General features: G+C 70.9%; 106 protein-coding genes, 2 tRNA genes and 1 pseudogene (1 of these 109 cut by a window edge). 44 read left to right on the forward strand and 65 right to left on the reverse strand.

Going from position 1 to position 112,681, the window contains the following annotated elements:
• Positions 1-169: 169 nt before the first annotated feature.
• Positions 170-334, forward strand: a complete 165-nt coding sequence (locus tag R3F55_14895; protein MEZ5668696.1) for a hypothetical protein — start codon at positions 170-172, stop codon at positions 332-334.
• 10 nt (positions 335-344) lie between these two features.
• Here the strand turns inward: R3F55_14895 and R3F55_14900 are convergent, their stop codons facing one another.
• From R3F55_14900 to R3F55_14940, 9 genes are all read right to left on the reverse strand, one after another.
• The gene (locus R3F55_14900) at positions 345-896 is read right to left on the reverse strand and encodes a hypothetical protein (protein MEZ5668697.1); all 552 of its coding nucleotides are present in this window, start codon (positions 894-896) and stop codon (positions 345-347) included.
• A 140-nt stretch (positions 897-1,036) separates the two neighbouring features.
• On the reverse strand, positions 1,037-2,560 hold the full coding sequence (locus R3F55_14905; GenBank protein ID MEZ5668698.1) for an extracellular solute-binding protein: 1,524 nt from the start codon (positions 2,558-2,560) through the stop codon (positions 1,037-1,039).
• A 52-nt stretch (positions 2,561-2,612) separates the two neighbouring features.
• The gene (locus R3F55_14910) at positions 2,613-3,494 is read right to left on the reverse strand and encodes a carbohydrate ABC transporter permease (protein ID MEZ5668699.1); all 882 of its coding nucleotides are present in this window, start codon (positions 3,492-3,494) and stop codon (positions 2,613-2,615) included.
• Complete coding sequence (locus R3F55_14915) at positions 3,494-4,402, reverse strand: sugar ABC transporter permease (GenBank protein MEZ5668700.1); 909 nt, start codon at positions 4,400-4,402, stop codon at positions 3,494-3,496. Before R3F55_14915 ends, R3F55_14910 begins: the two co-directional genes overlap by 1 nt.
• A gap of 190 nt (positions 4,403-4,592) precedes the next feature.
• Entirely contained in the window at positions 4,593-5,807 is a 1,215-nt protein-coding gene (locus R3F55_14920) for an AGE family epimerase/isomerase (GenBank protein MEZ5668701.1), read from the reverse strand.
• A 115-nt stretch (positions 5,808-5,922) separates the two neighbouring features.
• Entirely contained in the window at positions 5,923-7,470 is a 1,548-nt protein-coding gene (locus R3F55_14925; GenBank protein MEZ5668702.1) for an ABC transporter permease subunit, read from the reverse strand.
• 205 nt (positions 7,471-7,675) lie between these two features.
• Positions 7,676-8,458: an ABC transporter ATP-binding protein gene (locus tag R3F55_14930; protein ID MEZ5668703.1), complete on the reverse strand. Its 783-nt coding sequence runs from the start codon at positions 8,456-8,458 to the stop codon at positions 7,676-7,678.
• A 59-nt stretch (positions 8,459-8,517) separates the two neighbouring features.
• Positions 8,518-9,492, reverse strand: a complete 975-nt coding sequence (locus tag R3F55_14935) for an ABC transporter substrate-binding protein (protein MEZ5668704.1) — start codon at positions 9,490-9,492, stop codon at positions 8,518-8,520.
• Between the two features lie 45 nt (positions 9,493-9,537).
• Positions 9,538-10,281 (reverse strand): 5-formyltetrahydrofolate cyclo-ligase, encoded by a 744-nt coding sequence (locus tag R3F55_14940; protein ID MEZ5668705.1) that lies wholly within the window; start codon positions 10,279-10,281, stop codon positions 9,538-9,540.
• 207 nt (positions 10,282-10,488) lie between these two features.
• Here R3F55_14940 and R3F55_14945 point away from each other — a divergent pair, with 207 nt between their 5' ends.
• Positions 10,489-11,334 (forward strand): MurR/RpiR family transcriptional regulator, encoded by an 846-nt coding sequence (locus R3F55_14945; GenBank protein MEZ5668706.1) that lies wholly within the window; start codon positions 10,489-10,491, stop codon positions 11,332-11,334.
• Between the two features lie 21 nt (positions 11,335-11,355).
• Here R3F55_14945 and R3F55_14950 read toward each other — a convergent pair whose 3' ends face one another.
• The 3 genes from R3F55_14950 to R3F55_14960 form a co-directional block, all read right to left on the reverse strand.
• Positions 11,356-12,273: a hypothetical protein gene (locus R3F55_14950; GenBank protein ID MEZ5668707.1), complete on the reverse strand. Its 918-nt coding sequence runs from the start codon at positions 12,271-12,273 to the stop codon at positions 11,356-11,358.
• 23 nt (positions 12,274-12,296) lie between these two features.
• Entirely contained in the window at positions 12,297-13,787 is a 1,491-nt protein-coding gene (locus R3F55_14955; GenBank protein ID MEZ5668708.1) for an asparagine synthase-related protein, read from the reverse strand.
• A 303-nt stretch (positions 13,788-14,090) separates the two neighbouring features.
• Complete coding sequence (locus R3F55_14960; protein ID MEZ5668709.1) at positions 14,091-17,078, reverse strand: hypothetical protein; 2,988 nt, start codon at positions 17,076-17,078, stop codon at positions 14,091-14,093.
• A gap of 300 nt (positions 17,079-17,378) precedes the next feature.
• Between R3F55_14960 and R3F55_14965 the strand changes: the two genes are divergently transcribed.
• Positions 17,379-17,666, forward strand: coding sequence for a hypothetical protein (locus tag R3F55_14965; protein ID MEZ5668710.1), 288 nt, complete (start codon positions 17,379-17,381; stop codon positions 17,664-17,666).
• A gap of 77 nt (positions 17,667-17,743) precedes the next feature.
• A complete protein-coding gene (locus tag R3F55_14970; GenBank protein ID MEZ5668711.1) occupies positions 17,744-18,160 on the forward strand; it encodes a response regulator in 417 nt (138 codons plus the stop codon).
• Between the two features lie 46 nt (positions 18,161-18,206).
• Here the strand turns inward: R3F55_14970 and R3F55_14975 are convergent, their stop codons facing one another.
• The gene (locus R3F55_14975) at positions 18,207-19,199 is read right to left on the reverse strand and encodes a threonine dehydratase (protein MEZ5668712.1); all 993 of its coding nucleotides are present in this window, start codon (positions 19,197-19,199) and stop codon (positions 18,207-18,209) included.
• A 182-nt stretch (positions 19,200-19,381) separates the two neighbouring features.
• Here R3F55_14975 and R3F55_14980 point away from each other — a divergent pair, with 182 nt between their 5' ends.
• The 8 genes from R3F55_14980 to R3F55_15015 all read left to right on the forward strand — a co-directional run bounded on the left by R3F55_14980 (position 19,382) and on the right by R3F55_15015 (position 30,605).
• The gene (locus R3F55_14980) at positions 19,382-19,708 is read left to right on the forward strand and encodes a hypothetical protein (protein MEZ5668713.1); all 327 of its coding nucleotides are present in this window, start codon (positions 19,382-19,384) and stop codon (positions 19,706-19,708) included.
• A gap of 135 nt (positions 19,709-19,843) precedes the next feature.
• Positions 19,844-20,980, forward strand: a complete 1,137-nt coding sequence (locus R3F55_14985; protein MEZ5668714.1) for an efflux RND transporter periplasmic adaptor subunit — start codon at positions 19,844-19,846, stop codon at positions 20,978-20,980.
• 11 nt (positions 20,981-20,991) lie between these two features.
• On the forward strand, positions 20,992-24,105 hold the full coding sequence (locus tag R3F55_14990) for an efflux RND transporter permease subunit (protein MEZ5668715.1): 3,114 nt from the start codon (positions 20,992-20,994) through the stop codon (positions 24,103-24,105).
• A 198-nt stretch (positions 24,106-24,303) separates the two neighbouring features.
• Entirely contained in the window at positions 24,304-25,017 is a 714-nt protein-coding gene (locus tag R3F55_14995) for a hypothetical protein (protein MEZ5668716.1), read from the forward strand.
• Positions 25,018-25,046: 29 nt separating this feature from the next.
• On the forward strand, positions 25,047-26,363 hold the full coding sequence (locus R3F55_15000; GenBank protein ID MEZ5668717.1) for a hypothetical protein: 1,317 nt from the start codon (positions 25,047-25,049) through the stop codon (positions 26,361-26,363).
• 25 nt (positions 26,364-26,388) lie between these two features.
• On the forward strand, positions 26,389-28,059 hold the full coding sequence (locus R3F55_15005; protein ID MEZ5668718.1) for a hypothetical protein: 1,671 nt from the start codon (positions 26,389-26,391) through the stop codon (positions 28,057-28,059).
• 57 nt (positions 28,060-28,116) lie between these two features.
• Positions 28,117-29,037, forward strand: coding sequence for a hypothetical protein (locus R3F55_15010; protein ID MEZ5668719.1), 921 nt, complete (start codon positions 28,117-28,119; stop codon positions 29,035-29,037).
• Between the two features lie 179 nt (positions 29,038-29,216).
• Positions 29,217-30,605: a sigma 54-interacting transcriptional regulator gene (locus R3F55_15015; GenBank protein ID MEZ5668720.1), complete on the forward strand. Its 1,389-nt coding sequence runs from the start codon at positions 29,217-29,219 to the stop codon at positions 30,603-30,605.
• Positions 30,606-30,611: 6 nt separating this feature from the next.
• Here the strand turns inward: R3F55_15015 and R3F55_15020 are convergent, their stop codons facing one another.
• From R3F55_15020 to R3F55_15100, 17 genes and pseudogenes are all read right to left on the reverse strand, one after another.
• A complete protein-coding gene (locus R3F55_15020) occupies positions 30,612-31,292 on the reverse strand; it encodes a DUF2461 domain-containing protein (protein ID MEZ5668721.1) in 681 nt (226 codons plus the stop codon).
• A 91-nt stretch (positions 31,293-31,383) separates the two neighbouring features.
• Positions 31,384-32,259: a TauD/TfdA family dioxygenase gene (locus R3F55_15025; GenBank protein ID MEZ5668722.1), complete on the reverse strand. Its 876-nt coding sequence runs from the start codon at positions 32,257-32,259 to the stop codon at positions 31,384-31,386.
• Positions 32,256-32,705: a DUF126 domain-containing protein gene (locus tag R3F55_15030; GenBank protein MEZ5668723.1), complete on the reverse strand. Its 450-nt coding sequence runs from the start codon at positions 32,703-32,705 to the stop codon at positions 32,256-32,258. The genes R3F55_15025 and R3F55_15030 overlap by 4 nt, the downstream gene beginning before the upstream one ends.
• Positions 32,702-33,982 carry an aconitase X catalytic domain-containing protein gene (locus R3F55_15035; protein ID MEZ5668724.1) on the reverse strand — a complete coding sequence of 427 codons (1,281 nt, stop codon included), beginning with the start codon at positions 33,980-33,982 and terminating at the stop codon, positions 32,702-32,704. The genes R3F55_15030 and R3F55_15035 overlap by 4 nt, the downstream gene beginning before the upstream one ends.
• 64 nt (positions 33,983-34,046) lie before the next feature.
• Positions 34,047-35,363 (reverse strand): FAD-dependent oxidoreductase, encoded by a 1,317-nt coding sequence (locus R3F55_15040; protein MEZ5668725.1) that lies wholly within the window; start codon positions 35,361-35,363, stop codon positions 34,047-34,049.
• Positions 35,363-37,053: pseudogene (gene ilvD, locus R3F55_15045) on the reverse strand (dihydroxy-acid dehydratase). The gene R3F55_15040 and the pseudogene ilvD overlap by 1 nt, the downstream one beginning before the upstream one ends.
• An 11-nt stretch (positions 37,054-37,064) precedes the next feature.
• Complete coding sequence (locus R3F55_15050; protein MEZ5668726.1) at positions 37,065-38,660, reverse strand: GMC family oxidoreductase N-terminal domain-containing protein; 1,596 nt, start codon at positions 38,658-38,660, stop codon at positions 37,065-37,067.
• 22 nt (positions 38,661-38,682) lie between these two features.
• Positions 38,683-39,507, reverse strand: coding sequence for an endo alpha-1,4 polygalactosaminidase (locus R3F55_15055; protein ID MEZ5668727.1), 825 nt, complete (start codon positions 39,505-39,507; stop codon positions 38,683-38,685).
• A 57-nt stretch (positions 39,508-39,564) separates the two neighbouring features.
• On the reverse strand, positions 39,565-40,278 hold the full coding sequence (locus R3F55_15060; protein ID MEZ5668728.1) for an ABC transporter ATP-binding protein: 714 nt from the start codon (positions 40,276-40,278) through the stop codon (positions 39,565-39,567).
• Complete coding sequence (locus tag R3F55_15065) at positions 40,275-41,030, reverse strand: ABC transporter ATP-binding protein (GenBank protein ID MEZ5668729.1); 756 nt, start codon at positions 41,028-41,030, stop codon at positions 40,275-40,277. The genes R3F55_15060 and R3F55_15065 overlap by 4 nt, the downstream gene beginning before the upstream one ends.
• Positions 41,020-42,024 carry a branched-chain amino acid ABC transporter permease gene (locus tag R3F55_15070; GenBank protein ID MEZ5668730.1) on the reverse strand — a complete coding sequence of 335 codons (1,005 nt, stop codon included), beginning with the start codon at positions 42,022-42,024 and terminating at the stop codon, positions 41,020-41,022. The genes R3F55_15065 and R3F55_15070 overlap by 11 nt, the downstream gene beginning before the upstream one ends.
• Positions 42,021-42,887 carry a branched-chain amino acid ABC transporter permease gene (locus R3F55_15075; GenBank protein ID MEZ5668731.1) on the reverse strand — a complete coding sequence of 289 codons (867 nt, stop codon included), beginning with the start codon at positions 42,885-42,887 and terminating at the stop codon, positions 42,021-42,023. The genes R3F55_15070 and R3F55_15075 overlap by 4 nt, the downstream gene beginning before the upstream one ends.
• Before the next feature lie 171 nt (positions 42,888-43,058).
• Positions 43,059-44,237, reverse strand: a complete 1,179-nt coding sequence (locus R3F55_15080) for an ABC transporter substrate-binding protein (protein MEZ5668732.1) — start codon at positions 44,235-44,237, stop codon at positions 43,059-43,061.
• Between the two features lie 94 nt (positions 44,238-44,331).
• On the reverse strand, positions 44,332-45,369 hold the full coding sequence (locus R3F55_15085; protein ID MEZ5668733.1) for a PDR/VanB family oxidoreductase: 1,038 nt from the start codon (positions 45,367-45,369) through the stop codon (positions 44,332-44,334).
• Between the two features lie 18 nt (positions 45,370-45,387).
• Positions 45,388-46,146, reverse strand: coding sequence for a GntR family transcriptional regulator (locus R3F55_15090; GenBank protein ID MEZ5668734.1), 759 nt, complete (start codon positions 46,144-46,146; stop codon positions 45,388-45,390).
• Positions 46,143-47,210 (reverse strand): aromatic ring-hydroxylating dioxygenase subunit alpha, encoded by a 1,068-nt coding sequence (locus tag R3F55_15095; GenBank protein ID MEZ5668735.1) that lies wholly within the window; start codon positions 47,208-47,210, stop codon positions 46,143-46,145. Before R3F55_15095 ends, R3F55_15090 begins: the two co-directional genes overlap by 4 nt.
• A gap of 74 nt (positions 47,211-47,284) precedes the next feature.
• Entirely contained in the window at positions 47,285-47,800 is a 516-nt protein-coding gene (locus R3F55_15100; protein ID MEZ5668736.1) for a helix-turn-helix domain-containing protein, read from the reverse strand.
• A gap of 174 nt (positions 47,801-47,974) precedes the next feature.
• Between R3F55_15100 and gstA the strand changes: the two genes are divergently transcribed.
• The 4 genes from gstA (at position 47,975) to R3F55_15120 (ending at position 50,032) form a co-directional block, all read left to right on the forward strand.
• Entirely contained in the window at positions 47,975-48,589 is a 615-nt protein-coding gene (gene gstA / locus R3F55_15105; GenBank protein MEZ5668737.1) for a glutathione transferase GstA, read from the forward strand.
• A gap of 90 nt (positions 48,590-48,679) precedes the next feature.
• Entirely contained in the window at positions 48,680-49,060 is a 381-nt protein-coding gene (locus R3F55_15110; GenBank protein MEZ5668738.1) for a nuclear transport factor 2 family protein, read from the forward strand.
• Between the two features lie 31 nt (positions 49,061-49,091).
• The gene (locus tag R3F55_15115) at positions 49,092-49,304 is read left to right on the forward strand and encodes a 4-oxalocrotonate tautomerase family protein (protein MEZ5668739.1); all 213 of its coding nucleotides are present in this window, start codon (positions 49,092-49,094) and stop codon (positions 49,302-49,304) included.
• Between the two features lie 32 nt (positions 49,305-49,336).
• The gene (locus R3F55_15120) at positions 49,337-50,032 is read left to right on the forward strand and encodes a cupin domain-containing protein (GenBank protein MEZ5668740.1); all 696 of its coding nucleotides are present in this window, start codon (positions 49,337-49,339) and stop codon (positions 50,030-50,032) included.
• Between the two features lie 25 nt (positions 50,033-50,057).
• Here R3F55_15120 and R3F55_15125 read toward each other — a convergent pair whose 3' ends face one another.
• The 5 genes from R3F55_15125 to R3F55_15145 form a co-directional block, all read right to left on the reverse strand.
• Positions 50,058-52,040: a diguanylate cyclase gene (locus tag R3F55_15125; protein MEZ5668741.1), complete on the reverse strand. Its 1,983-nt coding sequence runs from the start codon at positions 52,038-52,040 to the stop codon at positions 50,058-50,060.
• A 286-nt stretch (positions 52,041-52,326) separates the two neighbouring features.
• Positions 52,327-52,403: transfer RNA gene (locus R3F55_15130), tRNA-Met, on the reverse strand.
• Positions 52,404-52,485: 82 nt separating this feature from the next.
• Positions 52,486-53,853 carry a HAMP domain-containing sensor histidine kinase gene (locus R3F55_15135; protein MEZ5668742.1) on the reverse strand — a complete coding sequence of 456 codons (1,368 nt, stop codon included), beginning with the start codon at positions 53,851-53,853 and terminating at the stop codon, positions 52,486-52,488.
• Positions 53,854-53,866: 13 nt separating this feature from the next.
• Positions 53,867-54,538, reverse strand: coding sequence for a response regulator transcription factor (locus R3F55_15140; GenBank protein ID MEZ5668743.1), 672 nt, complete (start codon positions 54,536-54,538; stop codon positions 53,867-53,869).
• A gap of 33 nt (positions 54,539-54,571) precedes the next feature.
• On the reverse strand, positions 54,572-54,856 hold the full coding sequence (locus R3F55_15145; protein MEZ5668744.1) for a PepSY domain-containing protein: 285 nt from the start codon (positions 54,854-54,856) through the stop codon (positions 54,572-54,574).
• 159 nt (positions 54,857-55,015) lie between these two features.
• Between R3F55_15145 and R3F55_15150 the strand changes: the two genes are divergently transcribed.
• The 13 genes from R3F55_15150 to R3F55_15210 all read left to right on the forward strand — a co-directional run bounded on the left by R3F55_15150 (position 55,016) and on the right by R3F55_15210 (position 68,676).
• Entirely contained in the window at positions 55,016-55,909 is an 894-nt protein-coding gene (locus R3F55_15150; protein MEZ5668745.1) for a hypothetical protein, read from the forward strand.
• A 292-nt stretch (positions 55,910-56,201) separates the two neighbouring features.
• Positions 56,202-57,302 (forward strand): serine hydrolase, encoded by a 1,101-nt coding sequence (locus tag R3F55_15155; protein ID MEZ5668746.1) that lies wholly within the window; start codon positions 56,202-56,204, stop codon positions 57,300-57,302.
• A gap of 109 nt (positions 57,303-57,411) precedes the next feature.
• A complete protein-coding gene (locus tag R3F55_15160) occupies positions 57,412-58,182 on the forward strand; it encodes a hypothetical protein (protein MEZ5668747.1) in 771 nt (256 codons plus the stop codon).
• A 230-nt stretch (positions 58,183-58,412) separates the two neighbouring features.
• Positions 58,413-59,534 carry a hypothetical protein gene (locus R3F55_15165; protein ID MEZ5668748.1) on the forward strand — a complete coding sequence of 374 codons (1,122 nt, stop codon included), beginning with the start codon at positions 58,413-58,415 and terminating at the stop codon, positions 59,532-59,534.
• A 173-nt stretch (positions 59,535-59,707) separates the two neighbouring features.
• Positions 59,708-61,114 carry a cytochrome c peroxidase gene (locus R3F55_15170; GenBank protein ID MEZ5668749.1) on the forward strand — a complete coding sequence of 469 codons (1,407 nt, stop codon included), beginning with the start codon at positions 59,708-59,710 and terminating at the stop codon, positions 61,112-61,114.
• 350 nt (positions 61,115-61,464) lie between these two features.
• The gene (ppk2, locus tag R3F55_15175; GenBank protein MEZ5668750.1) at positions 61,465-62,508 is read left to right on the forward strand and encodes a polyphosphate kinase 2; all 1,044 of its coding nucleotides are present in this window, start codon (positions 61,465-61,467) and stop codon (positions 62,506-62,508) included.
• A gap of 111 nt (positions 62,509-62,619) precedes the next feature.
• Complete coding sequence (locus R3F55_15180; GenBank protein ID MEZ5668751.1) at positions 62,620-63,045, forward strand: VOC family protein; 426 nt, start codon at positions 62,620-62,622, stop codon at positions 63,043-63,045.
• A gap of 230 nt (positions 63,046-63,275) precedes the next feature.
• Positions 63,276-63,836, forward strand: coding sequence for a heme NO-binding domain-containing protein (locus tag R3F55_15185; protein ID MEZ5668752.1), 561 nt, complete (start codon positions 63,276-63,278; stop codon positions 63,834-63,836).
• Positions 63,791-64,363 (forward strand): PAS domain S-box protein, encoded by a 573-nt coding sequence (locus R3F55_15190; GenBank protein ID MEZ5668753.1) that lies wholly within the window; start codon positions 63,791-63,793, stop codon positions 64,361-64,363. Before R3F55_15185 ends, R3F55_15190 begins: the two co-directional genes overlap by 46 nt.
• Entirely contained in the window at positions 64,297-65,193 is an 897-nt protein-coding gene (locus R3F55_15195) for an ATP-binding protein (protein ID MEZ5668754.1), read from the forward strand. Before R3F55_15190 ends, R3F55_15195 begins: the two co-directional genes overlap by 67 nt.
• On the forward strand, positions 65,190-66,191 hold the full coding sequence (locus R3F55_15200; GenBank protein MEZ5668755.1) for an HDOD domain-containing protein: 1,002 nt from the start codon (positions 65,190-65,192) through the stop codon (positions 66,189-66,191). The genes R3F55_15195 and R3F55_15200 overlap by 4 nt, the downstream gene beginning before the upstream one ends.
• A gap of 10 nt (positions 66,192-66,201) precedes the next feature.
• Entirely contained in the window at positions 66,202-67,380 is a 1,179-nt protein-coding gene (locus R3F55_15205; protein ID MEZ5668756.1) for a response regulator, read from the forward strand.
• A 96-nt stretch (positions 67,381-67,476) separates the two neighbouring features.
• Entirely contained in the window at positions 67,477-68,676 is a 1,200-nt protein-coding gene (locus tag R3F55_15210; GenBank protein ID MEZ5668757.1) for a calcium-binding protein, read from the forward strand.
• Here R3F55_15210 and R3F55_15215 read toward each other — a convergent pair.
• From R3F55_15215 to parA, 4 genes are all read right to left on the reverse strand, one after another.
• A complete protein-coding gene (locus R3F55_15215; protein ID MEZ5668758.1) occupies positions 68,673-69,086 on the reverse strand; it encodes a hypothetical protein in 414 nt (137 codons plus the stop codon). The two genes, R3F55_15210 and R3F55_15215, sit on opposite strands and share 4 nt — an antisense overlap.
• A gap of 24 nt (positions 69,087-69,110) precedes the next feature.
• Entirely contained in the window at positions 69,111-69,707 is a 597-nt protein-coding gene (locus tag R3F55_15220) for a glutathione S-transferase family protein (GenBank protein ID MEZ5668759.1), read from the reverse strand.
• Between the two features lie 30 nt (positions 69,708-69,737).
• Positions 69,738-70,139: a VOC family protein gene (locus R3F55_15225; GenBank protein ID MEZ5668760.1), complete on the reverse strand. Its 402-nt coding sequence runs from the start codon at positions 70,137-70,139 to the stop codon at positions 69,738-69,740.
• Between the two features lie 93 nt (positions 70,140-70,232).
• Entirely contained in the window at positions 70,233-70,880 is a 648-nt protein-coding gene (parA, locus tag R3F55_15230) for a ParA family partition ATPase (protein ID MEZ5668761.1), read from the reverse strand.
• Between the two features lie 96 nt (positions 70,881-70,976).
• On the opposite strand from parA, the gene R3F55_15235 reads away from it, so the two are divergent.
• From R3F55_15235 to R3F55_15245, 3 genes are all read left to right on the forward strand, one after another.
• On the forward strand, positions 70,977-71,954 hold the full coding sequence (locus R3F55_15235) for an L-threonylcarbamoyladenylate synthase (GenBank protein MEZ5668762.1): 978 nt from the start codon (positions 70,977-70,979) through the stop codon (positions 71,952-71,954).
• Positions 71,954-73,075 carry an FAD-dependent oxidoreductase gene (locus tag R3F55_15240; GenBank protein MEZ5668763.1) on the forward strand — a complete coding sequence of 374 codons (1,122 nt, stop codon included), beginning with the start codon at positions 71,954-71,956 and terminating at the stop codon, positions 73,073-73,075. The genes R3F55_15235 and R3F55_15240 overlap by 1 nt, the downstream gene beginning before the upstream one ends.
• Before the next feature lie 62 nt (positions 73,076-73,137).
• Positions 73,138-74,922, forward strand: coding sequence for an acyl-CoA dehydrogenase (locus R3F55_15245; protein ID MEZ5668764.1), 1,785 nt, complete (start codon positions 73,138-73,140; stop codon positions 74,920-74,922).
• 15 nt (positions 74,923-74,937) lie between these two features.
• Here R3F55_15245 and R3F55_15250 read toward each other — a convergent pair whose 3' ends face one another.
• A complete protein-coding gene (locus R3F55_15250) occupies positions 74,938-75,717 on the reverse strand; it encodes a DUF3108 domain-containing protein (protein ID MEZ5668765.1) in 780 nt (259 codons plus the stop codon).
• 104 nt (positions 75,718-75,821) lie between these two features.
• Between R3F55_15250 and R3F55_15255 the strand changes: the two genes are divergently transcribed.
• Positions 75,822-75,896 (forward strand) — tRNA-Val (locus tag R3F55_15255).
• Positions 75,897-75,913: 17 nt separating this feature from the next.
• Here R3F55_15255 and corA read toward each other — a convergent pair.
• From corA to dhaL, 6 genes are all read right to left on the reverse strand, one after another.
• A complete protein-coding gene (gene corA, locus R3F55_15260) occupies positions 75,914-77,047 on the reverse strand; it encodes a magnesium/cobalt transporter CorA (protein ID MEZ5668766.1) in 1,134 nt (377 codons plus the stop codon).
• Entirely contained in the window at positions 77,037-77,699 is a 663-nt protein-coding gene (locus tag R3F55_15265) for a DUF599 domain-containing protein (protein ID MEZ5668767.1), read from the reverse strand. The genes corA and R3F55_15265 overlap by 11 nt, the downstream gene beginning before the upstream one ends.
• Positions 77,700-77,787: 88 nt before the next feature.
• Positions 77,788-79,398 carry a phosphoenolpyruvate--protein phosphotransferase gene (gene ptsP, locus R3F55_15270; GenBank protein ID MEZ5668768.1) on the reverse strand — a complete coding sequence of 537 codons (1,611 nt, stop codon included), beginning with the start codon at positions 79,396-79,398 and terminating at the stop codon, positions 77,788-77,790.
• Positions 79,391-79,660 carry an HPr family phosphocarrier protein gene (locus R3F55_15275; protein ID MEZ5668769.1) on the reverse strand — a complete coding sequence of 90 codons (270 nt, stop codon included), beginning with the start codon at positions 79,658-79,660 and terminating at the stop codon, positions 79,391-79,393. The genes ptsP and R3F55_15275 overlap by 8 nt, the downstream gene beginning before the upstream one ends.
• Before the next feature lie 5 nt (positions 79,661-79,665).
• Complete coding sequence (dhaM, locus tag R3F55_15280; protein ID MEZ5668770.1) at positions 79,666-80,058, reverse strand: dihydroxyacetone kinase phosphoryl donor subunit DhaM; 393 nt, start codon at positions 80,056-80,058, stop codon at positions 79,666-79,668.
• Between the two features lie 2 nt (positions 80,059-80,060).
• Positions 80,061-80,702: a dihydroxyacetone kinase subunit DhaL gene (gene dhaL / locus R3F55_15285; GenBank protein ID MEZ5668771.1), complete on the reverse strand. Its 642-nt coding sequence runs from the start codon at positions 80,700-80,702 to the stop codon at positions 80,061-80,063.
• Between the two features lie 141 nt (positions 80,703-80,843).
• On the opposite strand from dhaL, the gene purB reads away from it, so the two are divergent.
• Both purB and R3F55_15295 read left to right on the forward strand, forming a co-directional pair.
• Positions 80,844-82,145 (forward strand): adenylosuccinate lyase, encoded by a 1,302-nt coding sequence (gene purB, locus R3F55_15290; protein MEZ5668772.1) that lies wholly within the window; start codon positions 80,844-80,846, stop codon positions 82,143-82,145.
• On the forward strand, positions 82,142-82,519 hold the full coding sequence (locus tag R3F55_15295; GenBank protein MEZ5668773.1) for a hypothetical protein: 378 nt from the start codon (positions 82,142-82,144) through the stop codon (positions 82,517-82,519). Before purB ends, R3F55_15295 begins: the two co-directional genes overlap by 4 nt.
• A gap of 7 nt (positions 82,520-82,526) precedes the next feature.
• On the opposite strand, the gene R3F55_15300 is transcribed toward R3F55_15295, so the two are convergent.
• Both R3F55_15300 and R3F55_15305 read right to left on the reverse strand, forming a co-directional pair.
• A complete protein-coding gene (locus R3F55_15300; GenBank protein ID MEZ5668774.1) occupies positions 82,527-83,855 on the reverse strand; it encodes an adenylate/guanylate cyclase domain-containing protein in 1,329 nt (442 codons plus the stop codon).
• Between the two features lie 74 nt (positions 83,856-83,929).
• Positions 83,930-84,256, reverse strand: a complete 327-nt coding sequence (locus tag R3F55_15305) for a DUF1476 domain-containing protein (protein MEZ5668775.1) — start codon at positions 84,254-84,256, stop codon at positions 83,930-83,932.
• Between the two features lie 283 nt (positions 84,257-84,539).
• On the opposite strand from R3F55_15305, the gene R3F55_15310 reads away from it, so the two are divergent.
• The 8 genes from R3F55_15310 to R3F55_15345 all read left to right on the forward strand — a co-directional run bounded on the left by R3F55_15310 (position 84,540) and on the right by R3F55_15345 (position 90,272).
• Complete coding sequence (locus tag R3F55_15310; protein MEZ5668776.1) at positions 84,540-85,304, forward strand: phosphoribosylaminoimidazolesuccinocarboxamide synthase; 765 nt, start codon at positions 84,540-84,542, stop codon at positions 85,302-85,304.
• A 27-nt stretch (positions 85,305-85,331) separates the two neighbouring features.
• Positions 85,332-85,574, forward strand: coding sequence for a phosphoribosylformylglycinamidine synthase subunit PurS (purS, locus tag R3F55_15315; protein ID MEZ5668777.1), 243 nt, complete (start codon positions 85,332-85,334; stop codon positions 85,572-85,574).
• Positions 85,575-85,629: 55 nt separating this feature from the next.
• Positions 85,630-86,319: a phosphoribosylformylglycinamidine synthase subunit PurQ gene (gene purQ / locus R3F55_15320; GenBank protein MEZ5668778.1), complete on the forward strand. Its 690-nt coding sequence runs from the start codon at positions 85,630-85,632 to the stop codon at positions 86,317-86,319.
• Positions 86,316-88,547: a phosphoribosylformylglycinamidine synthase subunit PurL gene (gene purL, locus R3F55_15325; GenBank protein ID MEZ5668779.1), complete on the forward strand. Its 2,232-nt coding sequence runs from the start codon at positions 86,316-86,318 to the stop codon at positions 88,545-88,547. The genes purQ and purL overlap by 4 nt, the downstream gene beginning before the upstream one ends.
• Before the next feature lie 26 nt (positions 88,548-88,573).
• Complete coding sequence (locus tag R3F55_15330; GenBank protein ID MEZ5668780.1) at positions 88,574-88,807, forward strand: BolA family transcriptional regulator; 234 nt, start codon at positions 88,574-88,576, stop codon at positions 88,805-88,807.
• 34 nt (positions 88,808-88,841) lie between these two features.
• Positions 88,842-89,183 carry a Grx4 family monothiol glutaredoxin gene (grxD, locus tag R3F55_15335; GenBank protein MEZ5668781.1) on the forward strand — a complete coding sequence of 114 codons (342 nt, stop codon included), beginning with the start codon at positions 88,842-88,844 and terminating at the stop codon, positions 89,181-89,183.
• Positions 89,184-89,347: 164 nt separating this feature from the next.
• The gene (locus R3F55_15340) at positions 89,348-89,764 is read left to right on the forward strand and encodes a VOC family protein (GenBank protein MEZ5668782.1); all 417 of its coding nucleotides are present in this window, start codon (positions 89,348-89,350) and stop codon (positions 89,762-89,764) included.
• 91 nt (positions 89,765-89,855) lie between these two features.
• Complete coding sequence (locus R3F55_15345) at positions 89,856-90,272, forward strand: VOC family protein (GenBank protein ID MEZ5668783.1); 417 nt, start codon at positions 89,856-89,858, stop codon at positions 90,270-90,272.
• Between the two features lie 76 nt (positions 90,273-90,348).
• On the opposite strand, the gene rpsD is transcribed toward R3F55_15345, so the two are convergent.
• Positions 90,349-90,969, reverse strand: a complete 621-nt coding sequence (gene rpsD / locus R3F55_15350; protein MEZ5668784.1) for a 30S ribosomal protein S4 — start codon at positions 90,967-90,969, stop codon at positions 90,349-90,351.
• Between the two features lie 346 nt (positions 90,970-91,315).
• Here rpsD and R3F55_15355 point away from each other — a divergent pair, with 346 nt between their 5' ends.
• Positions 91,316-93,250, forward strand: a complete 1,935-nt coding sequence (locus R3F55_15355; protein ID MEZ5668785.1) for an ATP-binding protein — start codon at positions 91,316-91,318, stop codon at positions 93,248-93,250.
• 9 nt (positions 93,251-93,259) lie between these two features.
• On the opposite strand, the gene R3F55_15360 is transcribed toward R3F55_15355, so the two are convergent.
• The 16 genes from R3F55_15360 to R3F55_15435 all read right to left on the reverse strand — a co-directional run.
• Entirely contained in the window at positions 93,260-94,027 is a 768-nt protein-coding gene (locus tag R3F55_15360) for an RNA methyltransferase (GenBank protein MEZ5668786.1), read from the reverse strand.
• 7 nt (positions 94,028-94,034) lie between these two features.
• Entirely contained in the window at positions 94,035-95,651 is a 1,617-nt protein-coding gene (gene cimA / locus R3F55_15365) for a citramalate synthase (protein MEZ5668787.1), read from the reverse strand.
• A gap of 12 nt (positions 95,652-95,663) precedes the next feature.
• On the reverse strand, positions 95,664-95,888 hold the full coding sequence (locus R3F55_15370; protein ID MEZ5668788.1) for a hypothetical protein: 225 nt from the start codon (positions 95,886-95,888) through the stop codon (positions 95,664-95,666).
• Between the two features lie 360 nt (positions 95,889-96,248).
• Positions 96,249-98,042, reverse strand: a complete 1,794-nt coding sequence (gene ftsZ, locus R3F55_15375) for a cell division protein FtsZ (GenBank protein MEZ5668789.1) — start codon at positions 98,040-98,042, stop codon at positions 96,249-96,251.
• A 190-nt stretch (positions 98,043-98,232) separates the two neighbouring features.
• Positions 98,233-99,465 (reverse strand): cell division protein FtsA, encoded by a 1,233-nt coding sequence (ftsA, locus tag R3F55_15380; protein ID MEZ5668790.1) that lies wholly within the window; start codon positions 99,463-99,465, stop codon positions 98,233-98,235.
• Positions 99,458-100,378, reverse strand: a complete 921-nt coding sequence (locus tag R3F55_15385) for an FtsQ-type POTRA domain-containing protein (GenBank protein ID MEZ5668791.1) — start codon at positions 100,376-100,378, stop codon at positions 99,458-99,460. Before R3F55_15385 ends, ftsA begins: the two co-directional genes overlap by 8 nt.
• Positions 100,375-101,352: a D-alanine--D-alanine ligase gene (locus R3F55_15390; GenBank protein ID MEZ5668792.1), complete on the reverse strand. Its 978-nt coding sequence runs from the start codon at positions 101,350-101,352 to the stop codon at positions 100,375-100,377. The genes R3F55_15385 and R3F55_15390 overlap by 4 nt, the downstream gene beginning before the upstream one ends.
• On the reverse strand, positions 101,352-102,317 hold the full coding sequence (gene murB / locus R3F55_15395) for a UDP-N-acetylmuramate dehydrogenase (GenBank protein MEZ5668793.1): 966 nt from the start codon (positions 102,315-102,317) through the stop codon (positions 101,352-101,354). The genes R3F55_15390 and murB overlap by 1 nt, the downstream gene beginning before the upstream one ends.
• Positions 102,314-103,759, reverse strand: a complete 1,446-nt coding sequence (gene murC / locus R3F55_15400) for a UDP-N-acetylmuramate--L-alanine ligase (GenBank protein ID MEZ5668794.1) — start codon at positions 103,757-103,759, stop codon at positions 102,314-102,316. Before murC ends, murB begins: the two co-directional genes overlap by 4 nt.
• Positions 103,756-104,895 carry an undecaprenyldiphospho-muramoylpentapeptide beta-N-acetylglucosaminyltransferase gene (gene murG, locus R3F55_15405; GenBank protein ID MEZ5668795.1) on the reverse strand — a complete coding sequence of 380 codons (1,140 nt, stop codon included), beginning with the start codon at positions 104,893-104,895 and terminating at the stop codon, positions 103,756-103,758. The genes murC and murG overlap by 4 nt, the downstream gene beginning before the upstream one ends.
• Positions 104,892-106,016 (reverse strand): putative peptidoglycan glycosyltransferase FtsW, encoded by a 1,125-nt coding sequence (locus R3F55_15410; protein ID MEZ5668796.1) that lies wholly within the window; start codon positions 106,014-106,016, stop codon positions 104,892-104,894. The genes murG and R3F55_15410 overlap by 4 nt, the downstream gene beginning before the upstream one ends.
• Positions 106,013-107,419 carry a UDP-N-acetylmuramoyl-L-alanine--D-glutamate ligase gene (gene murD / locus R3F55_15415; protein ID MEZ5668797.1) on the reverse strand — a complete coding sequence of 469 codons (1,407 nt, stop codon included), beginning with the start codon at positions 107,417-107,419 and terminating at the stop codon, positions 106,013-106,015. The genes R3F55_15410 and murD overlap by 4 nt, the downstream gene beginning before the upstream one ends.
• The gene (gene mraY, locus R3F55_15420; protein ID MEZ5668798.1) at positions 107,416-108,504 is read right to left on the reverse strand and encodes a phospho-N-acetylmuramoyl-pentapeptide-transferase; all 1,089 of its coding nucleotides are present in this window, start codon (positions 108,502-108,504) and stop codon (positions 107,416-107,418) included. Before mraY ends, murD begins: the two co-directional genes overlap by 4 nt.
• Positions 108,505-108,516: 12 nt before the next feature.
• Positions 108,517-109,953 (reverse strand): UDP-N-acetylmuramoyl-tripeptide--D-alanyl-D-alanine ligase, encoded by a 1,437-nt coding sequence (gene murF / locus R3F55_15425; protein ID MEZ5668799.1) that lies wholly within the window; start codon positions 109,951-109,953, stop codon positions 108,517-108,519.
• Positions 109,950-111,416, reverse strand: a complete 1,467-nt coding sequence (locus tag R3F55_15430; protein MEZ5668800.1) for a UDP-N-acetylmuramoyl-L-alanyl-D-glutamate--2,6-diaminopimelate ligase — start codon at positions 111,414-111,416, stop codon at positions 109,950-109,952. The genes murF and R3F55_15430 overlap by 4 nt, the downstream gene beginning before the upstream one ends.
• Positions 111,417-111,436: 20 nt before the next feature.
• Positions 111,437-112,681, reverse strand: the 3' portion of a protein-coding gene (locus tag R3F55_15435; GenBank protein ID MEZ5668801.1) for a penicillin-binding protein 2. 495 nt of this gene lie beyond the right edge of the window; only the last 1,245 of its 1,740 coding nucleotides appear in the window; the start codon falls outside the window, past its right edge; the stop codon is at positions 111,437-111,439.

A 112,681-nucleotide genomic window follows, 5' to 3' on the forward strand; every position in this document is an offset into this window, starting at 1 on the left:
GAAGAACGCGAGGCAGCCGCGGTGGTTCCACCGCCGGACGGCCGGATCGCAGACGTCACTGCCGGCAGTGCCGTCGCTGTCCTAACCTAGGTAATGGACGTGCGGGCGCGCGCATGCGCTGTTGTCCGCCATCGGGCCTGCCGGGAATGGCCTGGGAACGGAGCCAAAGATGGACGACAGGTCAGCCCTGAAGCGGACCGAAAAGCTGCAACTGATGCTGGACGAGATCGAGCTGCGCCAGATCGAGGACTGGCGCTTCGATCATCGCATGCCGTCGCGCGCGGCGGCCATCCGCGCGTTGGTCCGGCTCGGCCTGCGCGCCGCGGCCGGCTGAGGCCCGGCGGTTAGGGCATCGTGAGCCGGCCTGCGGCGATGTCGGCGAATGTCGCGCCATCGACGCGGGCCGCGATCACGGTCTGGCCGTAGCCGAAGCCGCGCATGTTGAACAGCCCGTAGACCAGGACCAGCCGGTCGCCTGTCAGCAGCAGCGCCTCGACGGCGGTGTCGTCCGGCGGATTCAGGCGGATCAGCGGACGCAGGTCGGCGCGCGGCTGCTGCAGCCAGTCCGCGACCGGCCCCAGCGGCGTCGCCGGCTCGACCAGCAGCGCCAGTCCGTCAAGCAGGGCGGCATAGCTGCCGCCGTCGCCGACATAGTCGCGGACATCGGCGCCGAAGCCGTCGGATATCCGGAGATGCGCCGGGTCGATCCACTCGACGCGCAGGATCCCGCCGGCGTCGGGCCTGACATCGCCTTCCAGATAGGCGATGCCGTTTGCGTCGCCGAAGAACTGCGACCAGCCGACCATGCGGTAGTCGACCGCGCCCCCGCCGGCGCGCGCGGCCGTTGCCGCCGCTGCGAGCGCAAGCGCGGCGGCGACGGCGCGGAACAGTGTCAATGCGGTCGCTGCGCATGCGGACATCGGGCGACCGTGGCAGGCCAATGTGGCGAAGATCGGTTCGCCCGTTGCGACCGCCGGGTCCGGAAACGACTGGCGGGGCCGAAGCCCCGCCAGCGCTTGCATCTTCGAAAGCCGGCTCAGCCGCGGAACGGCGCGGCCAGCTCGTTTGTCTTCTCCGCGATCACCGCCATCGCCTCTTCCGGCGAGCCGTACTGGCCGGCCAGCAGCTTGCCGAGTTCGACCGGGATGACGTTGTTGGCGATCTCCGGCCAGCTCGGCAGGTCCGGCTCCGAGCCCATCCGGTTGTTGATCGTCCATTCGATCGCCGGGAAGTGGCGGGTGGTGCCGGCGCCCGGCACCGCCGCGGCCAGCACGCGCTCGTCCCTGAACGCGGAGAGCCGCACCGGCGAGGCGCCGCCGCCGACCACGCAGCTGCGTGCCACGATGTCCTTCGACGTCACCCACTGCATGAACAGCCAGGCCGCTTCCTGGTTCTGCGAGTAGCGCGACAGGGCGATCGACGAGCCGCCTTGGTGGCCGATGTGCGGGATCTCGTTGAAGCCGGCCTGTTCCGGCGAACGCAGCGCCGCTTCTTCCGGCGGGATCGCCGCTTCCATCAGGCCGCCGCCGACGGCCGAATCGCCGCCGTCCAGGCCCGGGAAGAACTCGCCCCAGGAAATGCACTGGGCCGCGATGCCCTGGGCCATCGACTGCCACTGGCCGTCCCAGGTCCAGGTCGTCGCTGCCGGCGGCATGTACTTGACCAGCTCCAGCATGTAGGCGAGGCCTTCCATGCCCTGCTCGTCGTTGCCGGTGAACATGCCGTCCGCGCCGAAGATCGAGCCGCCGTGCGACCACAGCCAGATGGTCCAGTCGCACTCCAGCGAGTAGTGGCCCGACTTCAGCTCGCCGGTGGTGCCGTAGATGCCGTTGCCGATCTCGGCCTCGTGCAGCGCCTTGGTGGCGTCCATGTACTCCTGCATGGTCGTCGGAACGGCGAGGCCATGCTTGTCGTACAGGTCCTTGCGGTACATCAGGATCGCGATCGGGATGTCGAACGGCACGCCCATCATCTGGTTGTAGGCGGTGGCGATGCCCTGAACCAGCGGCGGGGAGAAGTCCTCCCAATCGTAGCCGGGCATGGCGAGTTCGGCGTTGCTGTCGTACAGCTCGCGCGGGTTGACGGTGTCCGGCGAGAACAGCGCGGCCCAGGCCTGGTCGAGATAGTAGAGGTCGTAGGTGCCGAGCTGGCCCTGGGCGTCGAGCGTCGCCTTCTGCAGCACCTGCTCCAGCGGCACGATCTCGATCTCGACGTTGATGCCGGTCAGCTCCTCGAACTCCGACTTCAGCTCGGAGGCCACGTTGGTCGGCGGCGTCGCTTCCGAGGTGTAGCGGATCGTGGTGCCGGCGAACTGGCGGCCGACGTCGCGCAGCCAGGCGCTGACGTCATCCGGCGTCTGCGCCGCCGCCATGCCGGTGCCGAGCTTGTGCAGGCCGTTGAACGGGCGCCCGCCGCCGAGGAACGCTGCGGAGAAGCCGGAGAAGCCGACACCGGCCTGCGCCATGCCGCGCAGGAACTGGCGCTTCGAGATCTTGCGCTGGGCGAACTTGCCCGCCGTGTCGGCGATATACGTCTTGCGATCGTATTCCTTGAAACTCATTGCCGTCCTCCCTTTGGTTGGTTGATAGGCACTCTCGTCCGCGGGCGGCTCCTCAATCCTTCAGCGAGCCGAGGGTGAGGCCGCGGACCAGATGGCGTTGCACCAGCAGGATGAAGATGAAGCTCGGCACCAGCGCGGCGCTGCCCAGCGCGGTGATCAGGCCCCATTCCGTTCCGGTCGAGGTCACGAAGGTGGTGATCTTGACCGGGATCGTCCGGATACTGGTGGTCAATTGCAGGCTGATCAGGAACTCCGTCCACGAGAAGATGAAGCACAGCACCGCGGTCGCCGCGATGCCGCCGCGGACCAGCGGCATCACGATCAGGCGGAACACGGTGAAGCGGCTGGCGCCGTCGATCATCGCCGACTCGTCCATCTCCTTCGGCACGTCGTCGAAGAAGCTCTTCAGCAGCAGCGTGGCCAGCGGCAGGTTGATCAGGGTATGGGCGATGATCAGGCCGACATGGGTGTCGCGCAGCCCGATGTCGCGGAAGATGAAGAACAGCGGGATGGCGACGGCGATCGGCGGCATCATGCGCTGGGCCAGCACGAAGAAGATGACGTGGTGCTTGGCCCGCATGGTGAAGCGCGACAGCGCATAGCCGGCCAGCGTGGCCAGGAACACCGCCAGCGCGGTCGAGCCGACCGCGACGATCACGCTGTCGATGATGGTCGGGATCGAGTAGTAGCTCGACGCACCGCCGGTCTGTCCGCCGATGCCCTGGCTGAGGTCGATGCGCGATTCGCCGAGCAGCGCGATACGGTAGTTGTTCAGCGTCGCCTCGAAGTCGAAATAGTTCGGCGACCGCGTGAAGATTGCGGTGTAGGGCTTGAACGAGGCCAGCACCCACCAGAACAGCGGGAACATGAACAGCAGCACGACGAGCCAGGCCAGCACGTCGCGCGTGATCGCGCGGGCGAGCGAGCCCCGCATCAGAACTTCACCCGCGAGAACTTGATGAACAGGAAGCAGATCACGTTGAGCAGGATCAGCGTGATCAGGCTGAGGGTGGAGGCATAGTTGAAGTTGGCGGTGGTGAACTCGCGCCCGGCATAGAAGCTCAGCGTCTCCGTCGCCGTGCCGGGACCGCCGGTGGTCATCGCGAAGATGTAGTCGTAGATGCGGAACAGGTCGATCGTGCGGATCAGCACGGCCACCGCGACGACCCGGCCCAGCATCGGCAGGGTCAGGTACCACAGCGACTGCAGGTAGCTGGCGCCGTCGATCGCGGCCGCCTCATAGGGTTCCTTCGGCAGCGCGCGCAGGCCGGCCATGATGATCAGCACCATGAACGGCGTCCACTGCCAGATGTCGGCGGCCATCACCCCGGGCAGCGCGGTGTAGATGTTGCCCAGGATCGGACTGCCGGGGTCGGCCAGCCCGATGGCGTCGAGATAGTAGGCGAGGACGCCGAACTGGGCGTCCTCCATCAGCAGGAACATCAGCCCGGTCACCGCCGGCGGCACCACCAGCGGCAGCGTCATCATCGCCCGCAGGAAGCCGTAGCCGCGGCGGTCGCTGTCCAGCAGCAGGGCGATCGCAAATCCCAGCGCCACCTGGAAGATCAGGCAGACCGCGGTGTAGATCGAGGTCACCATCAGCGCATTCCACATGCGCTCGTCGGTGAAGGCCTTGCCCCACTGGTCGAACCAGGAGAACTCCATCGCCCGGGTATAGGGGTTCTTCTCGTTCAGGGTCAGCCAGACGGCATAGCCCAGCGGGTAGATGCCGAAGGCCAGGATCAGCGCGAACATCGGCGCCAGCCACGGCAGCGGGTGGTCCATGGTCAGCCACCGCGGCAGCACGAGGAAGTGCCGCGGCCTGCTCTGCCCTGCCACCATCGCGGTCAAACCCTGGCGCCCCTTCCGACGAGGTCTGGCTGACGTTTGCTCCCGAGGGGCATTCGACACGGCACGTGAACATTTGTCTAGTCCCCGTGACATTTATTCTGGCCCCGCGGCCGACCGCCTGCCGGTACGCCTCCGAAGCGGGCAAGAACGGGCGCGCGGCCGGCGACCGCCGCCTGCCGGATCAGATCGCGGCGAGGTCGCCCGACAGGCAGGTGCCGGCCGGCAACAGCGGGACGATGCAGGCCTGGAAGCCATGATAGAGGTCCGGCTTGCCGGCGAAGATCGTGCGCGACGGGCGGTCGTCGTCGTCCAGCTCCGGGAACCAGCCGCCGTGCTCGCGGTCGATCAGCCGGGCAGCCGCGAACTCCCAGATGCGCTCGTACCAGTCGGCATAGAACGGGTCGCGTTCCAGCTGCCAGAGCACGGCGGCCGCCGCGATTCCCTCGGCAGCCGGCCAGAACAGCCGGATCGGCTGCAACGGGCGGTGGTCCCAGTCCAGCGTGTAGACGAAGCCGCCGCGGCTGCGGTCCCACCCCTGCCCGACCGCGTTGGCGAACAGGCCCTGGGCGGCCTCGACCATCCATCCGGCGCGCCGCCCGTCGAGCTGCCACAGCTGCACCAGCAGCCGGCTCCATTCCAGCGCATGGCCGGGCGTGGTGCCGGCGGGCCGGAAGATCGGATCGCCGGCATAGGCCCGGTCGATGCGCCATTCGGTGTCGAAATGCTCGGCCACGTGCCAGTCGCAGGCGCGCGCATTGCGGTTGACGATCAGGTCCGCGATGCGGGTCGCCTTGGCCAGATAGCCGGCATTGCCGGTGACGTCGTAGGCCGCCATCAGCGCCTCGGTCATGTGCATGTTGGCGTTCTGGCCGCGATAGGCGCCGATCTCGGTCCAGCCGGCATCGAAATCCTCGCGGACGGCGCCGAAGCCGTCGTCCCAGAAATGCCGGTCGATCACGGCGGTGATGTCGGCGAGCAGCGGGTCGGCCGCGGGATCGCCGGCGCGCTTGGCCGAAGCGGCGGCCAGCAGCACGAAGGCGTGGCCGTAGGCCGCCTTGTCGGTGCGCGCCGGGCCGTCCGCCCGCACGCCGTAGAAATAGCCGCCGGCTTGGGCGTCGCGGTGCGCATCCCACAGGAAACGCATGCCCTGCTCGATGCCGGCGGTCATGCCCGGCACGCCGAGTTGATGCGCCAGCGCGAAGCAGTGGATCATCCGGGTGGTGTCGTGCAGCTGGAACACCTCGTCGGCGCCGAGCAGCGGCGCACCGTCGAAGCCCAGCGTCCTGAAGCCGGCCGGCCCGCCGGCGCTGCGGCTGTGGAAGGCGAGCAGGCTGCACGCCTCGCGCCACAGCCAGTCGCGATGGAACGGCCGCTCGATCATCGGCGTCTGGGTCATGCGCGCTCTCCCCGGTGATGCGGCGCCCGGCAGGCGCCCTCGGCTGAGGCTTGGGACCGAAATCGCCCCGCTGTCAACGGGCCGCCAGGCCGCGCGGCTTGAACGGGATCGCCGTTCAGCGTCGGGCGAGCAGCCGGGTCTCGGCGGCGGCGACCAGCTGGTAGAAGCCGATCGAGACCAGCACCGCCACCACCGCCACCGACCAGATCATGCCGTAGTCGAGCATGCCGCGCGACTGGTTGATCAGGTTGCCGATGCCGTAGCCGGTGGCCAGCCACTCGGCGATCATCACGCCGAGCAGCGCCCGCGGCGCGCCGAGCCGGGCGGCGGCCATCAGGTGCGGCAGCGCGGCGGGCACGCTGACATAGCGCAGTTGCTTCAGCGGCGAGGCGCCATAGGCCGCGAGCACGTCGAGCGCGCTGCGCGGCACCTGGGCGAGACCCTGGGCCAGGGTGACGAAGGCGGGGAAGAAGGTGACAGACACGGTGACGACCAGCGTCGCGGTGACGGTGCGGCCGAACAGCAGCACGATCAGCGGGGTGAGCGCCACCAGCGGCATGGTCTGGCTGACCAGCGCCACCGGCAGCAGGGCGCGGCCGAGCGGTCGCCACACCGTGGTGACGACGGCGAGCAGGAAGGCGAAGGCAAGCCCCGCGGCGAGCCCGGCGACCGCAAGCGGCAGGGTGTCGGCCAGCGCCGCGAACAGGCGCGCGCGGGCGTTGGCGGACTGGGCGCCGGCAACCAGGTACTCCCACACCGCCGGCGGGGCGTAGGCCACCACCGGCGACAGGTCGAGCAGCAGCAGCACGCCCCACCACAGCGCGAGCGCGAAGGCGACCGAGAGCAGTGCGATGCCGAGCCGGTGCAGCGGCCCGCCGCCGACCTTGCCGAGCAGGTCCGGTGAGCCGCCCGCCGCCATGGTCGCGGCGCGGCCGCGCTCCAGCGCGCGGCGGCCGGCGAGCCCGAAGACGGCATAGGCCAGCCCGGCGATGGCGGTGGCGGCCAGCCCGATGCCCCACAGCCGGGCGGGGTTGGCCTGGCCGAGCGAGCCGAGCAGATAGGTGCCGAGCCCCCAGCGCACGCCGCCGCCGAACTCGGCCAGGATCGCGCCGAGCACGGCCGCCGGCGCGGCGACCTGCAGGCCGGCGAGCAGGCCGGGCAGGGCGGCGCGCAGCCGGACCAGCGCCAGCACCTTGCGGCGGCCGCCGCCATAGGCATGGACCAGGTCGACCAGGCGCGGGTCGACGTCGCGCAGGCCGAGCAGGGTCGAGACCATGGTCGGGAAGTAGACCGAGACCGCAGCCAGGATCACCCGCGGCTCCGACCCGGTGAACGCGATCACCAGGATCGGCACCAGGGCGATCGGCGGGATGGCGAACAGCGTGATGCTGACGCCGCGGGTCAGCCGCTCGGCTGCCGGCGCCAGCACGAACAGAACCGCGGCGGCGACTGCGACCGCGTTCCCGATCAGGAACCCGGCGATTGCCGCCCACAGCGTCGCGCCGACATGCGGCGGGTAGTCGGCGCGGTCGGTCCAGGCCTGGGCCAGGATCTCGCCCGGCGCCGGCAGCGCGCCGCCGGCGACGAGGTCGAGCCGGCCGACCAGTTCCCACAGGGCAAGGAGGCCGATGATCAGCGCCGGCGTCGTCCAACGGGCGCTCACCCCTGTGCCTCGTGCGCTCTTCGGCAGGTGCGTCGCGCGCGCGACGGCGCGTCCTGCGGCGCAAGCAGGATGAGGTGCCGTTGCGGTCGTGGCAGGTGGACCCGGCGCTCGCGGCAGGCGCCGGGCTTTCGCATCCCGAGGAGCCGAGCGCCGGGCGGCGTGTCGAAGGACGCGACCTCGTCGGTCGGGGACGGCATCGCGCGCCTCACACGCTCTCGCGCACCCGCTGCCCGCCGGCAAGGGACGCGGCGACGGTGTCGCACAGCCGGTGGAACGGTTCGCTGGCCATCACCGCGGCCGGACGCGGACGCGCGAACGGCACCTCCACCGTGGCGACGATCCGGCCGGGGCCTGCGGCCATCACCGCAACCCGGTCGGCCAGGAACACCGCCTCGTCGATGCCGTGGGTGATCAGCAGGGTGGTCGGCCGCCGTTCGAGCCAGATCCGCTGCAACTCCAGGTTCATCGACCGGCGCAGGATCTGGTCGAGCGCGCCGAACGGCTCGTCGAGCAGCAGCAGCTCGGGGTCGGTGACCAGCGCGCGGGCGATAGCGACGCGCTGACGCATGCCGCCGGAAAGCTGACGCGGCAGCGCATCCTCGAAGCCGGCGAGGCCGACCAGCGTCACCAGGTGGTCGATCTCCGCCCGCCGCTCGCGCCAGTTGCGCCCGAGCACCTCCAGCGGCAGCGCGACGTTGCGGCGGACCGACCGCCACGGCATCAGCGCGGGATCCTGGAAGGCGATGCCCAGCCGCCCGCCGCGGCGCAGCGCGTCCGGGCTCTCGCCGGCGACCGAGACACTGCCGTCGTCGGCGCTCTCCAGGCCGGCGGCGATGCGCATCAGCGTGGACTTGCCGCAGCCCGACGGGCCGATGATCGCGGTCAGCGAGCCCGGCGGGCAGTCGAGCCCGATGCCCTCGAGCACCTTGAGGGCCGTGCCGCCGACGTCGAAGCTCTTGTGCACGTTGGCGTAGACCAGGCCCGCCATCGACTTGCCTCGGTGTGCCGCGGCAGCGCCGGTCATCGTGCCCGGCGCGTTCGCCCCCGTCACACCTCATCCAGCAGGGTGGTGTCGAACATGTCGCGGGTGGCGTTGATGCCGATGGCGGCGAGCGCGCGGATGTTGCCCTCGATGCCTTCCTCGTCCATGGCGAAGACGCCGGCCGGGTGCTCGATCAGCGGCTTCTGCGCGGTGTTGAAGAAGACCTCGTTCTCGATCGAGCGGCCGGTGCCCTGGAACCAGCTGTCGGCGAAGGTCGGCGGGTACTTGGCGGGGTCGGTCAGGTTCTCGGCCCAGCCGCGGCGGCTGGCCCGCAGCCACCTCACGATCAGGTCGCGCTGGTTGTCGAGCGCGTCCTGGGTCACCACCACGGTGTCGTTGTAGGTGGTGAAGCCGAAGTCGTAGAGCAGGAACGAGACCGCCGGCTCGCCGGCCTGCTCGATGGTGAACGGCACGTTGGTGGTGAAATCCAGCGAGGCGTCGATCTCGCCCTGGATCAGCGGGGTCGGGTCGTAGGCATAGGGCACGATGCGCACGTCGGCCGGGTCGATGCCGTTCATCTGCAGCATCGCGTTGACCGAAATGGTGTTGACCGGCGGTACAGCCAGGGTCTTGCCGACCAGTTCCTGCGGCGTGGTGATCGGCGCCTTGGCCAGGCTGACGATGCCGATCGGGTTCTTCTGATACTGGGTGCCGACGATCTTGAACGGCGCGCCCTGGTCGACGATCGCCTTGATCGTGGTGTCGGGCGTGGTCAGCGCCAGCGGCGCGCGACCGGACAGCAGCGCGCTTTCCGGGATCACGTCGGGGCCGCCGGACAGGTAGTCCAGCTCCAGCCCCTCCTCCGCGTAGTAGCCGTTGTCGATGGCGACGAAATAGCCGCAGAACTCGGCGTCGTTGATCCAGGCCGCCTGCATGGCGAACGGGTCGGCAGCGCGGGCCCGGCGCCAGGGCAGGGCTCCGGCGGCGGTGGCGGCGGCGCCGGTGGCGAGGAAGGAGCGGCGGTTCATCGCGATAGTCATGGCAGGGCCTCCCAAGGCAGGTGAGCGTGGTGTCGGCGGGGCGGTCTATGCGGGCAGCATGCCGCGGGCGCGCTGCAGCTCCTGCAGCGGCGGGGTGGCGGCGATTACCTCCGGCTCCAGCCGGTCCCAGTGGATGCCGCGCGGCCGCGGATAGCCGCGGGTCACCCGGTGCAGCCGCTTCGGCGTGGCGATCATGTCGACGATGATATCGGTCGGGCTCGGCGTCAGCTTGTCCTCGACCACCTGCACGTCGTGCACGACGGCGATCACCGGGGTGGCGTCGTCGACGATGCCGATGTCGGTGAACATGCCCCATTCCAGGTCGAAGAAGCCGTGGCCCTTGCCGAACCGCACACCGTCGAGCGACACGGCCGACGCGCCGGTCAGCATCGCGTCGAATCGGCCAAGAGCGGCAATCTCGGCCAGGGTGATCGGTTTGCCGAAATACTCCAGCCCGTCCAGCCAGCCGGCGTAGCGCTCGTGGCCGGCCGGCACGTCCTCCGGGCCGAGCCGGTAGAAGCCGCGATAGATGCCATAGGTCGAGACGATCATGGTCTTGCCGGCCTTCAGCAGGCGGCTGCGCATCTCAGTCAGGCAGTTGTCCGGCGTGACGAACAGCAGGCCGGCGTCGCGCACCGCCGGCAGCGCCTCGATCCGCGCGATGGCGGCGTCGCTGCCGACGAAATCCGGAATCACCTCGGCGAAGTTGTAGTGGAACCGCGAATCCGGCAGGGCGTGCTCGCGCAGGCGGGCCCAGATCCTCTGCCTGACGATGGTGGTCCTGTTCATCTTCCCCCTCACAAGGCCGGTTGCGGCCACGCATCGCGCCGTCGCAATCCGCGTGCCATCGTTTCACTGCGACGAAACAGCCGTTTCGTTTGTGGGCCGATCACGGGGTGCCCGATTGCCGTGCAACCGGCTGCCCGCCTGACGCATTTTCCGGCACGTTCGTTTCATCGTAGCCGGCGTGCGAAACAATGGGTATCAAAAAGAATCATGTCGACCCGGCTTTCCCTGCGCATCCAGGATTGTTTCGAGCGCCTGACCGCGGGCGAGCGCAAGCTGGCCGAGGTAATCCTCGGCAATCCGGACGACATCCTGAGCTATTCGGCGACCGAACTGGCCGGCATGGCTGGCGTGTCCAAGTCGACCGCGGCCCGTTTCTTCCGCACGCTCGGCTATGGCGACTTCAACGAGGTGCGGCTGCAGGCGCGGGAGGAGCGCAACAAGACGGCGCCGATGCACCTGGAGGCGCGGGCCGCACCCAGCGAGCGACGGCCCGGCGACATCGACGCCTTCGCCCGGCTGGAGGTCGCCAACCTGAACCGGACGCTGGAGGCGCTACGGCCCGACGTGCTCGCTGCGGCGACGGAGCTGCTGGCCGATGCCCAGCGCGTCTGGGTGCTCGGGCTCGGCACCGAGGAGGGGCTGGCCCGCTATGCCCGACTGCTGCTGGCGCGGATCCGGCCCGACGTGCGCCTGCTCGGCGCCGAGGCGCCGGCGGAGGATCTGGCCATGCTGGGGCCGCGCGATTCCGTGCTGGTCATCGCGATGCGGCCGCGTCACAGCGGCATCCGGCCGATGCTGGCCTATGCCGACACCGCGCGCGCGAAGATCGTCTATCTGACCGACCCGGTCGCCGCCGGATCCGGCACCCGGATGGCGCGGGTGGTGCTGCAGTGCCACACCGCCAGCTACGGCGAGCAGCCGTCCTACGCCGCGACCCTCAGCGTCGTGCAACTGCTGGCGGCGAATGTGGCCGCGCGGCTCGGCCCGCGCGCCCGCCAGCGGCTGGCGCTGATCGCAGACATCCACGAGGAGATGGAGGACCTGTCCGAGTAGAGGTTCGCCGCCGGCCGGCCGTCACGCGAAGCTGACCGCGGCACGCGTCTCGCCGGCGTCGACCGCCGACGGCTGGACCAGGTCGGCGAGCGGCAATCGCGCGGCGTCGGCCTCGGGGCGTGCGACGTAGAGAACCGCCTCCAGATGGCTGCGGCTCGGCGGCCGGCGAATCGGATCGCCGTCCGGATCGATCGCGGCCAGGGTCGCGTCGCGCTCGGTGGCGTCGGCGAAGCGGCGGTGCGGCATCGGCCAGCGCGACCAGGTCTCCACCGTCAGCCCGGCGCGTTGCAGCGCTGCCTCGCAGGCGGAGAAATCCATCTGCCGCAGCGGCAGGGCGACGACCCAGGGCTGCCGCCGCGCCGGGTACAGGCCGAGCAGCCGCGACAGGCTGCGCGCCCCGATGTAGCTGAAACCGCCGGTGACGGTGACGAGATCGGCCCGCGCGAGGCCGGCCGCGGCGGCGGCGTCCAGGCGACCGGTCTCGAGATCGACATTCACCGACTGCTCGAGCAGGCCGACGGCGCGGGCGTAGACCAGGGCATTGGCTGCGACGTCCACGCCGGTCACGCGGGCCGGGCGCGGGGCGATCCCGCGCTGGCGGAAGTAGGCGGCATCGCCGCCGATGCGCTGGTCGTGGCTGGTGCGGGCCTGCCGTGCCAACCGGAACCGGCGATAGAGATCGGCCAGGCTGACGCGGTGGTTCAACAGGGCGGCGTTGACGCCATAGCCGCAGCACAGGTCCAGCACTTCGACCGGGCGGCGTCCGCGCAGGCCGGCCAACGCCCGTGCCGCGCGCCGGAACACCGGTTGTGCGTGGTGCGGCGTCTGGTACTGCAGCGGCTTCAGCCGCGTGAAATAGGCATCGGGAACCGGCTGATCGTAAATGTCGTCGAAGGCGCACTTGCCGCTGGCCAGCCGTGCGGCGTCCGGTGTTCCCATGTCGGCGATCTCCCTCGACTGTCTTATTCGGCCGCCGGCTGCGGGGCCGCCGGCCGGGTGTCCCAATGCGACACCAGCGCCATGATCGGCCCCGGGTCCGCATATTCGGCCGCCAGCAGGGCGGCATAGCGCGCCTCTTCCGCGCAGCGCCCGGCGGCGTGCGCCGGCGGCGCGTCCGCGGCCGCGTCGGCCAGCAGATCGGCAAAGCCGCTGCCCTGGTCGAATTGCAGCTTGTCGCGCCAGACGATGTCGTCGGGCAGCATGTCGGCGAACGCCTTGCGCAGGATCCACTTCTCGATCCGCCGGCCGCTGCCCGGCATCAGCTTCCAGCCGGTCGGCAGGCTGAGCCCCAGCGCGATCATTGCGGTATCGAGGAACGGCACCCGCGCTTCCAGCCCGTGCGCCATGGTCATGCGGTCGACCCGCTGCAGGTTGATGTCGTGCATCGTACCGATCGACCGCCGCAGCTCCGCGTGCAACGCCGCATGGTCTGCGATGTCGCGGTAGTAGCCGTAGCCGGCAAACAGCTCGTCGGCGCCTTCGCCGGTCAGCACGACGGTCACTTCGCGCGCTGCGAACTCGGCCACGAACCAGCACGGCAGCGCGCTGCGCACCAGGTCCCTGTCATAGGATTCCAGGTGGTACAGCACGCGCGGCAGAGCGGCCGACACCTCTGCCGGCGTGACGATGCGCTCGCGATGGTCGGTGCCGAGATAGGCGGCAACGCGGCGTGCCGCCGCCAGGTCCGCGCTGCCCTCGAGCCCGACCGCGAAGGTTTTCAGGTCGGGCACGTGACGCGCCGCGATGGCGGCGATGATGCTGCTGTCGAGGCCGCCGGACAGCAACGCGCCGAACGGCACGTCGCTGCGCAGCCGCTTCACCACGGCGGCCTCGAGGGTACGCCGGACCGCGGTAAGGGCGCTGTCGAGGTCCCAGTCCGCCGGCGGAGCGTCGGGAATCGCGTAGTAGCGGGTGAAGCCGGTGCGCGAGTCGTAGCGATGCCCCGGCGGAAACGCGGCGACGTCCGCCGCCAGGCCGGCGAAAGCCTTCGCCTCGGAGGCGAAGACAAGCCCATCGCCGGTGCGGGCCATGTATAGCGGCTTGATGCCGACCGGGTCGCGCGCCGCGATCAGGTGGTCGCCCCGGGCCAGCACGAAGGCGAACATGCCGTCGAGCTCTTGCACCGCCTCGCCACCGCGTGTTCCCACGCTGTGCAGGATCGATTCGCTGTCGCTGGCGGTGCGGAACCGCGCCTCGGGGCTGCGCTCCCTTAGCGCTCGGTCGTTGTAGATCATGCCGTTGGCCACCAGCGCCGCACCGGTTTCCGGGTCGACCATCGGCTGCTGCCCGCACGCCGGATCGATCACGGCCAGGCGACAGTGCCCCAGCGTGCCGGCCCCGCCCGCCAGTTCGAGCATTCCGCTGTCGTCGGGCCCGCGGTGCTGCTGGCGCGCGATCATCGCCCGGGTCAGGCCGGGGTCGCTCTGGCCCCACAGGGCGGCAAGGCCACACATGCGTCGAATCTCCTGAACCGTCCAATAATTCTGGAACGAATTCGGCGCACAGGGGCGAAACCGGCGCCAAAATCACGTCGATCTGATTGGGATGTGCCAAGAATGGCAGATCGATCCGCGGGTGACAAGCCGGAATTACCAAATGGAAGTAACAAATACTCGTCTACTGTATTTGCTGAATGCGGCTCAATGAGTAGGAAAAGATATGGCGTGCGAAGATAGTGTCGGGTATTCACTCGAGGCACTGGCTCTTTACGGATTATTTTTCAGGAGCTTGGCCGCGTTTTCGCGGCCGGCCGCCTCTCAGTCGGCGCCGCCGTCCTGCAGACCGGCCAGGCGGAGGTCGGCGACCAGCCGGTCGACCAGGCCCGTGTCGTAGCGCCGCTGCGCGTAGGGCGCGCGCGGGTCGTCGGCGAATGTCGGGTCGGCGTCGACCAGCTGGCCGACGATGCGCTGCGCCAGGCTGCCGTTGCCCGAACGCACGGCGGCCACCGCGCGCGCGGCGATGTGCAGCGGCTCGTCGGAGCCCAGCAGCTCGCGCGCCTTGCGGACGGCCTCGGTCATCTCGCCCAACCCGTAATTGGCCAGGAACAGCGCATAGTCGCGCCAGCGGTCGGCGGTGGGCTGCAGTTGCTCCGCCCGCGACAGCAGGCGGACGGCATCCTCGAACCGGCCGTCCTCGGCCATACGCACGCCGACGCCGGTCAGGACCTCGACATTGAACGGATTCAGCCCAATGGCCCGCGCGGTCATCCGCGCCATCGCCTCGGTGTCGCCCATCAACGCGTAGGCCCAGGCCTGGGCGAAGTAGCCGCTGGCCGAATTCGGATCCAGCCGGACCGCGGCCTGCGCCTCGCGCAGGCCGTTGCTCAGCGCGTCGTCGCCGGCCTGCCCGCCATTGTCGAAGTCGTCGAGGTGGACCACCGCCAGCATGACGTGCAGATAGGGTTCGCGGCTGCCGTTGTTGATCTCGTTTACCGCACAATCCAGCGCGGCCTGGCGGCGCAGCCGGCTCGCCACCTCGAGGTAGTCGGAAAAGGCGTAGAGGCAGCGCATGGTCGAGGTGAAATCGCCGCGGCGGCGATAGTCCTGCACGATCGCGCCGTCGCGGCGCGCCAGATCGGCGGCGGCCTGCTGCATGGCGAGGTCGCCGCCATATTCGAAGCTGTCGGTGCCCAGCGTCGGCACCGCGAAGTCGCGCGACATCACCAGCTCGCGGCTTCCCGCATGCACCGCGCGCACCCAGGCGCTGATCCCGCCGGGGCCGGGAATCGCCGACACGGTGACCACGTAGTCCTCGGGCCAGATCGCCAGCCGCCGGGTCTCGTCGGCGCCGATGCTGACCACCTGGACGTTCTCGAAGCGGGCGGCGGCGCCTTCGAACGCGAGCGCGAGCGAGACCGAGGGTCCGGTATCGCCCGGCACGATCAGCAGCCGCGGCAGCGACGGCCGGGTCCCGGCCAGCATTGGCGCGAACACGTCGACCGGCTCGGCGGCCGGCGACGGCGCGGACTGGCGCCGGTCGGGCGACTGGCCGGCCCGGATGGCGTCGAGGTCGCCGACGAGGCGGTCGATCAATGCCGGCGCCAGCTGGCGCTTGCGGTAGGAGGCCGCGGGGTCGCTGGCGAAAGCGGGGTAGGCCGCGTCGAGCTCGCCGAGCAGCGCTTGTGCCTGCACGATCTCGCCCTTGAGAAAGATCCCGATCGCGTGTGCCGCCATGTATTGCGGGTCGGACGCGCTGGCCAGCGCCAGCGCGCGGCTGATCGCATTGTCGCGGTCGTCCTGCAGGTAATAGGCGAGGAACAGCCCATAGGTCCGCCACGGCGAGGCGGTCGGCTGCTCGGTATCGGATTGCTCCAGCATCGGCAGCGCCTTGTCGGTGCGGCCGAAATAGGCCAGGCGAAGGCCGTAGCTGGCCAGGATGTCCGGGTCGTAGGGGTTCAGGGCCAGCGCCTGGTCGCCGGCGCGGATGGTGGCGTTGACGTCCCCCATCAGCGAATAGACCAGCATCTGCGCCATGTAGCCCAGCGAGGAATTCGGATCGCGGCTGGTGGCGGACAGCGCGGCATCGAGCGCGCGGGCCAGCGGGTCGCCGGGCTGGGGGTTGTGGCCGTCGACATATTCCTCGGTGCCGAGCAGCGACAGTGCGACGTAGAGATAGGGCTCGCGGTTGCCGGTCGCGATCTCGTCCTCGGCGCAGGTGCGCGCCGCCAGATGCGCGTCGGCGGTCTGATGCAGGAAATAGTCGAGCACGAGCAGGACGCAGCGCATCGTCGGCGAATAGTCGCCGCGCCGGCGATAGTCCTGCTCGAGCGCACCGCCTCGGCGTACCAGCGAGGCGGCGAAGCCCTGCAGTGCGGCGGTCTGGTCCTGGGTGAGCGCGCGCTGCGCCGGGTCGTCGAGCGTGAGCTCGCGCGATTCGACCAGCTCGCCGGACGCCACGTGCACCATGCGCAGGTAGACCGACGTCCGGTCGCTGCTGCCCTGCGTGGTGATCTGGATCTCGTAGTCCTCCGGCCAGGGCGCCTCGTCGGCGGCCGCGCCGGGGGCCTGCACGACGACCCGCACGTTGGCGAATTTCGCGACCACGTCCTCGATCGAGGCGGCCGAGCCGGCGACCAGCGGATCGTCGTCGGCAGGGCGCGTGAAGATTCGCGGAAACGCGGGCCGGACCGTGACATGCGGCCGGCCGCGATCCGGCGCAGCCGGCGCGGTCTCGCCGGCGGCGTCTGCGGACGCGGTGGCTTCGCTCTGTTCGCCTGCGCCCTCGCCGAACAGCAGCACCAGCGCGACCGCCACGGCGGCCACGGCCGCGACGCCGGCCGCGGCCAGCGCGAACAGCAGGTGCCGGCGCTGGCGCACCGGCGGCGGGGGGGCGGCGGGGGGCGGGGACGACGCGTCCGGCTGCGGCGGTGCTGCCGGCTCCGGCTCCGGCTCAGGCTCCATCCGTGCGAACAGCGGCCGATACTGGCCCTTCGGGATCTCGATGCGGATCCGCGAATCCGCTCCCTCGGTCGCGTAGTAGTGCGCCAGGCTCTGGCGCAGGCGGTTCACCTCCACCCGGACGATGCTGTCGCTGGTCGGATCGAAATCCGGCCCGCGCCCCAGCGCCTCGGTGGCGATGGTGTAGGCCTTCAGCGCGTCGCCGCGGCCGTCGATCGTGTTGGTGACCAGGTAGCGCAGCAGCTTCGGCAGCCGCGAATTCGTCTGGAAGACGTTGGAGCCCAGCAGCTCGGCGAGCGCCTGCAGGACCTCCTCGTCGGTCGCATCCACGGCGGACGGATCGGTCACCGGTCCAACCTGAAAAAGCGGTAGTCCGGGAACGCCGCCGCATTGCACACGTTACGCCTGCGCATTGCCGGACGTTACAACACCGTACGTACTTCAAAAAGGGCGTGCGTGAGGGCAAATGTCCGGCATCGCAACGGTCGGCTCGCCAGTCTCGCCAGAAGGCCACATCGCCATGGCCGGCTCGGGAGGGCGACCGCAAGCGAAGCCGATGCAACACCGCCGACGGAACCGGTCCGGCCGGGGATCAGCCCCGCGACCCGCCGTCCGCCTCTGACGACAACGCACAAGGATGCACCGACGATGACGCCCCGTGAGGCACTGACGCTCTATGCCACTCTGCTCGATGCCGCCGACCGGCTGCGGCGCACCCAGGGCGGGCCGAACACCGGCGAAGGCGGCAACTTCGCCTTCCGGCGGTCGACGCTCGGCCTGGCAAGCCTGATCGAGTCGTGGTGTGTCGACAATGCCAACACCTTCGTCCCGACCCTGATGTCCGGCATGTCCGATGAAGCCAGGGCCGACGAGCGCGCCTTTCTGGACGAGCTGTCGGTCCGTCTGCGGCCCGTCGCCGGCGATGCGGTGAACTGACCGCGCCTGCCGCGACATCGATGGCGCGCGGCCAACTAAACCGTTTTAATGCCTTTGCTGGAATTCGTGAGGACGCCGTGAGCAAGAAGGCCCCCCGACTACTGATCGTCGACGACGACAAGATGATGCGCCGCGTGCTGAGCGACTATGCTTGGCTGCTGGGCTGGTCCAGCATTGCCGCCAGCGATGGCGGCGCCGGCTATCTCGCCGCCCAGAACGAGCGCTTCGACGCGATCGTCACCGACTGTCACATGCCGCGCTTCGGCGGGATCGAGATGATCGGCCGGATCCGCGCCGGCACCGGCCCGAATGCCGACACCCCGATGCTGGTGGTGACGGGCATGAACAACGAGGACACCCAGCGCCAGGCCTATGCCGCGGGCGCGACGGCGTTCATCGTCAAGCCGGTGTCGCTGGACGAGTTCCGGCACATCGTGGAGTCGGCACTGTCCGCCGACAACGGGGCCAAGACCGCCCTCGGCTCGGCCGCTTAACGCGTTGTAACGCCGCCGGCGCGCACGGCGGCGGCCGTTTCCGGGCCTACCGAACCTGGGCCATTGCCCCCTTCGTCCCTTCCGTCAGAACCGGGCCGACCAGCGACAGGAACAGCGCGGCATCGATGTTGCCGCCGCTGAGAATGGTGCCGATGCGCCGCCCGCGGACGGCGTCGCCTTCGTGCATGGCCGCGGCCAGCGCCGCGGCGCCCGCGCCCTCGGCCAGGTTGTGGGTGTCGGTGTAGTGGACCGCGATCGCCTGCGCGATCTGCGCGTCCGTCACCTCGACGATGCGGTCGGCGCCGGCCCGGATGATCGCCAGCGCGTCCGGGTTCGGCATCCGGCAGGCGACGCCGTCGGCGAATGTGTCGGCCGATTCGGTTGCGACCACGCGACCCGCAGCGAACGAGCGGGCATAGGCGGGTGCGCCGCGGGCGACCACGCCGACAATGCGGGTCCGCAATCCCAGCAGGTCGCGCGTGCGGATCAGCCCGCAGATGCCGGACCCCATCCCGATCGGCACGTAGACCGTGTCCAGGTCCGCCACGGCCCGGAACAGCTCCAGCGCATAGGTCGCGACACCGCGCACCAGATCGGGATGGAATGCAGGCACCATGTGCAGGCCGTGCGCCTCGGCCAGCGCCTGCGCGTGCTCGCGGGCGGCGTCGAAATCGCGCCCGTACTCGACCAACGTCGCGCCCAGAGCCCGCATCGCCGCGTTCTTCTCGCGGCTGTTGCCCTCCGGCACGACGATCGTGACCGGGATGCCGTGGCGGCGGGCGGCGAACGGCAGGCTCTGGCCGTGGTTGCCGCGCGTGGCGCTGATCACGCCGCCCGTGTACCCCGACCGGGCGAGGCCGTCGAAGTAGACCAGACCGCCGCGCACCTTGAACGCGCCGGTCGGCGTGTGGTTCTCGTGCTTGACCCAGATCTCGCAGCCGACGCGTTCGGCCAGCAGCGGCCAGGCATATTGCGGAGTCGGCGGCATCGCGGTGCGGACCAGGGTCGCCGCGGCTTCCAGTTGGGCGAGGTCGAACATGGCGCGTCGTCCGGTTCTGCGGGCGCCCACCCTGGGCGGGGCCCCGGTCGCAAGTCAACGCGCGGATTGTAGGGCTGCAATGGACGGCGACCCTTCACGCGACTTTGTGCGGGTGGCGGATGACGGCCCCGCGCCGCTGTGGAATGATCGTCTCGGTTCTGGCTCGCAGCGGGAGGCTCGCCATGCACGTTCGGCCGGTTGCCCTTGCCCTCGGTGTCGCGCTGGCTGCGGTCGCGGCCGGTGCCGCCCGCGCCGACGCGATCGACGGCGACTGGTGCAAGGACGGCGCCCAGTTCAGCATCCGCGGCCCGCAGATCGTCACGCCGGCCGGCACCGCCACCGAAGGCGCCTACGACCGGCACGCCTTCGCCTATGTGGTGCCGGAAAACGAGGCCGCGGCGGGCACCGAGATCTTCATGACCCTGCTCAACGAGCAGAACCTGCGCCTCATGATCGGGTCCTGGACCGAGGCTGGCGAGGTGTGGACCCGCTGCGAGTTCGTCAGCTGAACGCAGTCGCCGCGCTGACTGCGATTTGCGCGCAGGAAGGCGACGGCCCGGCCGTATCATGCAGGACGGATGGGCCCGGGGCGACGGTCGGCGGCATTGAGGCGCACAGTGCGAGGTGAGAGCGACGAGCCGGCCATGCGCGCGGCCGCACGGCCGCGTGCGGCGTCGTGGTGGCGCCAGTTGGTCGGCGTGGCGGTCATCGGCGGCCTCGGTGCGGCCGGCTGGCTGCTGTTCGAGCCGCCGTCCGGCGACGAAGACGGCGGCGCCGGTGCGCAGCAGCGCGGCGGCCGCGGCGGCGGCGCACCGGTCGTCACCGCGCCGGTGGCGCTGGCGTCGGCTGGCCAGATCCTGCGCGCCGTCGGCACCGGAGAGGCGCTGCGCTCGGTCACGCTCTTTCCCGCGGCCGCCGGCGAGGTCGAGATCGTGCTGTTCACCGCCGGCGAGGCGGTGCAGTCCGGCGACCCGCTGATCGCGCTCGACGACGCCGAGGAGGCGCTGGCGGTCGAGTTGGCACGCCTGCAGGTGCAGGAGCAGGAGCGCACCGTGGCGCGTAACGACCAGCTGCTGCCGTCCGGCGCGGTGTCGTCCAGCGCCGCGCAGTCGGCGCGCACCGCGCTGGCCGAGGCCCGCAACCGCCTGGCCGCCGCCGAGCTGGCGCTGGAGCGGCGCACATTGCTGGCACCCTTCGCCGGGGTGATGGGCCTGACCGACGTGGCCGAGGGCGACCGGGTGACGACCACCACCGAGATTGCCACAATCGACGACCGCAGCGCGCTGCTGATCCGCTTCGAGGTGCCCGAGCGGTTCGCCGCCCAGGTGGCGCTGGGCCAGGACGTGCGCGCGGAAACGACGGCGATGCCGGGCACGGTGTTCGCCGGCCGCATCACCGCGATCGACAGCCGGCTGGACCCCGAGAGCCGGACCCTGCCGGTTCAGGCGACGCTGCCGAACCCGGACGACCGGCTGCGCGCCGGCATGTCCTTCGCCGTCACCATGGCGTTCGCCGAGGCGCAGTATCCCGGCGTGCCGGAAATGGCGGTGCAGTGGAGCCGCGACGGTCCCTATGTCTGGCGGGTGGCCGACGGCACGGTGGAACAGGTGCCGGTGTCGCTGGTCGAGCGCACGGCCGGCACTATCCTGGTCGACGGCGCGCTCGTCGCCGGCGACCGGGTCGTGGTCGAAGGCACCCAGCGGCTGCGCCCGGGACGCCCGGTGGAGGAGGCCGGCCAGCGCCCCGCCGGCGACGCCGCCGCGGCGCGGCCCGCCTCGTGATCCACGACCGCATGGACGTCAGTTCGCTGGGCGTGCGCCGTCCGGTGCTGGCGATCGTGCTGAACCTGCTGATCATCGTCGCCGGCGCCGCCGCCCTGATGGGCGTGGAGATCCGCGAGCTGCCCAATGTCGACCGGCCGGTGATCACCGTGCAGGCGTCCTATCCCGGGGCGTCGCCGGAGACGGTCGACACCCAGGTCACCGGCGTGATCGAGGGCGCCGTCGCCCGCGTGCCCGGCATCGTCTCGATCAGCTCCAACAGCGACTACGGCGGCAGCCGCGTGACCCTGGAGTTCGACCCCTCCGTCGACCTTAACATCGCCGCGGCGGACGTCCGCGACGCGCTCGGCCGGGCCGAGCGCGAGCTGCCCGACGACGTCGAGGCGCCGAGTGTGGTCAAGGCCGACGCCGACTCCTCGCCGATCGTGCGGCTGTCGGTGACCTCGGACACGCGCGACGCCGCCGCGCTCACCGACCTGGTCGAGAACGAGATCGCCGACCGGCTGGCGGCCGTGCCCGGCATCGCCGACGTGCAGGTCTACGGCGACACCGCGCGGGTGGTGCGGGTGGTGGTCGACCCGTTCGCGCTGGCCAGCCGCGGGCTCGGCCTCGGCGACCTGGCCGAGGCCCTGTCCGACGCCGCACTCGACATCCCGGCCGGCACGCTGGAGACCGCGTCGCAGGAACTGGTGGTTCGGGCCGACGCGGCGGTGGCCACGCCGGCCGAGATCGAGGCGATCGGCATCGACCGGCGCACGCGGATCGGCGACGTCGCCCGCGTGTTCTTCGGACCGGAGGACCGCAACTCCTCGGTCCGCCTCGACGGCCAGCCGGTGATCGGCCTCGGCCTGATCCGCCAGGCGCAGTCCAACACCATCGCGATCTCGACCGCGGTCGACGCCGCGATCGCCGAGCTGTCGCGCAGCCTGCCCGACGTGCGGATCGACAAGTCGTCCGACGACGCCGTGTTCATCGAGGGCGCGATCACCGAGGTCACCCGCACGCTGCTGCTGTCGGTGCTGATCGTGACCGCGGTCATCTACGTGTTCGTCGGGTCAGCCCGCGCCACCCTGATCCCGGTGGTGACCATGCCGGTGGCTCTGATCGGCACCGTCGCGGCGATCTGGCTGCTCGGCTTCTCCGTCAACATTCTGACCCTACTGGCGCTGGTGCTGGCCACCGGCATGGTGGTCGACGATGCCATCGTGGTGCTGGAGAACATCATCCGCCAGCGCGGGCTCGGCGCCCGGCCGCGCGCCGCCGCGGTGATCGGCACGCGCGAGGTATTCTTCGCCGTGATCGCGACCACCGCCACCCTGGCGGCCGTGTTCGTGCCGATTTCGTTCCTGCCCGGCACTGCCGGCCGCCTGTTCACCGAGTTCGGCTTCGTGCTGGCGGTGGCGGTGACCATTTCCTCGGTAGTGGCGCTGTCGCTGTGCCCGATGCTGGCCGCCCGCCTGCCGCAGCGGGGCGGCGATTCCCAGGTCGGCGCGCTGTTCCCGGCGGTCGGCCGCTGGTCGGCCCGGCTCTATGCGACGACGCTGGACCTCGCCCTGCGTGCGCCCTTCGTGGCGCTGGCGCTGGGCGCGCTGGTCGGACTGGCCGCCTGGGCGGTGCTGGCACAGTTGTCGGAGGAGCTGCTGCCGGCGGAAGACCGCGGCGTCGTCTTCATCGCCGTGACCGCGCCGCAGGGGGCCGGGCTCGACTTCACCGACCGACAGGTCGAGCGGGTCGAGGCCATCGTGCAGCCGCTGATCGACCGCGACGAGGCGACCAACATGTTCGCCGTGGTCGGCCGCGGCTCCAGCAATTCGGCCTTCGTCATCGTGCGGCTGGCGCCGTGGGAGGCGCGCGGCCGCAGCCAGCAGCAGATCGTGGCCGAGATCCGGCCGGCGCTGTCGGCGATCCCCGGCGCGCAGGTCGGCCTGCGCAGCCCGAACAGCCTGGGCATTCGCGGCGGCGGCGGCGGGCTCGGCTTCGCCCTGACCGGCGGCGACTACGGCCGCATCGCCGAAGCGGCCGATGCCCTGGTCGCGGCGGCCGAAACGCGGCCGGATGTGTTCGAATCGCTGCAGGTCGCCTATGACACCAACCAGCCGCAGCTGTCGGTGGTGATCGACCGAGAGCGCGCCGCCGACCTGGGCGTGCCGCTGGCCTCGGTCGCCGGCGCACTGCGTGCGATGATCGAGGGCGACGATGTCGCCACGCTGTTCGTCGAGGGCGAGAGCATCGACGTGATGCTGCAGTCGGCCGCCGGCGTGGTCGACGACCCGACCGACCTGGAGAATCTCTACGTCGAGACCGCCGGCGGGCGCATCCTGCCGCTGTCGTCGCTGGTCACCCTGCGCGAGACCGCGATCGCGCCCGACCTCGACCGCGAGGGCCAGCGCCGGGCGATCTCGGTTTCCGCCACGCTGGCCGGCGATCTGCCGCTGCGCGCCGGTATGGACGCGATCCAGGCGCTGGCGGCCGAGACGCTGCCGCCCGGCATCGACCTGATGTTCCTCGGCGACGCCGCCACGCTGGACCAGACCTCGTCGGGGGTCGAGGTGACGTTCGGCATCGCCATCCTGGTCGTTCTGCTGGTGCTGGCGGCGCAGTTCGAAAGCTTCGCCAGCGCGGTGGTGATCGTTGCGACGGTGCCGTTCGGCATCGCCGCCGCCCTGCTGGCGCTGTGGCTGACCGGCACCTCGATCAACATCTACAGCCAGATCGGTCTGGTCATGCTGGTCGGCCTGCTGGCGAAGAACGGCATCCTGATCGTCGAGTTCGCCAACCAGCTGCGCGACCGCGGGCTGTCGGTGCGCGACGCCGTTCACGACGCCGCCGTCATCCGGCTGCGGCCGGTGATGATGACCATGGTCTCCACCGTGCTCGGCGGGCTGCCGCTGGTGCTGTCGAGCGGGCCGGGGGCAGAGGCGCGCGAATCGATCGGCTGGATCGTGGTCGGCGGGCTTGGCTTCGCCACGCTGTTCACGCTGTACCTGACCCCGGTCGCCTATCTGCTGCTGGCCCGTTTCGCCCGCCCGCGCGCCGGCGAGACCGAGCGGCTGCGCGAGGAACTGGCGCTGCACAGCCCGCCGGCCGGCCTGGAACCCGTCGACCTGCCGCGCGCCGCGGAATAGTCCCGCCGCCTCGCCCCGGCCGCGAAGCTCTCTTCGCGCCGCACCCCTACAGCCCCGGAACAAGCGAAGTGCGCTTCGCGGCTGTACGCATGAAGTTCCCGCAAAAATAATAGGTTAGAGACTGGCACGGCGTTTGTAACCCTGGCGGCACGGCACTCGATCAGCGGGGCGCCGCAGCAGCGATAGGGAACGACGACCATGCATGACATCGATCGTGTCCAGGCCGAGGCGCTGGACGACAGCGAGTTCGACTTCGAGGCCGACGACGAGTTTTTCGAGGCCGAGGCGGACGACGATGCCGAGATCGTGTTCGAGTCCGACGAGGAGGAATTCGACGAGTTCGAAGCCGGGTCGGGCGGACCGTTCGACGAGGCGACGGAGATGGAGCTCGCGGCCGAACTGCTGGAGGTCCAGTCCGACGAGGAGCTGGAGCAGTTCCTCGGCAAGCTGTTCAAGCGTGCGGTGCGCGGCGCGCGCCGCTTTGCCCGCTCCAGCGCCGGCCGCACGCTGGGTCGCGCGCTGAAGGGCGTCGCCAAGAAGGCCCTGCCGGTGGCCGGCCGCGCGGTCGGCACCTTTTTCGGCGGCCCGGCCGGCGGTGCCATCGGCGGCAAGGTCGGCGGCTTCGCCAGCAGCCTGTTCGAGCTGGAGCTCGAAGGCATGAGCCCGGAGGACCAGGAGTTCGAGGTGGCCAAGCGCTTCGTGCGGCTGGCCGGTACCGCCGCGCGCGCCACCGCGGCGCGGGCGCGGACCAGCCCGCCGACGGCAGCCGCCAAGGCCGGCCTGACCGCGGCCGCGCGCCAGCATGCGCCCGGCCTCGCCCGGCGTGCCGGGATGTCGGCTGCGGCCGGCGGGCGCGCGGCCAGCGGCCGCTGGTTCCGCCGCGGCAATCGCATCGTGCTGGTCGGCGCCTGAGCGGCCGGCCAGGTCGGGGAGCGCGAACGATGCTGTCCAGCACAGTCAGCCGCCATCTGGGCGAGGAAGCCAAGGCGCTCGCCATGCGCCTGCGGCAGGTCCGTCCGCTGGCGATGGTGATGCCCATGGTGCCGGCGGCCGGCCTGAACGCCACCGCCCTGGACAGCATCGACCGCTACCTGGCCGAGGGCCGTGCCGGCCTGCGCACGCTGGTCGACGGCTATCTCGACTGGTTGACCGGCCCGCGCGGCTATGCCGCCGGCGACGCAGAGGCGCAGCGGCGGTTCACCGTGATCCGGCTGCGATTCCAGCAGGTGCTGACCCAGTTCGACATCTTCGCCGACGCGGTCACCCAGCGCAGCGAGCACGGCTACGGCATCTGGCTGGGCGGGCTCGACCACCTGGCGCGCGATGCGCTGAGCATCCCCGGCGTGATCGACCGGCCGCCGCCGCTGTTGACCTATCTCGACCGCGGCATCGGGGCGGCGATCCGCCGGGCGCGCACCCGCCTGCCCGGCGGCGGCGACAATCCGGTCGCGATCATCCGCGTGCCGCGGGAACGCATGATCGGCGCGGCGGTGGGCTCGTCGCTGGTGCATGAGGTCGGCCACCAGGCCGCGGCCCTGCTCGACCTGGTGCCGTCGCTGCGCCGCGCGATCGCCGCGGCGCGGGCCGATGCCCCCGACGAGGCGCTGGCCTGGGACTACTGGCAGCGCACCATTTCCGAGATCGTCGCCGATCTGTGGTCGGTGGCGCGCCTCGGCGTCGGCTCCACCGTCGGCCTGATCGGCGTGGTCAGCATCCCGCGGCCGTTCGTGTTCCGTATGCGCCTCGACGACCCGCACCCGTTTCCCTGGATCCGTGTGCGGATCAGCGCTGCCATCGGCGGCGCGCTGTTCCCCGACCGGCAATGGTCCGCGCTCGCGGACATGTGGGAACGGCTCTATCCGCCGCAAGGCCTGTCCGGGCGCAAGCGGCGGGTATTGCACGCGCTCGACGACCACGTCCCGCAGCTGGTCGCGCTGATGCTCGGCCACCGCGCACCGGCGCTGCGCGGCCGGACGCTCGGCGAGGCGCTGGCGGTCGGCGACCGCCAGCCCGAGCGGCTGCGCCGGCTGTACGCCAAGTGGCGGCGGGGCGAAGTGGCCACGGTCGCGCGCCAGCCGACCTTGGCGGTGGCGATGGCAGCGCAGGCCCGGGCCGACGGTACGCTCGGCGCCGCCGAGGAGGGCCGGCTGGTGCGGGCGCTGCTCGGCAGCTGGGCGCTCGACCGCAACCTGCCCAGGGCCGCGGCCCGGGCGCCGCCACCGTCACCCCTTCTTCCCCGATTGACCCACGCGGCCTGAGCGGCCGCCAGCGAGGAGACCGACCATGGCTGATCCGAAGAAGACCGGCAGAGCGTCCGGCGGCAATGCGAACGGGGGCGACGGCGAGCCCGAGCCCACCCTGGCCACCGGCCGCTCGATCGATGCGGCGGCGGGCGATGGCCCCGGCCGGGCGCAGTCCTTCGGCACCGAGCAGGACCCGGTATGGGTCAGGCTGCGGTCGTCGACCGATGCCCTGGTGCCGCACCGCCTGCTGTGGGACGTGATCCGCGACCGGACCGCGGCGATCGGCTTCAACCGCTACAGCGCCTACCTGGAGGGCATCCTGTGCCGCGACGAGCTCGACTGCGGCTATGGCGGCAAGCAGGACTGCGTCGACCCGTGCCGGGCCGAACGCCGGTTCTATTCCATGCACGGCCCGGATTCGTACCGGATCCTGAAGGCGGCGACCGAGTGCTTCCTGATGCACGAGTGCGGGCAGTACAGCGCGCGGGCGTGCCAGATCTGGCAGGGTTACCGCGACGGGGCCGAGATCGACGGGACGGTGCCGACGGCGGCGCTGATCGACGCCATGCGCGACCGCTACCTCGACGCGATGGACAACAGCTGCGACACCAAGGTGCTGCCGTATTTCGAGATCATCCGCGGCCGCCTCGGCGAGATCCCGCTGAAGAACGGCCTGGTGCTCGGTGCCCAGGGCGCCAGCGACGGCGGCTGCTACGGCATCCTGCGCACCCGTCTGTCGATGCCCTGCATGATCGAGCTGATCTGGTCGTACTGGCACGAGGAGGGGATGCTGGCGCAGACCCTGAACGCGATCGGGCTGCGCTTCCAGAACATCCGCAACCCCACCCTCAACGACCCGCTGGCGCATATCGCCATCGACCCGCTGCGCGGCCTGAACAACCTGTTCTGGGGCTATCTGCAGGACGAGCAGAACCGGCTGACCGTGCACCGGCGGGCTTATGAGTACGAGCACCACTACGGGCTCAACCTGCTCGGCAAGGCGGCGCCGAAGATGGCGCCGGTCGACCGGCGCTCGCGCTTCGTGGAGGCGTTCCACAACCTGCTCGGCACCTGCACGCGGTTCTTCAAGGAGGTGAACAACCTGCAGGTCGACGCCGACGGTTTCCCGGTGCTGACCGCGCTGAAGGAGGTCCACGTCCTGCTCGCCCAGGGCGCGCACAACCAGTATGGCGACCTGCCGTGGCAGAGCCGGGTCGAGATGCTGATGCAGCAATGGCTGCTCGGCCGGCCCGAGTTCCGCGAGTTCCTCGGCGGGCGCACCATGGTTCCGTACACCGAGCCATGGATGGACCGGGTCGACACCATGAAGAACCTGCAGGGATGGTCGGACACCTCGATCTCGGTTTTCAATTCCCTGGCCACCACCGGCGAGCAGATCCTGCTGTCGATCCGGTTCACCGCGTGGAGCGCGATCAACGACGCCGCGGTCGCCAGCGCCTGGGCCGTGACCTGGCGGTCGGAGATCCAGAACTACATCCACGCCTATCGCGCGGCGACCGGCGTCGACCTGGCGGCGGAGACCCGCGATGCCGACCAGCGCGCGGCTGCGCTGACCCCGCCCAGCATCCTGCTGAGCAAGCGGCTGGCGAACCAGAAGCGTGCCGGCGCGTTGCCGCCGCCCGCCTCGCGCGCCGGCCTGCCGGCGGCCGCCCGGCGGCAGATCCCCGGTCCGACCCCGCTTACCCGTTGAATTGTTCCGGCCGGGCGGGCACCTGCGGCCCGTCCGGCGGCTTCAGGAGGCAGAACGATGTTCGATACATCCACGCATGTGCCGCCGGCCATCGCCGAATTGTTCGAGATCGACAGCGAAATCATCGGTTCCGACACCAGCAAGCGCCGCCGCGACACCGACAAGGTCCCGTTCCGCTACATCTGCCAGGTGGTGACCACCGCGCAGGTCACGACGCCGGCCGGCACGTTCAATATCACCAGCCGCGGCACCGGAACGCTGATCGCGCCTCGCACCGTGCTGACCGCCGCGCACAACCTGGTGCTGACCAAGCAGGACCTGGTCGATGCCGGCGTGCTCAGCCCCACCGCCAGCTTCAACCCGCGGCTGGCCAAGGCGCGCGAGGTGACCGTCAACCCAGGGCGCGACGGCGGCAGCAAGCCGTTCCCCAGCGCCAACGGCGCGGCGCGCTTCTTCTTCCCCGGCTATCTGGTACGCAACGCGGCCGGCACCGTCACCGACGTGCGCAGCGCGACCGACAAGGATATCGCGATCCTGCGGATCGACCGCGATCTCAGCGCCAGCGTCGGCTTCTGGGGCGAGCCGCGGCGCGCCGGCGACAGCACTGGCACCAGCGTGACCAGGACCGGCGCGCTGCCGCAGGCGACCGGCACGCTGCAGGTCAATCTGTCCGGCTATCCGGTCGACGACCGAAGCGTCAGCAGCCCGAAGCCGGAGGGCACGCAGTGGAGCTCGTTCAACCTGACCGTGCGCAAGGGCTCGGTCAACGGCGCGGGCGGCCTGCTGCTGTATTTCAACGACACGCTCGGCGGCCACAGCGGCAGCCCGGTGTGGGTCACGCGCCATTCCAGCATGGGCGGCCGCGTGCTGGTCGGCGTCCATGTGCGGCGCTTCCGCCGCAGCAACCGGCCGTTCGCCAATGCCGCCGTGCAGCTGACCGGCAGTCACATCGCATTCATCGACCGGCACAAGCGCTGATCGCCAGCGCGGGGCCGACGAGACCGCGTCGGCCCCGGCCGGAGTCTGAACAACTCGTCATGATCGCTTGTGACAATGCTCCTAGTGCCGACCGCGGCGGCAGCCGCAATATCGCGGGATATGCAAAGGCTGTGTCGGCCTTTCGATTTGAGAATGTCTGAAATTACCTGGATAGCACTATGACGCGTGACGCCATAGCCGTCTGGCTGCAGGCCGATACCGATGTGCCGCCGGGTTTCGTCCGCTCGCTTGTCGACCTGTTGCACGGCGAGGGCTTCGTCGTCGCGGACGGCGACGATCCGGGTCCGGCGATGCGGCTGCTGTTGGTCGGCCAGATCGCGGCGGCCGATCCGGAGCGGGTCCGCGCGCTCAGCCAGGACGCGACGCAGCGCCTGTGCGTGATCGCGGTGGACGACCCGGCGGTGCCGGCCAAGCTGATCTGGGACCTGCTCGCCAGCGGGGCCAGCGATTTCATCGTCGCCGACATGGTAGCCGGCGCGCCGGCCGCCGTGGTTCGGCCATTGGCGGCACGGCTGCGCCATTGGGCCGAGATCGACCGGATCGTCGAGTCCGGGCTGGTTCGCGACAACCTGGTCGGGCGCAGCCCGGCGTGGCAGCGCTGCCTGCAGCGGCTGGTCGAGGCGGCGCGCTTCGGCGACGGGCCGATCCTGCTGATCGGCGACAGCGGCACCGGCAAGGAGCTGGCCGCGCGGCTGGTGCACACCCTGGACCGGGCGCGGGCGGGCGGCGAGTTGATCATCGTCGACTGCGGCGCGCTTGACGGCAATCTGTGCGGCAGCGAGCTGTTCGGGCACGAGCGCGGCGCCTTCACCGGTGCGGTCGGTGCCCGGAGGGGTGCGCTGGCGCTGGCCAATGGCGGCACGCTGTTCCTGGACGAGATCGGCGAGCTGCCGCTGGAGCTGCAGCCGAAGCTGCTGCGCGCGATCCAGGAGAAGCAATACAAGCAGGTGGGCGGCAACCCGTGGCAGAAGACGGACTTCCGCCCGATCGCCGCCACCAACCGCAATCTCGACGACGCCGTGGCCGCCGGCGGGTTCCGGGCGGACCTTTACTACCGTCTCGCCGGTACCGTGATCCGGTTGCCGTCGCTGGCCGAGCGCAGGTCCGACATCCCGCTGATCGCGGCGCATTTCCTGCGCGCGCTGTGCCCGGACGGCACGCCGGCGCTGGACCCGCTGGTCTGCGATTTCCTGGTCGGGCGCGACTATCCCGGCAACGTGCGCGACCTGCGCCAGCTGATCCAGCGGATCGCGCCGCGCCACGTCGGCGCCGGCCCGATCACGCTCAGCGACGTGCCCGAGGAGGACCGGCCGCAGTCCGGGCCGGTGTGGCCGGACGACGGCTTCCGCGCCGCGCTGGACGCGGCGGTCGCGCGCCGGGTCGGCCTGCGCGAGGTGACGCGGGTGGCCGGCGACCTGCTGGTCAGCGTGGCGCTGGACCAGTCCGCCGGCGATCTCGGCCGGGCGGCGACGCTGCTCGGCGTCACCCGCCGGGCGCTGGAGCAGCGCCGGGCCCACCACCGAATGGGGGCGGCCCGGTCGGCCTGAACCGCGTCAGGACAGGTTTTCGACCAGCCAGCGGTGGATCGGCAGGGTGCCGCGCCAGCGCTCGACGCACCAGTCGACGAGGCCGGGCGTGGCCAGGCCGGGCGGGTGGGGTGCGGTCTGCACGGCGTAGAAGGCGTTGTGCTTCAGCAGGCGTTCGGCCGCCGGGGTCGACGCGGCGAAGCCGCGCGGCAGGGTCTTGTAGTGCGCGCCGCCGAGCGTGAAGCCGGCTCTTTCGATCGCGGCCACCGCCTTGGCCGCCGCCGGGCCCCGCTTCGGGTCGCAGACGGCTTGCCGGAACGCCGCGAGCCGCGCCGGATCGAAGCCGTGGCAGCCGGTGCCGAGGATCATCTCGGTCGCGGTCAGCCGGAAGAACAGTCCCGACAGCGCGGTCTTGCGCTCACCCTCCCAGAACCAGAGGTCGAGGTGGTCCTTGTACGGCGTCTTGTCCTTGGAGAAGCGGATGTCGCGGTTGATGCGGAAGATCGAGCCGTTGATCCGCGGCTCGGCGTTCAGCCGCGGCGCCAGCTTCGCCAGCGGCTCCGCCAAAGCCGCGACGAAAGCCACGGCCGGACCGACGAAATGCGCCTCGTAGTCCTGGCGATGGGCGTCGAACCAGGCCTTGTTGTTGTTGGCCGACAGCCCGGCCAGAAAATCCAGCGTGCCCTTGCCGAATCCGCCGAACGCCATCGCACCCCTCCCGCCTGACCGCGCGGCCAGAGCGTAAGCGAGCAATTAAATATGTGCAACGGCGCAGGCGGCCGGTCGGCCGGCGGTCGGCTCAGGCGGCCAGCTCGGGCGCGTCGACGTCCAGCGTGGTGCTGCGGCGCAGCTCGCGCGGCTCCGACAGGTCGAACAGGCGGCCGCGGTGCAGGGTGCAGCGGTTGTCCCAGACCAGCAGGTCGCCCGGCGTCCAGCGGTGGCTATGGACATAGCGGGGCTGGGTGGCGTGCTCCAGCAGGTCGGCCAGCAGCATCCGCCCTTCCGGAACGGTCATGCCGACGATCGAGCGCGCATGCGCGCCGATGAACAGGTGCCTGCGGCCGGAGCCGGGATGGGTGCGCACCACCGGCCAGCGCACCGGCGCGATGGCATTGCGCTGGTCCGCGCTGTAGTCGTCGTCGCCCAGCATGAAGCGGGAATGCAGGGCGTAGTGCTCGGCCTCCAGCCCGCCCAGCATGGCCTTGATCCGTTGCGGCAGGCCGTCATAGGCCGCGCGCATGTCGGCGATCTCGGTCTCGCCGCCCCAGGACGGCACCACCGCGCACATCAGCATCGAGTATTTCGCCGCCGGCCGCTGGAACGAGCTGTCGCTGTGCCACAGCCGGTTGGCGATGTTGCTGACGATGCGGCGATGGCTGCGGGCGGCGACGCTGCCGTCCGGTGCGAGGTTCGAGATGTCGCCGATCTCGTGATGCTTCAGCCGGGGGTTCCTGCCGGCCACCTGCTTGAAGCCGACGTCGAGCGGGCCGAAGGCGCGGGTGAAGGCGATCTGCCGGTCCTCGTCCAGCACCGGCCCGCGCAGCAGGCAGACCGCGTGCGCATCCATCAGCCGGTCGAAGGCGGCGACAGTGGCCGGGTCCGGCACCTCGGCGATGTCGATGCCCGCGATCGCCGCGCCGAAGATCGGCGTCAGCGGCTCGGTTGCGATTGTCATGGTCGCTCTACTCCCCGGTCGACCCGTGCCGCTGCCCGTCGTGTTATCGATATCATGCCGGCGTCGGCGTCGACCCGCACCCAGTCGCCGGTCGCGATCAGCGCGAACGGGTCGCCGTCCAGATCGGTCATCGCCGGCACCCGCGTCACCACCGCGCCCAGCGCGGCCTTGGCGGTCATGCGGGTGAAGATCATCGCCAGCGGCTCGACCCCCGCCACGCGGGCCAGATGGAAATAGTGGGAATAGCCGGAACTGCCCTTGGCGCCCGGAAACACCAGCACCTTGCCGGCGAAGCTCTGGCCACACAGTTCGTGGCGCCGTTCGATGATGGTGCCGGTGCGGGCGTCGAGCCCGCCCCAGCCGGAGATGGTGTCGCGCGTCACCAGCGCCTCGCCCTCGGCGACGCCGCCGACCACCTTGCGGCCGCGCAGGACGGTCTGCGTCATCGCAGGCCGCCGCGCCAGCGCCCGGTCAGGGCCGCGTCGATGCAGTCCTCGACCGAGCCGAACCAGCAGCCGACGTTCATGATCGCCGGCAGGTAGTGGGCCTGCTTGGCGCTGTCGGTCGCCACGGTCCTGCACCCCGCAGGCAACACGCGGCCGATCGCGGGGCAGGTGTCGCTCATCAGCCAGCCGCCGGCCGCCTCGATCGTCGCGGTGTAGCCGGCCAGGTCGGCGGCGTCGCGCAGCGCCCGCGGGGTGAAGATCCACAGGGCGGTGTTCGCGTGAATGCGCCTGCCCTCCAGCAACCGTGCCGCGGTCCACACCTGCTCGATCGCGTTGTGCGGGCAACCGAGCATCACCAGGTCGACCGCGCTGTCGCTTGCGGTGGAATTGAGCAGGGCATGGGCCTGCGCCCGCTCCGCCGCGCCATAGCGCAAGGTGGGCACGGCGCGGCGCGGGCCGAGGGCGGCGGCCAGGTCCGGCGCCTCCGGCGTCACGCCCGGGATGTGGTACATCTCGACGCCGCCCGACGAGGCCGCCGCCGCGCCGAAATGCTTCAGTTCGATCATGTGCGGCTGGGCGATGCGGCCGGTCAGCACCGGGATGTCCTCCTCAACGGCCGCGCCGACGTGATAGCCGAACAGGCCCCATTCCATCATGCCGGCGATCTCGACCTCGGCCTCGATGCGATGGGTGGCATGGCGGTTCTCGGCCAGGTGATAGCCCCAATAGGGAATGCGCCCGGTGATGGCGGCCGCGCCGGTGCTCTCGCGGCCCTCGGTGTTGGTACGCGCGCCCAGCACCGCGTTGCAGTAGACCACGGCCGAGCTTTCCATCCAGGCGCAATGCTCGCCCTTCACCGGCACGTTGCCGACCTGATAGGGCGTGCAGGTGTTGAACATGGCCACGCCCTTGCCGCCGAAATAGCGCTCGGCCCGGCGCTGCCATTCCACGTTCCTCTCCGCGACGCCGTGGATGTGGGCGTGGCGGGTATCGATGCCATGGATCAGCTGGCAGGTCGGCACCGCCATCGGCGGCGTTTCCACCACGTCGTCGGCGTCGAGGTTGAACTTGGAGAATACGGCGTCAAGCCCGCCGGCCTCGGCGAACGGCGCCACGCCGGGCGAGCCCGCATTCCAGGTGCCGGCCACGTTGCGGGTCTCGACCAACCGCTCCGCACCCAGCGCCTCGCCATAGCGCACCAGCAGGTCCATCGCCCGTTGCCGCGCCGGCCCGCCGGCGCCGTCGAGCCAGCTCCGTTCCAGGGCGGTCAGGCGCATGGCATGCACCCCGCATTGCGGCTCAACGTCATCCACGGGGCTTCTTTCCTCTCGAGCACCGGCATCATGGCGCGTGCCCGTCGGTGCGTTCCAGGTTGTCGCGCACCCGGTCCTGCAGGGCGGCGATGTCGATCTGGTGGACGCTGCCGCTGCCGGCGAGGTCGAGCGCGTGGGCGGCGGCTGTGCCCATGGCGATGCACGGGCCCATCACCCGCACGCTCGACAGCGCCGCCGGGTCGCCGTCGATGCAGCGGCCGACGGCGACCATGTTGTCGGCCTCCGGCGCGATCATCGCCGCGAACGGCACATAGTGCACGTGGTCCTCGTCGAACGTCTCCCAGACATAGCCCTCGGCGGTGTTGTGCAGCTCCAGCGGCCAGGCGGTCCGCGCGATGGCGTCGTCATAGCGCCGGCCGGCGCGCACCTCTGCGGTGGTGATCTGGTGGCGGGCCTTGATCCAGCGGGTCTGGCGGATGCCGGGGAAGCCGTAGCTGCGCACCGCGATGTCGCCGAACGCGGCGGGGAATTCGGCGCGCAGGAAGGCGACCGCCAGGTCGGCCTGCGCCTTGCCGAGCAGGCCGACCCGCGACGCCGCCAGCGGGTCCAGCGGCGTCTCCACGTGGGTCATGTTCATCACCGCGGTGCGCCGGCCGGGGAAGTAGAAGGCGATGCCGTTGCGCCGGACCAGGCCGTAGTCGCGGCCCTTGTCGGCGATGCGGGCCGCCAGCGCGTCGCGGCTCGGCACGTGGGCCTCGTGGATGTTCTCGACCACGATCTGCTGCGAGCCGTAGATCGGCCCGCCGGCCGGCTCGCGGCACTCCAGCCCGGCCTGCCAGGCCAGCGCCGCGTCGCCGCTGGCGTCGACGAAGGCGGTCGCGGTCACGGCGACGTCGCCGTAGCGGGTGGCCAGCCCGATCCTCTCGAGCCGGCGGCCGCTGCGCTCTACCGTGCGCAGCACGGCGCCGACCACGATTGCGATCCCGGCGTCGAGCACCGCGCGCTCGACCCAGCGCGACAGCGCCACCTCGTTGTAGTGCACTACCGTGGTCATCGGGCCGTGCCGGAAATACAGCGCGCCCTCGGCGTCGAGGTCGGCCAGGATGCGGTCGGCGAGGTGGAAGGTGAAGCGGTGGCCGTGGGTGCCGTTGCGGTAGAGCCCGCAGAAGGTGCCGATGATCGAGTTGACCGCCTGGCCGCCCAGCGCCGGGAAGCCGTCGACCAGCGCGACCCGCTTGCCCAGCGCGGCGGCCTCCAGCGCGGTCGCGACGCCGGCGATGCCGGCGCCGACCACGCAGATGTCGGCCTCGACCGTCCGCGGCGGCTGCGCACTGTCGCGGCGAACGATCCGGGTGGCGGGATCGAGCGGGGCGCCGAACGACATCAGCCTTCCTTTCCGTCCGGGTCGAAAAGCACCGCGCCGCGCGCCAGCGGCGACACGGTGCGCTGGTAGATCGACAGCCAGCCGCTGTCGCGCGCCGGCGGACGCGGGGCCAGCACGGCGCGCGGCGGTCCAGCTCGGCCGCCTCGACCTCCAGGTCCAGGCGTTTCGCGGTCACGTCGATGGCGATGCGGTCGCCGTCGCGGACCAGCGCCAGCGGACCGCCGTCGGCCGCCTCCGGCGTCACCTCGCCGACCACGAGCCCGCGGTTGACCAGGCCGGAGAGCTGGCCGTCGGTGACCACGGCGACGTCGGTGTCGAGGCGCGCGCCCTCGATGGCGAAGACCAGCCGCGACGCGCCGCCCATGCCGGGCCCGCCGCGCACGCCCTGGCCGCGCAGCACCACCACGTCGCCGGCCCGGATCCGGCCGTCGGACAGCGCCGCCTCGGCTTCGACAGGGTCGTCGAACACCCGCGCCGGACCGGCGAAGGCCAGGCTGCGGTCGGGCGTGCGCAGGCCGACCTTGACGATGCCGCAACCCGGCGCCAGCGAGCCGCGCACCAGCACGATCGCCGGCTCGGTCGCGAACGGCCGGTCGAGCGGGCGGATCACGGCGTCGTCGGCGACGGCGAAGCCTTCCAGGTTGGCGCCGACCGTCGTACCGGACACCGTCAGCGCGCTGCGGTCGAGCAGCGGCTCCAGCCGTTTCATCACCGCGCGCGCACCCCCGGCCGCCTCGAACGCCTCGATCGACGCCGTGCCGATCGGGCGCACGGCGCTGAGCACCGGCACGGACGCGCCGAGGCGGTCGAACAGGGCGTAGACGTCGACATCGGTCCCGGCCTCCACCGCGATCGCCTGCAGGTGCTTGATGCAGTTGATCGAGCCGGCCTGGGCCAGCACCACCGCGGCGGCATTGGCGAAGGCGCCGACGGTCATGATCCGGCGCGGCCGCAGATCCTGCCAGACCATGTCGACGATGCGCCGGCCGCTCTGGCGGGCGAGGGCGAACATCCGCTCACTGTTGGCGGCCACCGGTGCGGCGCCGGGCAAGGCCATGCCCAGCGCTTCGCAGGCCGCATGCATCGAGTTTGCGGTGCCCATGCCGGAGCAGACGCCGGGCGAGCGGATCGCCGCCTCGCTCATCGCCTCCAGCGTCGCGAACGACGTGCGGCCCTGGGCGTGCCAGCCGGCGTGGCGGAACACCTCCTCGATGTCGACGTGGCCGCCGTCGAGGGTGCCGCTCTGCTGGTAGCCGCAGATCACCACGATGGTCGGGATGTCGATGCGCGCCGCGGCGATCAGCTGGCCGGGCAGGGTCTTGTCGCAGGAGGCGAGGCAGACCATGCCGTCCAGCATCGGGCCCTCGACCTGCAGCTCGATGTCGTTGGCGATCAGGTCGCGGCTGGGCAGGATGAAGGTTGCCCGCCGGCCGGGCGACAGGATGAAGTCGCTGGGCGCGGTGGTGCGGATCTCGAACGGCAGCCCGCCGGCTTCGCGCACGGCGGCCTTTACCGCGGCCGCGACCCCGTCCAGGTGTGCGAAACAGATCGCGATCTCCGACGAGGTGTTGACCACGGCGATCTTCGGCCTGGCCATGTCCTCGTCGGTCAGCCCGAGCGCGCGCCATTGCGCCCGCCGCACCGCCCAGCGCGAGGTCCCGGGCGGGAAGTTGCTGCGCAGCGCGCGCATGCCGGCCACGGTCAGCGTGCCTCCGTGACGATCATGTCGGCAGCCTTTTCGGCGATCATCATGGTCGGCGCGTTGGTGTTGGCGGAGGGCACCGTCGGCATCACCGAGGCGTCGACCACGCGCAGGCCGTCGAGGCCGTGTACGCGCAGCTGCGGGTCGACCACAGCGCCGGCGTCGGTGCCCATGCGGCAGGTGCCGACGGGATGGAAGATGGTCGTGGCGGTGGCGCGGACGGCGGCCAGGATCGCATCGTCGGCCGTTGCCGCCGGCCCGGGGGTCACCTCCTGCGGCGCAAGCGCCGCCAGGGCGCGCGCGGCCATCAGCGCGCGGGCGTGGCGCACCGCCGCCAGCATCGTCCGCCGGTCCTCCTCCGCCGCCAGGTAGTTGGCGCGGATCGCCGGCGGGTCGGCCGGATCGGCGCTGCGGATATGAATGCTGCCGCGGCTTTCGGGCCGCAGCTGGCAGACCGACAGCGTGACGCCGGGGAACGGATGCGGCGTGCCGCCGATGCGGTCGGCGCTGTACGGCACCAGGTGGTATTGCAGGTCGGGCCAGCCGCGGCGCGGGTCGCTGCGGGCGAAGATGCCGAGCGGCGCCGGCGCGCCGGCCAGCGGGCCGCTCCGGGTCAACGCGTATTGCAGCGCCAGGCCGACGCGCCCCGGCCGGCTGCCGGCGCGCTGGTTCAGCGTGCGCACGCCGTTCAGGCGATAGACCAGCCGCGCCTGCAGGTGGTCCTGCAGGTTGGCGCCGACCCCGGGCAAGGCGTGGCGCACGGCGATGCCGGCGGCGGCCAGCACGGCCGGGTCGCCGATGCCGGACAGCTCCAGGATCTGCGGCGAGTGCACCACGCCCGCCGCCAGCAGCACCGCACGCGCCGCATCGGCCGTCCGCTCGGCGCCGTCGCGGCGATAGCGCACGCCCGTGACGCGGCGCCCGTCGAGCACGAGCCCGGTGGTCTGCGCCGCAGTGAGGATCCGCAGGTTGGGCCGGCCGCGCGCGGGTGCCAGGAAGGCAGCGGCGCTGCAGCGGCGGCCACGCCGCTGGGTGGCGTGATAGGGGCCGACGCCCTCGGTCTCGCCGGCGTTGAAGTCGTCGTTTTGCGGCAGGCCGGTTTCGCGCGCCGCCGCGGCGAACGCATCGAGGAAGGGCCAGTGCACGCGCTGCCGCTCGACGCGCAGCGGCCCGCCGGCGCCGTGGGTGGCGGAAGCGCCGTCCTGGAAATCCTCGGAGCGCTTGAAGTAGGGCAGCACGCCGTTCCAGTCCCAGCCGGTGCAGCCGAGCTGGCGCCAGCCGTCATAGTCGCGGGCGTGGCCGCGGGTGTAGATCATGCCGTTGATGGCGGAGGAGCCGCCGGGGCCCTTGCCGCGCGGGAACGGGATCCGCCGTCCGTCCAACTGCGGCTCCGGCTCGGTGGTCAGGCACCAGTCGGTGCGCGGGTTGCCGATGGTCCTGGCATAGCCGGCCGGGATGTGCAGCCAGACGGTGCGGGCCGGTTCGCCCGCCTCCAGCAGCAGCACCCGGTTGCGCCGGTCGGCGCTCAGCCGGTTGGCGAGCACGCACCCGGCCGAGCCGGCGCCGACGACGATGTAGTCCCAGGGATCGGGCATGGCGGTGCGGCAGCGCCCGGCCTCACGGGCAGGGCTTGGTCTCCATGGTCAGGCCGGCGGGCTTGATCAGCATCGACACGTCGCCATGCGCGCCGTCGGCGCAGATCACGGCAAGGTCGATGGACAGACCCTCCTCCTCGTAGGCCGACGGGTATTCGGCATTGAACACCGGCTTGCCGGCCGCGCTGAACGCCGCGCCGCTGTCGCAGAAATCCCACAGCACGCATTCCTCCATCAGATAGCCGGCGAACCAGGGCTCCAGCTCGGCTGCCAGGTCGGGTGCGTTCTTCAGGATCGGCGCCAGGCCGGCACGGCGCGCCGCCTCGGCCAGCGCCTGGGCGAAGGCCCGCGAATCCTCCGGCGTGGCGTCGAAGCCGGTTTCGTTGTCGAACGCGTCGACATTGTCGAACTCGACCATGTCGAAACCCTTCTCTGCGCACAGGGCGAGGCGGGCCTCGACCAGCGGCATCAGCCGGTCGAGCGCGCGCGGGTTCAGCCAGCGTTCGCCGGCCCAGTCGTCATAGGCGGCACCGATCAGCGGCGCCTCGCCGGCGGCGCCGGCGGCGGCGTCGGCGGCCTCGTAGGCGTCGAGGTCGGGCCGCCAGTCCTCGACGGTGCCGGCGCTGACATAGCACCAGACGTGCATGCCCGCCTTGCGCAGCGCCGCGACGGCGGCGGCATCGACATCGAAGGCATCGAGACCGACATAGTCGAGCCGCCGGTCGATCAGAGTCGCCACGTCCACGTCGGCGCCGATCACCCAGTCCCAGCGCGGCAACGGCATTTCGCGGGCACCGGCGGCGGTCGCCCCGACGGCCAGGATCGCAACGGCACACATGCTTCGCATTCCGGTCTCCTCATCGATGGCGACCGCCGGCCCGCTGGGGGTGCCGGCCGGGCCGACTCAGATCGCATCCTCGCCGACCGCGAACAGCCGGGCTTTCAGCGCCTCGTCGTGGCGCATGTCGGCGCAAAGCCCGCTGTGCACCACCTTGCCGCGGTCGAGCACGACGACATCGCGGGCGAAGTCGAGCGCGAGGTCGGCCTTCTGCTCGACCAGCACCATGGTCATGCCGCCGGCATCGCGCAATTCCGACAGCGCCTCGTACAGCGCCTCGACGATCACCGGCGCCAGCCCCTCCATCGGCTCGTCCAGCAGCAGCACCTGCGGCCCGCCCATCAGCGCACGGCCGATCGCCAGCATCTGCTGCTCGCCGCCCGACAGCTTGCCGCCGCCGTTGCGTCGGCGTTCGGCCAGGCGAGGGAACAGGGCGTAGACCCGTTCGGCCGACCAGCCGCCCGGCCGTGCCGCCACCGCCAGATTCTCCTCGACCGTCAGCGACGGGAAAATCTCGCGTTCCTGCGGCACGTAGCCCAGGCCGGCGCGCACGCGGGCGATGGTCGGCGCCTTTTCCACCGGCTGTCCGGCGACGGCGATGCGCCCGGCCCGCATGTCGGTGAAGCCCATGATCGTGGTCAGCAGCGTGCTCTTGCCGACGCCGTTGCGGCCGAGCAGCGCCAGCGTGCCGCCGGCCGGCACCGCCAGGCTGACGCCGTCCAGCACCACGGTGGCGCCATAGCCGGCGACCACGTCGGCGAGCTCCAGCGCCGCGGTCACGCGACGCTCCGGCCGAGGTAGACCGCGCGCACCTCGGCGTCGGCGGCGATGGCGGCCGGCACGTCGCGGCGCAGCACCGCGCCCTGCACCAGCACGATGATCTCGGCGGCGAAGCGGAACACCAGGTCCATGTCGTGTTCGATGATCAGGATCGCGATCTGTGCCGGCAGCCGCTCCAGCGCATCGTGGATGATGTGGGTCTCGGCCGACGGCACGCCGGCACCGGGCTCGTCGAGCAGCAGCACGCGCGGCTTCAGCGCCAGCGCGATCGCGATTTCCAGCAGCCGCTGGCGGCCATAGGGGAGTTCCGAGACCAGCCGGCCGGCGGTGTCGGAAAGGCCGGTCTCGGCCAGGTAGTGCGCGGCCTCGTCCATGCACCGCCGCCATTGCGGGCCATAGCGCAGCATCCGCCATGCCACCCGCTCGCGCTCGGCCACCGCGACGGCGACGTTCTGGATCACCGTGTTCTCGAGCAGCAGCTTGTTGATCTGGTGGGTGCGGACCAGCCCGCGATGCACCCGCGTCTCCGGCTTCAGCCCCTCGATGCGCGTGCCGGCCAGCGCGATGGTGCCGGCATCCGGCCTGATCGTGCCGGTCAGCAGGTTGACCAGCGTGGTCTTGCCGGCGCCGTTCGGCCCGATCAGGCCGACGCGCGCGCCGGCATGCAGGTCGAAGGCGATGTTCTGGGCGACCTTCAGCGCGCCGAAGCTCTTGTTCAGCCCGCGCACCTGCAGCACCGCCTCAGCCGACATGGCCGGTGTCCTTGGGCCGGGACGGCCGCATCAGCCGGGCATGGGCGCGGTCGACCAGGCTGATCAGCCCGCCCTCCAGGAACAGCACCACCGCGATCAGCATGCCGCCGACGACGAACATCCAGTAGGCCGGGTCGATCTTGGCGGCGAAATCCTGCACAACCACGAAGATGGCGGCGCCGATGAAGGCGCCGTAGATGCGTCGCGTGCCGCCCAGCACCAGCATCACCGCGACGATGCCGGAGATGTGGACGCTGAGCGTGGTCAGCCCGACGAAGCGGGTGGCCTGGGCCGACAGCGCGCCGGCGGTGCCGGCCATCGCGGCCGACAGGGTGTAGACCGCGACCAGCCGCCACCAGACCGGCGTGCCGATCGCCCGCATCCGCGCCGGGTTCTGGCGGATGCCGTCCAGAGAGCGCCCGAACGGCGAGTGCACCACCCGCCAGGCGACGGCCAGCCAGGCCAGCAGCACGACCGCGGTGTAGATATAGGCGGTGCGGCCCCACAGCCCGAAGTTGAACAGGCCGAGCAGCGGGTCGATGGCGATGCTGAGCCCGTCGTCGCCGCCGGTCAGCGCGCGGGCCTGGTTGGCCGCCTCGTAGACCAGCGACAGGATGGCGAGCGTCAACATCAGCAGGGTGACGCCGCTGGTGTGCAGGATCGCCACGCCGGTGGCGAAGCCGACCGCGGCGGTCAGCGCCGTCGCCGCCGCCAGGCCGAACAGCGGGTCGGCCCAGACCGTGGTCGCCAGGATGCCGGCAGCATAGGCGCCGAAGCCGAAGAAGGCGGCGTGGCCGAGGGTGACGATGCCGGCATAGCCGAGCGCCAGGTCAAGCGAGACGGCGAACAGCACCATGATCAGTACGTTGGTGCCCAGGCTGAGATAGCCGCCGGCGGTGAAGTAGACCACGACCACCAGCAGCCAGGGCAGGGCGTGACCTGCCAGCGCCGGCCAGCGCGGGCCGCGCGCGCCCTCCTGCGCCGGCGCGCTCATGCCACCGCCTTCGGCGGCAGCAGGCCGCGCGGGCGCGCCAGCAGCAGCACGATCACCGCCGCGTAGAGCAGGAAGGACGAGACCTCCGGGATGAAGTACTTGCCGGCGGTGTCGATGATGCCGAGGGCGATGGCGGCGACGAACGAGCCCTTGAAGCTGCCTTCGCCGCCGACGATCACGACGATCAGGAAGGTCACCAGGTAGCGCAGCGGATAGGCCGCCTCCAGCGTCATCATCTCGGCGCCGAGCGCCCCGCCCAGCCCGGCAAGCGCGCTGCCGCCTACGAAGGTCAGGGTGAACAGCCGGCGCACGTCGATGCCGACCGCCTGGGCGATGCGCGGGTTGTCGACCGCGGCACGCAGGCGCGCGCCGAACAGCGTGCGGTCGATCAGCAGCCAAAGGCCGACGGCCAGCGCCAGGCCGACGGCGATCAGGAACAGCCGATATGCCGGATAGAAGCGGAAGCCGAGGTCGACCGGCTCGGTCAGGAACGCCGGCACGCCGACGGTGGTGTAGTTGGTGCCGAAGGCCAGCGTCACCGCGGCGATGGACACGAACACCAGGCCGATGGTCAGCAGCACCTGGGCCAGCTCGCCCTTGCGGTAGAGCGGGCGGTAGACGGTGACCTCCGCCAAGCCGCCGGCGACGGCCGCCGCCGCCGCGCCGCCCAGCGCGGCGAGGAAGAAGTGCACGCCCGCGCCGGTCAGCATCGCGGCGACGAAGCCGCCGATCATGGCGAACACGCCGTGCGCGAGGTTGACGATGCGCATCAGCCCCATGGTCACGGTCAGGCCGACAGAGATGATGAACAGGATCATCCCGTAGGCCAGGCCGTCGAGCAGCAGGGTCAGAACCAGCGACATCTGGATGACAGTCTAGCGTTTGCGGCGCCGGGCCGCACGCGCGCGGCGGTCGCCCGGCGGGATCGTCGCCGGGCCCAGCCCGCAGACCGCGTGCGGCGCGCGCGCCGGCAAGGGGATGCCCGGCGCTAGGCCGGGCATGGCTCGGTCGAAGGCGACAACGCGTAGCGCGCGCTATTCGGGGTTGTCGTCCTTCCAGGGGTCGCGCACGTTCTCGACCACGCCGATGGTCTCGTTGACCAGCCGGCCGTCGTCGGTCTGAACCACCTCGCGGATGTACATGTTCTGGATGATGTCGCGGGTCTCCGCGTCGATCGTCACCGGGCCGCGCGGGCTGGCGAAGGAGCGCCCGCGCATGAAGTCGATATAGGCCTGGCCGTCGGCATCGGGGCCCAACTCCGCTACCGCGTCGTAGATCAGGCGCATGCCGTCCCAGGCGCCGACCGAGGCGATGTCGGGCAGGTAATCCGGGCCGTAGAGATCGTGCAGCACCTGCAGGAAGGCCTGGTTCTCGGAGTTGTCGAGTTCGGTGCCGTAGGTGTTCGAGGTGATGGCGCCGAGCGCGGAGTCGCCGATCGCGCCCAGATAGACCTCCTGGGTCTCGCCAGTGCCGAACAGCGCGATGCCGGCCGCCTTCAGGCCGCGTTCGTCCCAGCCGTTGATCACGCCGATCGACGGCGGGCCGGCCGGCATGAACACGAACAGTCCGTCCGGCGCTTCCTGCAGCACGCGCTCCAGGAACGGCGCGAAGTCGGTGGTCGCCAGCGGCACGCGCACGCTGTCGACGATCTCGCCGCCCGCCGCGGTGAACGTCTTGATGAACTGGCCCTCGGCGTCGTGGCCCGGGCCGTAGTCGGCGACCAGGGTGTAGACCCGCTTGTAGCCGTTGTCGGCGGCCCACTGCGCCATCGGCGCGGTCTGCTGCGGCAGCGTCATGCTGGCGCGGACGTAGAGGTCGGACTGGCGCACGATGCTGGCGGTGGCCGCATTCATGATCACGGTCGGGATCTCCGCCTCGGTGATCAGGTCGGCGACCGCCAGCGCGTTGGGCGTGAAGGCGAAGCCGGCCAGGAACCGCACCTCCTCGCGCAGGATCAGCTCCTCGGCGAGCTGGCGCGCCTTGGCCGGGTCGGGGCCGCCGGAGTCGCGGTAGATCACCTCGATGGTGGTGCCGTCGACCTCGGTGCCGTTGACCGACTGGAACGCCTCGACAGCCTTCTGGAACTGGTCGCCCCAGATGGCGAAGGCGCCGGAGAAGGGCGCGATCAGGCCGACCTTGATGGTATCGGCCAGCGCGGCCGTGGGCACCGCCAGCGCGGCCGCCACGGCGACGGCGCGAATCAACCCGTTCATGCTCTCGATCCTCCCTGCACCACCCGTTCCAGCGGGTGGGTTGCCGAATTCTCCGTGCCTGTGCGCACCGGGTCGCCGGCCGCACCGACCCAGGTTATAGACCCGATGCCGCTGCGCTGTCCGCCCCATCGGTCGCCGCCGCGGCAGACCGGCGGAAGCCGGTGTCGATCGACACGCGGCCGCGGCCGCCGGCGCCGCCGACCACCCGCGAAACGCACGCGCACAGCCGCGCGTTGCCGGCCTTCTCCGCCTCGCTGAAGAAGACGTCGCGATGGTCGATGCGACCATCGTAGGCGGTGACCTTCACGGCGCACAAGCCGCATTCCCCGCGTTCGCAGTCGGTCAACACCGCGACGCCGATCCGCCCCAGCGCGGTCGCGATGGTCTCGTGCACGCCGACCGTGGTGCCGCGGCCTTCCTGCACCGCGAAGACCTCGAACGGTTCGGGGGCGAAATGGCCGCTGTCGCCGAAGATCTCGGTGCGCAGCGCATGGGCGGGCCGGCCGGCCTCGGCCCACAGGCGCCGGGCGTCCTCCAGCATACGCAGCGGGCCGCACAGGTAGAGTTCGGCGGCCGGGTCGAGCCCGGCGATCGCGGCGCCGAGGTCGAGCCGGCGGCCCTCTTCGCCCGCGAACACGGCAAGCCGCTCGCCGCAGATCGCCTGAATCTGCGGCAGATAGGCCATGTCGGGCCGGCTGCGGCCGGCATAGAGGAAGCGGAAGGCGCGGCCCTGCGCGGCCAGCTGCCGGGCCATGCCCAGCATCGGCGTGATGCCGATGCCGCCGGCGACCAGCAGCGGCGCCTCGGTCGCCTGCGACAGCGGGAAACGGTTGTCGGGCGCCGACACGGTCAGCTGTGCCCCCGGCCTGAGCCTGCCCATGAAGGCGGAGCCGCCGCGGCCGGCGGCCAGCAGCTTGACCGCGATCCGCATCGTGCCCGGTCGTGGCGGCGGCAGCAGCGAGTAGGAGCGGGTCTGCGCCCGCCCGTCGATGAAGGTGACGACGTCGATGTGGCTGCCAGGCGCGAACGGGAAGTGCCTGTTGGCCAGCGCCAGGTCGATCTGCCGGACGGTCGGGGTCAGGGCCTCGACCGCGGCGACCCGCGCCGTCATCCATTCCGTCTTGATCTGCATCGTCCGTTCCGTGTCGCCTCAGCCGGTCGCATCGACCAGGACCAGCCCCGGCACCTTGCGCCGCAGCGTCTCGTCGCGGGCGACCAGCGCCAGGTTGGTGCGCGCGATGCGGGCGTGCTCCAGGGTCAGCGCCTCGGCCCGCGCGCCCTCGCGCAATTCGATCGCCTCGACGATGGCGCGGTGCTGGGCCTGGGCGATGACCAGGATGTCGCGCGACTCGGCGCTTTGCGCCTGCGCCTCGACGAAGGCGCTGGGCGAGGCGAAGGGCAGGGCGGTCACCCGCTCGATCTCCGCCATGATCACGGCGCTGCCCGACAGCGCGGCCAGCCGGTCGTGATAGGCCTCGTTCAGGCGCACATAGGCGGTGAAGTCGAAGCCGTCGCCGCGGCGGGCGACGACCGCGTCGAGCGCGGCGACGATCTGCTGCATCTGGCGCAGCCGGTGCGGCGGCACCCCGCGTTCGGCCGCGCGCCGCGCGGCAAGGCCTTCGACCACGCCGCGCAGCTCGATGGCGTCCGACACGTCCTCGTCGCTGAAGCGGCGCACCGCATAGCCGCCGGACGGGATCGCCTGCACCAGCCCCTCGGCCTCCAGCCGTGCCAGCGCGGCGCGGACCGGCGTGCGCGAAACGCCGATGCGCTTGACCAGGGCTGGCTCGGACAGCCGCTCGCCGGGCGCCAGTGTCCCGTCGAGAACCAGGTCGCGGATCGCCAGCAGCGCGGTCAGCGACTGGGTGGCGCCGCGGTCGGCCGGGCTGCCGGCGCGGGCCGCGCTCATTCGGCCGCCAGCGCGCGGCTCTCGGCCCGCACCATGCGGTCGATCAGCCGGCGCGCCCAAAGCGCCCCGCCGTCGATGTTCAGGTTGTAGAAGGCGTGGTCCGGATTGGCGGCGATCGCCTGCTGCTGCGCTTCCAGGATGACGTAGTCCTCGCCGAAGATGCGGCCGACGCCTTCGCGCAGTTCGTGGGTCAGCCGCTGTTCGCCCAGGCGGTAGTTGCGGGCGAAGGCCCAGAAATAATGGCACGTTGTCGCGGTTTCCGGCGTGACGGTGTTGAGCACGTGGCCATTGACGCCCTGGCTGCGGTCGCCGTCGGGCGCGCCGGTGCCGGCGGGCGCGACGCCGACGTCGATGGTCACCGTGGCCGGCGCCTGGAAGGTGATGATCTGCCAGCGGTCAACCGGTCCCGGTCGGCCGAGCTGGGCACGCCAGAACGGCGGCGGCTCGATGCCGAGCATCCAGCGCGTCACCGTGGCGGTGCGCTCGCCGTGGGTGACCTCGAACGGCGCTTCGGCGACCGCCGCGTTGCCGATGCTGCTGCCATGCACATAGGTCTCGTGGGTCAGGTCCATCAGGTTGTCGACGATCAGGCGATAGTCGCACTTGACGTGGACCAGCTTGCCGTCGCCGGCCCAGGCCGGATCGTCGTTCCAGTGCATGTCCGGTACCAGGGCGGGGTCGGCCAGTGCGGGGTCGCCCAGCCACAGCCAGACGAAGCGATGGCGCTCCGCCACCGGATAGGCGCGGACCGCCGCCGAGGGATTGATGGTCTGCTGCGACGGCATGTATACACAACGGCCGGCGGCATTGAATTTCAGGCCGTGATAGGGGCAGACGATGGCGTCGCCCTCGACCCGGCCGCGCGACAGCGGCACCAGCCGGTGCCAGCAGGCGTCGGCCAGCGCCACCGCCGATCCATCCTCGCTACGGTACAGTACCACCGGATTGTCGCAGATCTTCCGCGCCATCGGGGCGCGCGTCACCTCGACGTCCCAAGCCGCCGCATACCACGCGTTCAGCGGAAATGTCGGCCCATCGGCGCCGTAGCTGACGTCGGCACGCATGCCGGTCTCTCAGGGTTGGTGCTGAAGATGTGTGCATAATGTATACACACCGGGCTCGCGTCAAGACGCCGCTGTCACGGCTCGCCGCTGTCGGGCTGTCGGATCGCAATGCGCGCCGGGCGACCCGCGGCGCGCGCCGAGCGCCGATGTAGGGCCGGCAATTCCGCCGCGGTCGCCATCGCGGGCGTCTTCGCGTGCAGGTGCTTCGGATGGCGGCGGCGCGGGGACGGCGGCTTGCCCCGGGCCTGGCGATGCTGCTGCAGCTCGAGCCCGACCGCCGCGATCGCCTCGATCGCTGGGACCAGCTTCCAGCCGAACGCGTTCAGCGCATATTCCACCGACGGCGGCGAGGTCGGCACCACGTGCCGGTCGATGACCCCGGCGGTCTCCAGCTCGCGCAGGCGCGTGGTCAACACCTTCGGCGAGATCTGCGGGATGTCGGCGCGCAGCTCGCTGAACCGGCGCGGCCCGCCGCGTAGATGCCAGATGACGTTCGGCGCCCAGGCGCCGCCGATGATCGCCAGGCAGTCCAGCAGCGGGCAGCATGGCGGCGGCGGCGGGCTCTGGTTCTTGCGCATCTTCAGGGCCATCGGCGACCTCCCCTGCCGCCGGCGCGCCGGGGCGGCGGCCGGTTACCGAACGGAAACCGGAAAATGCGGTATCATTCGGATACCACATTTACAATCGAAATCGCACTGCCTAACTGACCCCTCGCTGGCCGGCCTTCGCATCCAACCCAACGCAGCCTTTCAAGGGGAATCTCGATGAAGCTTTACTATTCGCCGGGCGTCTGCTCGCAGGCGGTCCATATCGCGCTGGCCGAGCTCGGCAGCGACTACGGCCTGGAGAAGGTCGACCTCGCCTCCAAGCAGACCGAGACCGGTGCCGACTACAGCCGGATCAATCCGCTCGGCTACGTGCCGGCGCTGGAGCTGGACGACGGCGAGGTGCTGCTGGAGGCACCGGCGATCCTGCAGTATCTGGCCGACACCCGGCCGGAGTCGGGCCTGGCTCCGGCGAACGGCACCCTGGCGCGGGTGCGCCTGCAGCAGGCGCTGAACTTCACCGCGTCGGAGCTGCACAAGTCGTTCGGACCGTTCTTCGCGCCGGTGAAGCCGGAGGGCGCGGCACGCGAGCAGGCGATGACCAAGCTGCAGCGCCGCTTCGATGCGCTGGAGGCGACGCTGGCGGACGGGCGCGCCTATGTGATGGGCGAGACGTTCACGGTGGCCGACGCCTATACCTTTGTGGTCGCCGCCTGGGCCGGGATCATCGATCTCGACCTTGCCCGCTGGCCGAATGTGCAGGCCTATGTGGCCCGCGTCCGCGGCCGACCGCAGGTCCAGGCGGTGCTGAAGCGCGAAGGGCTGCTGCACTAGCGGCCGCACGGACCGGCGCGTGCTGCGGTGACCCGTTCAAACGGGAACCTGGCGCGTGCCGGCGCCGGCAAGCAGGAGAGAAACGAACCGATGTCCGAAGCCGACGACTACGCCGCGATCCACCGCCAGATGCAGGCCTATTTCGACGGCCTCTACCACAGCGACACGGGATTGTTGCGCCCGGTGTTCCATCCCGACGCACGCTATGTCTGCGCCACCGCCGACGAACTGGTGAACATCGGCATGGACGCGTATTTCGCCCTGGTGGACAAGCGCGAGCCGCCGGCCGCCCGCGGCGAGCGGCGGCGCGACGCAGTGGTGGCGATCGCGTTCGCCGGGCCGAAGACCGCCTTCGTGCGGGCCAACTGTGCCATCGGCCCGCGCTACTGCACCGACTTCCTGACCCTGATCAAGACCGCCGACGGCTGGCAGATCATCTCCAAGGTCTTCCACTACGACCTGGAGGCTTAGCCGGCCGGCGCGCCCACGCAAGGAGCGACCCATGCCCTATGTGAACATCCGGATCACCCGCGAGGGGGCCACCGCCGCGCAGAAGGCGCGGCTGATCGCCGGGGCCACCGACCTGCTGGTCGACGTGCTCGGCAAGAATCCGGCGACCACGGTCGTCGTCATCGACGAGGTGGCGATGGAAGACTGGGGCATCGCCGGCCTGCCGGTGGAAGATTATCGCCGCCGCGCCGCGGCCGACCGGTGAACCGGCGGTTGCAACAGCTAGGGACGAACGCCATGGAGATCAATGCGGATTTCTCGCGGCGAGCCGCGGTGCACGCCGCCGCGCTGCCCTGGGTGCCGTCGCCGATCGCCGGCGTCGAGCGCAAGATGCTCGACCGGGTCGGCGGCGAGGTCGCCCGCGCCACCTCGATCGTGCGCTATGCACCCCACAGCCGGTTCTCGCCGCACGTCCACGGCGGCGGGGAGGAGTTCCTGGTGCTCGACGGCATATTCCAGGACGAGCACGGCGACTTCGCGGCCGGCAGCTATGTGCGCAATCCGCCGACCTCGCGTCACACGCCCGGCTCGGGCGCCGGCTGCACGATCTTCGTCAAGCTGTGGCAGTTCGACCTCGCCGACCGTCACCCGGTCGTCGACACGGTGCCGGCGGCCGGCGATCCGCGGCTCGCTGACGCGGCATCCGGCGTGCGGGCGACGACGCTGCATCGCGACGCTCGCGAGACGGTGCGGGCGGAACTGTGGGCGCCGGGCGCCCGCATCCGCGCCGTGCCGGCCGGCGGCATCGAACTGCTGGTGCTCGACGGCGGCTTCGCGGAAGGCGGGGAGGCGTTCGGCCCCTGGTCGTGGCTGCGGCTGCCGGACGGCGCCCCGCTCGACGCGACGGCGGGCCCGGACGGCTGCCGGGTCTGGATCAAGGAAGGCCACCTGCGCTTCGTCGAGGCGGAGCTGGCGGCGCTCGCCGCCGCCTGACGGCGGTCCGGAGGGTCGACCAGGCTCAGTCCTTGGCGTTGGCCAGCAGCCGGACGTTGATGCCGGCCGGGTGTTCCGGGGCGTGGCGCGGCGACGGTTTGGTCAGGCTGCCGGCATCGCCGAGCGTGATGCGGTCGCGGCCTTCGTCCTTGGAGACGTAGAGCGCGACATCGGCGATCGCTTGCAGCTCGTCGAGATTGCGCGTCATCGACGAATCGGCGATGCCGAAGCTGGCGGTGAAGGCGACACACTTGCCCTCCGACAGCTTCTTGGCGAGACGCTGGCGCAGGCGCTCGGTCCAGTCGCGGGCCTGCACCGCGCTCGACCCGGCCAGGATGACGGCGAACTCCTCGCCGCCCAGCCGGGCGATCAGGTCGCCATCGCGGGTGTTGCTGCGCATCACCTCGGAGAACACGCGCAGCGCGGTGTCGCCGGCCTGGTGGCCGTGGGTGTCGTTCAGCAGCTTGAACCGGTCGAGGTCGGCCAGGATGTACGCAAAGTCGGTGCCCTGGTTGGTCAGCGCCCGCATCTGCTGCTCCAGCGCGCGCCGGTTGAGCAGACCGGTCAGGCTGTCGGTGGAAGCCTGGACCTGTGTCTGCTGGAACGCCCGGATGGTGCCGATGCGCGCCCCGGTCAGCCCGCCGAGGATCGACAGCCGGTCGGCCTGCTCGGCGGCCAGCGGCCGGTCGACCGGCCCGCTCGCATGCAGCACGCCGACGGCGCGGCCCATGAAGGTCACCGGCACGCAGGTCGCCGAGATCCGTCCGGCCGGCCGGCCACGCAGCTTCGGGCAGGCGTTCAGCGCCTCGCTGTCCGGGAAGCTCATCGCGGTGCCGCGGCAGACGGCGACGCAGTTGAACGGCAGGTCGACGTTGCAGCCGGGGGCGCCGGCGGTCGGATGCGCGGTGGCCTGCTCCAGGTGCGATTCGCTGGAGTCCGACAGCAGCAGTTCCATCGGATGGCTGTCGGACATCGCGTTCATGGCACGGCCGACGATGCCGTAGGCCTCGTATTCGGTGTGCACCATCTCCAGCGCTTCGGCGAGCTGGTGGTTGAACGCTTCGCGCGCGGAATCGGCCCGCATCCGGCCGATCGTCATTTCCAGGTTGGCAGCCATGCCGTTGATCGCGTGACCCAATGCGCCGATCTCGTCGTTGCTGGCGATCGTGCAGCGGGCGGCGAGGTCGCCTTCCTCGATCCGCGTCGCGATCGCGCCGACGTCGCGCAGCGATCTGCGGATCGACGCGTTGATCAGATGCACGGTCACCGCCGCGATCACCGCCGCGCAGCAACCGGCCAGCACGATCCACAGCCTGGCATTCGCCGCCGAGCGCTCCGACGCCTGCTCCGTCGCCGCGATCTCGGCAGCGAGCAGGTCGGTCTGGGCGTCCATCGCCCGCTTCACGGTCTCGAACCGGCTTTCGAAACCGGACAGGGCGGCCAGCCCCAGTTCCGGATCCAGGTTGGCGATCTGCGCCACCGCCTCGGCCTCGTGGATATAGAGCTCCGCCTGGCGGCGGGTCTCGGCGACGCTCGCGGCAAGGTCCGCGGGAAAGGCGAACGCGCTGAGCGAGCTCAGATTCCCGCGGAAGCGCGCGGCGTTGTCGCGCAGCCTGTCGCGCACCCGTCCGGACGCCTCGGGATCGGCGGTGCGCACCAGCAGCTCGTACACGTCGCCCTTCAGGCCTTCGTGCATCATGTCGGCGTCCTGATGCAGGCTCTGCGCGTGGCTCAGCCGCACCACGGCGGTGGCCGCGGCGGTTTCCTGCTCGAGCGCCTGCCAGGCGATGACGCTGACAGCCACCAGCGCCACCAGCATCATGCCGGCGATCAGCGCCAGCCGGGCCCGGATCGGCAGGCGCTTCAGCCCGCCGCCGTGTTGCGCGGCATCGGGGGTTGGCGGGAGCGCCCGCGCCGCATCGGTTGTCGCGGTGTCGCCCTCTGCCGGGTCTGCTCGTACGGCTCGGGCAGCGGTCGCGTCGACCGCTGCCGATAACTCCGCCTGCATCGTTCCGCTCGCTGTCGTTGCCGGGCCCGGCATACGAATGCAGGCCCGCACGCGGGGTGCACTTCGCCCAGCCTGGCCCGCCGGAGGATGCGGGCCGGCAAGCCGGCGTGCGTGATCGTGGTTCAGAATGGAAACATGCACCGCGATCCGTTAACGAATCGTCAGTTCGCGTAACTCTCCTGTTAACCAACGATAAAGCGGTGTTAACGCCCCGCACCTGCCGGCGGGCCGATGCGAATGGGCATTGGCGGTGACAATGGCCGCCGTGTCGCGGCGGGCAGGGCGCTGGTGGGCCTGGCAGGACTCGAACCCGCAACCAAACCGTTATGAGCGGTCCGCTCTGACCCGTTGAGCTACAGGCCCACCCGGGCGCCCGGGGCGGGCGCACGCAACCCTCGGTTAGCAGAATGCGGCGGCGAAGGGTAGGGCAGCGGACGCGGCCGCTTCAGTCGCCGGCGCCTGCCGCCGCCGGCAGCGCGATTTCGGCCCGGAGCCCGCCCAGCGGCGAATCGGCCAGCGTCAGGCCGCCACCGTAGAGCTGGGCAAGGTCCTGGACGATGGCCAATCCGAAGCCGCTGCCCGGCGGCGCCTCGTCGAGCTGCTCGCCCCAGCGCAGGGCCGCCGCGCGGTTCTGCGGCGCAATGCCGGGGCCGTCGTCCTCCACCGCCAGCACCAGCCCGCCGCCGTCGCCGGCGCGGGCCGACAGCCGCACCCGGCCGGCGGCGAACTTGTGGGCGTTGCCGACCAGATTGCTCAGCATCGCCTCGGCGTCGGCCGGCTCGATGGCGAAACGCAGCTCCGGCGGACAGTCGACGTCGATGGTCAGCGGGGCGCGGCGGAACAGCAGGCGATGGCTGTCGGCGACGTCCTCCAGGATCGGCGCCAGCGCCACCGCCCTGACGGTCAGCGCGCCGGGACCGATGGCGCGGGCCAGCGCGGAATAGCGGTCGATCAGACCGCGCATCCTTGCCAGCTGCTTGTCGATCAGTGGCTGCTGGGTGCTGCCGGCCACGGCGTTGCCGACGATCGCGATCGGGTGGTTCAGGTCGTGGGCGATCTTGGCGACGTATTTGCGGCTGCGCCCGAGCATGTCGGCCTGCCGCTCCAGCAGCTCGTTGACCTGGTCGACCAGCACCTGCATCTCCGCGGCATGACGGCCCTCGATCCGTTCGGTGGCGCCGCTGCGGAAGCGGTCGATGGCGCGGCGCACCTCGTTCAGGCCGCCGCGCAGCATCAGGATGGCGACGGCGGAAATGCCGATCAGGCCGACGAAGGCCGGCACCGCGGCATACCAGACCAGATCCTGCAACTGGGCGACATAGTCGTCGACCAGGCCCTCGTACTTGGCCTGGCGGATGCCGACCTGGTAGCGCACGGCCCGCAGCGCGCCGGTGGCCCGGTCGGTCTCCTCGACCAGCCGCTCGGCCAGGCGCAGCCGGCCGATGGCGCTGTCGGCGAAATCGACCGCGAAGTCGCGCGCCGGCGTGTCGGTGATCGACGGCAGCGTGCGGTCGCTGAGCGACAGCACGGTGGCCCGGTTCACCGGCGCGCCGTCGATGGAGATCTGCCAGACCCATTCCAGGTCGGGCTCGTTGAAAAAGAACACGCCGCTGGCCTGCTCGCTGGCGCGGGCGGCGCGCAGCTGGTTGCCGAAGCCGCGCAGCTGGGCGTCGACCACGCCCTCGGCCGCGGCGCGGATCAGCGCGCCGGCGCCGAACCAGATCACCGGCGCGGCGACCGCCAGGATCAGGCCGGCGGCCAGCAGCACCCTGCCGAACAGGGTGGCCGTGCGCCGGCGGATGGTGGCGGGCAAGGCGCGGGCCCGGTCAGCCGATGTTGCAGACCAGGCGGTAGCCGTAGCCGTATTCGGTCTGGATCACGCGGCGGTGCAGCTTGTCGCGCAGCCGGCTGACATAGACCGGAATCTCGTTGGCGGTCTTGGCGCTGGCGCCGTCGAAATTGTGCTTGACCAGCTCGTCGGCGGAGACCGGCCGCTCGCGGTTGACGAACATGTAGTGCAGGATGCGGTACTCGGTCGGGGTCAGCTTGACCGGCTTATCCTGGAACCACACCCGCATCGCCTGGGTGTCGATGCGCAGGTCGCCTTCGCTGAGCGTCGGCGTGCTGGCGTTCGGCCCGGCGGAATTGACCACGCCGCGCACCCAGTCGAGCAGCAGTTCCAGGTCGACCGGCTTGGTCAGGAAGTTGGTGGCGCCGGCGCGCACCGCCTCCTTCATGTCCGCCACCTCCTTGCGCGAGGCGGTCAGCACGATCACAGGCATGGTCAGGCCCTGGTCGCGCCAGCGGCGCAGCACGCTGAAGCCGTCCATGCCCGGCAGGCCGGGGTCGAGGATGACGGCGTCGAACGGGTCGCTGCCGCCCATTTCCAGCGCGGTCAGGCCGTCGGCGGCCACGTCCACCGCATAGTTCTCGTCGCGCAGCACGGTCGCGATCTGCTCGGCCAAATCGGGATCGTCTTCGACGAGAAGCACGCGCATGGGCGTCACCGCCTTTCTTCGCGGCCGGCCGGTTCAGCCGCCGGGGTTGGGCACGATCTGCCCGGACATCGGATCAATATAGACGATCACGATGCGGTCGTCCGGGGTGAGGATGCGAACCTCGTACAGGAACTGCGGCGAGCCGGGGCGTGGATAATAGGGCTGGGTGGTCAGCACCTCGCCCTGATAGGCCGGGTTGCGCTGCAGGTTCGACAGGATGGTGAACAGGTCCGGCGCGCCGCCCTGCTGGGCCAGCGCCGGGGTTGCGGCCATCAGCGCGGTGAGCATCAGGCCGGCGAAGGGGCGTGTCTTGCGCATCATGCCGCCTAGATAGCGATCGCGGAGCAAAAAGCCCATGGCTGGTCGGTTAGGCGATTTTAAGCCGCCTAAAAAACAAATAACCCCACCCGCATGCCAATGAAAACGGGCGATCGCTAGCTTTTGTGCATCGACACCACACCGGTCGGGAGCACCGCCATGTCGCCCAAGAGCAGGATCGCCCAAGCCCTCGTCCTCGCCACCGCGCTGATCGGCGCGGCCGCGCCCAGCTTCGCGCACGGCGCCGGCTCGAACAGCGGCGGCTGGAACAACGGCGGCGGCTGGAGCAACAACGGCTGGAACAACAACAACGGCGGCGGCTGGAACAACAACGGCGGCGGCTGGAACCAGCAGCGGCTGGAGACCGTCAACATCAGCATCGACCGGATCGTCGGCAACGAGACCCTGCCGCTGCGCCAGATGGGCAACATCGGCAACCAGTACAACGGGCGCACCCTGCGCTCGGTCACGGTGGAGCTGATGCCCTGGGGCTCGGCCGGCCAGGTCCAGCTGGTGGTCAACGGCCAGGTGGTCGCCGCGGCCTATTCCGCCGGCAAACAGCGGATCGAGCTGCGCCCGCAGGGGGCCGACACCTTCGGCTCGGAGATCCAGACCCTGCAGCTGCGCACCATCGGCTGGGTGCCGATCGACGACATCGCGCTGTCGATCCAGGGCGGCAACGGCGGCGGGGGCGGCGGCTGGCAGCAGCCGGTGGCCTGCCAGACCATCGAGCGGCCGCTGAATACCCAGGTGAGTTTCGGCCAACTCGACCTGAACAACCTGTTCAACCTCGCCCAGTTCAACGGGTGCCGGATCAGCTCGATCAGCCTGGTCGCCTCGACGGCCTTCGGCCAGGGCCAGGTCGCCGGTCTGGTCAACGGCACCGAGGCGACCAACCGCCAGCAGGTCGGCACCTACCCGAACCAGTACACGCTGACATTCTGGAACCAGCCGACGGCCGGCTTCAACGCGCCGCAGCTGTCCCTGAATCTGATGGGCCAGTTCACCATCCGGGCCGTGCGCCTGAACCTGGTGAGCGCCTCGGGCTGGTAGCCCGCCCATCGCCGAGCTTGCGGCCGGGTGTCGGTGACCGGCCGCATGGAACCCCCCGTCCCCAACCCCAATCACCGACTGGAGCCTCCCTGGCCCGGCGCGCAAGCGCCGGGCCTTGCCATTGTAGGCCACCCGACGCGCAAGCGCCGGGCCTTGCCATTGCGGCGACATTGCCGACAATGGGCTCGGCCCGGCAGCGCGCGGCCCCGTGCAGGCGACAGGCGATGGCAACCGCAGACCCGAATCCTGTCGAAGCACCTGTCGGCCCCTTTCTCGAGGCCGATCACCGGGGGTGCGCGTGACCGGCGCGGCGCGGATCTGCCCACCGGACCTGGCCGACGGCTGGCCGGTCGCCGCGCCCGGCGACATGGGCATCGACCCGGCGCTGCTCGCCGGACTCGCGCCCCAGTTCGAGGCATGGACCGACGCCAACCTGCACGCCGCGCTGATCGCCTGGCGCGGCACGCTGATCTACGAGCGCTATTTTACCGGCGAGGACTGGGCCTTTGCCCGGCCGCTCGGCGTCGTCGCCCACGACGCGACGATGCTGCACGACCTGCGCTCGATCACCAAGAGCGTGACCGGCCTGGTCGCCGGCGTCGCCCGCGACCGCGGCTGGCTCGGCGATCTCGACCGGCCGGTGCTGGACTGGCTGCCGGAGCATGCCGACCTGCGCGACGGCGGCAAGGGGGCGATCACCGTCCGCCACCTGCTGACCATGACCGCCGGTTTCGACTGGAACGAGGACCTGCCCTATGCCGACCCGCGCAACAGCGAGCGGCAGATGATGGCGGCACCCGACCCGGTACGCTTCGTGCTGGAGCAGCCGCTGCGGCGGCCGCCGGGCGCCGTCCACGTCTACAATGGCGGCCACACCACCCTGCTGGCGGCGGTGCTGGAGCGCGCGTCCGGCATGCCGTTCGACGCGCTGGTGCAGGAAACGCTACTGGCGCCGCTCGGCATCGCGCGGGCGGAGTGGGTCCGCTACGACACCGGTATGGCGATGGCGCCGTCGGGGCTGCGGCTGCGTCCGCGCGACCTGTTGAAGGTCGGCCAGGTCGCGGTCGGCGGCGGGCGATGGCGGGACCGGGCGATCGTCGGCGCCGATTGGATCGCCGAGGCCACCGCGGCCCACGCCAACGCCCAGGGGCTGTGGTTCTACGGCTATCACTGGTGGCTGGGCCGGTCGCTGGTCGGGCGGCGCGAGCTGCGCTGGGCGGCCGGCATCGGCTGGGGCGGCCAGCGGCTGTTCGTGGTGCCGGAGCTCGACCTGGTGGTGCTGGCGCTGGCCGGCTTGTACGGCAACCCGGCGCTGCAGCCGCTGCCGGGCGAGGTGGTGCTGCGCCGCTACGCCCTGCCGGCGGCACTGGCGGCAAGCCGAAGGCCGCGTTAGGCGATTCCAAGAAGCCTAGAAAACAAATAATCCAGCCGGCATGCCAATGAAAGCGGCCGGTCGCTAAGTTCCTGATCATCGAACGACGAATTCGATCAGGAGCACCAAGATGGTTCGCAAAGCAATTCTTGCCGCTGTCGCGTTGTCCGGGCTGGCGGCCCCGGCCTTTGCCTTCGGCGGCGGGGCCCAGCCGCTGCTGGTCGAGACGATCGCGATCGACGTCGACCGCTGGACCCACGACGAAACCTTCCCGCTGCGCCAGCTCGGCGGTATCGGCCCGCAGTTCAACGGCTACGGCCTTGAGGGCGTGAAGGTGGAGATCGGCCAACTCAACCCGGCCGGCAAGGTCGAGCTGCTGGTCAACGGCCAGGTGGTCGACAGCGCCTTCACGGCCAACCAGCATCTGGTCACGCTGTACCCGAACCCGAACGCTGACGTCTTCGGCCAGGGCGTGAACACGCTGCAGCTGCGCACGGTCGGCTGGGTCGAGGTCGGCGACATCGACCTGGTGGTCAGCCATTTCGGCGCGCCGCCGGTCCCGCCGCAGCCGGTCTGCCAGTCGCCGGAACGCGCGATCAACAGTGACGTGAACTTCACCCAGCTCAGCCTGAACACGGTGTTCGACCTGACCCAGTACCCGGGCTGCAAGATCGACTCCGTCACGATCCTGGCCAACTCGGCCCTGGGCGGCGGCCAGACCAGCGCCCTGGTCGGCGGCTGGCAGGCCAGCGCCTGGACCCAGGTGGCGGCCTTTCCCGGCCAGTACACCATCGACCTGTGGAACGACCCGGCGACCGGGGCCAACGCCCAGACCGTCGCCCTGAACATGATGGGGTTCTTCGACGTGCAGACCGTTCGCCTGAACCTGGTCGCCAACTGACCCCATCGTCCGAGATTGCGGCCGGGCGCCGGTGGCCGGTCGCAACCATAACCTTCCCCGTCCCTACCACCGGCTGGAGCCTCCTTATCCCGGCGCGCGAGCGCCGGGATAAGCCATTCCGGGCCCCGACGACCGTCGGAACCGGTGCGGCGGCGTCACCCAGCCGTGTGCTGGCGCCCGCCGCCGGCTGTTGTACACTGCCGCGGTGACGGAATCCGGGGAACGACCGCATGCCCGAAGGCAACGGCAACACGCGCTTCTACGACAGCCGCGAGAAATACCGGCTGTACGCCACCACAACCAACGAGAAGTGGGCGATCGCCCAGCGGATCGGCCGCGAACTCGCGTCGCTGGAGCCGGTGCCGCCGGCGATCCGGGTGTTCGATGCAGGCATGGGCGACGCCACGGTGCTGAGCCTGGTCATGCGCCAGCTGCATCAGCGCATGCCGACGGTGCCGCAGCTGGTGGTGGCGAAGGAGATCAGCCTGGAGGACGTGCGCATCGGGCTGGAGCACCTGGCCGACCGCTTCGTCGAGCATCCGATGACGGTGCTCGTGCTGACCAACATGTACTTCCGCGACGCGGTGCGGCTGACCCCGCGGCAGAACCCGGAACGGCTGAAGCTGTTCGACGTCGCGCTGCACGGGTCGAGCGGACATGCCTTCGACGAGCAGATACGCGCGCTGGCGCCGGTGCTGGCCGACGGCTGGCGGGTGGAGGTCGACGCGGCCACAGGCAACCCGCATCCTGCCCAGCCCTTCGTGCTGGTGGTCTATCGCGCCGACCATCGCTTCGTGCTGGACCGCGCGATTCCGCGCCGCGGCGAGCCGCTGGACGGGCACGACCTGATCATCGCCTCGCAGCCCTACCGGGCGCGGACCACGGCGGAGCGCAAGGTGCGGCTGGTGCTGGCGCCGCTGGCACAGGCGCTGGCGCCGGGCGGGCGCATGGTCACGGTGCAGTCCTACGGCCACGACGCCGGCATGGAACTGGTCCGCGCGCTGTGGCCGGACGAGGACCCGTTCCAGACCCCGCGCAACGTGCTGATCGACGAGTTGCGGCGGGCGCTGGCCGACGACGAAGGGCTGAAGCCGGAGGCGGGCACCGACAACGACGCCATCTTCCGCTACGAGATGCACGCCTTGTCGTCCGAGCTGTCGGCCAGCATCGGCACCTCGTCGGTGCTCGCGGCCTTCAACGCAGCCTGCTATGTGGCGCAGATCGACGAGGCGCGGTTCCGCCACGCCATCTCCAGCGACGACTATTTCGACGCCACCTGCGCGGTGCTGCAGCGCCACGGCGGGCTGTGGTTCAACGACGAGAGCTTCGTCATCCGGCGTCGCGCCCGCTGAATCGGCGGCGCGGCGCGGCGCGCGGTGTGACGGCGGGCACTGCGTCACATTGCATCCCTGTCATCCGCTACCTTAAATCCGACATCTTCATGATGCGGATACGAGTCATGCCGTACCCTGACCGGCGACACCGGACCGGCCGGACGGCCTAGCCTGAAGAGATGGGGGAGCCCATGCAGATCGGGTTCGACGACAGCCGCAAGGGGCTTTGGGCCGCGGCCTATGCCGCAGCATTCGTCGGCGTCGGCGGCCTGATCGTGCTCGGCGCCGAGGCGCAGAGCGCCGCCGGCGATGCGCGCGCCACCCTGCGCGCGGCGGTCGAGGCCCAGGGCGTCGAGGCCCTGCAGCCGCCGCCGGCGGAGCCGGACGCGCTGGTCGAGCTGGGCCGGATGCTGTTCTTCGACCCGGAGCTGAGCGGCAACCGCAACATTTCCTGCGCGACCTGCCATCACCCGGCCTTCGGCATCGGCGACGGGCTGTCGGTCTCTTTCGGCAGCGGCGGCGTCGGTCTCGGCACCGGCCGCGACCTGGCCGAAGGGGCGCTGATCCCGCGCAACGCACCCGAGGTGTTCAACCGCGGCGATTCGCACTGGCACACCATGTTCTGGGACAGCCGGGTCGAGATTGCCGCCGACGGCACCATCCACACCCCGGCCGGCGACCAGATGTTCATGTGGCTCGATACGCCGCTGGCGCTGCAGGCGATGTTCCCGGTGACCTCGCGCGACGAGATGCGCGGCCAGCCCGGCGACATCGCGGCCGACGGCCGCGAGAACGAGATCGCGGCCTTCGAGGACGAGGACTTCGTCGGCATGTGGCAGGCGCTGGCCGACCGGCTGCTGGCGATCCCGGCCTATGTCGCGCTGTTCCAGCAGGCCTATCCGGACGTGGCCGTCGCCGACCTGACCTTCGCCCATGCCGCCCAGGCCATCGCCGCCTTCGAAATACAGGCCTTCGCCTTCACCGACAGCCCGTGGGACCGCTGGCTGGCCGGCGAGGATGACGCGCTGACCGACGCGCAGGTCGAAGGCGCCCTGCTGTTCTATGGCGAGGCCGGCTGCGCCACGTGCCACAGCGGCCCGCTGATGACAGACCAGCAGCACCACAACATCGGCACGCCGCAGATCGGTCCGGGCCGCGGCGCCTCCGCGCCGCTCGACTTCGGCCGTTTCCTGGTCTCCGGCGAAGGCGCGGACCTGTTCGGCTTCCGCACGCCGCCGCTGCGCAACGTGGCGCTGACCGGGCCCTGGATGCACAACGGCGCCTTCCACACCCTGGACATGGCGATCCGGCACCATTTCGACCCGTCGGTCTGCTGGACGCCCGACTTCCAGTTCGTGTCGCTGGAGGCCGAGATCGAGCCGACGATCCATCGCGAGCCCGGCCTGCGGGCGGCGGTGCTGGCGTCGCTGGCGCCCGAGTTGCCGCGGTTCCAGCCGACGGATGCGCAGGTGGCGGCGCTGGCCGCCTTCCTCGAGGCGCTGAGCGCGCCGTCGGTGGCGTCGACCGCCGACCAGGTGCCGGCAACGGTGCCGAGCGGCCTGCCGGTCGACACCGTGGCGGCGCCGGGCGAATACTGACCCGCCGCGGCGCCGACCGCGGGACCCGCATGGCCGGAAAAGGGACACGTTGCCGCGCTTGCTGGCGCGGCGGCGGCGGTTCGTGTCATCCTGCTGTCATAGAGCGGCGGTCGGCGGTCCCGTTCCGGTCACCGTTCCTCAATTCTTGCCATCTGTCATAGCGTCCCCGGCGCAATTTCGGAGTATCCGCGATGGCCAACGAAAACCGTCCAGGCCCGGCAACGGGCGCGAAGTCCAGCCCTGCCGGCGATGCGGCGGCTTCGGCCGAGCCGCAGGTCGCACCGGCGCCCAATCCCGCCGCCCGGGAAAAGGCACCGGCCACGGCACAGCCTGCCGCTGCGCAGGATACCATTTCGGCCAACGGCGCGGCTCCGGCCACGGCAAAGCCCGCGCGCCGCAAGGCCCCCGCACGCAAAGGCGAAGCGGCGAAGCCGGCGGCCAAGGCCGGCAACGGCGCGACCCCCGCCAAGCCACGGACGCGGCGCGCGCGCACCAAGCAGATCGACGCCGAGAACGCCAGCCATCGCATCGCGGAGATGCGGCACGACCCGGCCGCGATCGCACGTGCCTTCGAGACCGGCGCCTATCCCTATGCGCGCAAGATGCCGCGCAGCGCCTATGAGGCGCACAAGGCCGAGCTGCAGGTCGAGCTGCTGAAGGTGCAGGACTGGGTCAAGGCGACCGGGCAACGGATCGTGATCCTGTTCGAAGGGCGCGACGCGGCCGGCAAGGGCGGTACGATCAAGCGGTACATGGAACACCTGAACCCGCGCGGCGCGCGGGTGGTGGCGCTGGACAAGCCGTCGGAACGCGAGCGCACCCAGTGGTACTTCCAGCGCTACATCGAGCACCTGCCGGCCGGCGGCGAGATCGTGTTCTTCGATCGCTCCTGGTACAACCGTGCCGGGGTCGAGCGGGTGATGGGCTTCTGCGCGCCGAGCGACTATCTGGAGTTCATGCGGCAATGCCCGGAGATCGAGCGGATGATGGTCCGCTCCGGCATCCGGCTGTTCAAATACTGGTTCTCGGTCACCCGCGAGGAGCAGCGCCGGCGCTTCGCCGCGCGCCGGCTGGAGCCGCTGAAGCAGTGGAAGCTGTCGCCGATCGACATGGCCTCGCTCGACAAGTGGGACGAGTATACCGAGGCGAAGGAAGCGATGTTCTTCCATACCGACACCGCCGATGCGCCGTGGACCATCGTCAAGTCCGACGACAAGAAGCGGGCGCGGCTGAACTGCATGCAGCACTTCCTGTCGTCGCTGCCCTATCCGGAGAAGAATACGCACGTAGTGCGCGGGCCGGACCCGCTGATCGTCGGCTCGAGCGCCTTCGTGATCGGCCATCGCGCCGACATCCTCGACAAGACGGTGCATCCGGACCAACGCCACCATTGAGGCCTGGGCCGCCCTTCGCGGGCGGCCCAGGGTGCTCGGAACAAAAAAAGAACATTGACAGGCGCCGGCGGCGCGGCTTACCTCGCGGGCGCAACAGCGAGGACCGGTGCGATGGACCAGCGGATCAGCCTGATCACCCTCGGCGTCGCCGATCTGGCGCGCGCCCAGGCCTTCTACGAATCGCTGGGATGGGTCCGTTCGGTACGTGCGGCACAGGGCGTCGCCTTCTTCCAGACCGGCGGCTTCGCCTTCGGGCTCTATCCGCGCGACGAACTGGCCGACGATGCCCGCGTCGATCCCGCCGGCTCTGGGTTCCGGGCGTTCTCGCTGGCGCAGAACGCGCATTCTCGGGCCGAGGTCGACGCCGTTCTGGCCGAGGCGGCGGCAAAGGGGGCGACGCTGGTCAAGCCGGCCGAGGACGTGGCCTGGGGCGGCTATTCGGGCTATTTCGCCGACCCCGATGGCTTCCTGTGGGAAGTGGCGTGGAATCCCGGCTTCGCGTTGAACGCCGACGGCAGCCTGACCCTGCCGGACTGAGCGCGGCGCGCCCGGCCGAACTCCGAAACGGCCAGGCGGCGCAAAGAGAAATCAAGTCTTTCCGGCCATCGGTATTTGGCGCGAATTTGTCGAAAGTTTTGTGCAAATGACTGCCGTGGGTTTGATGCTTGCGGCCGGCTGCGATAGTCAAACGGTTTAATCGATCATCAATACATTCATTTGAAAATACCCATTGGACTTGTCTCGCATTTGCTTCGGGATGGCCAACCATGAAGGGCATCGTGTTCACAGCGTTTCTGGACCGGCTCGACGCCGATCTGGGGCCGGACGTCACCGAGGCCGTCATCGTCGACGCGGCGCCCGCCTCGGGCGGCGCCTATACCGAGGTCGGCGCCTACGATCACGGCGAGCTGGTCGCGCTCGTCCGCGCCGTCAGCGCGCGCACCGGCCGCCCGGTCGGCGACCTGATCCGCGACTTCGGCCGGCACATGCTCGGCTGCTTCCACGACCGCCACCCCGCCTATTTCGCCGAGCCCGGCGGCCTGCTCGCGTTCCTTGAGCGCGTCGACGGGCGCATCCACGCCGAGGTCCGCCGGCCGCATCCGGGGGCATGCCTGCCGGAGATCCGGACACGGCGCCTCGGCGCGGATTCGCTGGAACTGACCTACCGGTCCGAACGCCACCTGGGCGATTTCGCGGAAGGCCTGATCGCCGGTGCCGTCGACCGCTTCGGTGCGACGCACACGGTGGAACGCACCGACCTGCAGCAGGAAGGAGGCAGGCAATGCATAAGCTTCACCCTGACGCCGGCGCCGCCGAACGCACGCTGACGCCCGAGGCCCTTGCCCGGCGCCTGGCGCGCGAGACGCAGGCGCGGCAGGCGGCCGAGGCGCTGCTGGAAGGCAAGAGCCGCGAGCTCTATGAGGCCAACCGGGCCCTGAAGGAAACCGCCACATCGCTGGATAACCAGCGCCGCTATCTGAACACCATCCTCGACCATACCCAGGTCGGCATCGTGCTGGCCCAGGACGACCTGTCGATCCGTCGCGCCAACCGGTCGGCGGAGGCGATGTTCGCGTCGGCGGGCGGCACCCTGTCGGGACAGACCGTCTGTGCGCTGTTCGAGGACACGCCGGAGGCCAGCGTCCTGATCGCCCGGCTGTCCGCTACCGGCGGCACCGAGGGCGACACGATGGTCGAGGCGGTCGGTCGGCGCAGCGACGGCGCCACCTTTCGATCGAGGTGGGTCTTGCCAGCATGGCCCACCAGGGCGGTCGCCACACGGTGTGGATGTTCCGCGACATCACCAAGCGCAAGGCGGTCGAGGCGCGGCGGGCGGCGCTGGAGCGCGAGCTGAGCCAGGCGCAGAAGATGGAGGCGCTCGGCACACTTGCCAGCGGCGTCGCCCACGAGATCAACACTCCGGTCCAGTATGTCGGCGACAATATCCGCTTCATGCAGGATGCCTTCGGCGACCTGACCCGCGTGGTGGCCGCCTATCGCGAGGCGCTGGCGTTGGCGCCGAATCGGCGCTCGGTGAGGCGATCGCGCGCATCCGGGCTCTGGAGGACGAGATCGACCTGCAGTTCCTGCTCGGCGAGGTGCTGCCTCGATCGAGCAGTCGCTGCAGGGCATGGGCCAGGTCGCCAGCATCGTCAACGCGATCAAGGAGTTCTCCCACCCCGGAGAGGACGAGAAGGTCGCCGTCGACATCAACAAGGCGATCGAGACGACCCTGACCGTGTCGCGCAATCAGTGGAAGTATGTTGCGGAGGTCGAGCTCGCCCTCGCCGAGGGGCTGCCGACGGTGCCTTGCCTGCCGGGCGACATCAACCAGGTGCTGCTCAACCTGATCGTCAACGCGGCCGACGCCATCGCGGCGCGCGGCGAAGGCCGGGCCGCATCGCGGTCGCCACCGTGCTGGTCGGCGGCGAGGTCGAGATCCGCATCGCCGACAATGGCTGCGGCATCCCGCCGGAGGTCGCCGGGCGCGTGTTCGATCCCTTCTTCACCACCAAGGACGTGGGCAAGGGCACCGGCCAGGGCCTGGCCATCTCCTACGCCATCGTGCGGCAGAAGCATGGCGGCTCGATCGGTTTCGTCGGCCGTCCCGGCGGCGGGACCTGCTTCACCATCCGCCTGCCGCTGCATGCGGCAAGCCTGACGGCAGAGGAGGCCGCAACATGAAGCCGGTGATCCTGTTCGTCGACGACGAGCCGAACATCCTCGACGGGCTGCGCCGCTTCACCCGCGGCCAGCGCCACGCCTGGGACATGCATTTCGCCGACGGCGGCGCCGCGGCGCCGGAGACGGTCGCCCGCGAGCCGGTCGACGTCGTCGTCTGCGACATGCGCATGCCGGGGATCGCCGGTGCCGACGTGCTGGAGCGCATCTCGCGATGCGCCGGGCATCATCCGCTTCATCCTGTCGGCGAGGCCGAGCCGGAGCAGGTCTATCGCGCGGTCGGCCGCAGCCACCGCTTCTTCGGCAAGCCCTGCGACCCGGAGGCGCTGATCGCGGCGATCGAGGCCCCGCTGGCGCTGATCCGCGAGATCGGCTCCGACGTGGCGGAGCGCGGCGCGTCGTTCCTCGACCGGCTGCAGAGCCCGCCGGCCGCCTTCGACGCACTCGGCAAGCTGCTGGAGCGGCCGGGCGCGCAGCCGGCCGACGTGGCCGCCATCGTCGCCCGCGATCCGAGCCTGGCCGTCCGCCTGCTGCAGCTGGTCAATTCAGCCTATTTCGGCCGCCCGGTGGAGACGTGCAACATCGCCCGCGCCCTCGATGCGATCGGCCTCGACCGGCTGCGCGCGCTGCTGGTCCGCCGCCGGCTCGGCAACAATGGGGGGCAGACCGGCGCGTCGCCGCCCCAGCATGAGCGCGCCTGGCGGCTCGCCGACAGGGCCGCCGCGCTGGCCGTTGCCGCCGGCGTCGCTCCCGCCGACTCCGACGTGGTCTATGCCGCGGCCCTTTTCGCGCGGCTGGGTCAGCGCGAAACGCCGACCGGGACGTTCCCGCCGATTGCGGCACCCAGCGCCGCCTACGCCACCACCCTGCTCGGCCTGCCGGCCCGGCTGACCGAGGCGCTGCGCCGGCTGGCGCAGATTCCGGCGGCGGAGGGCGACCTCGATGCCGACGCACGCGCGGTCTGCGTCGCTGCGCTGCCGGCGCCGCGGATCGCCGCCTGAGGCCGCCGCGATGGGCGCAGAATCCCCGCGCGTGCTGCTGGTCGACGACGACGTCAACCTGCTGAATGCCGCCCGGCGGGTGCTGCGCAAGGACCTGGCGCTGGAATGTGCCGCGGGGGCCGCCGAGGCGCTGAAGATGCTGGAGGCGGGAGAATCGTTCGCGGTGCTGGTCAGCGACCAGAACATGCCGGGCATGAAGGGCGTGGAGCTGCTGGCGACCGTCGCCGAGCGCTGGCCGATGACCGTGCGGGTGATGCTGACCGGCAACGACGACCAGGGCACAGCGGCATCGGCGGTCAACGACGGCCGCATCTTCCGCTTCGTACGCAAGCCCTGCGATCCGGCGACGCTGCTGGCCGCGATCCGCGATGCGGCCGAGCTGCACCGGCTGCTGGCCGGCGAGAAGCAGCTGCTCGAGCAGACCCTGTCCGGCAGCGTCAAGGTGCTGACCGACATCCTGGCGCTGACCCGGCCCGACATCTTCCAGCGTGCGACCAAGGTGCGGCGCTGGGCGCGGCTGGTCGGGCCGCGGCTGAAGGTCGGCCGCGCCTGGGAGCTGGACCTGGCCGCGATGCTGTATCCGCTCGGCATCGTCGCCCTGCCGGAATCGGCGGCGGCCAAGATCGCCGCCGGTGCGCCGCTCAGCGGCGAGGAAAAGGCCCTGCTGGAGCAGAGCCCGCGTGCCGCGCGCGACCTGATCGCCAACATCCCGCGGCTGGAGGGCGTCGCCCGCGCCATCTATTACAGCCGGCGCGGCTTCGACGGCAGCGGGTTCCCGCCCGAGCCGGTGAAGAGTGTCGACATCCCGCCGATGGCCCGGCTGCTGCACATACTGATCGACCTGGTCGACACCGAGGTCGGCGAGAGCAAGCCGCTGGCGCTGGTCGGCGAGAAGCTGCAGGCGCAGGCCCGGCTCTACGACCCGGACATGCTGAAGTTCGTGCTTGCCATGCTGCAGGCCAAGGCCCGCGCGGGCACCGAACCCGGTCGTACCGTGATGGAGCTGGAGCCCTATCAGCTGCGCGAAGGCGACACGGTCGCCCGCGACATCGTCGACACCACCGGACGCCTGCTGCTGGCTGCCGGAACGGAGCTGACGGTGGTCACGATCCAGCGCCTGCACGGCCTGGCCAAGATCCGGCACCTGACCGCCAAGGTGGTGATTTCGCGCGTCAAGGCTGCGGCCTGATCCGGGCCGACGCGACGGTCGCCGACATTCGTTTGAACCGTGGCCGCCTCCGCTGCGACCGACCCATCAGGGGACGTTCGCGGTGGGAGCCATATCATGCTGTTCTTCCTCGATCCCAATCTCGGCGCTTTCGGCGACCAGCCCAAGCTGGTGTCGCAATACGACTTCGAGTCGCCGCCGTTGGCGCTCTACGCCTTCGTCGGCACCGACGACGACGACAGCTACGAAGGCAGCGACGAAGGCGAACTGATCGGCGGCTTTCTCGGTGACGACCGCCTGACCGGCGGCGCCGGCAACGACCGCATCGAGGGCGGCCTCGGCGACGATATCCTGCGCGGCGGCGACGGCGACGACTCTCTCGACGGCGGCAAGGGCAGCGACGATCTCGACGGCGGCGACGGCGACGACTGGGTCAGCGGCGGCGACGACAAGGACTGGATCTACGGCGGCAAGGGCAGCGACTGGTTGCTCGGCGACGGCGGCGACGATTGGATCCTGGGCGAGGACGGCATGGATCACATCCGCGGCGACGACGGCGACGACTGGCTGTTCGGCAACGACGGGGTCGACGTCATCGAAGGCGGTGCCGGCAACGACCACATCGAGGGCGGCAGCGAAGGCGATGCGCTGTACGGCAACGACGGCGACGACCGCGTGCAGGGCGGCGACGGTCCCGACCGGATCTTCGGCGGTGCCGACAACGACCGGCTGTTCGGCGAAGGTGGCGACGACACCGTCCAGGGTCAGGACGGCCACGACCTGCTGCTCGGCTTCACCGGCAACGACACGCTCGAGGGCAACGACGGCGACGATTCGCTGGAAGGCGGCACCGGCGACGACGTGCTGAAGGGCGGCGTCGGCAACGACATCCTGGTGGGCGACAACGTGCTGTATTCGGGCCCGCTGCCCGCCGGCGCGAGCGACGCCGACGTGCTTTACGGCGGCGCCGGCAACGACACGCTGTTTGGCGGCAGCGGCGGCGACACGCTTTATGGCAACTCCGACGACGATCTGCTGATCGGCACCGGTGCCGGCAGTACCCTGTTCGGCGGCGCGGGCGCCGACCTGTTCGCCAGCGTCTTCGAGCCGACGTCGCCCGGCCTGGCCCACTCGGTCGACGTGATCAGGGACTACGACGCGTCCGACGGCGACCGTGTGACCGGCTCATCGTTCGCGGTCTTCGACGGCGACACCTATGTCTACGGCGACACGCCGGCGCTGTCCGGCACCGGGTTCACACTGCTGTGGACCCTGGACGACTACGACGCCGACGTCTCCGGCATCAACCTGGTCTAGCCGAGCCCCTCGCGTGCGCGGGCAACCGCGATCTCCGCGGCATCGAAGCTGAGCTTGCGGGCGATCGGCGCCGTGGCGTCGATCACCCGCCAGTACGGTGCAACCGCGCTTGCCGGCGCACCGGCGGCCAGCGCCTCATGGGTGGCTTCCGCCACCACGCGCAGGTGGATGCCGGCGGTGATCGGGCAGCAGACCTCGGCGCCATTGGCCGCGGCCAGCCGCGTGCGCATGGCCTTGACGTCCATTGCCTCGCCCGCCGGGATGGCCCGCACGAATGCGTCGATCATCCGCGCGGACGGGATCAGCATGAGCTGGCCGGCCTTCATGCCGGCCATGTCGCACGGGACCGGCTTGACTTCGTGCGGCTTGCCGTCCGCCAGCTTTTCCGCCCAGCTCCTGCGCTTCGCCATCGCCGTCCTCCCGCGCCGGTGCGCTCAGCCTTCGCGCTCGCGTGACCGCTGATAGGCCGGCCGGGCGGCACAGCGGTCGGCATAGCCGGCAAGCGTCGGGCTGTCGGGCATGATGCCGAACATGCGCATGAACAGGACCGAGGAACCGAGCATCACGTCGGCGGCGGAGAACCGGTCGCCCAGGATCCAGGGGCTGTCGCCGAGTCCCTTCTCCCAGGTCTCGACCATCAGTCCGAAGTCGCCCCAGCCGTGGGAAAGGCGGTTGGGCGTGGCGTTGCTGAACTTCTCCGCCATAGCCGGCTCGATCACGCCGGGCGAATAGGTCATCCAGAACAGGTAGCGACCGCGGTCCGCCGCGTCGATCGCCGGTGCCAGGCCGGCTTCGGGATAGCGGTCGGCGACATAAAGCGCGATGGCGGCGGAATCGGCCACCGTCACCGGGCCGTCCGCCAGCGCCGGCACCTTGCCCATCGGGCTGGCCTCGTGAAACCCCGGCACCGCGTCCTTGCCGCCGGGCGTGCGGATGTCGACCGGCACCACCTCATAGGGCAGGCCGGCCTCCTCGAGCAGCCAGACCATGCGCGACGCCCGGGTCTGGGCGCACCAGTAGAGTTTGATCATTTCGTTGCTCGTCCCCATGCTTGGTACCGGTCAGGTCGGCGATTCGTCCCAAAAGGTCGCTTCGACCTTGTGGCCGTCGAGGTCGCGGACGAAGCAGCCATAGTAGGCCGGACCGTAGGCTGGCCGCGGTCCCGGCGGGCCGTCGGGCGATGCGCCGGCGGCCAAGGCAGCTTCCCAGAAGGCGTGAACCGCAGCCCTTGTCGTCGCCACGAACCCAAGATGCGTGCCGTTGCCGGTGCGCGCCGGCTCACCGTCGATCGGCGTCTGGACCCAGAATTCCGGATACCGATTGCCATAGGCGACCGCGCCCGGGAACTCCTCCAAGCGGTGCGCGCCAAGGGTTGGCATCACGGTGTCGTAGAACGCGGTTGTGCGGGCGAGGTCGTTAGTGCCCAGCGAGACGTGGGAGATGAGGTTCGGGTTCTCGGTCATCGCGTGAAATCCTTCAATCCCTTGCAGCCGACGGACAACCGGATCATACAGGCACCTGCTGACAGCCATATGTCAGCAGGTGGGGCAACGCTCTCATTTGCCGGCGCGCCGCCAAACCTCGGCGGCGAGGGCGGCGATCTCGCCGGCTGCGGCCGACCGGCGTTGCAGCTCGGCCGCGCCGAGACCGCGCAGGAAGGCGTCGGCGAAGGCCACCCGGTTGCCGAGGCGGGCCTTGGCCACCGTCAGCGCGGGGTGGCCGAGCGCGGCGGCCTCGCGCGCGATCTGCTCGGTCAGCCGCGCGCGCGGCGGCACGCGGTTCAGCACGATCAGCACGGGTCGCTTCTCCGTCGCCGCCATGTCCAGCGTAGGCTGCACCGCCCACAGGTCCGCCGGACTCGGCTGCATCGGCACGACCACCAGCGTCGCGGCACGAATCGCCAGCCGCGCCTCGGTCTCGGCATGCGGCGGGCTGTCGATGACGACCACGTCGTGCAGATCGGCCAGCCGGGTGACCTGGTTGGTGGTGCGCCAGCCGGCGATCGACTCCACGGTCAGCGGCGCTGCTTCGGCGGCGCCGGCCGCGCGGATCTCGCCCCAGCGGGCAACCGTGCCCTGCGGGTCGATGTCGACCAACGCCACCTTCCGCCGGCCGGCGGCCCAGGCGGCGGCGAGGTTCGCGGCCAGCGTGGACTTGCCGGCGCCGCCTTTCTGCTGTGCGATGGTGATGATGCGTCCGGCCATCGCTGCGACTCCCGTTCAGCGCTGCGGTCGCGAAATTGTTGCACTGCAACACGGGCTCAGGCAACCAGGGATGCGAAACGGCGCGGGCGGCGAGGAATGGACGGCACGACGATGATACGGCCGGAGCCGGCAACGGAAGCGGCGATCGCGCGCGCGGCCGACGTGCTGGCCGCTGGCGGGCTGGTCGCCTTTCCGACCGAGACCGTTTATGGCCTCGGCGCGGACGCGACCAGCGACGCCGCGGTGGCGCGCATTTTCGAAGCCAAGGCGCGCCCCCGCTTCAATCCGCTGATCGCCCATGTCGCCGACGCGGCGTCGGCATTCGCGCTGGTGGCGCCGAACCGGCCGGCGCGCAAGCTGGCCGACCGGTTCTGGCCGGGGCCGCTGACGCTGCTGCTGCGCCGGCTGCCCGGTTGCCCGGTGTCGCTGCTGGCCACGGCCGGTCTCGACACGCTGGCGGTCCGCGTGCCGGCGGCACCGGTCGCGCTGGCGCTGCTGGAGGCGTTCGGCGGTCCGGTCGCGGCGCCGAGCGCCAACCCGGCGGGCCGGCTGAGCCCGACCACGGCCGCCCATGTGGCCGAGGGGCTGGGCGAGCGGGTCGACATGATCCTCGACGGCGGACCCTGCCGGGTCGGAGTCGAATCGACCATCGTCGACCTGACCGAGCCGGACCGGCCGCTGCTGCTGCGGCCCGGCGGGTTGGCGCGGAGTGCCATCGAGGCGGTGGTCGGCCCGCTGGGCGCCAAGGGCGGCGGCGCTTCGCCCACCGCCCCGGGCCAGCTCGAATCGCACTATGCGCCGGCGCGCCCGGTGCGGCTGGAGGCGACGGCGCCGGCGGCGGGCGAGGCTTGGCTCGGCTTCGGGCCCGGCTGCGCCGGCGCCGACCTCAATCTCAGTCCGTCCGGCGCGACCACCGAGGCGGCGGCCAACCTGTTCGCCATGCTGCGCGCGCTCGACCGCCCGCCGTTCGCCGCCATCGCGGTGGCGCCGGTGCCGGCCCACGGCCTGGGCGAGGCGATCAACGACCGCCTGCGACGGGCTGCCGCGCCGCGGGCTTCGGCCGGAGCGGCCTGATGCACGTCATCGTCTGCGGCGGCGGGGTGATCGGGGCCGCGGTCGCCTATTTCCTCGCGCGCCGCGCGGTCGCCGTCACGATTGTCGAGCGGACCGGCGTCGCCAACGCGGCCTCGGGCAAGTCGGGCGGCTTCCTGGCGCTGGACTGGTGCGACGGCACGCCGTTGCAGGCGCTGGCGCGGCGCAGCTTCGCCCTGCATGCCGAGCTCGCCGCGGCGCTCGACGACGACTGGGGTTATCGCCGCCTCGACACCTATGGCGGCTGGGCGCGCGCCGGCGGACCGGGCGGCGGCACCGCGCTGGGTTGGGTCGGCGACAGCGTCGCCATCGGCCGCCGGCTCGGCGGGCCGCAGACCACCGCCCAGGTGCACCCGGCCCGTTTCACCGAGGCGATGCTGCGCGCCGCGCAGGCGCACGGCGCCCGCCTGGTCGCCGGCACCGTCGCGGGCATCGACTCCGGTCCGGCTTCGGCGCAGGTGCAGGTCGATGGCGCCGTGCACGAGGCCGACGCCGTCGTCGTGGCGATGGGCCCGTGGTCGATCCTGGCCGCGCAGTGGCTGCCGCTGCCGGCCGTGTACGGCCTGAAGGGCCACAGCCTGGTGTTCGAGACCGGCGCGGCGGTGCCGGCCGAATCGCTGTTCCTCGACGTCGAGGAACCGTCCGGCGCGTCGCAGTCGCCGGAGGTGTTCCCGCGGCCGGACGGCACCACCTATGTCTGTGCCATCTCAAGCGAAAGCCCGCTGCCGGTCGATCCCGCCGCGGTGGCGCCCGATCCGGGCGCGATCGACCGGCTGGCCGCGATGTGCGCCACGATCTCGCCGATCCTGGCCGGCGCGCCGGTGCTGGCGCGGCAGGCGTGTTTCCGTCCGGTGACGCGGGACGGGTTGCCGCTGATCGGCCGGGTCGCCGGCCGCGACCGCGTCTTTGTCGCCACCGGCCACAGCGTGTGGGGCATCCTGAACGCGCCGGCGACCGGCGAGGCAATGGCCGAGCTGATCGTCGACGGCGCGGCGCGGACCGTGGACATCGCGCCGTTCGACCCCGGCCGCATGGCGCCGTTCGATCCGGCCCGGCTGCAGGCCGCGCCACGGGTGCGGCGTCCGCTGCCTTCCGCGGGCTAGGCAGCCAACCGCCGACGCGCTACCTACGTGGGTCGGGGAGAAAGCCACAGCCGGAGTTCGCCATGCCCTATGCCGCGCCCGTGCGCGAGATGCGCTTCGCCATGGACCACATGGCGGACTATGCCGCTGTCGCGGCGCTGCCCGGCTATGGCGACGCCACGCCGGACCTGGTCGAGGCGGTGCTGACCGAGGCCGACAGGTTGGCCAACGGCGAGCTGGCGCCGCTGAACCGGATCGGCGACGTGCAGGGCAGCCGGCTGGAGAACGGCGTGGTGCGCTCGCCCGACGGGTTTCCCGCCGCCTGGCGCCAGTTCGCCGATGGCGGGTGGAACGGTCTGCCGTTCGCGCCCGAGCATGGCGGCCAGGGCCTGCCCTGGGTGCTTTCGACTGCGGTACAGGAGATGTGGCAGGGCGCCAACATGAGCTTCGGATTGGCGCCGCTGCTGGTACAGGGGGTGATCGTGGCGCTGACCGCGCACGGCACCGCGGCACAGCAGCGCCGCTACCTGCCGGCGCTGATCGAGGGCCGTTGGACCGGCACGATGAACCTGACCGAACCTCAGGCCGGTACCGACCTGGGTGCGCTGCGCACGCGGGCGGAGCCGGCACCGGAGCTGGGCGAGGGCGTCTACCGCCTGCGCGGCCAGAAGATCTACATCACATGGGGCGACCACGACCTCGCCGAGAATGTCGTGCACCTGGTGCTGGCGCGCGCGCCGGACGCGCCCGGCGGCTCGCGCGGCATCTCGCTGTTCGTGGTGCCGAAGGTGCTGGTCAACGCCGACGGCAGCCTGGGCCCGCGCAACGACGTGCGCGTGGTGTCGCTGGAGCGCAAGCTCGGCATCCACGGCAGCCCGACCTGCGTGATGGCCTATGGCGACGACGACGGCGCCATCGGCGAGCTGGTCGGCGAGCTGCACGGCGGCCTGCGCTGCATGTTCTCGATGATGAACGACGCCCGCATCTCGGTCGGCGTCCAGGGCCTCGGCATCGCCGAGCACGCCTACCAGCAGGCGTTGGCCTATGCCCGGCAGCGCGTGCAGGGCCGCGCGGTCGGGCGCGACGAGGTCGCCTCCGCCATCGTCCACCATCCCGATGTCCGCCGCATGCTGCTGTGGATGAAGAGCCATCTGATGGCGATGCGCGGCCTGGCCTATCTCGCCGCTGCCGCCCACGACCTGGCATTGCGCCATCCCGACGCGGCGGCGCGCGCGGCCGCGCAGGCGCGCCTCGACCTGCTGACCCCCATCGTCAAGGCCTGGCTGACCGACACCGGCGTGGCGGTGGCTTCGACCGGGGTGCAGGTGCACGGCGGCATGGGCTTCATCGAGGAGACCGGTGCCGCCCAGCATCTGCGCGACGCCCGCATCCTGCCGATCTACGAAGGCACCAACGGCGTGCAGGCGCAGGATCTGGTCGCCCGCAAGATCGCGCTGGACGGCGGCGCGGCGATGGAAACGCTGATCGAGGAGATGGCGCAGACCGGGCAGGCGCTGGCGGCCTCGCCGCGGCTGTCCGACCTGGCGCCGCCGCTGGCCGGCGCGCTCGACCATGCGCGCCGCGCCACCCGCTACATGGCCGAGGCGACCGCGGACAAGGCACTGGTCGACGCGCTGGCCGGATCGCTGCCCTATCTCGAGCAGATGGGCATCACCATCGGCGGCTGGCTGTTGTGCAAGGGCGCGCTGGCGGCAGATGCGGCACGCGGCGAAGGCGCGTTCAATCGGGCGCAGGTTGCGCTTGCCCGCTATTTCGCCGCCCATGTGCTGCCGCAGGCCGGCGCGCTCGCCGCTGCCGCCACCGCCGGGGCCGACCCGGTGATGGGGCTGGACGTCGACGCACTGTAGCCGGCGGGCCGCCGGCTATTCGCCGGCGACCGGGCCGTAGCGGACGATGTGGCCGCGCAGCATGCCCCATGCGGTCTCGCCCTCGATGCGCACCGGCATCGCCAGGCCGTCGCCGAGATCGGCCAGCCAGACCGCCCAGTCCTCGTTGCGTGCCTGCTCGGTCTCGAACCGGCGCGAATAACCGGCGATCCGGTTCAGGGTGAAGGTGCACAGCGTCGCCGGGCCGGCATAGATGCCGTAGTCCGTCTCCGGCGCCTCCGCCGGCTCGGTGCCCAGCACCTGCATCGCCGACAGTCTGCGGCCGTCGAACAGGCGCCTGTCGCCGCCGCAGTCCTGCGGCGACAGCGCGGTCTGCAGGAAGGCGGTCAGCGGGTCGACGGCGCCACGGCTCTGCTCCGGCGTCACCGCGTCGCGCTCGTCCTCCTCGGTGCTCGGCTCGGCGACCACGCGGATCACCGCACCGTCGGCGTAGGCCAGGTCGACCGTGCGGTCCTCGCCGCGGAACAGGCTCGACGACACATAGCTGTCGGGCACCAGCCGGCCGTCGACCATGCGGCCCTCGGCGGCGCTGCGCGCGGTCCAGTCGCTCATCATCGCCGCCAGCCCGACCAGGTCGACCCCGGAGGCGATGCGATAGCCGGCGCCATCGCGCGCGATCGCCACCTTGAACTCGGCGACCTGCGCGCCACCGACATAGATGGCGTAGTCGTAGTGGACGGCGCCCGGCGCGGCCGTGGCCTGGCCGCAGGCCAGCGCCAGGGCGATCGCGCTCAGCGCGGGTACGGTCCGGCTCATGCTGCGGCCTCCCTCCGGTCCCTGGAATCCCGGCCTTGACACTCCGTGGGCTTCCTCCCTTATATGCCGGCCTCGCGCACGCGGATCACCTCAAAAGCGCGTCAGGGCCGTTAGCTCAGCGGGAGAGCGCTCGCCTCACACGCGAGAGGTCGCTGGTTCAATCCCAGCACGGCCCACCATCCGTTTCGCTGCCGCGTCACTTCTGCTTGCGCCCGCCGATCCAGCCCTTGCGCCAGAACCATGCGAGCAGGCCGACGCCGACCGCGAGCATCACGACCAGCGCGACCGGATAGCCGATCGCCCATTTCAGCTCCGGCATGTTCCAGGGCGAGGCGGTGTCGAAGTTCATGCCCCACAGGCCGGCGAGAAAACTGAGCGGGATGAAGATGGTGGCGATGATCGTCAGCACCTTCATGATCTCGTTCATACGGGCGCTCAGGCTGGACAGGTAGACGTCGAGCAGGCTGGCGGCGATCTCGCGGTAGGTCTCGACGATGTCCATCAGCTGGATGGCGTGGTCGTAGCAGTCGCGCAGGTAGAGCCGCGTGGTCTGGCCGATATGGGCGCTGTCGTCGCGGATCAGGGCGTTGACCATCTCGCGCGTCGGCCAGATCGCGCGGCGCAGGGTCAGCAGCTCGCGCTTGATGCGGTGCAGCCGGTCGACCTGGTCCGGCTCGGGCTGCGCGATCACCTCGTCCTCCAGCGTTTCCACCGCCTCGCCGATCTCCTCCAGCGCGGGGAAATAGCCGTCGATCACCGCGTCGATCAGCGCATAGGCCAGGTAGTCGGCGCCCATCTGGCGCAGCCGGCCCTTGCCGCGTCGCAGCCGGTCGCGCACCGGGTCGAAGCAGTCGCCCGGCTGTTCCTGGAAGGTCAGCAGGAAGCCCTCGCCGATGAACAGCGAGATCTGCTCGGTCTCGATGCCGCGCTCCGGCCAACCGTCGCGGTGCAGCATGCGCACGATGACGAAGCTGTGGTCGTCGAACGTCTCGGTCTTCGGCCGCTGGTGCACGTTGACCACGTCCTCCAGCGACAGCTGGTGCAGGCCGAACACCCGGCCGACCTCCTCGATCAGCGCGATGTCGGCGAGACCGTCGATGTTCACCCACAGCACGTGGCCCGGCCGGCGCAGGCGGGCGATGTCGGCGGGCTTGCACGACGTCTGCTCGTGCAAGCCCTCGGCGTTGTACGAAAGGGCCGAAACGCGTGTCGGCGCCGCCTCGGGGTCGGCGACCAGCGTGCCCGGCGCGGCGCCCGGCGCCGCCCGCTTGGCGATCTGCAGCTTGCGGCGGTGGCGGCGGCCGCGATGCCCGCCCTTGTCAGTCGACATGGCGCAACACCCAGATCAGGGCGAGGGTGCCGAACAGCATCCACAGCGGGCCGAACAGCCACAGCGCCAGCGGCGCGGCGGCGTAGTAGCAGCGCATGCCGATCCAATATTGGGTGGCGCCGCGCTCGAGTTCGTCGGCGGCGTTGGTGGCGGCGACGCCGCGGTCCTGGCTGCCGATCACGTTGATCATGAAGCCGAAGTGGACGAAGGCGCGCACCGCCAGAACGAAGGCGTAGAAGGCAAGCACGAAGGCGACCACCAGGGCCAGCGACTTGAACAGCCACAGCCCCTGCGAGGTGCTGCCGAGCAGGTTGAGCGCGTGGGCGAAGGCGGAGAGCTTGTCGCTGGTGAAGGCGGCGGCGAGCAGGCCGAGGGCGAACAGGATCGCAGTCGAGGCGAGGAAGGTCGACGACATGATCCAGTTGCGCATCGTGTGGATGGCGAGCAGGTCGTGGCCGCCGCCGGCCATCATGTGCACCCAGGCGCGGCGGGCGGCGGCGTGGCGGCCCTTGGCCGACGACTGCGGATCGGACGCCGTGCGGCGCAGCAGCTGGATGTTGTAGGCGGCGAATCCGGCGAAGCTGACCACGCCGGCGGCGAGATCGGCGATCCAGTAGCGGTCCTGCAATGCGGTCGACAGCCAGTCGCCCACGTCTCGTGCACCCTGACTCGGTCTGTGGCCGGTTGTGTTCCCGGCCAGCGTCACGGTTCGGGCCGTGCTTGGCAAGGCCCGCGCCGGATCAGTCGAGCGCGGCCACCGCCTGTTTGACCCGCGCGATCGCCGCCGGCGTCACCGACAGCACATGGATGCCGCACTCGAGCAGCGCCCGGGTGTGGGCCGGATCGCTCGCCATGTCGCCGCACAGGCTGACCTCGCGGCCGACCCGCGCGCCGTGGGCGGCGACCATGGCCAGGCAGCGCAGCACCGCCGGATGGGTCGGGTCGTACAGCGCGGCCACCCGGTCGTTGTCGCGCCCGACCGCGCAGACATACTGGATCAGGTCGTTGGTGCCGATCGAGTAGAAGTCGACGTCGAAGTCGGCAATGGCGAGCGCGGCCGCAGGCACCTCCACCATCATCCCCAGCGCCGGCATCGCGGCAGGCGTGCCGGAGCGGTTGAGCGCGCCGAGCTCGTCGAAGAAGACCGCCCGCGCCGCGGCGATCTCGTGCGGCGCCGTCACCATCGGCAGCATCACCTTGAGGCGGCCGACCGTGGCGGCGCGCAGCAGCGCGCGGGCCTGCACCGCGAACACGTCCGGCCGCGCCAGCGACAGCCGCAGCCCGCGCAAGCCGAGGAACGGATTGGCCTCGCGGTCGTCGGTCAGCCCGGCGATCGGCTTGTCGCCGCCGGCGTCCAGGGTGCGGATGGTCACCGGCCGCCCGTCGGCCCAGCGCAGCAGCTTGGCATAGGCCGCGAATTGCTGCGCCTCGTCGGGCAGGCCGCCGTCGGGCCGCTCGAACAGGAACTCGGAACGGGCGAGCCCGACGCCGTCGCAAGAGACCGGCTGCAGCCCGGGCGCACGATCCGGATCGTCGAGATTGACATAGACGGTGACCGCGCGGCCGCCGCGGGTGACCGCCGGCAGGTCGCGGAAGCTGTCGGCGACGAGCTGCGCCTGCGTCGCGTCGCTGTGGCGCCGCGCCAGCGTCGCCCGCGTTTCCGCCGCCGGGCGGACGATCAGCCGGCCCTGGTCGGCGTCCAGCCACGCATCCGCGCCGCCCGCATTGACGGTGATGGCGTCGCCGAGCCCCACCACCATCGGGATGCCGCGACCGCGGGCCAGGATGGCGACATGGCTGGCCCGGCTGCCGGCGCGCAGCGCCATGCCGGCGGCGCGGCTCCAGTCCACTTCCAGGAAGCGCGACGGGGTCAGGTCGTCCGACACCAGGATGGCACCGGCCGGCAAATCGTCCAGGCCGCCGGCGGGGCCGCACAGGGCATCGAGCACACGGTCGCGCAGGTCGATCAGGTCGGCGGCGCGCGCGGCGAAGTTGGCATCGTCGCTGGCGGCGAAATCGGCGATCAGCTCGGCCAGCGCCGCCACCCATGCCTGGTCCGCCGCGGCGCCGCCGGCGATGCCGGCGAAGGCCGGTTCGGTGAGGGTCTCGTCCTCCAGCATCGCCAACTGGAAGGTCAGCATGCCGGCCGCATCGTCGTCGTCGGCTTCGGCGATCAGCGCGCCGAGCCCGGCCGAGGCGGTGGCGATCGCGTCGGTCAGCGCCTCGCGGTCGCCCTCGACGCCCAGGCTGGCGTAGAGCGGCCGGCGGCCGGAGAGGATGTGGACGACGCCGTGGGCGAGTCCGGGCGCCGCCGGGGTGCCGACGAGCACCAGCTCGGCAGGCTCATTCATCGAATTCGCGCACCACCAGGTCGATCAGGCTGGCCAGGTCCGCCTCGGCGCTCGGCCCGGCGACGCGAAAGCGCAACACCTCGCCCTTCGCCGCCTTCATTTTCATCACCTTGACGATGCTCTTGGCGTCGATCCAGTCGTCGCGGCCGTCAACGGTCATCGCCACGCTCGACGGCAGCGACTTGGCCAACTGCATCAGCTTGACCGCCGGACGGGCGTGCAGGCCGACCGCGTTGGTCAGCGTCGCGGTGCCTTCGCACATGTCGCTCACCGGCCCATCTCCTCGGCGGCTTCCTTGACCTCGTCCAGGCTCGCGCCGGTGGCAGCGACCGCGGCGGCGACCACCGCGCCCTCGACCAGCGGCGCCTTCAGCACGACGATGCCGGCGCCGGGGTCGCCGTCGCGCATCTCCACCGCCATCTCGCTGTTGGTCTCCGCCCCGCCCAGGTCGACCAGGATGGCGACGCCGGCCGGCGACCACGCCTTGTCGATCGCGGCCATGATTTCGGCGACGTCGGTGCCGAGCCCGCCCTCGGCATTGCCGCCGGCGAAGGCGACGGTGACGTCGCCGCCCATCTGCCGCGCCATGTCGGCCGCACCCCGCGCCACGTCGGGCGAATGCGACACGATCACCAGGCCGACCTTGGCTGGATCGCCCATGCTCACGCCTCCCCGGTCAACACGTCGCAGACGGTGTGGATCAGCAGGCGGCTCGATTCGCCGCCCGGGTCGAGGTGGCCGATCGAGCGCTCACCGAGGAACGAGGCGCGGCCACGCGTCGCCTGCATCGGCATCGTTGCCGCCTCGGCGGCATCCGCGGCTGCCTTCAGCCTGGCGGCGATGGCGGCGGGCTCGGCGCCGGCGGCCACGGCCTCGACCAGGGCTTGGTGCACCGGCACCAGCACGTCCAGCATGGTCTTAGCGCCGACGTCGGACTTGCCGCGCGCCTTCACCGCCGCGATCCCTTCGCCCAGCATGGCGGCGATGCGGCCGGCGTCGATGCCGTCGTCGACGCCCTCGGCCTTGCCCATCGCCATCAGCAGGCTGCCGTACAGCGGGCCGGAGGCGCCGCCGACCTTCATCACCAGGGTCATGCCGCTTTTCTTCAGCGCCTCGGACGGCGGCAGGGCGGCGATGTCGCCGGCGGCCTCCGCCAGCGCGGCGAAACCGCGCTTCATGTTGGCGCCGTGGTCGCCGTCGCCGATCGCCTGGTCCAGTGCGGTCAGCCGGTCGGCATTGGCGGCGATGGCGGCGGCACAGGCGGCGATCAGCTTGCGGCCCACTGCCGACACGTCCTGCGTCATGCTCCGTCCTTCCCCCGAACGCGCGGGCCGGCGTGCAGCCCGGTCGCCCCTTGCGGGGCTTGTCCTGTGCGTCTATCACCCACCCGGCGCCGGTCGCAAGCACCGCTCGCCGCCCGCCCGCAACCAGCCCGCGAGAGCCCGATGATCCCACGCTACAGCCGGCCGGAAATGGCCGCCATCTGGGCGCCCGAGACCCGCTTCGCGATCTGGCTGGAGATCGAGACCCTGGCCTGCGAGGCAATGGCCGCGCTGGGCCAGGTGCCGGACGAGGCGGCGGAGGCGGTGCGCGCCCGCGGCGCCTTCGATATCGACCGGATCGATGCGATCGAGCGCGAGGTCAAGCACGACGTCATCGCCTTCCTGACCAGCGTCGCCGAGCATGTCGGGCCCGAGGCGCGCTTCGTGCACCAGGGCATGACGTCATCGGACGTGCTCGACACCTGCCTGGCGGTGCAGCTGGTGCGCGCCATCGACCTGCTGGTTGCCGACGTCGAGGCGGTGATGGCGGCGCTGGCCCGCCGCGCGGAGGAACATCGCTACACGCCGACCATCGGGCGCAGCCACGGCATTCACGCAGAACCGACCACGTTCGGCCTGAAGCTGGCCGGCCACTACGCGGAATTCGCCCGCTGCCGCGAGCGCCTGGCCGCGGCCCGGCGCGAGGTCGGTACCTGCGCCATCTCCGGCGCCGTCGGCACCTTCGCCCATGTCGATCCCCGGGTCGAAGCCCATGTGGCAGAGAAGCTGGGCCTGGTGCCGGAGCCGGTGTCGACCCAGGTGATCCCGCGCGACCGCCACGCCATGGCGTTCGCCGTGTTCGGCGTGGTGGCGAGCGCGGTTGAGCGGCTGGCGACCGAGATCCGCCACCTGCAGCGCACCGAGGTGCGCGAGGCCGAGGAGGCGTTCGGCAGCGGCCAGAAGGGCTCGTCGGCGATGCCGCACAAGCGCAACCCGGTGCTGACCGAGAACCTGACCGGGCTGGCCAGGCTGGTCCGCGCAAGTGTGGTGCCTGCGCTCGAGAACGTCACCCTGTGGCACGAACGCGACATCTCGCATTCCTCGGTCGAGCGGGTGATGGCGCCCGACGCAACCATCGCGCTCGACTTCGCGCTCGCCCGGCTCGCCGGCGTGGTCGACCGCCTGGTGGTCTATCCCGACCGGATGCAGGCCAATCTCGACATGCTCGGCGGGCTGGTGCACAGCCAGCAGGTGCTGCTGGCGCTGACCCGCAAGGGCGCCAGCCGCGAGGACGCCTATCGCCTGGTGCAACGCAATGCCATGCCGGTGTGGGCCGGCGAGGGCCGCTTCCTCGACCTGCTCAAGGCCGACGCCGAGGTGATGCGCTATCTGACCGAGGCGGAACTGGAGGCCGAGTTCGACCTGGATCGCCATTTCCGCCATGTCGACACGGTGTTCGCCCGGGTGTTCGGGGCGCAGCCGTGACGACGCAGCAGCGGCCCCCGCTCAGGCTGCGCGAGGTCTGGGTCTCGCTGCTGTTCGCCCTCGGCCTGATGCTGCTGCTGGCCGTGGCGATGGCCGCCGTGATGGCGATGCAGCCGGCCGACGAAGCCCGGCTCGACTGGCCGATGATCGCCACTGCCCTGGTGGCCGCGCTCTACGTGGCGGCCAGCTGGCAGTTCGTGCCCAGCATGCTGTGGTTCGTGATCGGACTCGGCGTCTGGACCGTGGGCGCCTTCGTGCTGCTGGCGGTGCTGCCGATCGAATGGCTGGAGTTCCTGTTCGGGCATCCGCAGCTGGCGACCGAGGAGATTCCGACCATCGTTGTGCCGGCGGCGGACGCACCGCCGGCGCAGTAACGCCGGCTCAGGCGTGCGCCCAGACGGTCACCGGCTCGACCCGGCCCTTGACCGCCTGCGCGCCGCACAGGGCGAACCGCGCGGCGGCGGGCGGCGCCGGCTCGGCCGCCGTTGCCGCGCGGATCAGCTCGTCGCTGACCAGCGCACGGCAGCCCAGCGCCCGGGTCATCGCCTCCAGCCGGCTGGCGACGTTGACGGTATCGCCGAGCACCGCGAGCTCGAGCCGCCGGTCGGTGCCGACGTCGCCGACCACCACCGGGCCGTAGTGCACGCCGATCGAGATGCCGACCGGCTTCGGGCCGGACCGGTTCCAGTCGGGAAAGCCGGACAGGATCGTACCGGCGCAGGCCAGTGCATTGGCGGCGTCGCGCGGGCCGGGATCGGGCGTGCCGAAGGTGGCCATCAGGCCGTCGCCGATGAACTTGTCCAGCGTCCCGTCATGGGCGAACACCGCTTCTTCCATCCGGCCGTGCAGGGTGCGCAGCAGCGCGATCACCTCCGCCGGCCGGTGCGCCTCCGACCAGCCGGTGAAGCCGACCAGGTCGATGAACATCACCGCCACGTGCTGTTCGCGGATCTGGGCCAGCGGCTCGTCCTGCGCCGCCAGCCGGTCGACGGTCGCCGGCGGGAAATAGCGGGCGAGGTTCGAGCGCTCGCGCTCCAGCACCGCCTGGCGCCAGACGATCCGGCGTGCCCGCGCGACGAACAGTGCCAGCAGGGCGGCAACGACCAGGAACACCACGACGGTCTGGGTCGCGACGCCGAGATCGACATAGGTCGGCTGGCGCATGGCGTAGAGCACGTCCTCGCGCCGGTCGCTGATCGGTGCCAGCACCGAGTTCGGCATCGTGGCCAGCCAGGCGACGCCCGCGGTCCAGGTCAGCCCGCCCATCAGTCCGCCCCACAGCACCAGCCGCGGGCGATAGGAGAACGCCAGGCCGATCAGGACGAAGTAGAGGTAGATCTGGGCGTCGAACTGCAGCGCGGTCTGCGGCGGAACGTCGAACGGAATCAGCGGGTTGGGATAGAAGATGGCGAAACCGACCAGTGCGAAGTCGACGCTGATCAGCGCATAGAAGTGCCAGGGCCGCTGCCACGGTCGCTGGCCGACCCACAGCCGCAGCAGGCCGAGCGCGATGAACGCCGCGATCAGCGCCAGGTAGTAGTACATCCCCGGATAGGGCGTGACCACGCTGGCCAGCACGCCGATGACGGCGGCGGCAACGGTCCGGCCGAGGATCTCGACATGCCGGCCCGCCCGTTCCTCCGCCGCGAACAGCGCGGCGATTCGCCCCCGGATGCGCTGGCGGGTCGGTGTGATGCCGGTATCGCGCATCGAGGCCTGCGACGGGGGCGCTGGCGCTGCGGCGAATCGCACGGCCCGGGGGCGAGGCCGCCCCCGGCCGGTCCTCAGGCCGACTCGGCCTCGATCTCCCGCATCGCCTGGGTCAGCAACTCGTCGGATTCGCGGCGCAGCCGGTGCTCGCTGACTTCGGTGTTGCGCGCGGCGAAGTCGGCCATGATCTTTTCGATCACGTCGTCATGGCCGGGCTTGTCGAAGTCCGCCACCACGACCTCCTTGGCATAGACCTCGGCTTCCGCCGCACTCAGGCCCATCTGCTTGGCCGCCCACAGACCCAGCAGCTTGTTGCGCCGGCTGTTGACCTTGAACTGGACCTCCTGGTCCTGCTTGTACTTGGCTTCGAACGCCTTCTCGCGCTCGTTGAATGAACTCATGCTTCGGCTCCCCGGATTGGTCATGGCCCTGGCGCGGGCCCGTGGCGCACGGCGGCGGCCGCCGCCCGTTCGCTGTCAATATAGGCAGGCGGCCGGTCCAGCCAAGCAGGTTCATCGCCGCACCGCGGCCGCCGCGGCGCCGCCGTCATTGTGTTGGCCGGGGCGGGTTGTTATATGCAGCCTGCGCTGCGCATCGTCGCGTCGCGCCCGCTCGGCCGGTACGGATTCGGCCGGTGGCGACGCGACCTGAGAGGGGCGGGGTCCTTCCCGCCGGACACATCCCATGGCCAGACGACGACAGATCTACGAAGGCAAGGCCAAGGTGCTCTATGAGGGGCCGGAGCCGGGCACGCTGGTCCAGTATTTCAAGGACGACGCCACCGCGTTCAACAACACCAAGCGCGGCACCATCACCGGCAAGGGGGTGCTGAACAACCGCATCTCCGAATATCTGATGCAGCGGCTGGGCGACATCGGCGTGCCGACCCATTTCGTGCGCCGGCTGAACATGCGCGAGCAGCTGGTCCGCGAGGTCGAGATCATTCCGCTGGAGGTGGTGGTGCGCAACGTCGCCGCCGGCAGCTTTGCCAAGCGGTTCGCGATGCCGGACGGCACCGCGCTGCCGCGCTCGATCGTCGAGTTCTACTACAAGTCGGACGAGCTGGGCGACCCGCTGGTCACCGAGGAGCACATCACCGCCTTCGGCTGGGCGGTACCGCAGGACCTGGACGACATCATGGCCCTGTCGCTCAGGGTCAACGACTTCCTCAGCGGCCTGTTCCTCGGCGTCGGCATCCGCCTGATCGACTTCAAGATCGAGTTCGGCCGGCTGTGGAACAACGAAGAGATGCGTATCGTGCTGGCCGACGAGATCAGCCCCGACAGCTGCCGGCTGTGGGACGTGCACACCAACGAACGGCTGGACAAGGACCGCTTCCGCCAGGACCTCGGCGGGGTGGAAGAGGCCTATCAGGAAGTGGCGCGGCGGCTGGGCATCCTGCCCGACGCTGGCCCGCGCGACCTGAAGGGCCCGGCGACAATGCAATAGCGGCACGACCGGCGGACGGCGAGGCGGATGAAGGCACGGATCTTGATCATGCCGCGCGACGGCGTGCTCGACCCCCAGGGCAAGGCCATCGCCAACGCGCTGCACGGGCTAGGCTTCGACGGCGTGGCCGAGGCGCGGCAGGGCAAGCTGATCGAGCTCGACCTCGCCGGCGACGATCTCGAGGCGGCCAAGCGCCAGGTGGTCGAAATGTGCGAGAAGCTGTTGGCCAACGCCATGATCGAAACCTACCGCATCCATATCGAGGGATGAGCCAAGCCGCCGCGGGCATGACCGCCGCCGGTCGGCAGGGGCGCGAGGCTGCCGCATGACCGCCGCCATCGTCGTCTTTCCCGGATCGAACTGCGACCGCGACGCCGCGGTGGCGATCGCCAAGCTTTCGGGCGAGCGGCCGGCGATGGTCTGGCACCGCGAGACGGCGCTGCCGCCCTGCGACCTGGTGGTGATCCCCGGCGGCTTTTCCTACGGCGACTATCTGCGCTGCGGCGCGATGGCGGCGCTGAGTCCGATCATGCGCGCGGTGCGCGCTCGCGCCGACGACGGCGTGCCGGTGCTCGGCATCTGCAACGGCTTCCAGATCCTGGTCGAGGCCGGGCTGCTGCCCGGCGCGCTGCTGCGCAACGCCAGCCTGCGCTACATCTGCAAGGACGTCTATGTGCGGGTCGAGACCACGGCGACCGCGGCCAGCATGGCAGCCGGCCGCGGCGCCGTGCTGCGCATGCCGATCGCCCACAACGAGGGCAACTATTTCGCCGACGCCGCGACGCTGCAGATGCTGGAGGACGACAACCGCGTGGTGTTCCGCTACTGCGACCGCGACGGCTCGATCAGCGCCCGCGCCAATCCGAACGGCTCGCTGGCCAACATCGCCGGCATCTGCAACGCCGCGCGCAACGTGGTCGGCCTGATGCCGCATCCGGAGCGGCTGTTCGAGCCCGAGCTCGGCGGCGAGGACGGCGCGGTGGTGCTGCGCTCGGCCCTGGGGCTGGTGGCATGACGGCGACGCAGCAGGGTGCCGACGGCCGCCCGGCGGACCTGATGGGCCTGTCGGCCGACGAGTACGACCAGATCGTCCGCCTGATCGGCCGCGCGCCGAACCACACCGAACTCGGCATCTTCTCCGTGATGTGGTCGGAGCACTGCTCCTACAAGTCGTCGCGCAAGTGGCTGGGCACGCTGCCGATCAGCGGCCCGCAGGTGATCCAGGGTCCGGGCGAGAACGCCGGCATCGTCGACATCGGCGACGGCCAGGCGGTCGCGTTCAAGATCGAGAGCCACAACCACCCGTCGTTTATCGAGCCGGTACAGGGTGCGGCGACCGGTGTCGGCGGCATCCTGCGCGACGTGTTCACGATGGGCGCGCGCCCGATCGCGATCCTCGACGCGCTGCGCTTCGGCAGCCCGGACCACCCGCGTACCCGCCACCTGGTGTCGGGCGTGGTGCACGGCATCGGCTACTACGGCAACTGCATCGGCGTGCCGACCGTCGGCGGCGAATGCCAGTTCGACCCCAGCTACAACGGCAATATCCTGGTCAATGCCATGGCGGTCGGGCTGGTCGACAGCGACCGCATCTTCCGCGCCGCGGCCGCCGGCCTGGGCAACCCGATCGTCTATGTCGGCTCGAAGACCGGCCGCGACGGCATCCACGGCGCCACCATGGCGTCGGCGGAATTCGATGACGACAGCATCGAGAACCGTCCGACGGTCCAGGTCGGCGACCCGTTCACCGAGAAGCTGCTGCTGGAGGCCTGCCTGGAGCTGATGGCGACCGACGCCATCGTCGCCATCCAGGACATGGGGGCGGCCGGCCTGACCTCCTCGACCGTCGAGATGGCGGCGAAGGGCGGTCTCGGCGTCGACATCGACCTCGACCGGGTGCCGACGCGCGAGCCGGGCATGACCGCCTATGAGCTGATGCTGTCGGAAAGCCAGGAGCGGATGCTGATCGTGCTGAAGCCCGGCCGTGAGGCCGAGGCGCAGGCGATCTTCGCCCGCTGGGAGCTGGATTTCGCGGTGATCGGCACGCTGACCGACACCGGCCGCCTGGTCCTGCGCAAGGACGGCGCGACGGCGGCCGACCTGCCGCTGCATCCGCTGGTCGAGGCGGCGCCAGTCTACGACCGCCCGTTCGTCGAGGCGGAGCCGCGGCCGCCGCTGGAGGTCGATGCCGCCGCCGACCTGCCGTTGGAGGAGGTGCTGCGCACGCTGGTCGGCAGCCCCGACCTCAGCAGCCGGCGCTGGATCTGGGAACAGTACGACCACATGGTGATGGGCGACACCGTCGGCCGGCCCGGCGGCGATGCCGCGGTGGTGCGGGTGCACGGCACGGTCAAGGCGCTGGCACTGACCACCGACTGCAATCCGCACTATTGCGCCGGCGACCCCTATGGCGGGGCGATGCAGGCGGTGGCCGAGGCGTGGCGCAACCTGTGCGCGGTAGGGGCCCAGCCGCTGGCCGCGACCAACAACCTGAACTTCGGCAATCCGCAGCGACCCGAGATCATGGGGCAGATCGTCGGCTGCATCCGCGGCATGGCCGAGGCGTGCCGGACGCTGGACTTCCCGATCGTGTCCGGCAACGTCTCGCTCTACAACGAAACCAATGGCGAGGCGATCCTGCCGACGCCGGTGATCGGCGGCGTCGGCCTGCTCGCCGACCTCCACCGCCGCGCCGAGATCGCGCTGCGGCGGCCCAGCCAGTCGCTGCTGCTGGTCGGCGGCGACCTCGACGCGCCCGGCTGGCTCGGCCAGTCGCTGTTCGCGCGGCTGGTGCTGAAGCGAGACGGCAACCGGCCGCCGCCGGTCAATCTGATGTCCGAGCGGCGCGCCGGCACGCTGGTCCGCCGGCTGATCGGCGAAGGCATGGTCGGCGCCAGCCACGACGTGTCCGACGGCGGCGTGCTGGTCGCCGTGGTGGAGATGATGCTGGCGGGCGGGCAGGGCGCCTCGCTGAACACCCCCGGCCACATCGGCAGCGGTCGCGCGGCGACCAATGCCTGGCTGTTCGGCGAGGACCAGGGCCGCTATGTGATCGCCACCGATTCGCCGGGCCTGGTGCAGGAGCAGGCGGCGGCCGCCGGCGTCGCGGCCCAGGTCATCGGCATCAGCGGCGGCGACCGTTTGACTGTGGATGGGCGTGCGATTATCTCCACGGCTGAGCTGCGCGTGCTGAACGAATTGTGGCTGCCGCGCTACATGGGCACCGCCCAGCAGGGCGGCTGACGGCAACCGGCGAGGAGGCTGGCGCCATGGCGATGGCCGCGGACGAGATCGAGCGCCTGATCAAGGAGGCCCTGCCGGACGCGCAGGTCCACATCACCGACCTGGCCGGCGATGGCGACCACTATGCGGCGCACGTGGTCTCGGCCGCCTTTGCCGGCAAGTCGCGCGTGCAGCAGCATCAGATGGTCTACGGTGCGCTGAAGGGCGAGATGGGCGGCCAGCTGCATGCGCTCGCGCTGAAGACCGAGGCACCGGAGTGACGCCGCCGGCGGCGGCAATGGAGAGGAATCGACCGTGACCGAGAACCAGGTTTTCGACCGCATCCGCGGCGAGATCGACGCCAACGACGTGGTGCTGTTCATGAAGGGCTCGCCGATGTTCCCGCAGTGCGGGTTCTCGGCCGCCGTCGTGCACGTGCTCAACGAGATGGGTATCGCCTTCAAGGGCATCGACGTGCTGACCGACCCGGCGATCCGCCAGGGGATCAAGGACTTTTCCAGCTGGCCGACCATCCCGCAGCTCTACGTCAAGGGCGAGTTCGTCGGCGGCTGCGACATTGTGCGCGAGATGGCGCAGTCCGGCGAGCTGGCGACGGTGTTCTCGTCCAACGGCATCGCAGCCCAGCCGGCTGCCTGAATCCGCCGCGCGAGTTTGGCGCCCGAATCTGCCGCCCGGGCCGACCGGCGGCGAGGTCGGCCATGCGATGCAATGCCGCGTGCGCTTGAGCGCAGCGCGGCGCCGCGTTCAAATGGCGGCAGCGAGGCCGCCCGTCGGGCGTCCGTTTGGGGGAGGGTAGCGCCATGGCGGCGTTCGCGTTGGATCACGTCAACCTGCAGACGGCCCGGACCGACCAGATGGTCGCGTTCTATCGCGACATCGTCGGTCTCGAGCTTGGCGCGCGGCCGGATTTCGACGTGCCGGGCGCCTGGCTCTATCTCGGCGACTTGGCGGCGGTGCATCTGGTGACGCTGCGGGCCGGCCTGCAGCCGAAGGAGCCGCAGATCGAGCATTTCGCCTTTCGCTGTCGCGGCCTGAAGCGGTTCACGGCGCTGTGTCGCGAGAAGCGGGTGCCGTACTATGTCGCGATCGTGCCCGGGCTCGACATCCGCCAGGTGAACGTGTTCGACCCCGACGGCAACAAGGTCGAGATGCAGTTCGAGGCGACGGACGACCCGGACACCGACCTGAGCCCGCACCTGATGCAAGCGCCGGCCTGAACCGGCGCCGGACCGGTTCGCGTCGGTCTTGAGCGCGCGGCCGCGGTCGGCTGTAATGCCCGCCAGCGAAAAGGGCAGATGAGGAGGGGAGATGACCGCCCAGGTGCTCGACCACGTCAACCTGCAGACGATGCGGCTGGCGGAGATGACCGCCTTCTACCGCGACATCATCGGCCTCGAGGACGGCGATCGCCCGCCCTTCTCCTTCGGCGGCGCCTGGCTGTGGTGCGGCGGGCGCGCCGCGGTGCACCTGGTCGAGATCGAGCAGCCGATCGATCCGCGCGATCCGAAGATCGAACACTTCGCTTTCCGCTGCGAAGGGCTGAAGCAGTTCACCGAGCGGTGCCGGGATCACCGCGTGCCTTACTATGTTCGGGTCGTGCCGTTGCTGAACATTCGCCAGGTCAACGTCTTCGATCCCGACGGCAACAAGGTCGAGATGCAGTTCGCCGATAGCGACGATCCTGACACCGACCTGAGCCCGTTCATGATGCAGGCGCCGTCCTGAACGTCCGGCGGCGCCGGCTGCAAATGGAAAGGGCGGCCCCGCGGCCGCCCTTTTTGCCGTTCCGATCCGTGCGCGGTCAGCGCGAATAGAATTCGATCACCAGGTTCGGTTCCATGTGCACCGGATAGGGCACGTCCTGGTTTGCGAAGGACGGCGGGCGCAGGAAGGTGCAGGTCAGCTTGTCGAAATTGACGCTGAGATAGTCCGGCACGTCGCGCTCGGTCGACGCGATCGCCTCCAGCACCAGCGGCAGCTCGCGCGACTTCTGCTTGATCTCGATCACGTCGCCGTCGCGCACCATGTAGGAGGCGATGTTGACGCGCTTGCCGTTGACCCGGATGTGGCCGTGGTTGACGAACTGACGGGCGGCGAACACGGTCGGCACGAACTTGGCGCGATAGACCACCGCGTCCAGGCGGCGTTCCAGCAGCTCGATCAGGTTCTCGCCGGTGTCGCCCTTGCGGCGGGTCGCGTTCTCGTAGTAGCGCCGGAACTGCTTCTCGCCGATGCTGCCGTAATAGCCCTTCAGCCGCTGCTTCGCCATCAGCTGCAGGCCGAAGTCGGACGGCTTGCGCCGGCGCTGGCCATGCTGGCCGGGGCCGTATTCGCGGCGGTTGAACGGGCTCTTCGGGCGGCCCCACAGGTTGCAGCGCAACCGGCGGTTGATCTTGTATTTGGCGGCGACGCGCTTGCTCATGCGTCCGTGCTCCCGTTTTTGGGCCGCGTGTCGCGGCTGCGGTGTTCGCGCTCGTGTACCGGATAGCCTGCTCGCCGGAATGGCCGCCGATGGTGGCCGGGCCCGAAAGCAAGCGGGGCGCGGCCCGTTTCCAGCCGCGCCCGCATGTCCAGCAATGGCGCGGGTTATACAGACTTCATCGGCAATGTCAAACCGTGCGCGACCGGGGCGCCGGGCTGCCGCGGCATTGCACGCATTACTACATGCGTTAATCGGTGTTTAAAGCCGGTGACCTAGCCTCAGCGGCGCAATGCTCGAAGCAGGTCGGTGGCGTTTGATGCAATTCGGCATCACCAGCAAATTCGTCATGACGATCGCGACGACGATGGCGTGCGCCCTGGCCGCCGGCGTTGTGGCAATGACGTTGCTGTTCGGCCTGGGCGGCGCGTTCAGCGACCTTGCCGGCAAAACCCTGCCCGTGCTGTCCACCGCCGGCGCGCTCGCCCGCGCCGCCAACGACCTGGCCGTCGCCGCGCCGGCACTGGCGACGTCGCGTTCGAGCGTGGAACTGGCGGCGAACCGCGACAGCACACTGGAGCGGCGGCGCGACCTGCTGCAGGTCCTTGATGAGCTCGAGGGCGCGCTGGCCGGCACCGCACTGTCGGATGCGCCGCTGCAGCGGGTGCGGGCCACGGGCAACGCCTTGCTGGCCAACATCGAGGCGCTGGACGAGGCGGCCGGGCGCCACATCGCCGCGCAGTTCCAGTTCGATCTTCTGGTGGCGCGGGCCAACGAGGCGCACAAGGCGCTTTCGCTGCCCGCCTTCTCGGATTCCGCCGGCGTCCTGGAGGCGATGTCGACGATCCCGTCGCTGCGGCCGCCGGCGCGGCAGTGGCGTTACGAGGCGGCGGACCTGATCTGGGAGGCGGTGACGGCGACGGCGCTGGCGGACCATGCGATCGGGCAGGCGCAGATCGAATCGCTGCGCGCGCGCTGGCAGGCGTTGTCGGCCCGGTTCACCCGGCTCACGCCCGATATCCAGGCGGCGCTGTCCGGCATACACGCCACCGTCGACCAGCTGCTGGTCCCGGACAGCGGCGTTCTCGGCCGCGCCGTCGACCTGGCCGATGCGGAACGCGAGGTGGAGACGCGGCTGGCCGACAACCGCCGGGCGGCCACCGCGCTGGTGTCCGCGACCGTGACGCTGTTCAACGGCATCAGCACCGTGACCGACCGTCAGCGCGAGGCGATCCTGGAGAATGTCAGTGCCGGGCAGTTGACGCTGGCGGCGATCATGGCGATCAGCGTCGGGGCCGGCTTCCTCGGCGTCGTGCTGTTCCGGCAACGGGTGCTGGACCGGATCAAGCGCCTGCAGGTCGCCATGCGCCGCGGCGTCAACGGCGAATTCGTCAAGGTCGACGACGCCGACCGCGACGAGATCGCCCAGATGGCGCGCGCGCACGGCTATTTCATCGACGCCATCGCGGCGCGCGAGTCCCGGCTGAAGCGCGAGCGCGACATCCAGCGCCAGCTGGCGGCGGAGGCGGAGGCGGCCAGCCGCGCCAAGTCGATGTTTCTGGCCAACATGAGCCACGAGCTGCGCACCCCGCTGAACGCCATCATCGGCTTTTCCGACCTGCTGTGCTCGGCGCCGGCGGATCCGGCCCGGGTCAAGGAATACTCCGCCGACATCAATTCCAGCGGGCGCCACCTGTTGTCGGTGATCAACGACGTGCTCGAATTCTCGAAGATCGAGGCGGGCCGGGCGGAACTCTCGATCGAGGCGACGTCGCTGGCCGAGGCGGTCGGCGCCGCGCACCGCTTCGTCAGGCTTGCCGCGCAGGAGCGCGCGATCGCCATCGCGGTCGAACTGGTCGGGCCGTCGGTGATCCAGGCCGACCCGGTCGCGCTGCGCCAGGTGTTCGCCAATCTGTTGTCGAACGCGGCGAAGTTCGCCCGGGCGGACACCACCATCAACGTGGTCGGCAAGCCGAGCGAGTCCGGCGACAGCTATCGGATCTCGGTGATCGACCAGGGCGTCGGCATCTCGGCCGACCAGCTCGACAAGGTGCTGCAGCCGTTCCACCAGGAGCGTTCGTCCTATACCCGGGGCCGCGGCGGCACCGGCCTGGGCCTCGCCATCACCCGCTCGCTGGTCGAGCTGCACGGCGGCACCCTGCGCATCCAGAGCGAGAAGGGGGTCGGCACCACCGTGATCGTCAGCCTGCCCTATGCCGGGCCGGGCGGGGCCGCGGCCGGCGAGCCGGCCGACGGTGCCGGTGGGACGTCGGCGGCCGCCTGAGCCCGCGGCTCAGCCGTCGGCGGCGGGGCCGCGCATCAGCGACACGATCACGCCGTGCAGGGTCTTCAGCTCCTGCTCGGTCAGCTCGGCGCGCTGGAACAGGTTGCGCAGGTTGCGGACCATGGTCGGCCGCTTGTCGGCCAGCCGCAGGAACCCGGTGCTGTCCAGCGCCGCCTCCAGCCGCTCGAAGAAGTTGACGAGGTCGGCCTTCGACGCCGGCGGCGAGCCCTTGTCCTCGAAGGCGAGGGACGGCGTCGCATCGTCGGTCAGGTACCACTCGTAGCCGACCAGCAGCACCGACTGGCCGAGGTTCAACGAGGAGAAGGCGGGGTTCAGCGGCACGGTGAGGATCGCGTCGGCCAGCGCCACGTCGTCGTTGGTCATGCCCGAGCGCTCGGCCCCGAACAGCAGGCCGGTGCGCTGGCCCGCGCCGAACCGACAGCGCAGCTCCAGCGCGCCCTGGCGGGCGGTATAGATCGGCTTGCTCATGAAGCGGTGGCGCGCCGTCGTCGCCAGCACATAGTTGAGGTCGGCGATCGCCGCGGCGGTGCTGTCGTGAATGGTGGCGTCGACGTGGCCGTCGAGCGCGCCCGACGCCATCGCCTGCGCCTTCGGGTTCGGCCAGCCGTCGCGCGGGTTGACCAGCCGCAGGTCGGTCAGTCCGCAGTTCAGCATCGCCCGCGCGGCAGCGCCGATGTTCTCGCCGAGCTGGGGCTCGATCAGGATGACGGCGGGCCCGCCGAGCTTGGGCGCCTGGGTCGAATCCGTGCCGGCCACGTCCGCGCTACTCCGCCGCGCGGCGCGCCCTGTCGGCCTCGCCCTTGTGGAACAGATAGAAGGTCAGGCTGTCCTGCAGGGCGATGTAGGCCGCGTCGATGATGTTGGCCGAGATGCCGACGGTCGACCAGCGCCGGCCGTCCGCATCCTCCGATTCGACCATCACGCGGGTGACCGCGGCGGTCGCGGCCTGTGGCGTGAGGATGCGGACCTTGAAGTCGGTCAAGCGCACGGTCTCCAGGCCCGGATAGACCGGGTTCAGCGCCTTGCGCAACGCCGCATCGAGCGCGTTGACCGGGCCGTTGCCCTCGGCCACCTGCATCGAGACCTCGCCCTTGACCTCGATCTTGACCACCGCCTGGCTGACCGTGGTCAGGTCGCCGCGGGCGTTGAGCCGGCGCTCGACCTCGCTGCGGAAGCTGACCAGCCGGAAATACTCGGGCAGCTCGCCGAGCGCGCGCCGGGCGAGCAGCTCGAAGCTGGCCTCGGCTCCGTCGTAGGTATAGCCGTCGAATTCGCGCGCCTTCACCTCGCGCACCAGTCTGTCGATGCGCTTGTCGTCGCGCGCGACCTCGATGCCCACCTCGGCCAGCCGCACCATCACGTTGGACCGGCCCGCCTGGTCGGAGACGACGATGTGACGGCGGTTGCCGACCGTCGCCGGCACGATGTGCTCGTAGGTGCGCGGGTCCTTCTGCACCGCGGAGACATGCAGCCCGCCCTTGTGGGCGAAGGCCGCCTCGCCGACATAGGCGGCGTGCCGGTTGTGGCCGCGGTTCAGCAGCTCGTCGAGCAGCCGCGAGACGTGGGTCAGGTTCTGCAGCTGGGCCTCGGAGATGCCGAGGTCGTAGCGCCCGTCGAACTTCAGCATCAGCGACGGGATCAGCGAGACCAGGTTGGCATTGCCGCAACGCTCGCCGAGCCCGTTCAGCGTGCCCTGCACCTGGCGCACACCGGCTTCCACCGCCGCCAGCGAGTTGGCCACCGCGTTCTCGGTGTCGTTGTGCGCGTGGATCGCCAGCCTTTCGCCCGGGATGTGCTCGGTCACTTCGGCGACGATGCGGCGTACCTCGTGCGGCAGCGTGCCGCCGTTGGTGTCGCACAGCACCACCCAGCGGGCGCCGGCCCGATGGGCGGCGCGCACGCACTCCAGCGCATAGGCCGGGTTGGCCTTGTAGCCGTCGAAGAAATGCTCGGCGTCGTACAGCGCCTCGCGGCCCCGCGCGACGACGTGGGCGACGCTGTCGGCGATCATCGCCACATTCTCAGACCGGGCCACGCCCAGCGCCACGTCGACATGGAAATCCCAGGCCTTGCCGACCATGCAGATCGCCGGCGCGGACGCGTTGAGCAGGGCGGCGACGCCGGGATCGTTCTCGACGCTGCGCCCCGGCCGCCGGGTCATGCCGAAGGCGGTGAAGGTGGCGGTCGCCAGCGCCGGCGGGGCGCCGAAAAAGGCATCGTCCGTCGGGTTGGCCCCCGGCCAGCCGCCCTCGACATAGGCGACGCCGAGGGCGTCCAGCGCGTGGGCGACGGCGGTCTTGTCGTTGACGGAGAAGTCGACACCCTGGGTCTGCGCGCCGTCGCGCAGCGTGGTGTCGAAGATGTAGAGGCGTTCCTGCATCGCCGTCGCCCCTCAGTCTGACGCGGCGGACAGATCGACCGCCCGCATCGTCGGCAGGCCGGCATAGCAGAGCCGCATGTGTTCGGCCTGGCAGGGGCCGAGCCCGGCGACGACGAGCTCGATCATGGCGAGCCCGTCGCCGCGCAGATCGAATGCGCAGCGGTCCGGGACCAGGCCAAGCTTGGCGATCGGGGCGACAACGCGGGGCAGCAGGCCGGGGTCGGCGTCGCCGACCATACGGAAACGCCAGCACGACGGCGCGGGCGCTGTGGCTTCGGCAGGATGCGGTCGCTCAGCGCCGGCGGCTGGAGCGGTGGCTGGTGCGGCAGTGGCGGACATCGTCGGATGTCTCCTCTCGGCAAGACGAAACGCAGGCGTAACCGTGACCCGGACCCTCCTCGGGGGCCGGGACGGTAATTCGCCGCGCAATGCCGTACTGCCCGTACATGCGGCCTAGCTACCGCCGGGTGCCCGCCGCCGTCAAGCGCCGGGCGCAGGTTGCGACGCCGAGACTGCCGCAAAAAGTGATGCCCCCGCCGGGGGGCGGCGGGGGCATCGCACCATGCCGACGCTGTTGCGGTGACTAGCGCAAGTCGATCAATTGGCCTGGCGACGCAGGAATGCCGGGATGTCCAGCATGTCGTCCTCAGGCTGGCGCTGCGACGACGGCCGCTCCTCGCTTTCCAGTCCGGTCAGCTGCGGCTGGGCGAGCGGTTCGCGGGTCGGCCGGGCCTGCGCCCGCGGACGCTCGACCACCGGATCGAGCTGCTCCTCGTCGTGCTCCTCGTCCTCGCGGCGGGCGCGGCCGGTACCGGTCATCCGCTCGAACAGGCTGGCACCGTGCTTGCCGCGGAAGCGGAACCGCCCGCCCTTGCCCGGCTCGTCGGCCTCGGCCGGCGCGTCCAGCGGCTGGCGCCGGCTCTGCGGCTCCACCGCCTGCGGCGGCATGTAGGGCTCCTCGGCATCCTCCGGTTCCGGCATGGCGCGGGCGGTCGCGGCCATCGACGGTGCCGGGATCGCGCTGTGGCCGTAGGTCGGGGCCGACGGACGCTGCTGCATCGTCGTCGCCGCACCCGCCGCCGAGGCGCGCGGGCCGGCGCGCAGCGGCATGCGGCTGCCGGTGTCCACCGACGGGCTGGCCACCGGCGCGGCGCCGAGGCTCGGCTGGCCGTAGGTGCGGATCGTCGGCTGGGCGGCCGGCTTCGGTGCCGGCTCGCGCACCGCCGCCGGGCGGGCCGGCTCCGGCTCCGCTTCGACCATCTCTTCCTCTTCCGGCTCGGCGATCGCCGCCTGTGCCTTGACCTCGAAGTTCTCGGCCGGCTTCAGCGGCGCATCGGCCGCACGTGCCGGGTTGCGCACGGTGACCGGACGGCCGGCGTCGGTGGCCAGGCTCAGCACGGTGGTCCGCGGCGCGGCCTCGTCGGATGCCTCGATCCCGGTGGCGACCACCGAGACCCGCATCCGTCCGTCGAGCGCATCGTCGAAGGTGGCGCCGAAGATGATGTTGGCGTCGGGATCGACCTCCTCGCGGATGCGGTTGCAGGCCTCGTCGACCTCGTAGAGGGTCATGTCGTTGCCGCCGGAGATGTTGATCAGCACGCCGCGGGCGCCCTTCATCGAGACGTCGTCCAACAGCGGGTTGGAGATGGCGGCCTCGGCGGCATCGACCGCACGGCGGTCGCCGTCGGCCTCGCCGGTGCCCATCATCGCCTTGCCCATCTCGCCCATCACGGTGCGGATGTCGGCGAAGTCCAGGTTGATCAGGCCCGGCATCACCATCAGGTCGGTGACCCCGCGCACGCCGCAGTTCAGCACCTCGTCGGCCATGTTGAAGGCATCGGCGAAGGTGGTCTTCTCGCTGGCGATCCGGAACAGGTTCTGGTTCGGGATCACGATCAGCGTGTCGACATACTGCTGCAGCTCCTGGATGCCCTGCTCGGCGATCCGCATGCGCTGCTGGCCCTCGAAGTGGAACGGCTTGGTCACCACGCCCACGGTCAGGATGCCGTGCTCGCGGATCGCGCGCGCGATCACCGGTGCGGCGCCGGTGCCGGTGCCGCCGCCCATGCCGGCGGTGATGAACGCCATGTGCACGCCGTCGAGCTGGGCCAGCAGCTGGTCCAGGTCCTCCTCGGCGGCGGCGCGGCCGACCTCGGGCCGGGCGCCGGCGCCCAGGCCCTGGGTCAGGTTGGCGCCGATCTGGATGCGGCGCTCGCACAGCGACGCGGCCAGCGACTGGGAGTCGGTGTTGGCGACCAGGAACTCGACCCCCTCCAGCTTGGCTCGGATCATGTTGTTGACGGCATTGCAGCCGGCACCACCGACGCCGATCACCAGGATGTGCGGGCGAAGCTCCGGCTGGATCTGCTCGATGTTGAGGTTGAGGGTCATGCTTGTCTCCGCTTCGATGCGCCTAGGGCTTGGTGCTTGGGGTCGGCCACTCTGCAGGCAGCCGTTCGTTCAGGGGGTGGGCCGGGCGGCGCCTTGCTGCGTCGGCCATGGGGGGTGCGGTCCGCCGGCGGCCGGCTGATGCGCCAGAGCCGCCTGAGCCTGCGGGCGGTGAGCTCGGGCCGTATCATGGTCAGAAGCTCTCCTTCAGCCACAGGCCAAGCCGGCCGAACAGGCCGGCGCGATGCGGTTTGGTGACGGTCTGCAGCACCGGCTCCTGCTGCACGCGCGCCGCGTAGGCGATCAGCCCCGCGACGGTGGCGAATGCCGGGCCGCCGCTGGTCTCGGCCAGGCCGGCGAAGCCGATCGGCCGGCCGATGCGGACCTGCTTGTCGAACACGTGGCCGGCCAAGTCGCGGACGCCCTGCAGCTGGCTGGCGCCGCCGGTCAGCACCACGCGGCGGCCGGCCTGGTTGGCGACGCCGGAATGCTCGATGCGGGCGCGGACCAGTTCGAAGGTCTCCTCCATGCGCGGCTGGATGATGGTGTTGACCACGGCGCGCGGGATCTGCTGGCCGTCGCGGCGGCCGTCCTCGCCGACCAGCGGCACGTCGATCACCTCCTGCGCGTCGGACGGCGAAGGCAGGGCGGCGCCGTACAGCGTCTTCATCCGCTCGGCATGGCCGATCGGGGTGGACAGCCCGTGGGCGATGTCGTTGGTGACGTGCGCGCCGCCGACCGGCACGGAATCGGCATGGACCAGCGCGCCGTCGAAGAAAACGCCGAACGAGGTGCGGCCGGCGCCCATGTCGACCAGGGTGACGCCCAACTCCAGCTCGTCGCTGACCAGGCAGGCCAGGCCCGCGGCATAGCCGGCGGCAACCGGCGTCTCCATCACCAGATGGGCGCGGCGCACGCAGCTCTGCAGGGTGCGGACGTGGCTGGCCGGCGCGCCGCACAGGTGCATCTCCACCGACAGCTCGCTGCCGTACATGTCGCGCGGGTCGCTGATGCCGAACTGGCCGTCGATGCCGAAGCTGCGCGGCACCGCGTGCAGCACGATCTCGTCGTCGCGATTGTGACGGCTGCGGCCCGCCTCGAGCACGCGGCGGATGTCGGCATCGGTGACCTGGTCGCCGGTGATCGGCAGCGATGCGGTGACGGTGCGCGACTGCGGCGCACAGCCGGTCAGCGCCACGATCACACGGTCGATGGTCTCGCCCGCCATCTCCTCGGCCGCATGCACGGCGCCGGTGATGGCATGGGTGACCGCATCCATGTCGGTGATCACGCCATTGCGCACGCCGCTGGAGATCTGGTGGCCGATGCCGGTCACCCGCGGCGGCCCCTCGCGCGAGATGTCGGCGATGAGGCAGCAGATCTTGCTGGAGCCGATGTCCAGCGCGGCAACCAGCCCGTCACGCATCCTGTCCGATCCCCATTTGCTCGATGGCGTCGTCGCTCAGTTCGACCGTCAGCCTGTCGTCCTGCCGCAGGTCGATGGCGACGACGTCGCGCTCCAGCAGCATGTGCTCGGCCTCCAGCCGCGCCAGCCGCGCCCAGGCCTCGGCCGGCCGGTCGGCGGGCAGCAGCACGTCGATCCCGCTGTCCAGCCGCACGGTCCAGCGGCGGTCGTCGATCCAGGTGGCGGCGCGGACCCGGCGCGACAGCTCCGGCTCCTGCGACAGGATCGCGAACAGGTGCGGCGCATGGTCCGGCGCATGCTCGCCGATGACGATCGGCAGGCTGGCCTCGGACTCGCTGCCGGTGGCCGGCAGGATCACGCCCTCCTCGTCGACCACGGCGACGCGGCCGTTGCGCTGCCAAAGCGCGAACGGCACCCGCTCGACCAGCCGGATGCGGATGATGTCGGGCAACTGGCGCACCACTTCGGCGCTGCGCACCCAGGCAAGTGACTCGATCCGCGTGCGGATCGATTCCGGATCCATGTCCAGGATCGGGTCGCCGCGGTTCAGGCCGATGGCGATGCGCAGCGCCTCCAGCTCGGTATGGGTCCGGCCGGAAACCAGCACGTCGCCGACCTGGAAGCCGGCCTGCTGCACGGCATAGCCGCCGACGTCGGCAACCTGCTCCGACAGGCGGGCGGGCAGGTCGGAGCGCACCGCATAGGCGACCGAGCCGCCGATGACGCACAGCGCCAGCGCGAATCCGGCGATGCGCGCCCAGCGGTCGACCCAGCGGCACGACGGATGCTGGCCGCTGAGCAGCGCCAGGACCGGGTGGTCGCGGCCGACCGGGCGCACGTTGTCCCAGACGGTCGCATCCTCGAACACGTCGGGATAGGGGTCGAGCTGCGGCTCGTCGCGGAACGGGTTCATGCCGCGTCCCCCTTGTGGCGCACCGGCCTGCGGATGCTGGCCGGCACGTCGCAGGTGGCCAGCTCGACCATCCACTTCACCAGCGCCACATAGGAGACGCGGTGATAGGCGGCGATCTCCGGCACCAGCGAGGTCGGGGTCATGCCCGGCTGGGTGTTGACCTCCAGCACGTAGACCTTCCCCGGCTCGCCGCCGGTATCGTCGTAGCGCAGGTCGACGCGGCTGACGCCGCGGCACGACAGGGCGCGGTGCGCGCGCTCGGCGACGCGCAGCACCTCGGCATAGCCGTCGGGGTGGATCGGCGCCGGCATCAGGTGCTCGGACTCGCCGGGCGTGTACTTGGCGACGTAGTCGTAGAACTTGCGCCGGGTCCGGATCTCGATCGCGCCCAGCGCGCTGGCGCCTTCGCCTTCGCCGATCACCGCTGCCTGGATCTCGCGGCCGGGGATGTAGCGCTCGACATAGACCTCGTCGCCGAAGGCCCAGGTCTCGGCGTCGAAGGCCGGCTCGTTGTCGCCCTCGAACAGCACCCGCACGCCGACGCTGGAACCCTCCGCCACCGGCTTGACCACGAAGGGCCGCGGCATCGGGTCGCCCTTCGGGGCGCCGGCGCGATGGATCAGCATCGCCGGCGGCATGGCCAGGCCCGCCGCCTCCAGCACCGCGCGCGACACCCGCTTGTCCATGCCCAGCGCCGACGACAGCACGCCGGAACCGGTGTAGGGCACGCCCATCAGCTCGAGCAGGCCCTGGATGCAGCCGTCCTCGCCGAAGCGGCCGTGCAGCATGTTGAACACGCAGTCGGGCGGCGGGGTCAGCGCCTTGACCAGGGCGGCGATGTCGTCGGTGACGTCGATCGGATAGGCGTCGAAGCCGCCGGCGCGCAGTGCCTTCAGGCAGCCGGCGCCGCTCGACAGCGAGACCTCGCGCTCGGCCGAGATCCCGCCCATCAGCACGGCGACGCGCTTGGCCATCACGCGTCCTCCCGCTGCTGGGGCGCGCGCACGCCGATGCGGCGGATTTCCCAGCGCAGGGTCACGCCGGTGGCGGCCAGCACGCGGGCGCGCACGGTCTCGCCCAGATCCTCCAGGTCGGCGGCGGTGGCGTCGCCGGTGTTGATCAGGAAGTTGCAGTGCTGCTCGGACACCTGCGCGCCGCCCAGCCGCAGGCCGCGGCAGCCGGCCCGGTCGATCAGCTTCCAGGCCTTCGCGCCCGGCGGGTTGGCGAAGGTGCTGCCGCCGGTGCGCGACCGGATCGGCTGGCTTTGCTCGCGCGCCACCTGGATCGCGGCCATCCGGGCGGCGATCTCGGCCGGGTCGCCGGCGCCGCCGCGCAGGCGCGCCCCAGTGAAGATCAGGTCGTCCGGCGCGCCGCAATGGCGGTAGTCCATCGCCATCGCGTCCAGGTCCAGCGTCAGGTGCCGGCCGGCGCGGTCGATCGCATAGGCCTCGACCAGCACGTCGCGCAGCTCGCGGCCATAGGCGCCGGCATTCATCCGCAGTCCGCCGCCGAGCGTGCCAGGCACGCCGACCAGGAACTCCAGCCCGGCGATGCCGGCCGCGGCGGCGACCTTGGCGATGTTGACGTCCAGCGCGGCGGCGCCGGCGATCACGTCGGTGCCGTCCGGCCGGATGTCGGCGAAGCCGCGGCCCAACTTGACCACCACCCCCGGCACCCCGCCGTCGCGCACCAGCAGGTTGGAGGCGACGCCGATCACCGTCACCGGCACGTCGCCCGGCAGGCCGGCCAGCAGGGTGGCCAGATCGTCGGCGTCGGCCGGGCGGGCCAGCACCTCGGCCGGTCCGCCGACCCGGAACCAGCTGGTGCGGCCCAGCTCGGCCCAGGCGGAGACGCGGCCGCGCAGGGCCGGCATCCGGTCGATCAGGGCGGGGCCCGCCGAAGCCGGCATGTCGGGAATCCTGGCCATCGCGGCGGTCATCGCCCCTGGCCTCCGGCCGCGGCCGGCTCCGGCTCCAGGATCGCGGCCAGTTGCTCGGGCAGGGCGTTGGCCCAGGCGGTGACGCTGCCGGCACCGAGGCAGACGACCAGATCGCCCGGCCGTGCCAGCTCGACCACCCGCCCTGCCAAAGCATCCGGGCCGTCCAGCGCCTCGGCATGGCGATGGCCATGGGCGCGCAGCCCGCTGACCAGGGCGTCGCGGTCGACGCCCTCGATCGGCGCCTCGCCGGCCGGATAGACGTCGGCGACCAGCACCGCGTCGGCATCGTTGAAGCAGGTGCAGAAGTCGTCGAACAGCGCGCTGAGCCGGGTGTAGCGGTGCGGCTGGACCACGGCGATCACGTGGCCGGCGCCGGTGCCGCGGGCCGCGGCCAGCACGGCGGCGATCTCGACCGGGTGGTGGCCGTAGTCGTCGATCACGGTGATACCGCCGACGGTGCCGGTGTGGGTGAAGCGGCGCTTGACCCCGCCGAAGCGGGCGAGGCCCTTGCGGATCGCGGCGTGGTTGACGCCGAGTTCGATCGCGCAGGCGATGGCGGCGCAGGCGTTCAGCACGTTGTGCTCGCCGGCCATCGGCAGCTTCAGCTCGCGCAGCGTGACCGGCCCGCCGGTGACATGGGCGCCGATCTCCACGTCGAACTGCGCCCCGCTCGGGCTGATCGCGATGTTGGTGGCGCGCACGTCGGCCTGCCGGCTCTTGCCATAGGCGATGACCTTGCGGTCGGACAGCGCCGGGATCAGCGCCTGCACCTCCGGGTGGTCGATGCACATCACCGCGAAGCCGTAGAACGGGATGTTGGCGACGAAGGCCTGGAACGCGTCGCGCACGTCCGCGAAGCTGTCGTAGTAGTCCATGTGCTCGCGGTCGATGTTGGTCACCACCGCGACCGTCGCCGGCAGGTTGACGAAGCTGCCGTCGCTCTCGTCGGCCTCGACCACCATCCAGTCGCCCTTGCCCAGGCGCGCATTGGTGCCGTAGGCGTTGATGACGCCGCCGTTGATCACGGTCGGGTCCATGCCGCCGGCATCGAGCAGGGCGGCGACCATCGAGGTGGTGGTGGTCTTGCCGTGGGTGCCGCCGATGGCGACCGACCACTTCAGCCGCATCAGCTCGCCCAGCATCTCGGCCCGCGGCACGACCGGCGTGCGCGCGGCGCGGGCGGCGTCCAGCTCCGGGTTGCCGGCCTTGATCGCCGACGACACCACCGCCACCGCCGCGTCGCCCAGGTTGGCGGCGTCGTGACCGACCGTCACCGGGATGCCCAGCGCGCGCAGGCGCTTGACGTTGGCGTTCTCGGCCACGTCGCTGCCCTGCACCTTGTAGCCCAGGGTGTGCATGACCTCGGCGATGCCGCTCATGCCGATGCCGCCGATGCCGATGAAGTGCAGCGTGCCGATGTCGAAGGGCATCGCACCGGTCATGACGCCACCGCCAGTGCCGCATCCGCGGCGCGGTTGATGCCGGCGCAGGCCTCGACCAGGTCGGCCAGCCGCGCCGCGCCGTCGACGATGCCGAAGCCGCGCGCGCGCTCCGCCGCCTCGGCCAGCGCGGCCGTGTCGTCCATCAGCCGGCGCAACGCGGCGGCCAGGTCTTCCGCGGTGGTCTCCGCCTCGATCATCGTCCAGGCGCCGCCGGCCGCGGCCAGCTGCTCGGCATTGGCGCGCTGGTGGTCGTCGGTGGCGTAGGGATAGGGCACCAGGATCGCCGGCCGCCCGGCCGCCGACAGCTCGGCGATGGTCGAGGCGCCGGCCCGGGTGATCGCCAGGTGGGCGCCCCGCAGCCGGTCCGCCATGTCGTTGAAATAGGTCGCCACCTCCGCCTGCACGCCGCTCGCGGCATAGGCGGCGCGGACCTCGTCCAGGTCCTCCGGACGGCACTGCTGGGCGACCGCCAGCCGACCGCGGTGGCCGGCGTCCAGCAGCGCCACGGCGGCGGGCACCAGCAGGCTCAGCGCGCGCGAACCCTGGCTGCCGCCGAACACCAGCAGGTGCAGCTTTTCCGCAGATTCCGGCGGGTTGTACGGGGTTTCGGCCAAGGCCGCGATCTCCGCGCGAATCGGGTTTCCAGTTCGTGACAGCTTACCCGAATTCTGATCGGAAACCCCCCGAATACTCGGAAAGGCGGTCGCGATTTTACCGACTCGCGGGGCAAGCATTCGATTCGCGCGACCTAGAACTGCGTTCTGCTCGTGCAGCACGGTGGCGAGTCCTTGCCGAGTCGCGGCCATGATTGTCGGCACCGAGGCGTAGCCGCCGAAACCGACGACAACCGCAGGTCGCAGCTCGCGCAGGATGCGGCGGGCCTGGCCCAGGCCGCGCAGGATGCGGCCGACGCCGTCGAGCTTGCCCCAGAAGCCGCGGCCCGACGGCGCGCCGGCCTGGACCCGGAACACCTGCACCTGGGGCAGCGCGTCGTCGAAGGCGGCACCGCGGCGGTCGGTGACCAGCACCACCTTGTGGCCGCGCGCGATCAGGGTCTCGGCCAGCGCGCGGGCCGGGTAGATGTGGCCGCCGGAGCCTCCGGCGGCCAGCACGACGGTCTTCTGTGCGCCGGTCACAGGCCGTCCCCGTCGTCGGTCCACAGCCGGGTCAGCGCCAGCGCCATGCCCATGCCGATCGCGATCGCGAACAGCGAGGAGCCGCCGTAGGAGATGAACGGCAGCGTCATCCCCTTGGTCGGCATCAGCTTCAGCGCCGAGGCCATGTTGATCAGCGCCTGCAGGCCGTACTGGGTGAACAGCCCGGCCGCCGCCAGCAGGATGAACAGGCTTTGCGACTGCATCACCCGGCTGTAGCCGCGCAGCACGATCAGCGCGAACAGGCCGACGACCAGCAGGCAGAACAGCAGGCCGTATTCCTCGCCTGCGACCGCGAACACGAAGTCGGAGTGGGCGTCGGGCAGCTGGTCCTTGATCCGGCCCTCGCCCGGCCCGCGGCCGAAGATGCCGCCATTCTCGAACGCCGCCAGCGAGCGGTCGATCTGGTAGGTGTCGCCGGAATCGGGATCGAGGAACCGGTCGATGCGGCTGGACACGTGGTCGAAGCCGTAATAGGCGCCGACCAGGGCGCCGACGGCCCCGATGATCAGCAGGCCGACCAGCAGCAGCGGCAGGCCGGCCAGGAAGAACTGGCCGAACCAGACCGCGCCGACCACCGCCGCCATGCCCAGATCCGGCTGCGACAGGATCACGGTCATGGTCAGGCCGAACAGCGCGATGCAGATGCTGCGGCCGGGAAAGCCGGCGGTGCTCTGCGCCTTGGCGAACAGCCAGGCGGCGACCACGGCGAAACCCGGCTTCAGGAATTCGGTCGGCTGCAGCGAGAAGCCGGCGACGTTGATCCAGCGCTGGGCGCCCTTGATCTCCTCGCCGATCACCAGCGTCGCCGCCGATGCGGCTAGCCCGCCGACGAACATCAGCAGCGCCAGCCGCCGCACCCCGCGCGGCGACAGCATCGACACGCCGAGCATCAGCGCGATCGCCAGCGGCAGCATCATGAACTGCCGCTCGACGAAGTGGAACGACGGCAGCGGGATGCGCTCCGCCGCCGGCGGGCCGGCGGCCAGGATCAGCAGGATGCCGATGGCGATGACCAGCATCACCGCCACCAGGTTCCAGCGGTCGACGGTCCACCACCAGCGGCCGACGATCGAGCGGTCGATACGGGTGAAGCTGCTCATGCCGGCGCCCCGGGGTTCTCGGCGGCCGCCCGGGCCAGCGCCGCGAAGGCGTCGCCGCGGGCCTCGAAGTTGGCGAACTGGTCGAACGAGGCGCAGGCCGGCGACAGCAGCACCACGCCGTCGCCGGCGGCACGGGCGCCGGCGAAGGCGTCGGCCACGGCGCGCGCCAGCGTGCCGCTGCGGGTGGCGGGAACCGTGCCGGCCAGGGTCGCGGCGAAGTCCGCGGCGGCTTCGCCGATCAGATAGGCGTGGGCGATGCGGCCGAACAGCGGCCGCAGCGCCTCGATGCCGCCGGCCTTGGGCACGCCGCCGGCAATCCAGTGGATGCGCTCGAAGCAGGCCAGCGCATGGGCGGCGGCCTCGGCATTGGTCGCCTTGCTGTCGTTGACGAACCGCACGCCGCCGGCTTCGGCAACGATCTGGATGCGGTGGGCGAGGCCGGCGAAGCTGGCAAGGCCGGCCGCGATCGTCCGCGGCGACAGCTTCAGCATGCGCACCGCGGCATAGGCGGCGACCGCATTCTGCCAGTTGTGGCGGCCGGGCAGGCCGGCCGCGGCGGTCAGGTCGACGGGCGCCGCCGGCGCATCGTCGAGCCGGTCGTGCAGCCGGCCGGCCGCGTCGACGTGGAACAGGCACTCGCTGTCGTCGCCGGTGCCGACCCGGACCACGTGGCGGCCGGCGCTGGCGAGGTCGGCGGCAATCGCCCGCGTCCATTCGTCGTCGACGCACACGATGGCGACGTCGTCGGCGTCCATGCGGTCGAACAGCCGGCGCTTGGCGGCGACATAGCCGTCCATGCCGCCGTGCCGGTCGAGATGGTCGGGGGTGACGTTCAGCAGCACGGCGACCCGGAAGCGGCCGCGGTCGATCAGCTCGAGCTGGTAGGACGACAGCTCGATCACATAGACGCCGTCGGGCCCGAGCCGCGGCAGCGACAGCGCCGGCGCGCCGATGTTGCCGCCGACGGCGCAGGGCACGCCGGCGCTGGCCAGCAGGTGTCCGATCAGCGCGGTGGTGGTCGACTTGCCGTTGGTGCCGGTGATCCCGACCAGCGGCGTGTCGCCGGCCGCCTCGGCCAGCAGTGCGATGTCGCTGACCAGCGGACAGCCGGCTCGCGCCGCCGCGGTGGCGGCCGGATGCGGCTGCGGGTGCAGATGCGGAATGCCCGGGCTCCATACGATCATGCGGAACCCGGCCAGGTCCTGGCGGTCGAGCGGCGCCAGCGTCACGTCGGGCCGCGCCACGCGCCCGCGCGCGGCTTCGCCGTCGTCCCAGGCGGTCACCGCGGCGCCGGCATCGGCCAGCGCTTCGGCGGCGGCGAGGCCGGAGCGGGCAAGACCCATCACCCCGCAGCGCGCGCCGGCATAGCGCGACAGGTCCAGGCTGGCAGACGGCGCGGTCATCGCAGCTTCAGCGTGGCGAGACCGACCAGCGCCAGGATCGACGCGATGATCCAGAAGCGGATCACGATGGTCGGCTCCGCCCAGCCCTTCTGTTCGAAGTGGTGGTGCAGCGGCGCCATGCGGAACACCCGCCGACCGGTCATCTTGAACGAGGCGACCTGGACGATGACCGAGACCGCTTCCAGCACGAACAGGCCGCCGATGATCACCAGCACCAGCTCGTGCTTGGCAATCACGGCGATTGCACCCAGCGCGCCGCCCATGGCGAGCGACCCGGTGTCGCCCATGAACACCATCGCCGGCGGCGCATTGAACCAGAGGAAGCCGAGCGCGGCACCGACCATGGCGCCGCAGAACACCGCCAGGTCGCCGGCCCCCGGCACGAACTGGATCTGCAGGTATTCCGCGAAGTTGAAGTTGCCGACCAGATAGGCGATCAGGGCGAAGCAGCCCGACGCGATCATCACCGGCACGATCGCGAGCCCGTCCAGCCCGTCGGTCAGGTTGACCGCGTTGGACGAGCCGACCATCACCACCGCTGCGAACACCACGTAGAACCAGCCCAGGTTGGGCATGAAGTCCTTGAAGAACGGCACCGCCAGCTTCAGCGCGATGCCTTCGTCGGTGGCCATGGTTATCAGGAAGGCGGCGATCAGCGACAGCAGGAACTGGGCCAGCAGCTTGACTCGGCCGCTGACGCCCTTGCTGTTGCGCTTGGTCAGCTTCAGGTAGTCGTCGCTGAAGCCGAGCAGCCCCATGCCGGTGGTGACCAGCAGCACGGTCCAGACGAACAGGTTGTCCAGGCGCATCCACAGCAGCGTGCTGATCACCACGCACAGCAGGATCATCACCCCGCCCATGGTCGGCGTGCCGGCCTTGGAAACGATGTGCGACTGCGGGCCGTCGGCCCGGATCGGCTGGCCGCCCGGCTGCTTGTGCCGCAGCCAGCGGATGATCTTCGGCCCGACGATGAAACTCAGCACGAGCGCGGTCAGGCCGGCGCCGCCGGTCCTGAAGGTCAGGTACTGGAACAGGTTGAAGAAGCCGACATCATCGGCCAGCGGGAACAGCAGCTCGTACAGCATCGCGTCGCGGCCCTACTTGCCGTTGACGACGCGGACCTGGCCCAGGCCGCGCAGGCTGTCGACGACGACGTCCATGCGACTGCCGCGCGAGCCCTTGACCAGGACCGCGTCGCCGGTCCGCACGTCGGCGAGAACCAGCGGCGCCAGGGCGGCGGCATCGGCGGCGTGATGGCCGCGGCGCGGCGCCGGTAGCCGCTCGGCCAGGCTGGCCATCAGCGGCCCGCAGCTGTGCACCCGATCGATTGCCGCGGCGGCCACGTCGTCGGCCAGCGTCGCGTGCATGGCGGCGGCGTCTGCTCCCAGTTCCAGCATGTCGCCCAGCACGGCGATGCGGCGGCCGCCGCGCGAGACTGCGGTGGTGGCCAGCATCTCGAACGCCGCGCGCATCGAGGGCGGGCTGGCGTTGTAGGCGTCGTCGATCAGCAGGATCGTGCCTCCGTCGGGAAGGGCGATGGTCTGGCGCTGGCCGCGGCCGGCGATGGCGGTCAGATCGCCAAGCGCCAGCGCGGCGGCGCCGGTGTCGGCGCCGAGCGCGTCGATGGCGGCAAGCACCGCCAGGCTGTTGAGCACCCAGTGCTGGCCGGGCGCGCCGATGCGATAGGCGATCGCGCGCTCGCCGACCACGGCGGCAACCCGTGTCGCCGAACCCTGGACGGCATAGTCGAGCAGATGGGCATAGGCTTCCGGCGCCTTGCCGAAATCGAGCACCCGGGCGATCCCGCAGGCGAAAGCCTTCTCGCGCAGCCGCGCATAGTGGCGGCTGTCGCGGGGCAGCACCGCCGCGCCGCCCTCGACCACGCCCTCGAGCAGCTCGGCCTTGGCGTCGGCGATGCCCTCGACGCTGGCGAAATTCTCGATGTGCACCGGCTCGACATTGGTGATGACCGCGACGTGCGGGCGGATCAGCCCTGCCAGATCGCGCAGCTCGCCGGCATGGTTCATGCCGGCCTCGAACACGCCATAGGCGCAGTCGGCCGGCATCCGCGCCAGCGACAGCGGCGTGCCGAACTGGTTGTTGAGGTTGCCGCGCGATGCCGAGGTGGCGCCCTGCTGCGACAGCACCAGCCGCAGCGCCTCCTTGGTGCTGGTCTTGCCGACGCTGCCGGTGACCGCCACCACCTTCGCCGCCGTGCGGCGGCGTGCGGCCCGGCCCAGAGCGGTCAGCGCCGCCGCGGTGTCGGCGACCCGCAGCAGGCGCGGATCGCCGCTGTCGATGCCGGCGGGAATGCGCGCCACCGCCGCCCCGACGGCGCCGGCCTGCAGCGCCTGTTCGACATGGTCATGGCCGTCGTGGTGCGGTCCGCGCAGCGCGATGAACAGGTCGCCGGCCGCCACCGTGCGGCTGTCGATCGACACGCCGGTCGCCGACCAGGTGCCGGTGGTTCCGCCTTCGACCGCCGCCGCGGCCTCGGTCGCCGTCCACAGCGGGCGCGGGCCGGATGCGCTCACCGGCCGCCGTCCCGCCGGCCGCGCCGGTCGGCGATGATCTGCCGGGCCACCGCGCGGTCGTCGAACGGCCGGGTGACGCCGCCGGCGGTCTGGCCGGATTCGTGGCCCTTGCCGGCGATCAGCACCAGGTCTTCCGCGCGCGCCATGTCGATGGCCGCGGCGATGGCCTCGGCGCGGTCGCCGATCTCGACGGCGTCGGGGCAGCCGGCCATGGTCTCGCGGCGGATCCGGGCCGGGTCTTCGCTGCGCGGGTTGTCGTCGGTGACGATGACGAAGTCGGCCAGTCGGGCCGCGACCGCGCCCATCATCGGCCGCTTGCCCGGGTCGCGGTCGCCGCCGCAGCCGAACACCACGATCAGCCGGCCGTCGACATGCGGGCGCAGGGCGGCCAGCGCCGCCTCCAGCGCCTGCGGCTTGTGCGAGTAGTCGACGATGACGCTGGCGCCGTCGATGCCGCCCACCGGCTCCAGCCGTCCCGGCACCCCGGTCAGGCGGGCGAGGCAGCCGACCGCCTTGTCGGCATCGACGCCGCATCCGACGACAAGGCCCAGCGCGGCCAGTGCGTTCTCGACCTGGAAGGCGCCGATCAGCGGCACGACCACCTCGTGGCGCCGGCCGAGGATCTCCAGCGTCGCGCGCTGGCCGGCCACCACGGTGGTCAGGTCGAGCAGGCGCAGCGCCCGTGCGCGGCGGCCGTAGTCGAGCAGGCGATGGCCCCGCGCCGAGGCGATCGCGTGCAGGCGTTCGAACTCCGGAATGTCGGCGTTCAGCACCGCCGCGCCGCCGTCGGGCAGCAGGTCGGTGAACAGGCGGGCCTTGGCCTGGAAATAGGCCTCCATGGTGGGGTGGTAGTCGAGGTGGTCGCGGGCCAGGTTGGTGAAGGCGGCGGCGCTGAAGCGCACGCCGTCCATGCGGAACTGGTCCAGCCCGTGGCTCGATGCCTCCATCGCCAGGTGGGTGACCCGATTGCGCTCGACGAGACCGGACAGCCTGTGGTGCAGGGTGATGGGGTCGGGGGTCGTCAGGCTGCCGGCCTCGTCGAGTTCGGGGGCCTGGATGCCGAGCGTGCCGAGGCTGGCCGCGCGGAATCCAAGCTGGGTCCAGATCTGTCGGGCAAAGGTGACGGTGGATGACTTGCCGTTGGTGCCGGTGCAGGCGGCGACATGCTCGGGCTGCCGGCCGTAGAATGCGGCGGCCATCTGTGCCAGCGCCCGGCGCGGATTGGGCGTTTCGACGACGATGCCGGCGAGGGAAGCGCCGGTGCCCGGCGCGGTCAGCACCGCGCGGGCACCGGCGGCGAGCGCGCTGGCAATGAAATCGCGCCCGTCCGCCCGTTCGCCGGGGAGGGCAGCGAACAGGTCGCCGGGCTTCACCGCGCGCGAGTCGACGGCAAGGCCGGAAACGTCCAGGTCTCGATCGGGGTCGGGCAGGCCGGCGGCGCGCGTCAGCACGGACAGCCGCATATTATCGTCCCCCGCCATGCTCATTGGCCGGCAATGGTGAAATCCAGGGCATTGCGCACCGCCGGATCGTCGGGATCGACCGGGTCCACGCCGAGCAGCGGGCCGATGCGCGAGACCACGCGGCTGACCACCGGGGCGGACACCCAGCCGCCGGTGGCGAAGCCGTAGGTCTCCGCATTGCCCTTCGGCTCGTCCAGCGAGACCAGCACGACATACTGCGGATCCTGCATCGGGAACACGCCGATGAAGGAGGACAGCACCGCATTCTCGTTATAGCCGCTGCGTCCACGCGCCTTTTCCGCGGTTCCCGTCTTGCCGCCGACCTCGTAGCCGTCGGCGTTGGCGCGACCCGAACCTTCCGACACCACCAGCCGCATCAGCCGGCGCATCATCGCCGACGTGCCCTCGCTGATGATCCGCCGGCCCTCGACCGTGTCGTCGGGGTCGTGGCGCAGCAGGGTCGCCGGCACCAGAGTGCCGCCATTGGCAACCGCCGCGAAGCCGCTGACCACCTGGATCGGCGTCACCGCCAGGCCGTGGCCGTAGGCGATGGTCAACACGTTGATGTCGCGCCACGGCGACGGCACGATCGGCGCTCCGACCTCAGGCAGCTCCACCGGAGACCGCTCGAGCATGCCGGCCTGGCGCATGAACGCCTCCTGGCGCTCCGCGCCGGCGCCGCGCGCCATCAGGGCCGAGCCGATGTTGGACGAATGCACCAGTATTTCGGCGACGGTCAAGGGCCGCCACATCGGATGGAAGTCGTTGATGGTGAAGCGGCCGATCTGCAGCGGGTGGCTGGCGTCGTAGACCGAGTTGGGATTGGCGAGGCCGGCGTCCAGCACCATCGCCGTGTTGAAGATCTTGAACACGCTGCCCATCTCGTAGACGCCCAGCGTGTTGCGGTTGAAACGGGCGATTTCCTCGGCCTCGCCGGGGTGGTTCGGGTCGAAGTCGGGCAGGCTGACCATCGCCAGCACCTCGCCCGTGTTGGCGTTCATCACCATGCCGGACGCCCCGATCGCCTGGAACTCCTCGGCGCCGGCCGACAGTTCCTCGCGCAGGATGTGCTGCACCCTGAGATCGAGCGACAGCGTCATCGGGCCCTGGCCCGATAGCAGCGCCTCGTCGAACGACTGCTCGATGCCGCTGAGGCCGTGGCCGTCCACGTCGGTGAAGCCGACCACGTGGCCGGTCAGCGCGCCCTGCGGGTAGATCCGGCGCGGCTCGTCGAGGAAGTAGAAGCCGGGGATGCCGAGGCGGTG

Source organism: Alphaproteobacteria bacterium, from assembly GCA_041396705.1.
In the GTDB taxonomy this organism is placed as follows: domain Bacteria; phylum Pseudomonadota; class Alphaproteobacteria; order CALKHQ01; family CALKHQ01; genus CALKHQ01.

What these genes read in the sequence shown, in the direction of transcription:
- R3F55_14895 (MEZ5668696.1), top strand. Translation starts at nt 170, where the DNA reads ATGGACGACAGGTCAGCCCTGAAGCGGACCGAAAAGCTGCAACTGATG.
- R3F55_14905 (MEZ5668698.1), bottom strand. Translation starts at nt 2,560, where the DNA reads ATGAGTTTCAAGGAATACGATCGCAAGACGTATATCGCCGACACGGCG.
- R3F55_14910 (MEZ5668699.1), bottom strand. Translation starts at nt 3,494, where the DNA reads ATGCGGGGCTCGCTCGCCCGCGCGATCACGCGCGACGTGCTGGCCTGG.
- R3F55_14915 (MEZ5668700.1), bottom strand. Translation starts at nt 4,402, where the DNA reads ATGGTGGCAGGGCAGAGCAGGCCGCGGCACTTCCTCGTGCTGCCGCGG.
- R3F55_14920 (MEZ5668701.1), bottom strand. Translation starts at nt 5,807, where the DNA reads ATGACCCAGACGCCGATGATCGAGCGGCCGTTCCATCGCGACTGGCTG.
- R3F55_14930 (MEZ5668703.1), bottom strand. Translation starts at nt 8,458, where the DNA reads ATGGCGGGCCTGGTCTACGCCAACGTGCACAAGAGCTTCGACGTCGGC.
- R3F55_14935 (MEZ5668704.1), bottom strand. Translation starts at nt 9,492, where the DNA reads ATGACTATCGCGATGAACCGCCGCTCCTTCCTCGCCACCGGCGCCGCC.
- R3F55_14940 (MEZ5668705.1), bottom strand. Translation starts at nt 10,281, where the DNA reads ATGAACAGGACCACCATCGTCAGGCAGAGGATCTGGGCCCGCCTGCGC.
- R3F55_14945 (MEZ5668706.1), top strand. Translation starts at nt 10,489, where the DNA reads ATGTCGACCCGGCTTTCCCTGCGCATCCAGGATTGTTTCGAGCGCCTG.
- R3F55_14950 (MEZ5668707.1), bottom strand. Translation starts at nt 12,273, where the DNA reads ATGGGAACACCGGACGCCGCACGGCTGGCCAGCGGCAAGTGCGCCTTC.
- R3F55_14955 (MEZ5668708.1), bottom strand. Translation starts at nt 13,787, where the DNA reads ATGTGTGGCCTTGCCGCCCTGTGGGGCCAGAGCGACCCCGGCCTGACC.
- R3F55_14965 (MEZ5668710.1), top strand. Translation starts at nt 17,379, where the DNA reads ATGACGCCCCGTGAGGCACTGACGCTCTATGCCACTCTGCTCGATGCC.
- R3F55_14975 (MEZ5668712.1), bottom strand. Translation starts at nt 19,199, where the DNA reads ATGTTCGACCTCGCCCAACTGGAAGCCGCGGCGACCCTGGTCCGCACC.
- R3F55_14980 (MEZ5668713.1), top strand. Translation starts at nt 19,382, where the DNA reads ATGCACGTTCGGCCGGTTGCCCTTGCCCTCGGTGTCGCGCTGGCTGCG.
- R3F55_14985 (MEZ5668714.1), top strand. Translation starts at nt 19,844, where the DNA reads ATGCGCGCGGCCGCACGGCCGCGTGCGGCGTCGTGGTGGCGCCAGTTG.
- R3F55_14990 (MEZ5668715.1), top strand. Translation starts at nt 20,992, where the DNA reads ATGGACGTCAGTTCGCTGGGCGTGCGCCGTCCGGTGCTGGCGATCGTG.
- R3F55_14995 (MEZ5668716.1), top strand. Translation starts at nt 24,304, where the DNA reads ATGCATGACATCGATCGTGTCCAGGCCGAGGCGCTGGACGACAGCGAG.
- R3F55_15000 (MEZ5668717.1), top strand. Translation starts at nt 25,047, where the DNA reads ATGCTGTCCAGCACAGTCAGCCGCCATCTGGGCGAGGAAGCCAAGGCG.
- R3F55_15005 (MEZ5668718.1), top strand. Translation starts at nt 26,389, where the DNA reads ATGGCTGATCCGAAGAAGACCGGCAGAGCGTCCGGCGGCAATGCGAAC.
- R3F55_15010 (MEZ5668719.1), top strand. Translation starts at nt 28,117, where the DNA reads ATGTTCGATACATCCACGCATGTGCCGCCGGCCATCGCCGAATTGTTC.
- R3F55_15015 (MEZ5668720.1), top strand. Translation starts at nt 29,217, where the DNA reads ATGACGCGTGACGCCATAGCCGTCTGGCTGCAGGCCGATACCGATGTG.
- R3F55_15020 (MEZ5668721.1), bottom strand. Translation starts at nt 31,292, where the DNA reads ATGGCGTTCGGCGGATTCGGCAAGGGCACGCTGGATTTTCTGGCCGGG.
- R3F55_15025 (MEZ5668722.1), bottom strand. Translation starts at nt 32,259, where the DNA reads ATGACAATCGCAACCGAGCCGCTGACGCCGATCTTCGGCGCGGCGATC.
- R3F55_15030 (MEZ5668723.1), bottom strand. Translation starts at nt 32,705, where the DNA reads ATGACGCAGACCGTCCTGCGCGGCCGCAAGGTGGTCGGCGGCGTCGCC.
- R3F55_15035 (MEZ5668724.1), bottom strand. Translation starts at nt 33,982, where the DNA reads ATGCGCCTGACCGCCCTGGAACGGAGCTGGCTCGACGGCGCCGGCGGG.
- R3F55_15040 (MEZ5668725.1), bottom strand. Translation starts at nt 35,363, where the DNA reads ATGTCGTTCGGCGCCCCGCTCGATCCCGCCACCCGGATCGTTCGCCGC.
- R3F55_15050 (MEZ5668726.1), bottom strand. Translation starts at nt 38,660, where the DNA reads ATGCCCGATCCCTGGGACTACATCGTCGTCGGCGCCGGCTCGGCCGGG.
- R3F55_15055 (MEZ5668727.1), bottom strand. Translation starts at nt 39,507, where the DNA reads ATGCGAAGCATGTGTGCCGTTGCGATCCTGGCCGTCGGGGCGACCGCC.
- R3F55_15065 (MEZ5668729.1), bottom strand. Translation starts at nt 41,030, where the DNA reads ATGTCGGCTGAGGCGGTGCTGCAGGTGCGCGGGCTGAACAAGAGCTTC.
- R3F55_15070 (MEZ5668730.1), bottom strand. Translation starts at nt 42,024, where the DNA reads ATGAGCGCGCCGGCGCAGGAGGGCGCGCGCGGCCCGCGCTGGCCGGCG.
- R3F55_15075 (MEZ5668731.1), bottom strand. Translation starts at nt 42,887, where the DNA reads ATGTCGCTGGTTCTGACCCTGCTGCTCGACGGCCTGGCCTACGGGATG.
- R3F55_15080 (MEZ5668732.1), bottom strand. Translation starts at nt 44,237, where the DNA reads ATGAACGGGTTGATTCGCGCCGTCGCCGTGGCGGCCGCGCTGGCGGTG.
- R3F55_15085 (MEZ5668733.1), bottom strand. Translation starts at nt 45,369, where the DNA reads ATGCAGATCAAGACGGAATGGATGACGGCGCGGGTCGCCGCGGTCGAG.
- R3F55_15090 (MEZ5668734.1), bottom strand. Translation starts at nt 46,146, where the DNA reads ATGAGCGCGGCCCGCGCCGGCAGCCCGGCCGACCGCGGCGCCACCCAG.
- R3F55_15095 (MEZ5668735.1), bottom strand. Translation starts at nt 47,210, where the DNA reads ATGCGTGCCGACGTCAGCTACGGCGCCGATGGGCCGACATTTCCGCTG.
- R3F55_15100 (MEZ5668736.1), bottom strand. Translation starts at nt 47,800, where the DNA reads ATGGCCCTGAAGATGCGCAAGAACCAGAGCCCGCCGCCGCCGCCATGC.
- gstA (MEZ5668737.1), top strand. Translation starts at nt 47,975, where the DNA reads ATGAAGCTTTACTATTCGCCGGGCGTCTGCTCGCAGGCGGTCCATATC.
- R3F55_15110 (MEZ5668738.1), top strand. Translation starts at nt 48,680, where the DNA reads ATGTCCGAAGCCGACGACTACGCCGCGATCCACCGCCAGATGCAGGCC.
- R3F55_15115 (MEZ5668739.1), top strand. Translation starts at nt 49,092, where the DNA reads ATGCCCTATGTGAACATCCGGATCACCCGCGAGGGGGCCACCGCCGCG.
- R3F55_15120 (MEZ5668740.1), top strand. Translation starts at nt 49,337, where the DNA reads ATGGAGATCAATGCGGATTTCTCGCGGCGAGCCGCGGTGCACGCCGCC.
- R3F55_15125 (MEZ5668741.1), bottom strand. Translation starts at nt 52,040, where the DNA reads ATGCAGGCGGAGTTATCGGCAGCGGTCGACGCGACCGCTGCCCGAGCC.
- R3F55_15140 (MEZ5668743.1), bottom strand. Translation starts at nt 54,538, where the DNA reads ATGCGCGTGCTTCTCGTCGAAGACGATCCCGATTTGGCCGAGCAGATC.
- R3F55_15145 (MEZ5668744.1), bottom strand. Translation starts at nt 54,856, where the DNA reads ATGCGCAAGACACGCCCCTTCGCCGGCCTGATGCTCACCGCGCTGATG.
- R3F55_15150 (MEZ5668745.1), top strand. Translation starts at nt 55,016, where the DNA reads ATGTCGCCCAAGAGCAGGATCGCCCAAGCCCTCGTCCTCGCCACCGCG.
- R3F55_15160 (MEZ5668747.1), top strand. Translation starts at nt 57,412, where the DNA reads ATGGTTCGCAAAGCAATTCTTGCCGCTGTCGCGTTGTCCGGGCTGGCG.
- R3F55_15165 (MEZ5668748.1), top strand. Translation starts at nt 58,413, where the DNA reads ATGCCCGAAGGCAACGGCAACACGCGCTTCTACGACAGCCGCGAGAAA.
- R3F55_15170 (MEZ5668749.1), top strand. Translation starts at nt 59,708, where the DNA reads ATGCAGATCGGGTTCGACGACAGCCGCAAGGGGCTTTGGGCCGCGGCC.
- R3F55_15180 (MEZ5668751.1), top strand. Translation starts at nt 62,620, where the DNA reads ATGGACCAGCGGATCAGCCTGATCACCCTCGGCGTCGCCGATCTGGCG.
- R3F55_15185 (MEZ5668752.1), top strand. Translation starts at nt 63,276, where the DNA reads ATGAAGGGCATCGTGTTCACAGCGTTTCTGGACCGGCTCGACGCCGAT.
- R3F55_15190 (MEZ5668753.1), top strand. Translation starts at nt 63,791, where the DNA reads ATGCATAAGCTTCACCCTGACGCCGGCGCCGCCGAACGCACGCTGACG.
- R3F55_15195 (MEZ5668754.1), top strand. Translation starts at nt 64,297, where the DNA reads ATGTTCCGCGACATCACCAAGCGCAAGGCGGTCGAGGCGCGGCGGGCG.
- R3F55_15200 (MEZ5668755.1), top strand. Translation starts at nt 65,190, where the DNA reads ATGAAGCCGGTGATCCTGTTCGTCGACGACGAGCCGAACATCCTCGAC.
- R3F55_15205 (MEZ5668756.1), top strand. Translation starts at nt 66,202, where the DNA reads ATGGGCGCAGAATCCCCGCGCGTGCTGCTGGTCGACGACGACGTCAAC.
- R3F55_15210 (MEZ5668757.1), top strand. Translation starts at nt 67,477, where the DNA reads ATGCTGTTCTTCCTCGATCCCAATCTCGGCGCTTTCGGCGACCAGCCC.
- R3F55_15215 (MEZ5668758.1), bottom strand. Translation starts at nt 69,086, where the DNA reads ATGGCGAAGCGCAGGAGCTGGGCGGAAAAGCTGGCGGACGGCAAGCCG.
- R3F55_15220 (MEZ5668759.1), bottom strand. Translation starts at nt 69,707, where the DNA reads ATGATCAAACTCTACTGGTGCGCCCAGACCCGGGCGTCGCGCATGGTC.
- R3F55_15225 (MEZ5668760.1), bottom strand. Translation starts at nt 70,139, where the DNA reads ATGACCGAGAACCCGAACCTCATCTCCCACGTCTCGCTGGGCACTAAC.
- parA (MEZ5668761.1), bottom strand. Translation starts at nt 70,880, where the DNA reads ATGGCCGGACGCATCATCACCATCGCACAGCAGAAAGGCGGCGCCGGC.
- R3F55_15235 (MEZ5668762.1), top strand. Translation starts at nt 70,977, where the DNA reads ATGGACGGCACGACGATGATACGGCCGGAGCCGGCAACGGAAGCGGCG.
- R3F55_15240 (MEZ5668763.1), top strand. Translation starts at nt 71,954, where the DNA reads ATGCACGTCATCGTCTGCGGCGGCGGGGTGATCGGGGCCGCGGTCGCC.
- R3F55_15245 (MEZ5668764.1), top strand. Translation starts at nt 73,138, where the DNA reads ATGCCCTATGCCGCGCCCGTGCGCGAGATGCGCTTCGCCATGGACCAC.
- R3F55_15250 (MEZ5668765.1), bottom strand. Translation starts at nt 75,717, where the DNA reads ATGAGCCGGACCGTACCCGCGCTGAGCGCGATCGCCCTGGCGCTGGCC.
- corA (MEZ5668766.1), bottom strand. Translation starts at nt 77,047, where the DNA reads ATGTCGACTGACAAGGGCGGGCATCGCGGCCGCCGCCACCGCCGCAAG.
- ptsP (MEZ5668768.1), bottom strand. Translation starts at nt 79,398, where the DNA reads ATGAATGAGCCTGCCGAGCTGGTGCTCGTCGGCACCCCGGCGGCGCCC.
- R3F55_15275 (MEZ5668769.1), bottom strand. Translation starts at nt 79,660, where the DNA reads ATGTGCGAAGGCACCGCGACGCTGACCAACGCGGTCGGCCTGCACGCC.
- dhaM (MEZ5668770.1), bottom strand. Translation starts at nt 80,058, where the DNA reads ATGGGCGATCCAGCCAAGGTCGGCCTGGTGATCGTGTCGCATTCGCCC.
- dhaL (MEZ5668771.1), bottom strand. Translation starts at nt 80,702, where the DNA reads ATGACGCAGGACGTGTCGGCAGTGGGCCGCAAGCTGATCGCCGCCTGT.
- purB (MEZ5668772.1), top strand. Translation starts at nt 80,844, where the DNA reads ATGATCCCACGCTACAGCCGGCCGGAAATGGCCGCCATCTGGGCGCCC.
- R3F55_15300 (MEZ5668774.1), bottom strand. Translation starts at nt 83,855, where the DNA reads ATGCGCGATACCGGCATCACACCGACCCGCCAGCGCATCCGGGGGCGA.
- R3F55_15305 (MEZ5668775.1), bottom strand. Translation starts at nt 84,256, where the DNA reads ATGAGTTCATTCAACGAGCGCGAGAAGGCGTTCGAAGCCAAGTACAAG.
- R3F55_15310 (MEZ5668776.1), top strand. Translation starts at nt 84,540, where the DNA reads ATGGCCAGACGACGACAGATCTACGAAGGCAAGGCCAAGGTGCTCTAT.
- purS (MEZ5668777.1), top strand. Translation starts at nt 85,332, where the DNA reads ATGAAGGCACGGATCTTGATCATGCCGCGCGACGGCGTGCTCGACCCC.
- purQ (MEZ5668778.1), top strand. Translation starts at nt 85,630, where the DNA reads ATGACCGCCGCCATCGTCGTCTTTCCCGGATCGAACTGCGACCGCGAC.
- purL (MEZ5668779.1), top strand. Translation starts at nt 86,316, where the DNA reads ATGACGGCGACGCAGCAGGGTGCCGACGGCCGCCCGGCGGACCTGATG.
- R3F55_15330 (MEZ5668780.1), top strand. Translation starts at nt 88,574, where the DNA reads ATGGCGATGGCCGCGGACGAGATCGAGCGCCTGATCAAGGAGGCCCTG.
- R3F55_15340 (MEZ5668782.1), top strand. Translation starts at nt 89,348, where the DNA reads ATGGCGGCGTTCGCGTTGGATCACGTCAACCTGCAGACGGCCCGGACC.
- R3F55_15345 (MEZ5668783.1), top strand. Translation starts at nt 89,856, where the DNA reads ATGACCGCCCAGGTGCTCGACCACGTCAACCTGCAGACGATGCGGCTG.
- rpsD (MEZ5668784.1), bottom strand. Translation starts at nt 90,969, where the DNA reads ATGAGCAAGCGCGTCGCCGCCAAATACAAGATCAACCGCCGGTTGCGC.
- R3F55_15355 (MEZ5668785.1), top strand. Translation starts at nt 91,316, where the DNA reads ATGACGATCGCGACGACGATGGCGTGCGCCCTGGCCGCCGGCGTTGTG.
- cimA (MEZ5668787.1), bottom strand. Translation starts at nt 95,651, where the DNA reads ATGCAGGAACGCCTCTACATCTTCGACACCACGCTGCGCGACGGCGCG.
- R3F55_15370 (MEZ5668788.1), bottom strand. Translation starts at nt 95,888, where the DNA reads ATGGTCGGCGACGCCGACCCCGGCCTGCTGCCCCGCGTTGTCGCCCCG.
- ftsZ (MEZ5668789.1), bottom strand. Translation starts at nt 98,042, where the DNA reads ATGACCCTCAACCTCAACATCGAGCAGATCCAGCCGGAGCTTCGCCCG.
- ftsA (MEZ5668790.1), bottom strand. Translation starts at nt 99,465, where the DNA reads ATGCGTGACGGGCTGGTTGCCGCGCTGGACATCGGCTCCAGCAAGATC.
- R3F55_15385 (MEZ5668791.1), bottom strand. Translation starts at nt 100,378, where the DNA reads ATGAACCCGTTCCGCGACGAGCCGCAGCTCGACCCCTATCCCGACGTG.
- R3F55_15390 (MEZ5668792.1), bottom strand. Translation starts at nt 101,352, where the DNA reads ATGGCCAAGCGCGTCGCCGTGCTGATGGGCGGGATCTCGGCCGAGCGC.
- murB (MEZ5668793.1), bottom strand. Translation starts at nt 102,317, where the DNA reads ATGACCGCCGCGATGGCCAGGATTCCCGACATGCCGGCTTCGGCGGGC.
- murC (MEZ5668794.1), bottom strand. Translation starts at nt 103,759, where the DNA reads ATGACCGGTGCGATGCCCTTCGACATCGGCACGCTGCACTTCATCGGC.
- R3F55_15410 (MEZ5668796.1), bottom strand. Translation starts at nt 106,016, where the DNA reads ATGAGCAGCTTCACCCGTATCGACCGCTCGATCGTCGGCCGCTGGTGG.
- murD (MEZ5668797.1), bottom strand. Translation starts at nt 107,419, where the DNA reads ATGACCGCGCCGTCTGCCAGCCTGGACCTGTCGCGCTATGCCGGCGCG.
- mraY (MEZ5668798.1), bottom strand. Translation starts at nt 108,504, where the DNA reads ATGCTGTACGAGCTGCTGTTCCCGCTGGCCGATGATGTCGGCTTCTTC.
- R3F55_15430 (MEZ5668800.1), bottom strand. Translation starts at nt 111,416, where the DNA reads ATGCGGCTGTCCGTGCTGACGCGCGCCGCCGGCCTGCCCGACCCCGAT.